Source organism: Neobacillus ginsengisoli (genome assembly GCF_030813055.1).
This window is the reverse complement of record NZ_JAUSTW010000007.1, coordinates 1-115,343: the sequence shown is the minus strand read 5'-3', so window position 1 is coordinate 115,343 and position 115,343 is coordinate 1. Positions and strand designations below refer to the sequence as shown.

109 protein-coding genes, 7 pseudogenes and 2 other annotated features (1 of these 118 running past the window's edge) are annotated in these 115,343 nt (G+C 37.8%); of the genes and pseudogenes, 74 read left to right on the top strand and 42 right to left on the bottom strand.

The window, feature by feature from the left end; all coding sequences use genetic code 11:
* Positions 1-22: the final stretch of a penicillin-binding transpeptidase domain-containing protein gene (locus J2S10_RS19895; protein ID WP_370876247.1), read on the top strand. The gene continues 1,964 nt to the left of window position 1, outside the view; only the last 22 of its 1,986 coding nucleotides appear in the window; the start codon falls outside the window, past its left edge; the stop codon is at positions 20-22.
* 260 nt (positions 23-282) lie between these two features.
* Here the strand turns inward: J2S10_RS19895 and J2S10_RS19890 are convergent, their stop codons facing one another.
* Together J2S10_RS19890 and J2S10_RS19885 are read right to left on the bottom strand one after the other, a co-directional pair.
* On the bottom strand, positions 283-777 hold the full coding sequence (locus tag J2S10_RS19890; RefSeq protein WP_307411304.1) for a DinB family protein: 495 nt from the start codon (positions 775-777) through the stop codon (positions 283-285).
* Between the two features lie 78 nt (positions 778-855).
* Positions 856-1,164: an MGMT family protein gene (locus tag J2S10_RS19885; protein ID WP_307411302.1), complete on the bottom strand. Its 309-nt coding sequence runs from the start codon at positions 1,162-1,164 to the stop codon at positions 856-858.
* 665 nt (positions 1,165-1,829) lie between these two features.
* Between J2S10_RS19885 and spoIIID the strand changes: the two genes are divergently transcribed.
* From spoIIID to J2S10_RS19860, 5 genes are all read left to right on the top strand, one after another.
* Entirely contained in the window at positions 1,830-2,102 is a 273-nt protein-coding gene (gene spoIIID, locus J2S10_RS19880) for a sporulation transcriptional regulator SpoIIID (RefSeq protein WP_026572748.1), read from the top strand.
* Positions 2,103-2,287: 185 nt separating this feature from the next.
* Positions 2,288-3,289, top strand: a complete 1,002-nt coding sequence (gene mreB, locus J2S10_RS19875; protein WP_307411296.1) for a rod shape-determining protein — start codon at positions 2,288-2,290, stop codon at positions 3,287-3,289.
* A 251-nt stretch (positions 3,290-3,540) separates the two neighbouring features.
* Positions 3,541-3,780 (top strand): DNA-directed RNA polymerase subunit beta, encoded by a 240-nt coding sequence (locus J2S10_RS19870; RefSeq protein WP_307411293.1) that lies wholly within the window; start codon positions 3,541-3,543, stop codon positions 3,778-3,780.
* A 90-nt stretch (positions 3,781-3,870) separates the two neighbouring features.
* Positions 3,871-4,311: a 3-hydroxyacyl-ACP dehydratase FabZ gene (gene fabZ, locus J2S10_RS19865; RefSeq protein WP_307411290.1), complete on the top strand. Its 441-nt coding sequence runs from the start codon at positions 3,871-3,873 to the stop codon at positions 4,309-4,311.
* Between the two features lie 683 nt (positions 4,312-4,994).
* Positions 4,995-5,762 carry a sulfite exporter TauE/SafE family protein gene (locus J2S10_RS19860; protein ID WP_307411288.1) on the top strand — a complete coding sequence of 256 codons (768 nt, stop codon included), beginning with the start codon at positions 4,995-4,997 and terminating at the stop codon, positions 5,760-5,762.
* A 188-nt stretch (positions 5,763-5,950) separates the two neighbouring features.
* Here the strand turns inward: J2S10_RS19860 and J2S10_RS19855 are convergent, their stop codons facing one another.
* Entirely contained in the window at positions 5,951-6,568 is a 618-nt protein-coding gene (locus J2S10_RS19855) for a hypothetical protein (RefSeq protein WP_307411283.1), read from the bottom strand.
* 120 nt (positions 6,569-6,688) lie between these two features.
* A complete protein-coding gene (locus tag J2S10_RS19850; RefSeq protein ID WP_307411852.1) occupies positions 6,689-7,444 on the bottom strand; it encodes a sulfotransferase domain-containing protein in 756 nt (251 codons plus the stop codon).
* A gap of 293 nt (positions 7,445-7,737) precedes the next feature.
* On the opposite strand from J2S10_RS19850, the gene J2S10_RS19845 reads away from it, so the two are divergent.
* The 5 genes from J2S10_RS19845 to J2S10_RS19825 all read left to right on the top strand — a co-directional run bounded on the left by J2S10_RS19845 (position 7,738) and on the right by J2S10_RS19825 (position 12,168).
* A complete protein-coding gene (locus tag J2S10_RS19845) occupies positions 7,738-8,505 on the top strand; it encodes a sulfotransferase family 2 domain-containing protein (protein ID WP_307411280.1) in 768 nt (255 codons plus the stop codon).
* 81 nt (positions 8,506-8,586) lie between these two features.
* Complete coding sequence (locus J2S10_RS19840) at positions 8,587-9,432, top strand: sulfotransferase domain-containing protein (protein WP_307411277.1); 846 nt, start codon at positions 8,587-8,589, stop codon at positions 9,430-9,432.
* A gap of 2 nt (positions 9,433-9,434) precedes the next feature.
* On the top strand, positions 9,435-10,277 hold the full coding sequence (locus J2S10_RS19835; RefSeq protein ID WP_307411274.1) for a glycosyltransferase family protein: 843 nt from the start codon (positions 9,435-9,437) through the stop codon (positions 10,275-10,277).
* A gap of 600 nt (positions 10,278-10,877) precedes the next feature.
* Positions 10,878-11,672, top strand: coding sequence for a PHP domain-containing protein (locus tag J2S10_RS19830; protein ID WP_307411271.1), 795 nt, complete (start codon positions 10,878-10,880; stop codon positions 11,670-11,672).
* A gap of 175 nt (positions 11,673-11,847) precedes the next feature.
* Positions 11,848-12,168 (top strand): Uma2 family endonuclease, encoded by a 321-nt coding sequence (locus J2S10_RS19825; RefSeq protein ID WP_307411268.1) that lies wholly within the window; start codon positions 11,848-11,850, stop codon positions 12,166-12,168.
* Between the two features lie 172 nt (positions 12,169-12,340).
* Here the strand turns inward: J2S10_RS19825 and J2S10_RS19820 are convergent, their stop codons facing one another.
* A complete protein-coding gene (locus tag J2S10_RS19820) occupies positions 12,341-12,988 on the bottom strand; it encodes a glycosyltransferase (RefSeq protein ID WP_307411264.1) in 648 nt (215 codons plus the stop codon).
* 435 nt (positions 12,989-13,423) lie between these two features.
* Here J2S10_RS19820 and J2S10_RS19815 point away from each other — a divergent pair, with 435 nt between their 5' ends.
* A complete protein-coding gene (locus J2S10_RS19815; RefSeq protein ID WP_307411261.1) occupies positions 13,424-14,719 on the top strand; it encodes a glycosyltransferase in 1,296 nt (431 codons plus the stop codon).
* A gap of 105 nt (positions 14,720-14,824) precedes the next feature.
* Here the strand turns inward: J2S10_RS19815 and J2S10_RS19810 are convergent, their stop codons facing one another.
* Positions 14,825-15,340, bottom strand: a complete 516-nt coding sequence (locus J2S10_RS19810) for a hypothetical protein (RefSeq protein WP_307411259.1) — start codon at positions 15,338-15,340, stop codon at positions 14,825-14,827.
* A gap of 416 nt (positions 15,341-15,756) precedes the next feature.
* Positions 15,757-15,861 (bottom strand): annotated as a pseudogene (locus J2S10_RS19805) (helix-turn-helix domain-containing protein); the annotation flags it as partial.
* Between the two features lies 1 nt (position 15,862).
* Here J2S10_RS19805 and J2S10_RS19800 point away from each other — a divergent pair.
* Positions 15,863-16,285 (top strand): annotated as a pseudogene (locus J2S10_RS19800) (IS3 family transposase); the annotation flags it as partial.
* Between the two features lie 102 nt (positions 16,286-16,387).
* On the opposite strand, the pseudogene J2S10_RS19795 reads toward J2S10_RS19800, so the two are convergent.
* The 3 genes and pseudogenes from J2S10_RS19795 to J2S10_RS19785 form a co-directional block, all read right to left on the bottom strand.
* Positions 16,388-16,507, bottom strand: a pseudogene (locus tag J2S10_RS19795) (GrpB family protein); the annotation flags it as partial.
* A 30-nt stretch (positions 16,508-16,537) separates the two neighbouring features.
* Complete coding sequence (locus tag J2S10_RS19790) at positions 16,538-17,134, bottom strand: serine/threonine protein kinase (RefSeq protein WP_307411258.1); 597 nt, start codon at positions 17,132-17,134, stop codon at positions 16,538-16,540.
* Positions 17,135-17,422: 288 nt separating this feature from the next.
* Positions 17,423-17,854, bottom strand: a complete 432-nt coding sequence (locus J2S10_RS19785) for a YwpF-like family protein (RefSeq protein ID WP_307411254.1) — start codon at positions 17,852-17,854, stop codon at positions 17,423-17,425.
* A gap of 301 nt (positions 17,855-18,155) precedes the next feature.
* Between J2S10_RS19785 and ssb the strand changes: the two genes are divergently transcribed.
* A complete protein-coding gene (gene ssb / locus J2S10_RS19780; protein WP_307411251.1) occupies positions 18,156-18,515 on the top strand; it encodes a single-stranded DNA-binding protein in 360 nt (119 codons plus the stop codon).
* Positions 18,505-18,705 (top strand): hypothetical protein, encoded by a 201-nt coding sequence (locus J2S10_RS19775; protein WP_307411248.1) that lies wholly within the window; start codon positions 18,505-18,507, stop codon positions 18,703-18,705. Before ssb ends, J2S10_RS19775 begins: the two co-directional genes overlap by 11 nt.
* A 252-nt stretch (positions 18,706-18,957) precedes the next feature.
* On the opposite strand, the gene J2S10_RS19770 is transcribed toward J2S10_RS19775, so the two are convergent.
* Positions 18,958-19,362, bottom strand: coding sequence for a helix-turn-helix domain-containing protein (locus J2S10_RS19770; RefSeq protein WP_307411848.1), 405 nt, complete (start codon positions 19,360-19,362; stop codon positions 18,958-18,960).
* A 247-nt stretch (positions 19,363-19,609) separates the two neighbouring features.
* On the opposite strand from J2S10_RS19770, the gene J2S10_RS19765 reads away from it, so the two are divergent.
* From J2S10_RS19765 to J2S10_RS19755, 3 genes are all read left to right on the top strand, one after another.
* Positions 19,610-20,026, top strand: coding sequence for a hypothetical protein (locus J2S10_RS19765; RefSeq protein ID WP_307411244.1), 417 nt, complete (start codon positions 19,610-19,612; stop codon positions 20,024-20,026).
* Positions 20,027-20,125: 99 nt separating this feature from the next.
* Entirely contained in the window at positions 20,126-20,488 is a 363-nt protein-coding gene (locus J2S10_RS19760) for a hypothetical protein (protein ID WP_307411241.1), read from the top strand.
* A 265-nt stretch (positions 20,489-20,753) separates the two neighbouring features.
* Positions 20,754-21,845 (top strand): 3D domain-containing protein, encoded by a 1,092-nt coding sequence (locus J2S10_RS19755; protein ID WP_307411235.1) that lies wholly within the window; start codon positions 20,754-20,756, stop codon positions 21,843-21,845.
* Between the two features lie 185 nt (positions 21,846-22,030).
* Here the strand turns inward: J2S10_RS19755 and J2S10_RS19750 are convergent, their stop codons facing one another.
* The 4 genes from J2S10_RS19750 to J2S10_RS19735 all read right to left on the bottom strand — a co-directional run bounded on the left by J2S10_RS19750 (position 22,031) and on the right by J2S10_RS19735 (position 28,973).
* Positions 22,031-25,057, bottom strand: a complete 3,027-nt coding sequence (locus J2S10_RS19750) for a DEAD/DEAH box helicase (protein ID WP_307411233.1) — start codon at positions 25,055-25,057, stop codon at positions 22,031-22,033.
* 301 nt (positions 25,058-25,358) lie between these two features.
* On the bottom strand, positions 25,359-26,996 hold the full coding sequence (locus J2S10_RS19745; RefSeq protein ID WP_307411230.1) for an SWIM zinc finger family protein: 1,638 nt from the start codon (positions 26,994-26,996) through the stop codon (positions 25,359-25,361).
* Positions 26,997-27,097: 101 nt separating this feature from the next.
* Positions 27,098-27,391: a hypothetical protein gene (locus J2S10_RS19740; protein ID WP_307411227.1), complete on the bottom strand. Its 294-nt coding sequence runs from the start codon at positions 27,389-27,391 to the stop codon at positions 27,098-27,100.
* 307 nt (positions 27,392-27,698) lie between these two features.
* Complete coding sequence (locus tag J2S10_RS19735; protein WP_307411225.1) at positions 27,699-28,973, bottom strand: C40 family peptidase; 1,275 nt, start codon at positions 28,971-28,973, stop codon at positions 27,699-27,701.
* A 285-nt stretch (positions 28,974-29,258) separates the two neighbouring features.
* On the opposite strand from J2S10_RS19735, the gene J2S10_RS19730 reads away from it, so the two are divergent.
* Positions 29,259-30,338 (top strand): pyruvate kinase, encoded by a 1,080-nt coding sequence (locus tag J2S10_RS19730; RefSeq protein WP_307411222.1) that lies wholly within the window; start codon positions 29,259-29,261, stop codon positions 30,336-30,338.
* Positions 30,339-30,364: 26 nt separating this feature from the next.
* Positions 30,365-30,532, top strand: a complete 168-nt coding sequence (locus J2S10_RS19725; protein ID WP_307411219.1) for a hypothetical protein — start codon at positions 30,365-30,367, stop codon at positions 30,530-30,532.
* A 187-nt stretch (positions 30,533-30,719) separates the two neighbouring features.
* Here J2S10_RS19725 and J2S10_RS19720 read toward each other — a convergent pair whose 3' ends face one another.
* Positions 30,720-31,145: an organic hydroperoxide resistance protein gene (locus tag J2S10_RS19720; protein ID WP_307411217.1), complete on the bottom strand. Its 426-nt coding sequence runs from the start codon at positions 31,143-31,145 to the stop codon at positions 30,720-30,722.
* Between the two features lie 167 nt (positions 31,146-31,312).
* Here J2S10_RS19720 and J2S10_RS19715 point away from each other — a divergent pair, with 167 nt between their 5' ends.
* Positions 31,313-31,759, top strand: a complete 447-nt coding sequence (locus J2S10_RS19715) for a MarR family winged helix-turn-helix transcriptional regulator (protein ID WP_307411214.1) — start codon at positions 31,313-31,315, stop codon at positions 31,757-31,759.
* A 61-nt stretch (positions 31,760-31,820) separates the two neighbouring features.
* Here the strand turns inward: J2S10_RS19715 and J2S10_RS19710 are convergent, their stop codons facing one another.
* Positions 31,821-32,369 (bottom strand): DUF3231 family protein, encoded by a 549-nt coding sequence (locus J2S10_RS19710; protein ID WP_307411211.1) that lies wholly within the window; start codon positions 32,367-32,369, stop codon positions 31,821-31,823.
* A gap of 107 nt (positions 32,370-32,476) precedes the next feature.
* Here J2S10_RS19710 and J2S10_RS19705 point away from each other — a divergent pair, with 107 nt between their 5' ends.
* The gene (locus J2S10_RS19705) at positions 32,477-32,692 is read left to right on the top strand and encodes a hypothetical protein (protein WP_307411209.1); all 216 of its coding nucleotides are present in this window, start codon (positions 32,477-32,479) and stop codon (positions 32,690-32,692) included.
* A gap of 600 nt (positions 32,693-33,292) precedes the next feature.
* Here J2S10_RS19705 and J2S10_RS19700 read toward each other — a convergent pair.
* The 3 genes from J2S10_RS19700 to J2S10_RS19690 all read right to left on the bottom strand — a co-directional run bounded on the left by J2S10_RS19700 (position 33,293) and on the right by J2S10_RS19690 (position 35,187).
* A complete protein-coding gene (locus J2S10_RS19700; RefSeq protein ID WP_307411204.1) occupies positions 33,293-33,490 on the bottom strand; it encodes an aspartyl-phosphate phosphatase Spo0E family protein in 198 nt (65 codons plus the stop codon).
* 369 nt (positions 33,491-33,859) lie between these two features.
* Positions 33,860-34,288 (bottom strand): cell wall hydrolase, encoded by a 429-nt coding sequence (locus J2S10_RS19695; protein ID WP_307411201.1) that lies wholly within the window; start codon positions 34,286-34,288, stop codon positions 33,860-33,862.
* Positions 34,289-34,416: 128 nt separating this feature from the next.
* The gene (locus J2S10_RS19690; RefSeq protein ID WP_307411199.1) at positions 34,417-35,187 is read right to left on the bottom strand and encodes an SDR family NAD(P)-dependent oxidoreductase; all 771 of its coding nucleotides are present in this window, start codon (positions 35,185-35,187) and stop codon (positions 34,417-34,419) included.
* Between the two features lie 125 nt (positions 35,188-35,312).
* Between J2S10_RS19690 and J2S10_RS19685 the strand changes: the two genes are divergently transcribed.
* The 3 genes from J2S10_RS19685 (at position 35,313) to J2S10_RS19675 (ending at position 38,465) form a co-directional block, all read left to right on the top strand.
* Positions 35,313-35,702, top strand: coding sequence for a MerR family transcriptional regulator (locus tag J2S10_RS19685; protein ID WP_307411197.1), 390 nt, complete (start codon positions 35,313-35,315; stop codon positions 35,700-35,702).
* A 77-nt stretch (positions 35,703-35,779) separates the two neighbouring features.
* Positions 35,780-36,010 (top strand) — a binding site (T-box leader).
* A gap of 46 nt (positions 36,011-36,056) precedes the next feature.
* Positions 36,057-36,288: a binding site (T-box leader), on the top strand.
* Between the two features lie 44 nt (positions 36,289-36,332).
* Positions 36,333-38,060 (top strand): aromatic amino acid hydroxylase, encoded by a 1,728-nt coding sequence (locus tag J2S10_RS19680; RefSeq protein WP_307411195.1) that lies wholly within the window; start codon positions 36,333-36,335, stop codon positions 38,058-38,060.
* Between the two features lie 153 nt (positions 38,061-38,213).
* Positions 38,214-38,465 carry a hypothetical protein gene (locus J2S10_RS19675; protein ID WP_307411192.1) on the top strand — a complete coding sequence of 84 codons (252 nt, stop codon included), beginning with the start codon at positions 38,214-38,216 and terminating at the stop codon, positions 38,463-38,465.
* A gap of 22 nt (positions 38,466-38,487) precedes the next feature.
* Here the strand turns inward: J2S10_RS19675 and J2S10_RS19670 are convergent, their stop codons facing one another.
* On the bottom strand, positions 38,488-39,492 hold the full coding sequence (locus tag J2S10_RS19670; protein ID WP_307411189.1) for an NADP-dependent oxidoreductase: 1,005 nt from the start codon (positions 39,490-39,492) through the stop codon (positions 38,488-38,490).
* 204 nt (positions 39,493-39,696) lie between these two features.
* On the opposite strand from J2S10_RS19670, the gene J2S10_RS19665 reads away from it, so the two are divergent.
* On the top strand, positions 39,697-40,239 hold the full coding sequence (locus J2S10_RS19665; RefSeq protein WP_307411186.1) for a flavodoxin family protein: 543 nt from the start codon (positions 39,697-39,699) through the stop codon (positions 40,237-40,239).
* Between the two features lie 227 nt (positions 40,240-40,466).
* Here the strand turns inward: J2S10_RS19665 and J2S10_RS19660 are convergent.
* Positions 40,467-40,625: pseudogene (locus tag J2S10_RS19660) on the bottom strand (IS5/IS1182 family transposase); the annotation flags it as partial.
* Positions 40,626-41,124: 499 nt separating this feature from the next.
* Here J2S10_RS19660 and J2S10_RS19655 point away from each other — a divergent pair.
* Positions 41,125-42,129, top strand: a complete 1,005-nt coding sequence (locus tag J2S10_RS19655; protein WP_307411182.1) for a DUF3231 family protein — start codon at positions 41,125-41,127, stop codon at positions 42,127-42,129.
* A 274-nt stretch (positions 42,130-42,403) separates the two neighbouring features.
* Here J2S10_RS19655 and J2S10_RS19650 read toward each other — a convergent pair whose 3' ends face one another.
* A complete protein-coding gene (locus J2S10_RS19650; RefSeq protein ID WP_307411178.1) occupies positions 42,404-43,372 on the bottom strand; it encodes an FTR1 family iron permease in 969 nt (322 codons plus the stop codon).
* A 580-nt stretch (positions 43,373-43,952) separates the two neighbouring features.
* Positions 43,953-44,573 (bottom strand): TetR/AcrR family transcriptional regulator, encoded by a 621-nt coding sequence (locus J2S10_RS19645; RefSeq protein ID WP_307411176.1) that lies wholly within the window; start codon positions 44,571-44,573, stop codon positions 43,953-43,955.
* A gap of 219 nt (positions 44,574-44,792) precedes the next feature.
* On the opposite strand from J2S10_RS19645, the gene J2S10_RS19640 reads away from it, so the two are divergent.
* Genes J2S10_RS19640 through J2S10_RS19630 form a run of 3 tightly spaced genes read left to right on the top strand, consistent with a single transcriptional unit; the run spans position 44,793 to position 47,689 of the window.
* Entirely contained in the window at positions 44,793-45,233 is a 441-nt protein-coding gene (locus J2S10_RS19640) for a MarR family winged helix-turn-helix transcriptional regulator (protein ID WP_307411173.1), read from the top strand.
* Between the two features lie 6 nt (positions 45,234-45,239).
* Entirely contained in the window at positions 45,240-45,893 is a 654-nt protein-coding gene (locus tag J2S10_RS19635; protein WP_307411170.1) for an HlyD family secretion protein, read from the top strand.
* A gap of 8 nt (positions 45,894-45,901) precedes the next feature.
* The gene (locus J2S10_RS19630; RefSeq protein ID WP_307411166.1) at positions 45,902-47,689 is read left to right on the top strand and encodes a DHA2 family efflux MFS transporter permease subunit; all 1,788 of its coding nucleotides are present in this window, start codon (positions 45,902-45,904) and stop codon (positions 47,687-47,689) included.
* A 1,120-nt stretch (positions 47,690-48,809) separates the two neighbouring features.
* On the opposite strand, the gene J2S10_RS19625 is transcribed toward J2S10_RS19630, so the two are convergent.
* Both J2S10_RS19625 and J2S10_RS19620 read right to left on the bottom strand, forming a co-directional pair.
* Positions 48,810-49,325, bottom strand: coding sequence for a DinB family protein (locus tag J2S10_RS19625; RefSeq protein ID WP_307411163.1), 516 nt, complete (start codon positions 49,323-49,325; stop codon positions 48,810-48,812).
* A 178-nt stretch (positions 49,326-49,503) separates the two neighbouring features.
* Complete coding sequence (locus tag J2S10_RS19620) at positions 49,504-51,132, bottom strand: S53 family peptidase (protein ID WP_307411160.1); 1,629 nt, start codon at positions 51,130-51,132, stop codon at positions 49,504-49,506.
* A 360-nt stretch (positions 51,133-51,492) separates the two neighbouring features.
* On the opposite strand from J2S10_RS19620, the gene J2S10_RS19615 reads away from it, so the two are divergent.
* A complete protein-coding gene (locus tag J2S10_RS19615; protein ID WP_307411157.1) occupies positions 51,493-52,869 on the top strand; it encodes a C40 family peptidase in 1,377 nt (458 codons plus the stop codon).
* Positions 52,870-53,114: 245 nt separating this feature from the next.
* Here J2S10_RS19615 and J2S10_RS19610 read toward each other — a convergent pair whose 3' ends face one another.
* Together J2S10_RS19610 and J2S10_RS19605 are read right to left on the bottom strand one after the other, a co-directional pair.
* The gene (locus tag J2S10_RS19610) at positions 53,115-53,288 is read right to left on the bottom strand and encodes a hypothetical protein (RefSeq protein WP_307411154.1); all 174 of its coding nucleotides are present in this window, start codon (positions 53,286-53,288) and stop codon (positions 53,115-53,117) included.
* Positions 53,289-54,224, bottom strand: a complete 936-nt coding sequence (locus J2S10_RS19605; RefSeq protein ID WP_307411151.1) for a helix-turn-helix transcriptional regulator — start codon at positions 54,222-54,224, stop codon at positions 53,289-53,291. It lies immediately after the preceding gene.
* A gap of 155 nt (positions 54,225-54,379) precedes the next feature.
* Between J2S10_RS19605 and modA the strand changes: the two genes are divergently transcribed.
* The 3 genes from modA to J2S10_RS19590 all read left to right on the top strand — a co-directional run bounded on the left by modA (position 54,380) and on the right by J2S10_RS19590 (position 56,858).
* Positions 54,380-55,183, top strand: coding sequence for a molybdate ABC transporter substrate-binding protein (gene modA / locus J2S10_RS19600; RefSeq protein ID WP_307411149.1), 804 nt, complete (start codon positions 54,380-54,382; stop codon positions 55,181-55,183).
* A 2-nt stretch (positions 55,184-55,185) separates the two neighbouring features.
* Positions 55,186-55,842 (top strand): molybdate ABC transporter permease subunit, encoded by a 657-nt coding sequence (modB, locus tag J2S10_RS19595; RefSeq protein ID WP_307411146.1) that lies wholly within the window; start codon positions 55,186-55,188, stop codon positions 55,840-55,842.
* A 224-nt stretch (positions 55,843-56,066) separates the two neighbouring features.
* On the top strand, positions 56,067-56,858 hold the full coding sequence (locus J2S10_RS19590; RefSeq protein ID WP_307411143.1) for a YwqG family protein: 792 nt from the start codon (positions 56,067-56,069) through the stop codon (positions 56,856-56,858).
* A 249-nt stretch (positions 56,859-57,107) separates the two neighbouring features.
* Here the strand turns inward: J2S10_RS19590 and J2S10_RS19585 are convergent, their stop codons facing one another.
* Entirely contained in the window at positions 57,108-57,464 is a 357-nt protein-coding gene (locus tag J2S10_RS19585) for a DUF805 domain-containing protein (RefSeq protein WP_307411141.1), read from the bottom strand.
* 222 nt (positions 57,465-57,686) lie between these two features.
* Positions 57,687-57,989 (bottom strand): CotD family spore coat protein, encoded by a 303-nt coding sequence (locus J2S10_RS19580; RefSeq protein WP_307411844.1) that lies wholly within the window; start codon positions 57,987-57,989, stop codon positions 57,687-57,689.
* Between J2S10_RS19580 and J2S10_RS19575 the strand changes: the two genes are divergently transcribed.
* Positions 57,908-58,138, top strand: a complete 231-nt coding sequence (locus J2S10_RS19575) for a hypothetical protein (RefSeq protein WP_307411881.1) — start codon at positions 57,908-57,910, stop codon at positions 58,136-58,138. The genes J2S10_RS19580 and J2S10_RS19575 overlap by 82 nt on opposite strands.
* Positions 58,139-58,474: 336 nt before the next feature.
* On the opposite strand, the gene J2S10_RS19570 is transcribed toward J2S10_RS19575, so the two are convergent.
* Together J2S10_RS19570 and J2S10_RS19565 are read right to left on the bottom strand one after the other, a co-directional pair.
* A complete protein-coding gene (locus J2S10_RS19570; protein ID WP_307411138.1) occupies positions 58,475-58,837 on the bottom strand; it encodes a DUF805 domain-containing protein in 363 nt (120 codons plus the stop codon).
* Between the two features lie 178 nt (positions 58,838-59,015).
* Entirely contained in the window at positions 59,016-60,050 is a 1,035-nt protein-coding gene (locus tag J2S10_RS19565) for a DUF3231 family protein (protein WP_307411135.1), read from the bottom strand.
* Between the two features lie 305 nt (positions 60,051-60,355).
* Between J2S10_RS19565 and J2S10_RS19560 the strand changes: the two genes are divergently transcribed.
* From J2S10_RS19560 to J2S10_RS19550, 3 genes are read left to right on the top strand one after another with little or no spacing between them, the layout of a single operon-like run.
* Positions 60,356-60,679, top strand: a complete 324-nt coding sequence (locus tag J2S10_RS19560) for a PadR family transcriptional regulator (protein WP_307411132.1) — start codon at positions 60,356-60,358, stop codon at positions 60,677-60,679.
* Positions 60,672-61,241 carry a DUF1700 domain-containing protein gene (locus tag J2S10_RS19555; protein WP_307411129.1) on the top strand — a complete coding sequence of 190 codons (570 nt, stop codon included), beginning with the start codon at positions 60,672-60,674 and terminating at the stop codon, positions 61,239-61,241. Before J2S10_RS19560 ends, J2S10_RS19555 begins: the two co-directional genes overlap by 8 nt.
* A 1-nt stretch (position 61,242) precedes the next feature.
* Entirely contained in the window at positions 61,243-62,076 is an 834-nt protein-coding gene (locus tag J2S10_RS19550; protein WP_307411127.1) for a DUF4097 family beta strand repeat-containing protein, read from the top strand.
* 593 nt (positions 62,077-62,669) lie between these two features.
* Here J2S10_RS19550 and J2S10_RS19545 read toward each other — a convergent pair.
* The 3 genes from J2S10_RS19545 to J2S10_RS19535 all read right to left on the bottom strand — a co-directional run bounded on the left by J2S10_RS19545 (position 62,670) and on the right by J2S10_RS19535 (position 69,337).
* On the bottom strand, positions 62,670-63,578 hold the full coding sequence (locus tag J2S10_RS19545) for a nuclease-related domain-containing protein (protein WP_307411123.1): 909 nt from the start codon (positions 63,576-63,578) through the stop codon (positions 62,670-62,672).
* 835 nt (positions 63,579-64,413) lie between these two features.
* Positions 64,414-68,082 carry an Ig-like domain-containing protein gene (locus J2S10_RS19540; RefSeq protein ID WP_307411121.1) on the bottom strand — a complete coding sequence of 1,223 codons (3,669 nt, stop codon included), beginning with the start codon at positions 68,080-68,082 and terminating at the stop codon, positions 64,414-64,416.
* Between the two features lie 451 nt (positions 68,083-68,533).
* On the bottom strand, positions 68,534-69,337 hold the full coding sequence (locus J2S10_RS19535; protein ID WP_307411118.1) for an SGNH/GDSL hydrolase family protein: 804 nt from the start codon (positions 69,335-69,337) through the stop codon (positions 68,534-68,536).
* A gap of 382 nt (positions 69,338-69,719) precedes the next feature.
* On the opposite strand from J2S10_RS19535, the gene J2S10_RS19530 reads away from it, so the two are divergent.
* On the top strand, positions 69,720-69,875 hold the full coding sequence (locus J2S10_RS19530; protein WP_307411115.1) for a hypothetical protein: 156 nt from the start codon (positions 69,720-69,722) through the stop codon (positions 69,873-69,875).
* A gap of 243 nt (positions 69,876-70,118) precedes the next feature.
* Here the strand turns inward: J2S10_RS19530 and J2S10_RS19525 are convergent, their stop codons facing one another.
* Positions 70,119-71,177, bottom strand: a complete 1,059-nt coding sequence (locus J2S10_RS19525) for a sensor histidine kinase (protein WP_307411113.1) — start codon at positions 71,175-71,177, stop codon at positions 70,119-70,121.
* A gap of 971 nt (positions 71,178-72,148) precedes the next feature.
* Between J2S10_RS19525 and J2S10_RS19520 the strand changes: the two genes are divergently transcribed.
* From J2S10_RS19520 to J2S10_RS19415, 22 genes are all read left to right on the top strand, one after another.
* Positions 72,149-72,610, top strand: a complete 462-nt coding sequence (locus J2S10_RS19520; RefSeq protein ID WP_307411109.1) for a replication protein — start codon at positions 72,149-72,151, stop codon at positions 72,608-72,610.
* Between the two features lie 723 nt (positions 72,611-73,333).
* Complete coding sequence (locus J2S10_RS19515; RefSeq protein WP_307411107.1) at positions 73,334-74,083, top strand: YveK family protein; 750 nt, start codon at positions 73,334-73,336, stop codon at positions 74,081-74,083.
* A 49-nt stretch (positions 74,084-74,132) separates the two neighbouring features.
* The gene (locus tag J2S10_RS19510; protein ID WP_307411841.1) at positions 74,133-74,777 is read left to right on the top strand and encodes a CpsD/CapB family tyrosine-protein kinase; all 645 of its coding nucleotides are present in this window, start codon (positions 74,133-74,135) and stop codon (positions 74,775-74,777) included.
* Between the two features lie 99 nt (positions 74,778-74,876).
* Positions 74,877-75,638 carry a tyrosine-protein phosphatase gene (locus J2S10_RS19505; RefSeq protein ID WP_307411104.1) on the top strand — a complete coding sequence of 254 codons (762 nt, stop codon included), beginning with the start codon at positions 74,877-74,879 and terminating at the stop codon, positions 75,636-75,638.
* Positions 75,639-75,978: 340 nt separating this feature from the next.
* A complete protein-coding gene (locus tag J2S10_RS19500; protein ID WP_307411101.1) occupies positions 75,979-77,802 on the top strand; it encodes a polysaccharide biosynthesis protein in 1,824 nt (607 codons plus the stop codon).
* Between the two features lie 76 nt (positions 77,803-77,878).
* Positions 77,879-78,760, top strand: a complete 882-nt coding sequence (galU, locus tag J2S10_RS19495; protein WP_307411100.1) for a UTP--glucose-1-phosphate uridylyltransferase GalU — start codon at positions 77,879-77,881, stop codon at positions 78,758-78,760.
* Positions 78,761-78,797: 37 nt separating this feature from the next.
* Positions 78,798-79,466, top strand: a complete 669-nt coding sequence (locus J2S10_RS19490; protein ID WP_307411097.1) for a sugar transferase — start codon at positions 78,798-78,800, stop codon at positions 79,464-79,466.
* Positions 79,467-80,420: a glycosyltransferase family 2 protein gene (locus J2S10_RS19485; protein ID WP_307411094.1), complete on the top strand. Its 954-nt coding sequence runs from the start codon at positions 79,467-79,469 to the stop codon at positions 80,418-80,420.
* Between the two features lie 59 nt (positions 80,421-80,479).
* Complete coding sequence (locus J2S10_RS19480; protein ID WP_307411090.1) at positions 80,480-81,376, top strand: LicD family protein; 897 nt, start codon at positions 80,480-80,482, stop codon at positions 81,374-81,376.
* Between the two features lie 18 nt (positions 81,377-81,394).
* Entirely contained in the window at positions 81,395-82,120 is a 726-nt protein-coding gene (locus tag J2S10_RS19475; protein WP_307411087.1) for an IspD/TarI family cytidylyltransferase, read from the top strand.
* 47 nt (positions 82,121-82,167) lie between these two features.
* The gene (locus tag J2S10_RS19470; RefSeq protein WP_307411085.1) at positions 82,168-83,283 is read left to right on the top strand and encodes an NAD-dependent epimerase/dehydratase family protein; all 1,116 of its coding nucleotides are present in this window, start codon (positions 82,168-82,170) and stop codon (positions 83,281-83,283) included.
* Positions 83,284-83,285: 2 nt separating this feature from the next.
* Entirely contained in the window at positions 83,286-83,789 is a 504-nt protein-coding gene (locus J2S10_RS19465; protein ID WP_307411082.1) for a serine acetyltransferase, read from the top strand.
* A gap of 35 nt (positions 83,790-83,824) precedes the next feature.
* Entirely contained in the window at positions 83,825-85,102 is a 1,278-nt protein-coding gene (locus tag J2S10_RS19460; RefSeq protein WP_307411079.1) for a glycosyltransferase family protein, read from the top strand.
* 2 nt (positions 85,103-85,104) lie between these two features.
* Complete coding sequence (locus J2S10_RS19455; protein ID WP_307411076.1) at positions 85,105-86,322, top strand: glycosyltransferase; 1,218 nt, start codon at positions 85,105-85,107, stop codon at positions 86,320-86,322.
* A 71-nt stretch (positions 86,323-86,393) separates the two neighbouring features.
* The gene (locus tag J2S10_RS19450; RefSeq protein ID WP_307411073.1) at positions 86,394-87,440 is read left to right on the top strand and encodes an EpsG family protein; all 1,047 of its coding nucleotides are present in this window, start codon (positions 86,394-86,396) and stop codon (positions 87,438-87,440) included.
* Between the two features lie 4 nt (positions 87,441-87,444).
* A complete protein-coding gene (locus J2S10_RS19445) occupies positions 87,445-88,593 on the top strand; it encodes a glycosyltransferase (RefSeq protein ID WP_307411070.1) in 1,149 nt (382 codons plus the stop codon).
* A gap of 1 nt (position 88,594) precedes the next feature.
* The gene (locus J2S10_RS19440) at positions 88,595-89,965 is read left to right on the top strand and encodes a lipopolysaccharide biosynthesis protein (protein ID WP_307411067.1); all 1,371 of its coding nucleotides are present in this window, start codon (positions 88,595-88,597) and stop codon (positions 89,963-89,965) included.
* A complete protein-coding gene (locus tag J2S10_RS19435; RefSeq protein WP_307411063.1) occupies positions 89,958-90,995 on the top strand; it encodes a polysaccharide biosynthesis protein in 1,038 nt (345 codons plus the stop codon). Before J2S10_RS19440 ends, J2S10_RS19435 begins: the two co-directional genes overlap by 8 nt.
* Before the next feature lie 16 nt (positions 90,996-91,011).
* On the top strand, positions 91,012-92,121 hold the full coding sequence (locus J2S10_RS19430; RefSeq protein WP_307411059.1) for a capsular polysaccharide biosynthesis protein CapF: 1,110 nt from the start codon (positions 91,012-91,014) through the stop codon (positions 92,119-92,121).
* A 5-nt stretch (positions 92,122-92,126) separates the two neighbouring features.
* Positions 92,127-93,254: a non-hydrolyzing UDP-N-acetylglucosamine 2-epimerase gene (gene wecB, locus J2S10_RS19425; protein ID WP_307411056.1), complete on the top strand. Its 1,128-nt coding sequence runs from the start codon at positions 92,127-92,129 to the stop codon at positions 93,252-93,254.
* Between the two features lie 812 nt (positions 93,255-94,066).
* Positions 94,067-95,065: an O-antigen ligase family protein gene (locus tag J2S10_RS19420; protein WP_307411052.1), complete on the top strand. Its 999-nt coding sequence runs from the start codon at positions 94,067-94,069 to the stop codon at positions 95,063-95,065.
* A gap of 169 nt (positions 95,066-95,234) precedes the next feature.
* The gene (locus J2S10_RS19415) at positions 95,235-96,194 is read left to right on the top strand and encodes an LCP family protein (protein WP_307411049.1); all 960 of its coding nucleotides are present in this window, start codon (positions 95,235-95,237) and stop codon (positions 96,192-96,194) included.
* Between the two features lie 213 nt (positions 96,195-96,407).
* On the opposite strand, the gene J2S10_RS27510 is transcribed toward J2S10_RS19415, so the two are convergent.
* Together J2S10_RS27510 and J2S10_RS19410 are read right to left on the bottom strand one after the other, a co-directional pair.
* Entirely contained in the window at positions 96,408-96,566 is a 159-nt protein-coding gene (locus J2S10_RS27510) for a hypothetical protein (RefSeq protein ID WP_370876253.1), read from the bottom strand.
* Complete coding sequence (locus tag J2S10_RS19410) at positions 96,563-97,228, bottom strand: IS3 family transposase (protein WP_307411047.1); 666 nt, start codon at positions 97,226-97,228, stop codon at positions 96,563-96,565. Before J2S10_RS19410 ends, J2S10_RS27510 begins: the two co-directional genes overlap by 4 nt.
* A gap of 792 nt (positions 97,229-98,020) precedes the next feature.
* On the opposite strand from J2S10_RS19410, the gene J2S10_RS19405 reads away from it, so the two are divergent.
* From J2S10_RS19405 to J2S10_RS19375, 6 genes and pseudogenes are all read left to right on the top strand, one after another.
* A complete protein-coding gene (locus J2S10_RS19405) occupies positions 98,021-98,440 on the top strand; it encodes a MaoC family dehydratase (protein WP_307411044.1) in 420 nt (139 codons plus the stop codon).
* 21 nt (positions 98,441-98,461) lie between these two features.
* Positions 98,462-99,760 (top strand): acetyl-CoA hydrolase/transferase family protein, encoded by a 1,299-nt coding sequence (locus J2S10_RS19400; RefSeq protein WP_307411041.1) that lies wholly within the window; start codon positions 98,462-98,464, stop codon positions 99,758-99,760.
* Between the two features lie 523 nt (positions 99,761-100,283).
* A complete protein-coding gene (locus J2S10_RS19395) occupies positions 100,284-101,480 on the top strand; it encodes a class I SAM-dependent rRNA methyltransferase (RefSeq protein WP_307411038.1) in 1,197 nt (398 codons plus the stop codon).
* Between the two features lie 554 nt (positions 101,481-102,034).
* Entirely contained in the window at positions 102,035-102,862 is an 828-nt protein-coding gene (locus J2S10_RS19390) for an AraC family transcriptional regulator (RefSeq protein ID WP_307411035.1), read from the top strand.
* Positions 102,862-103,283, top strand: a pseudogene (locus J2S10_RS19380) (DUF2000 domain-containing protein). The gene J2S10_RS19390 and the pseudogene J2S10_RS19380 overlap by 1 nt, the downstream one beginning before the upstream one ends.
* Positions 103,284-103,401: 118 nt before the next feature.
* On the top strand, positions 103,402-104,034 hold the full coding sequence (locus tag J2S10_RS19375; RefSeq protein WP_307411027.1) for a homoserine/threonine efflux transporter: 633 nt from the start codon (positions 103,402-103,404) through the stop codon (positions 104,032-104,034).
* Positions 104,035-104,569: 535 nt separating this feature from the next.
* Here the strand turns inward: J2S10_RS19375 and J2S10_RS19370 are convergent.
* Positions 104,570-105,448: a sigma-70 family RNA polymerase sigma factor gene (locus J2S10_RS19370; RefSeq protein WP_307411022.1), complete on the bottom strand. Its 879-nt coding sequence runs from the start codon at positions 105,446-105,448 to the stop codon at positions 104,570-104,572.
* Between the two features lie 246 nt (positions 105,449-105,694).
* On the opposite strand from J2S10_RS19370, the gene J2S10_RS19365 reads away from it, so the two are divergent.
* The 3 genes and pseudogenes from J2S10_RS19365 to J2S10_RS19355 all read left to right on the top strand — a co-directional run bounded on the left by J2S10_RS19365 (position 105,695) and on the right by J2S10_RS19355 (position 106,977).
* Positions 105,695-106,120 carry a VOC family protein gene (locus tag J2S10_RS19365; protein ID WP_307411019.1) on the top strand — a complete coding sequence of 142 codons (426 nt, stop codon included), beginning with the start codon at positions 105,695-105,697 and terminating at the stop codon, positions 106,118-106,120.
* 229 nt (positions 106,121-106,349) lie between these two features.
* Positions 106,350-106,539 (top strand): annotated as a pseudogene (locus tag J2S10_RS19360) (3-oxoacyl-[acyl-carrier-protein] synthase III C-terminal domain-containing protein); the annotation flags it as partial.
* Positions 106,540-106,767: 228 nt separating this feature from the next.
* Complete coding sequence (locus J2S10_RS19355; RefSeq protein ID WP_307411013.1) at positions 106,768-106,977, top strand: hypothetical protein; 210 nt, start codon at positions 106,768-106,770, stop codon at positions 106,975-106,977.
* Between the two features lie 1,250 nt (positions 106,978-108,227).
* Here the strand turns inward: J2S10_RS19355 and J2S10_RS19350 are convergent.
* Complete coding sequence (locus J2S10_RS19350; protein ID WP_307411010.1) at positions 108,228-108,524, bottom strand: hypothetical protein; 297 nt, start codon at positions 108,522-108,524, stop codon at positions 108,228-108,230.
* Between the two features lie 558 nt (positions 108,525-109,082).
* Here J2S10_RS19350 and J2S10_RS19345 point away from each other — a divergent pair.
* A complete protein-coding gene (locus J2S10_RS19345) occupies positions 109,083-110,507 on the top strand; it encodes a toxin Cry1Ac domain D-VI-related protein (protein WP_307411007.1) in 1,425 nt (474 codons plus the stop codon).
* Between the two features lie 685 nt (positions 110,508-111,192).
* Here J2S10_RS19345 and J2S10_RS19340 read toward each other — a convergent pair.
* A complete protein-coding gene (locus J2S10_RS19340) occupies positions 111,193-111,684 on the bottom strand; it encodes an RrF2 family transcriptional regulator (protein ID WP_168242251.1) in 492 nt (163 codons plus the stop codon).
* Positions 111,685-111,889: 205 nt separating this feature from the next.
* Here J2S10_RS19340 and J2S10_RS19335 point away from each other — a divergent pair.
* Positions 111,890-112,541, top strand: a pseudogene (locus J2S10_RS19335) (FMN-dependent NADH-azoreductase).
* Between the two features lie 29 nt (positions 112,542-112,570).
* Entirely contained in the window at positions 112,571-113,014 is a 444-nt protein-coding gene (locus J2S10_RS19330) for a carboxymuconolactone decarboxylase family protein (RefSeq protein ID WP_307411001.1), read from the top strand.
* Positions 113,015-113,691: 677 nt separating this feature from the next.
* On the opposite strand, the gene J2S10_RS19325 is transcribed toward J2S10_RS19330, so the two are convergent.
* Positions 113,692-114,174, bottom strand: a complete 483-nt coding sequence (locus J2S10_RS19325) for a CBO0543 family protein (RefSeq protein ID WP_307410999.1) — start codon at positions 114,172-114,174, stop codon at positions 113,692-113,694.
* Between the two features lie 368 nt (positions 114,175-114,542).
* On the opposite strand from J2S10_RS19325, the gene J2S10_RS19320 reads away from it, so the two are divergent.
* Positions 114,543-115,049: a DinB family protein gene (locus J2S10_RS19320; protein ID WP_307410996.1), complete on the top strand. Its 507-nt coding sequence runs from the start codon at positions 114,543-114,545 to the stop codon at positions 115,047-115,049.
* Positions 115,050-115,343 lie beyond the last annotated feature (294 nt).

Sequence of the window (115,343 nt, the reverse complement as noted above, 5' to 3'; positions counted from 1 at the left end):
TGTATTTGCACAGGTGAAATAGGGAAAAAACGCCTTGACGTGTCAAGGCTTTGGTGGGAGCGAAGCGGATTGGCACATAAGTTGGAGAAAGTGGCTCATAAAAAAAGAAAAGTGGCACATACCCCGCGAAAAGCGAGTGTCCGGAGCGGAAATCAACAGGCCAGTTAGCAGAGACAATAAATTAATAAAAAATCGGTAATTTAGATTCAAACAAAATAAAAAATTGCCGAGAAAAATATCCTTTCTCGACAATCTGAGGCATTGGAAATCCAATGCCTTTTTTTATACCGGAGCTTCCATTCCAAACGCTGCCCACTCTTCTTTGGCAGGGCCATAGACTCCGCTTACGGGGATTCCTGCCTGGCGCATTAAGATTGTCAGCTGTCCGCGATGGTGAACTTCATGTTTGAGGAAATTATACAAGAGCACATCGGTTTTCCAATTCATACCGAAAAAATTGACGGTTTCTTGCAAACTTTCATCCTTCAGCTGTGATTGCACAGCATCAAGCAAGGCTTGCGTTGTCCGTTTGTATCCTTCGGCAAGGGCAGCGGCTGTAGCCGGCGGTTCCTTTTCCGGTGGTAGATCAAACTTAACGCCGGCAGAAAAAAGCATTTCCGTGCTTCGGACAAAATGCCACGCTAACTGTCCGAGTGATCGAAAGCCGGGAGTAATCTCCTGCTTTAGAGAATCATCCGTAAGCGCATTCAACAATTTTTGGGTAACTTCCGATTCACCTTTGTAATCTTCAATAAATGTTTGAATGGATTGGTACATCATTTACCTCCAAGATAAAATTTTCATCGTATGTAGAATTCTACACCTAGGTAGAATAACCTTCTTTTGATTAAGATATTATTCCGGGTGCCACTGAAATTTCTCCAAATCAATCAACCCGCCCAGCCCAATCTCAACGCCCTCACTCTCCAGCGAAAACAATTGCTCCTGGTAGGATTCATCATCCTGAAGAGCAATCTGTCCCTTGGAATTAACCACACGGTGCCACGGGATGCGGTGCTTCCTGCTCATGGAGTGCAGGGCACGAACAACCTGCCTGGCCGCGCGCGGACTGCCAGCGAGCCGCGCAATCTGACCATAAGTCATCACCCGTCCCTCCGGTATATTTTTGATAATTTCAATCACTTTTTCGGTAAAAGGTTGCATAGGGTCGCTCCTTTCAAAAGCATCAAGGTAGAACAGCTTGAGTAATTCCTTTCAAAAGCATGGCTTACATGTAAAGATAGCGGTCGTTCCTTTCAAAAGACCGCACACATATAGAGACATAGCTGCATACTCTCAATTATATAATACTGTAAAAAAAGAAGTGCGAGGGACGATGAAATGGGGATTCGATTTATCGGGATTTTACATGCGGCGATCCTATTTCCTAAATAAAATTTCTCCAAAAAACCTAATAAGACGGGGTTTTTTGAAAAAAATCTTTCGACTTTTTTTATCGACAAATTTCTTGGGAAATATGGAGGTTTAGCAGGGATTTCCTGTATGTAGCTTGGAGGAACGGGGATGTCGAATGGAGGGGAATGGGATTTAATCTGTCCAATTTTCAATAAACTTCGGCCTTAGCCTTGTCCTTATTGCGTTTTTCTTGCATATTCCCGTATCCAAGCTAATAAAATGTTACAAACCTTTACAAAGAGAGTGTTTGAGGTGAGGAGTCGTTTGTAGATAGCGGGGGTTTTAGTCGGAGACATGATTATTCATCGTATATCGCATGGCGATATGTCACCATGTGATCAGCAGTATTTCGTCGAAGTGATAAGCGGGTCTCATTTCACACTACTCACATCCAAATTAGGGAGGGCGAGAGTGTGCACGATTACATCAAAGAGCGAACTATCAAGATTGGAAAGTATATCGTGGAGACGAGGAAAACGGTTCGCGTGATTGCGAAGGAGTTTGGCGTATCCAAAAGTACAGTCCATAAGGATTTGACAGAGAGACTTCCAGAAATTAATCCGGAGCTTGCAAACGAGGTAAAGGAAATATTAGATTATCATAAATCGATCCGTCATTTACGGGGTGGGGAAGCGACAAAAATGAAGTATCAGAAAGAAGAGAGAGAAGGAGAGGCTGTAAAATAAGCAGCCTTAGTGGAAGGGGTTATAATGATTTTTCTAGGGCATTCTCGTGTATTCCTCCTAATGTGACATTATTCTGCAAAAATTTACATCTTTTTTTAATAAAAGTATGGAAATTTTAATGAATATGATAAAATAAACTATTAGGAAAGTATGTGGATTCACTTTCAAGGAGGAAAGAAAAGAGAATGTTTGCTAGGGATATTGGGATTGATTTAGGTACGGCTAACGTGTTAATTCACGTCAAGGGCCGTGGAATCGTATTGAATGAGCCGTCCGTTGTGGCAATTGATAAAAATACAAACCGCGTTCTTGCTGTTGGTGAGGAAGCGCGACGCATGGTTGGACGTACACCCGGAAACATTGTCGCGATTCGCCCGCTAAAGGATGGCGTAATCGCTGACTTTGATGTGACAGAAGCAATGTTAAAACATTTTATTAATAAGTTGAACGTAAAGGGCTTTTTATCGAAGCCGCGCATTTTGATTTGCTGCCCGACGAATATTACCAGCGTTGAGCAAAAAGCGATCAAGGAAGCTGCCGAAAAGTCCGGCGGCAAAAAGATTTACCTCGAAGAAGAACCTAAGGTTGCGGCAATCGGCGCGGGAATGGATATTTTTCAACCGAGCGGCAACATGGTAGTGGACATCGGGGGGGGAACGACGGATGTTGCTGTTCTATCAATGGGCGATATCGTGACTTCTTCCTCCATCAAAATGGCCGGCGACAAGTTCGACATGGAAATACTCAACCACATTAAGCGCGAGTACAAACTGTTGATCGGTGAACGTACGGCTGAAAATATTAAAATCAACATCGGTACTGTGTTCCAGGGATCACGCTCGGAGGAAATGGAAATCCGCGGCCGTGACATGGTCAGCGGTTTACCGCGTACAATTACGGTTCATTCCGAAGAAATCGAACAAGCCTTACGCGAATCCGTTGCGGTTATCGTTCAGGCGGCAAAAAGCGTTCTCGAACGCACTCCGCCGGAATTGTCTGCCGACATCATCGACCGCGGTGTCATTTTAACAGGCGGCGGTGCCCTGCTGCACGGCATCGACATGCTGCTTGCGGATGAACTGAAGGTTCCCGTCCTCGTTGCGGAAAATCCAATGGACTGCGTGGCAATCGGAACAGGCATCATGCTTGATAACATCGATCGTTTACCGAAGAGAAAGCTGGGTTAATTTCCCGCTCATAAAAAGTCTAATGCCAAGCCTTGGTCATTGGGCTTTTTTATTTTGGTCGACTTTTTTCTCCAAGAAGTCTATTTTCAAATAATATTTTATAATAAAATAGATAGTGAAAGCGCGGCAATATTTTTTGGAAAAAATGAACCTTGTCGCTGAGCTGGACTTGTATAGCTAACCAAATAGAGTCAATTTTTTAAAATGGTTATACTAGACATAAACTTCAATTCGGTAAAAGGGGAATAAGAATGTCTGTCAATGATCCATCCAAGGAACAAGTGAAAACGGGAGAAGAATATAAGAAAGAGCGGCCCAGGGTTCGGCTGATTCCGATTTGGCTGCGGATTGTGATTTTGGTGGTGCTCATTTTTGGATGCGCACTGAGCGGCGCGGTGGTTGGTTATGGGATGCTTGGTAATGGAAGGGTTGCAGATGTTTTTAAGGCGTCAACCTGGACACATATCCGCGATTTGGTGAAAAAAGAATAAATTCGTCAGGAAGGGAAAATTCCCTTCCTTTTTGTCTATTATAAATAGTAGAATAGAAAATAATAGCTATTACTAGTAGGAGGTACTAAAATGCTCGATGTTACGCAAATTAAAGAAATTATTCCCCATCGTTATCCGTTTTTGTTGGTCGATCGGATTTTGGAGGTTGAGGAAGGGAAAAGTGCTGTCGGGATTAAGAATGTCTCGGCGAATGAGGAGTTTTTCAATGGTCATTTTCCTGATTATCCTGTCATGCCAGGTGTTTTGATTGTGGAGGCGCTGGCGCAGGTTGGGGCTGTCGCCATGTTGAAAAAAGAGGAAAATCGCGGCCGGTTAGCTTTTTTTGCGGGAATTGACGGCTGTCGTTTTAAGAGACAGGTAAAACCGGGTGACCAGCTGCGCCTCGAAGTTGAAATCGTGCGTTTGCGCGGTTCGATAGGCAAAGGTAAAGCCGTTGCCACTGTCGACGGAGAAATCGCTTGCGAGGCCGAGATTACCTTTGCGCTTGGAGATAAACTCCACCATCAGTAATAAAAGTATCCCCAAGGTTGAGGTAGTAAAGCTAATAATTCATAAATCAATATGAAAATCACCCAACCAATAAAGTAACGCAGTCTTTTTAACTTTGAAGCATTAAAAGGATAGCAGTTTAAAAAAATAACATTTACAGGTGGAACAAGTAATGTATATACCAAGACATTAGTCAGATCAATGCCTTTCCAAAAATACCAGTACCCACCTGTTTTTTCATCAACAAATACATCAAACAGTATTACCAAAATCATAGTAAATGTCCAAACTAATTAAGAGCCGATGGCTCTTTTTTAATCCAAAAGCATATCATTTGAAAAATGTAAGCGATTACAATTATTAAAAAAATATAATATAAAAAATGTGGTATCTTGAGTCACCCGTAAGCAATAGAAAATGCTTATTAGGTTGTGAAATTTGTCCAAGCATCTCGTAAATATGCGGCATATGATAACGTACACTTTTAAAACGAATTTTTTATGATATTCGAAAAATGAATCATTTATTTTCAAAATTTATTTTACCCGATTTTAAATGCCCAAGTTAAACGATAAAAGGCAGTTTTTTATTATTAAGGTAAAGGGGGAAAGATTGTTTTAAGTTCTATAACAATTAATGATGAAATAAATTTTCTGCCAAAAAAGTTTGTTTTAAAAGTGAATAGGTGCATGAGGTGTCCAAAATTGAATACGGAGTTGATTTTATTTGGCTTTTTAGTTGGAGGATTGGTCGGTTTCACGGGAGTAGGAGGAGCTTCACTACTTACTCCTATTCTTATCTTTATGGGATTCCATCCAACGATTGCGATAGGTACAGATTTTGCCTATAATGCTATTACAAAATTGTTTGGTGCTTTTCAACACATTAAGCAAAAGACAGTTAACTTTCAAATAATAAAATATTTAGCAATTGGCAGCATACCAGGTGGAGTCCTTGCAAATTACATCTTTTATTCCTTTCTATCGGACTATTACTCTGATAGAGTATTGATAATTTTTCTTAGTGTGGTTCTAATTGTTGTATCGGTAACTGCTTTAATTCATCTTGTAATGAATGGAAAAATCCAAAATCCTTGGAAAACAAAATCAATTGAAGAAAAAAAGTATATCACAATCATTGCCGGGTTGATTATGGGAGCTATTGTAGGAGTTACATCTGTAGGTGCGGGAAGCTTATTTTCTTTGTTTATTTTATATTTCTTCAATTTGAAAACCTCAGAGATTGTGGGAACTGATATTGTTCATGCTTTTTTTCTGGTTTTTGCAACAGGTCTTCTTATGGCGGGTTATGGTCATATAGATTATGTCTTAACAGGGAATTTATTAGCCGGGTCAATACCAGGAGCCATTATTGGAAGTAAACTTACGAAGAAAGTTCCTTCCCTGTTGGTTCGAATCTTAATGCTTATGATTATTTTATTTAGTGGAATAAAGCTAATAATAAATATTTAAGATAAGAAAAAAGTTGTGGCTGTTAATCTTTTATAAGAAGCAGCCGCAACTTTTTTAATTTCTTTTTACTTTTTACCTAAACTTCGTTTAAATTTTTCCATTTCCTTTAACGTTTTCGGATCCAAGGATCGACCTATCAGGTTAATATTAGCACAAGGGGAAGCCAGAACAAGTGGTCAGCTTCCCCTTCATTTTGGATTAGCAAAAACATGATAATCATATAAACCACAAAAATGTATTAATTCTGAAAAGAGTTCTTCACCACAATTTTCCTTTATAAATGAAAGGCTCAAATCAGGATGTTTTCTGGCGTTTATTTTTTTTTTAATTTTTTTTATTGGCAATAGGCCCTCTTTATTATCAAATCGCTTTAAAAAATGAAATAGTTTTTCTTCTGGATTTTTATCTATAAACAATTTTAAATGTGGTCTTTGCATTTCTATTAATTTATACCATTCAAGAACACTTTTAACGGCTTCTTCTACTTTGTTTAGACCTTCGAAGTTAACATACTTTTTACGGTAATTCATACTTTTCTTTGATGTATTTTCTGTGAAATACGTGCTAGTTATAATATCAACAGGATTTCTTATATTCATAATAATATATTCAAAAGTATAATCTTTTCTATTAAGGCCTAGGGAAGTAAAAACTTGATTATCCTCAACTGCAAACATCCAACTGGAAATACCATCATCCTTCATAGCTTCATGTCCTACCTGGTATCCAAAATCCCTTAATAATTTAGCAGAAAAGGTTGTACCACTTCTTGGATGTCCTAAAACTAAAAATTTTCTTTTCTCCATGGAGTTCAAACCTTTCTGATTTGTATTTTGATCAAAAAACTGGAATACTGCCAAGCGCTAAAAATAAATCCGCTTTACCATTTATCGTCTGTTGTCTCCAATGCTGTACCACACCAATTATTAATCCCAATCAAAATTAACCCCTAAATAGTCATACAATTTCTCATTATATGGTTTAAAATAATTAGCCAATCGCTCTTTCGTCCCTACTTCCATTTCAGGATAGGGCTGACTCGGTTCCTTTGTATACTCAAGGTTCCATTCTTGCACATTTAAAAACTGACAAACCTGATTGATTCCTGCAATGGGATCTCGAAAGTAATCTTCACTTTTTAAAATCAAAAACTGCTCCCTTGAGAACAAGTTCATCCATCTTTTTAGTTGCTCGTAATACTTTCCTCTTGCTAAATAGTTTCGATTAATATTTGAATCAAGTAGTCCATTTTCCTCTTTTTTAATTGCTTCTTCAAAGGAAAGGGATTCTAATCCTTTTCTCTTAAAATGATGATAATGAGAGTAAGCCCGATCAACAGGGTTCCTTAACAAGACAATTAGTTTTACCTGTGGCATGGCTTCAAATACTCTTTGAGGTACTTCAGGTATAAAAAGATATCTTGGTGATGCTTCACCTGTAATGAAAGGAGATTTATCTTTAAACTTTTTTTTGAATAACAAGGGGAATTGCTCCCTATACCAATCAACACCTTTGATAAACTCATCATCTTTATCAAAAAAATGCAGCTCTTTTCTTCGTGCACTTACAATCGATGAATGTTTTACCAGATTCTTATAAAGGGTGGTCGTTCCACATTTCATCGCTCCTATAATAAGGAAATCCGGCATCCTCTCATGAGAGGCTAAAGACTTTTTCATCATATTTTTCAATTAGTAAACCTCCTAACGAATTGTCCATTTTTTCGACAATAAGCAGCTTGTAAAGTCATATCGTTTAAATATAAATATTCATTGGAACTCTATCGGCTTGGACGAATGGTCATTTAAATCCAAAATTGGGAAATAAACCTTCAACAATTGTCCATTCATAATCGAATTGTTCAACATACACTAATTGAGAAAGACAATCTTTTTTTAGCCTTCCATTATTTAAATGGAAGCGAAAGGATTATCGAAAGATTCTGAAAAGAAAACAGTAAAAAGGAAGTGAAGAATTGGAACAACAACTTCGAAATAATACCAATGAATTAGTTATTTTCATGCATATTCCAAAAACTGGAGGAGGGACCTTAAACAGTATCCTGAAGAAACAATACCAGGAAATTGAAGTTATCAGAAGTGGGGGATTTTGGGGGGACAAGCAACCATGGAAAAATCAATTTTCAAAGAATAAGACCAAGATGCTCCAATGTATAAGAGGCCATTTCCCCTTTGGAATTCATGATCAATTTCCTAGAAAATCTACCTATTGCACCATGCTAAGAGATCCGGTGGAAAGGTTAATTTCATTGTATTATCACATCATGTCCAGTCCGGATAATCGAATGTATCCCAAGGCAAAAGGCCTAACCATGAAGCAGTTTATGGAATCGGAAGACTTTAAGATACAGACGGAAAATATGCAAACTCGGCAAGTTTCAGGAGGAATCTCCCCAAATTTAGATTTAGCCAAAGAAAACTTGCAAAATTATTTTTCAGTTGTTGGTATAACGGATATGTACAATGAATCTTTATTTTTTATGGGTCAGGAGTTAGGCTGGAGCAATTACAATATCAATTACAAAAAGAAACATGTAAACCCTAATCGATTAACAAGAGATCAGATTCCAATAGATGTGATTAATATGATAGAGAAAAAAAATGAATTGGATATTCAATTATACAATCTTTCTAAACAGAATTTAATCGAGAGAATTGATCAATTAGATCGTACAACGAAAGAAAAACTAAATAATTTCTCTCCATTTTCATCAAAGAAATAGGAAGGTATAAGCCTGTCAAAAAAGACGAAAAAGCTTATACTCTCCTCTTAAACAAAAAACTTGGATAGGAGCAATAGTTCGATGGAAAAAATCAAAAACGATGTAATCGTTACCGGAATCCCAAGAGGAGGTACTACATTAACAACAGCCTTATTCGATCATTTGGAAAATGCCATTTGTTTAAGTGAACCCCCCTGGCAATCAATATGGTTTAAAAATAAAAAAAATGCTCAAAAGGTAACTGAACTCATTGTCAATGACTATAAAAAAATCCGTAAAAATATTTTAGACCATATACCAGTAAAAGACTTCCGGAATAAAAATGGCAGCCCGATTACGAATTATTTTAATGAAGAAATAAATGAAGGTGCGCGGAAGAATGTGCGAAAGAAAGGGGAGTTTGTCTTTAAAGTAAAGGACGAAAACTTTTTGTTGGGCATGAAGCACAATGCACATTATACTAGTATTCTGCCACAACTCATTGAAACCGATGCATTTTCTATAATTGCTATTGTAAGACACCCCATTCCCACTATTTTGTCTTGGAAATCACTAAATATTCCTGTGAGTCAAGGAAGGCTGCCTTACGGAGAAACATTTTGGAAAGAGCTAAGGGATATCACATGCTCAAAAGATAAGTCCCTGCTTACGTTAGTAAAAATTTATGATTTATTTTGTCAGCGATATCTTACCTTAAACCATGACATTCATCTTCTGAAATATGAGGAAATCATTCGCAATCCGCTTCTGTTGGAAGAACTAACGGGTCGGACATATGAGAAAAAAATAGAATTAACTAATCAGAACCAGAATAAACTATATAACATTAGCTTGGCAGATGAAATAAAAGAACTAATCACGCTTCATGCTCCCCATGCACTAAAGCTATATTCTATGAACGATGAAGCTATATTGGGGGGAAAATAAAAATGGAATCAAATCCACTTAAGATCATCATTTCCTGCGTTGGTGAAAACACTGATAAATTTAATTTTCGAGTGTTGACCTTATTTAAAACCCTTCGAAAATTCGGGGGAAAGCTTGCGGAAGCTACAGCAATAGCGAATTTCGTCCGATCAGTTGATCCTGCTGTTGAAGCTGCGCTTAACGATATTGGAGTTAAAGTAAGGATCGTAGAACCTTTTATCGAGGACTATCCCTATGCAAACAAATTAAGGATGCTGGAAATGGATGAGGAATATGATGTTTTACTTGCACTTGATTGTGATTTGGTGATTGCTCGTGATTTTTCGGATGAAATCTCCAGTCAGTACATTCAAGCCTGTCCCCCATATACTGATCCTTTAACAATCGAGCAATGGGAGTCTTTATTTGCTGATTTTAATCTTATCCTTCCTGATGAAAGATATGAGCTTTTTGGATCTGATCGAAAAACCATCCCTTATTTTAATAGCGGGGTTGTATCCATTCCGAAAGCCTATAATGAACGCCTCCTTTCATCCTGGCAAAAGTATATTAAAAAGCTTTTAAATATGAAAAAAATGTCGAGAGTCAGAACATTTACGGACCAAATTGCCTTATCTTTAGCTTTGGCAGATGAGAAAATTCCTTTTAAGGCCTATTCTATCGAAATGAATTTTCCTATTCATAACAAGATTCATCCAAAATTCCTTCCAGAAAAAACCAACCCCTATATTATCCATTATCATAATCGGGTTTCAAAGAACTGGAATATCAAAAAAACAGGTTATAATAAAACGAATAAACATATTGGAAAAATTAATTCTTTTTTAAACCCAGAGCAGTCTTAGCTTTAAACATGAACACTTCATAACCAACCATAAAAAGAAAGGTCTCCCTTTTTTAATTTAGAGTAACAAATATGCTCTTCCGAAATCACTTATAGTACAGAAGAGATGAAGTTATGGCCAAGAGCCGTATATATCATAGGGCTCTTGGCTTTCCAATGTCATGTTTGTCTTATTAGACTAATTAATCTTTTTACCTACCTTATAACAATGACGAAGCGGTTGTATGCAAATGCAGAACAGCCTTTCTCAAGGAGTTTTTTAGTATACGGCAAATTGGCCCCACCTTCATAAAGACCGGGACTATTTGCCGCGTAGAAAAGGCCGTAGCTTAGTATACTCTTTTTTTCATTGTCTACTTGACAGGGTTATGTGCAGGTGACCCCTCTTTTTTTATACGGCTATTTTTCACCAACCTTTACAACAACATTAAATCCATGTCTAAAATTACATTTAACCCAATTTCATAGCAGGCCATACCGACTACGCATTCTACACCCCTAATCGTAAGTGTTTGATTAAGTGAGCCAATCTGGCAGTCAAGATGGTTTAAAAGGATGAAAAATGTGAATGATAGTTTTCTAGTGAAAGGAGAGAATATGATTGGAAATTAAAAAAATCCTTGAGAATGGTTGTTTTGATCTGCATTTGCATACAACCGCTTCAGATGGCAGTTTTTCTCCGAGTGAAGTTGTAAAAATGGCAGCGAAAAAAGGATTAGCTTCTATTGCCATAGCGGATCATGATACAACGGATGGAATTAAAGAGGCATTACAAACGGCAAAAACCTTGAATATAACAGTTATACCAGGTATCGAATTAAGCACTAAGTATAAAGGAAAAAACATTGATATTTTAGGATATCATATTCACGAATCAAAAGAGTTATTAGGTGTTTTACTGAAAATGAGGGAACATCGTTATAATCGTTCTCAATTGATTGTAAACAAGTTTTGCGAATTGGGGATAACGATCAATTTTGATGATGTTCTAAAATATAGTAAGGGAGACGTTATTGCCCGTCCTCATATAGCAAAAGCAGTCGTTGATAAAGGGTATGCAAAAAATATCCAGGAAGTATTTGATCTTTATTTAGGTGATGGAAAACCATGTGCAGTTGATAAGATGGTTCTCTCTCCAAGTGAAGGAATTAACTTAATTCATAATGCCGGGGGGACAGCGGTTTTGGCTCATCCTTTGCTTATTCAGGATGATACATTAGTTGAGGAGTTATTGCATCTCCCATTTGATGGAATCGAAGTTTGGCATCGTAAACATAACAGAGATGACATCATCCGATATAAAAAGCTGGCAGAAAAGTATAAAATCCTAATGACTGGCGGCTCCGACTTTCATAATGAAGATCATACTATTGGAGAATTTGGATACGAACTTTAAATACAAGTGACCCCGGTATTACTCCGGAGTCATTTGTTATGTTCATTTTTTTAAAACACTATAATTGTTCATTGCAATATGCTTCGCATACCCCGAAATTGTAGATTGATGAGACTTCGTTTTTTATAAGGAAAAGCTTGTTTATGTTATAATAGGGGAAAATGGGGTGATCTTTATGGGTATGCCAGAAAGTAAAAAATATACTTATGCAGATTACATCACTTGGGATGAAGCTGCTTTTAGTGAGGTTATTGAAGGAGAAATTATTAGTATGTCTCCATCCCCGACACCAAAACATCAGGACGTGGTAGATGAATTGACAGCAGAGTTTAAAATGTTCTTGCGTGGAAGAGAATGTATGGCATTTTCAGCTCCCATGGATGTTTGTTTATTTGCTAATAACGAAACGAAGAATGAAGACATTCAAGATTGGGTGCAGCCAGATTTGATAGTGGTATGTGACAAGAATATGATCGGAAAGACAAATTCCTATTGATAAGAAGTATGCCCCGAAATCCATTCTATTTTTATTATTAATTGATTCCAATTTCCAAAGACGAATTTTTTAATTTTTATTCAGAAATCAATACTCATACTAAAATCTCATTTTAGCCAATTCTAAAAACTTATTCTTTTCTACTAGGATTCGTTCAGTCTTGTAAAGAAATTTAATTTGGGCGGAACCAATTACCTACTGATGTATTTTTACCATGAATATGCCAAATGATATTACTTGAATTATCAACATTTTCGTCTTTAAATCCGTACTTGCTCCAAGCAGTCCTCCACAGCAAATCCTCGTAATTGTTATTATCTTTAATGTTAAGTAGCATTTGATATGCTTTATGATTAAATGCAAATGTCATAGGCATAAAAAATTTATTATTTGGAAAATGACCACCCAGACTTCTGTAATTACCTTTTGATAAATGATAATTATTTAGTTGATAACTAATTTTTGTGCTTAAAACATCACATTCGTTTGTCTCAAAATATTCGACTATTGTTTTCACATAATCTTTTTTATGAATTTCATCGTCATCTATTTTAATATATATATCATATGGTTCCGGACATTGTGATATTGTAGTCATTGCATTCGTATGGGTACTAGAATTTTTCTTGTACTGAATTTTAAATCGATCGTCAAGGATATCATCAAATAAGACTTCGTAATTTTCAACTTCAGATTCATTATCAAACATAATGCTGATTGAATGGGTAAAATTTGTATACGACTGGTTTTTCATATTGAGTATACATTGACGAAGCATGTATGGACGTTTATACGATGGTGTAAATAACAAAACCTTCATTTGTTACTCCCCCTTTAACATATCACTTTCTGCAGTTGAATGAAATTTAAACTTTATAAATGTAAATCTTTAAAGCTGTACCCAAAACTTCAAATCCTATATCTTTGCCAAAAGCTTTTGGGAATCTTTTTCGAAAGGCTTTTGTAAAGTATGAAACGGCAATAGGGTGCTTTTCTCCCTCTACATAAAAATTTGTATTTTCTATATTTAATGTATGTGGAGGTAAATTTATGGTTCTAGGTGAGTTCCTTCTTTTTTTAGTTTAGCAGGTAATTCATTAATACGTTTATAGGACATCTATTTCCGTTTTGCGCAATAAACCTAAAACATTTTCTGAAAACATCCTTTAAATACAGAATAAATTTCCAGGTTTCTTCATATGATAAGACGTTCATCTAACAAATTTATCTATATATTTAAGGGAGAGCTAATGAGATGAAAGTAGCACTTCTTACTATGTTTAATGGCTTAGATAGTTCATATTCCTTGGTAAATGTAGTAGCTGAACAAGTTCGAATGCTTCTTGATGCTAATATTGAAACTAGAATTTTGGTAAGTGACATATGCTCACTAAATAAACTTTATGGGATTTTCCTAGATAAACGAATTAAATGGGTGAAAGTATGTAATCATCTAGATGGAAAGCAAATGCATTGGAAAAACTACATTCAGTCAGATGGTGAGGTACATGATACCTTTTTTAAGGAAGTAGATGTGATTGTAGAGGACTTAGTAAAAAAGTTAGCAGATATTGATGTATGTTTTATGCATGATATTCATTACCAGGGTTGGCATTTACACCATAACATTGCAATCAGAAAAGTTCAGGAACAACTTCCCAACCTTAAATTTCTTGCATTTACCCACTCCGCACCAGCTAAACGTCCCGCAAACCCAAAATGGCCTTTCTCAGCTCGATTTGCACCTATGCCTAATACTTTGTATATTTATCCAACACAATCCGGAATTTCAGCCTTAGCAAAACAATACAATGTTCCGGAAGATCGATGTAAAGTAGTAAATAACAGTCTTGACTTACTAAGTTTTGTTACGGAGGAAGTGAATATATTATCAAAATATATTGATATGCTGACTCCGGATATTTTAGTTGTCTATCCCGGCCGTTTAACGAGGTCCAAGAAATTTGATAAAGTTGCTGCTCTTTGCGGAGCTATAAAAGTAAAAAGCAGCAAGTTAGTCAAAGTAATATTCTGTGATACTTTCCCAAAGTTAGATATTTCTCCGGAAGACTATAAGGACTTTGTTCGCTCAATTGGGGTAAAATTTGGTTTAGATAATGGAGATTTATTTTTCACTTCAGATATAAAAGAATTTTATAGAGGGGTCCCAAGAAAAAGTGTATTAGAACTTTTCACACTTTCAAACTTATTTATTTGTCCCTCTTATTCTGAGTCTTTTGGTTTAACAGTCCTGGAAGCAGCCAGTAAAGGGAATTTTCTTATTTTAAATGAACAGGTGCCAGCTTTAAAGGAACTCGGAAGTCATTTGGATGCTTACTTTATGAAATGGGATGCAAAGAATTTTGGATTTAATACTCGTGAGAATTATCGTCCTTCAGAAGAAGCTTATCTTTCTCACCATGCAAACAACATTGTCAAATTGATGGATAACAATCCAATTATTCACGGGAAAACAATCGCAAAACAACGGTATTCTCCAAGATGGATCTGGAAAAATCAGTTGGAACCGATTATAAAATCTTTATGTTAAATTGCGAAAGAGACTGAACTAAAATGTCGTTTTTTCGACCTTTAGATTAGTCTCTTTTCAAGCACTAATTGATTCAAAAGTGTTACTTTTATAAATTTATTTACCTTATTTTGGCGGTTTTTTTGGCTTTGGTGGTTTTGGGATCGGAACTTCAGTTGTAGTATCCGTCTCGGTTTTCGTTTCCGTTTCCGTTTCTGTTTCCGTCTCCGTCTCGGTTTCCGTTTCGGTCTTCGTTTCCGTCTCGGTTTCCGTTTCGGTCTCGGTCTTCGTTTCCGTCTCCGTTTCGGTCTCGGTTTCCGTCTCCGTTTCCGTTTCAGTCTTGGTCTCGGTTTCCGTCTCTGTCTCGGTTTCCGTCTCGGTCTCGGTTTCCGTCTCCGTTTCTGTCTCTGTCTCCGTTTCGGTCTCGGTCTCGGTTTCCGTCTCAGTCTCCGTCTCAGTCTCCGTCTCCGTCTCCGTCTCCGTTTCGGTTTCGGTTTCCGTCTCGGTTTCTGTCTCTGTCTCCGTTTCGGTCTCGGTCTCGGTTTCGGTCTCGGTCTCCGTTTCGTTTGGAAGCTTACTGCTTTGAGTTACCTTTTTGATACCTGAAATAGTTTCCCCTTCAGAAGGGTTATAAAAAGCCATATCTGTTATTCACCTCTTTGAAACCATTTTCAAGAATTCTTTATTGCTATATTTTATAGTTTATTTTTCAGCTTAGACTTAAACCATCCTTCTCTTTAATTTGAAAATAAACATATTAATATTGTATTTCTTATACGGTTTTAGGTTCATTAAATAAAAAATTTTACAGCCCATTTCAAAATGAGCATATTTGCCATATGTTGTACATGCTCCACGCCACCCCTGGAGGTTTCCCCCCATTTCCCATCGGGTCATTTGCACTCATTCCTTCGTCATACGTTTAGAAAAGCAGCAAAAGTTATAAATAATTCATTCGCTATTTGCAGCCTTCTTTAATCATTAGAAATGCCCTTTTAGGCCTAGTCACAGGGTTGCTGCTCTAGTCCGTCAGATAATTTACATAAAATGTGATTTTTCTAATTTGCTTTGTCTAAGTATCTATACAGAGGGGTTTTACTGATTCCTGTTGCTTCTGTAATTTGATTGATTGTATATTCTTTACTCTTATACATTTTAATCGCCACGGTGTTGGATTTATTTAATGGCGAAATCATTACGTATACAATTGGTTCAAGACCCACCTATTCACTTGTTTCAACGATGTTAGACCAAGCTTTTGAATGTTTAACAGAAGAGGATTCTCTCCTAATGCATTCTGATCAAGGCTGGCATTATCAAATGAAACAATACCGTCATGCCCTCAAGGAACGTGACATTACCCAAAGTATGTCCCGTAAAGGGAACTGTTACGATAACGCCGTTATTGAAAATTTCTTTGGCATTATGAAATCGGAATTTCTTTATCTAAAAGAATTTGAAAGTGTAAAACACTTTAAGCAAGAACTAGAAAAATATATAGAGTACTATAATCACAAACGAATCAAGGCAAAATTAAAAGGCATGAGCCCAGTACAATACCGAGCTCATGCCCAACAAGCTGCCTAAGAAATAATCTGTCTAACTTTACGGGGTCACTTCAAGGATATCGGCTTTTTTAGATTGAAATTTGCTTAGCGTACAAAATTTCCGAAATGTTGGCTGTACCCCTAGATGAATAAAATGTGTCTTCTCTTCGTAAGTTTTATCTGTGAACTTAGCGAATACGATTTCTCCAGGTCTTTCGACTCTCAACCGTAAAAATCCAACATTCTTTAATCCGTCATCAACCCGTGACGGTCTCTTAATTTATTTTCCAAATCACCGAATATTTTTGAAAATGGTAAACAAACCATCCATCCATTTCGAGAATTGATTAGGATCTAATTCCTTCACCTGATAAAGGAACTGGTCCAATAACTTTAACTTGGAGAGACCTTTAAATAAGTCAACAGGCACGGCTCGTTCTTTGTTGATTGAATGGACATGATCAATTAATTTAAGTTCGCCCTGATCTGTGAGAAGCAAGTGGCGCAAACTGCAATCGATTTTCTTAAACCCAATTCTCTCCATTTCTTGTAATACAAATAAAAGTTGCTTGGTAATGGACACGGGAAGGAAGTTAACGGTTCTAAGATAATTACCCAAAGGCGGACCTTTAATGTAATCCATCACAATGTAGTTTGCTCCCACTTCATGTATTTTAGGAACGATCTTAGATTCTTCTGCTGTTTTCAGTGCGTTGCTCTCAGCAATGCGATAGTTTTCTTGTGCATAAATTTTTACACATCGATCTTCGGAGAGCCTAAAGACAGCTCCCTGTGCACCTTGACCAATCAGATCGAACTGGGTAGGATTATTTATAACTAATTTCTTTGTTCCTTCTTTTTTTACAATAATCGATCGGAAATCTTCCATTTTAATATCACCCCTTTTTATCAATGTAGATTTTAAGTGATCATGAGGAACGGCATTCAACTCAGGAAAAGTAGAAAAGGGCACAATGATTAGTTCCTCCTTATGAATCATCACTAATAAACAAGGAAACCATTGCAACGATTATTGCAAAAGTTCGTTTTCATTTACGGAAAAGGCAGTTTCATTTGCGAATAACCGTTATTTAATGCAAATAGACACAATCTTTTAGAAATGAGCCTTACGAAAAAAGCCAAGAAAAATGACCAGGGTGAATTCCCTGGTCATTTATTACGAATTTTTGACTTTTAACTTTGGCTTGCTTTTTATTTTTTCCTTGAATTCGTCGAGAAGGGACTGGCCTTCAAGCCCCTTTTGCAGTAAATTTTCAAGCAGAAGCTCGGAATAGTCGCTCCGGTTCCGGCGCAAGTGGCCTTCGAGCAAAACGCTAATGTGTTCTTCAAATTTGTTCAACGAGCAAATTTTAGTTTGAAAATAAGCAGGGGCATTTTCTTTTTTTGTAATAACGGCCTCAACGATAATGTCGCGGTCCTGCTCGGAAATTTTTTTGAAATAATCATAGAGGGAAAGGTCTGTGTATGCCTCCAACAGCCAGGTGGAACGGTCGTCCTCTTTATTAAGAATCAATCCATCCTTCAATGGAACATCCACCACCGTCCCATCTTCCACCACTTCCAATGAGTACAACTTAAAGGTTTTCATCCGTGAGTACCTCCTGTAATGAATTACAATTTCCTCATCAGCATTTATTTACGTCCACTGAACAATAAATTCTTCTCCTAAATTATAACATACGCCAAAAGGAAGCAAATGTCGAAAAATATTTGTCAAAAGTTGCAAATTCGGTATATTGGTACAAAAAGGGTATCCAAAATGGTCGTTTCTACCTAGAGAAAAACTGTTTTTTAAACAAAAAAGAGTCCGAAAAAAGCTTTTTCTCCATTTTACACCAAGGTAGGACCGGAGATATGATAAAACCATCAAGAGGAGAGGAGATGTGTTAATGATCAATCAAGTCACACTTGTCGGGAGGTTGACGCGTGATCCGGATATTAAGAAGACGTCAGAAGGAACGGCGGTCGCGAATGTGACGCTTGCTGTGAACCGCCATTTTCGGAATCATAACGGTGAGATTGATACGGATTTTGTCCAATGCACCCTTTGGCGAAAAGCAGCTGAAAATACGGTTCAGTACTGCCGCAAGGGTTCGGTGGTAGGGATTACGGGGAGGCTGCAAACCCGTAATTACGATAACCAGGAAGGAAGAAGGATTTATGTCACGGAGGTGGTGGCTGAAACGGTCCGCTTCCTGAGCGGGAAACCGCACGACGAGCCAAAGGAGGAAACCACACTTGCATTCTAAGAATGACGCTGCCGAGCAACTACTTGAAAGTCTTATTAAAATGGTAGGCAAGGCCAATCAAAATATGGAGAGCCTGCAAATTCGAGTCAACCAGCTGGAATGGCTTATGAAGGTCGAGCTAAAGGAACGAGGCCCCACCACAATTTACTCCACACTTACACCATCGCCCGTCTCTTCCGAAACTCATTAAAGTTTGAAAAAATTTCCCCGAAACATGTTTCGCTTACTAAAGAAAATCAACCATCTCTCCGCAAAATGAACTCCACATTTCGTTTCCGGCAGTAAATAGGCCGGGAATTTTTTTTGCCCGGATGGAGGTAGCAGAGAGGTGATTCCTAAAAAGTAAAACAATCTTACACATTTATGAATAAATCATTGTCAGATGGGTATACTTAGAGAAAAACCCCCCTGTTTTTTTATAGAAGCCGCTGAACATTTGATTTCAGCGGCCTCTTTGTGTTTCCATTTTGTTTTTGTGCCGTTTATTTACCTTTATAGAGGCAGTGATTAAATCAATATAATAGGCTTTGCGATTGGGCTGCATTAAATGGAGTTCGAATAGGGCATTTTTTAAGTCGGGTTCTTGACGGAGCAGCTTGAGAATGATTTTCAATTCTTGATCTTCAAGGTCCTCTTTCAGAATGTAGCCGGTGTCCTCCGCTTTTGGAAGCAGGTGGTCCAATTCTTCTACCAAATATTCCTTCTCCACTTGATAGACTTCCGCGAATCGAATGACAGTCTGATAGGTAGGAATGCTTTTTCCCGTCTCATACCGACTAACAGTGGAACGGTCCATCTTCATCATATCGGCTAAGGTTTGTTGCGACTGTCGCGGCCGTCGCGCAATTTCTTTAATTTTTCCGGTAAAGACATCTTTTTCACCGCCGTAAAAACTATTGATGTTTTTAACTTAACGGGAAAAAGAACGGTAAAGTTTGAATGTGGTAATTATGCACAATAACCAATGTGGGAATATTGCACGCAAACCGTAAAACAAGCATTTGTAAAAAATGCAAATTGAAGGAAATTTTAAATTATCGTCGAATAATAATGAATGATGTAAGTAATTGTAATATTTGGAGGTATTTGATTGAATGAGAAATGATAAAGTCCTAAGAAATTCCTTAATTTTTATAGGTGAAATGTCGAATAAGAACGAAATGACGATTAAGAATAAACCCGGTTTTTACGATGCACTAGTACTATCAAAGCAGTCCGCCCATTCAACTAAGAGTCAATCCTATCAATCGATCCCCTGTGATAAACTAGAAAAAATTTCTATCCGCATCTTTTATAAAAATATCCAATTTACATACCGCAATCAGTCTTTGCAACTAATTGACGATGATGAAAAGCTAACCGAGGAAGAGGTAATCAATGTTTTTAATAACTTTGCAGTAAAGGAAGGCGACAAAATCACCTATCTGGTTCATTATCCCAGCGATAAAATCCGGTCAAGAAAAAAGAAGAAAGCGCGGATTTTGGCGGAGGAAAAGAAATTAAATAGGTAATGAATATTAGAAGAATTGGGTATCTAAGTATTCGCTCGCTTTTTTAGTTTTAATCAAGTAAGTGTTATAATAAAAAAAATTTAATGGGGGAGTCGGAAGATGAATGAAGATTTAAGGGAAACATTGCGCTCCGTCATCAAAGAAGAACTGAAAGATATCCGAACGGAGCTACATGGAGTCAATGCAAGAATGGTCAGGTTAGAGGAAAAACAAGATAAACAATTTAACAAGATTGAACGTGAACTGATAGGACACAATGAGTGGTTTGACACGATTGACCTTAAATTGGAAAAACATGATGAACGCTTTGACAAACTGGGACTCGGACAGGAAAAAATTCTGTCAGAGTTAAGAAGCAGCAATAAACACCTCGAGGAAACCGTAAAACAACACAATTTCATTATTGATTTACTACAAAAAGAGGTAAAGCCCGATTACGATATAAGATATAAAAAAGAATAATCAATAACTACGGAAAGACCGCCTCTGAAAAATTGGCGGTCTTTTAATGCTCTTAGACAGAATAAGAAGAAAAAACATAAAAAAATAAAGTAACTCTGGAAAATGTACACTACACAAGGACAAAAATGCGGTTTTGTCCACGAACGGTGTCAGGCACCATATGTTGTTTTTCTCCCTTATATGACAAAATGAGATACATTTTTAATCCTTTTGTAACATTACTGGCACATACTTCTGGTATAACAAGTGTAAAGGGGGAAAGTGTATGCAAGGAATTAAGCGCATGATTCTCGTAATTTCTACATTGATTTTGTGTGTTTCGGGTACAGTGGTGACACATGCACAAACAAACTCGGATGCATTAAAAAATGTCCAGCAGGAGCTTGATCAGAAGGCACAAGAAAAGCAGTCTGTTAATAAAGAGATAGATAATATTCAACAAGAAATGCAATCTATAAATACATATATTGCATCAAATACCACAGCAATGGCTGAAACTCAAAAGAAAATTTTAGCAACCAATCAACTCATTGAAGAGAAAAAAGAAGAAATTGTCACGCTTGAGGATAAAATTTCGGCCCGAAAAGATGTTATGAAAAATAGACTTGTAGCTCTTCAGCATGATGATAATCTCAGTTTAGTGATTAAAGTTTTCTTAGAAGCGAAAAATCTTGATGATTTTATTCAACGTGCAAGTGCAGTAACGGCCCTTTTTAGTGCGGATAAAGAAATTTTAGGGGCACAGCAGGAAGACCTTAGTAAAATTGAACAAGATAAAAAAGAGATTGATAGACAGCAGCAAAGTTTACAAGACGATCAAAATGCTCTTGCTAAACAGCAGACTGAGCTCAATCAAAATTTACAAAAGCGACAACAAGCCTTAACCGCAATGCAAGAAAAGTTCGCTCAAATTAACCAACAAATGGCGCTTGCCGAACAGGAGAAGGCGGGTATTGTAGCACAAATCCAAGCAGCACAAGAAAAGATTCGCCAAGAACAAGAGGCGTCCAAAGCACAGGCAGCCCAAGCAGCAGCAGGGAATCAACAAAGCACATCACCAAGTGCAGGAAAAGGCGAAGAAATGTATGTAACGGCGACTTCATACAGTCCGGAAAGCTCTGGAGATATAACTACATTAGGCTATAATATTAAACAAAATCCAAATATGAAATTGATCGCCGTTGACCCATCTGTAATTCCATTAGGAAAAAAAGTGTGGGTAGAAGGGTATGGCGTGGCTGTTGCAGGTGATACCGGCGGTGCGATTAAGGGCCATATTATTGACGTATTAATGCCCACTTCGGCACAGTCGCTTGCATGGGGAAGAAAGACAGTGAAAATTGTCATTTTAGACTAATGTTTGATGGCAATGAAAAAGGGTACCTAGCTAAAGTAAAAAGAGATCTAACATGAATAAGATGTTAGATCTCTTTTTTTGTACGTTTTTAAAGTCTCTCCTTTTGGGATGGACAAAATAACTGGAGTGTCCACGAACGGTGCCTGTCACCGTCCATGGGCACCAAAAATGGCACCACCCCATTTCTACCCCAAATACACCAAGTCCTTCAATTCATCGGTTGAGAGTTCGGTGATCCAGTTTTCGCTTTGGATGATTTGGTCGTTTAGGAATTGTTTCTTTTCGAGCATGGCGTCGATTTTTTCTTCCAATGTGCCGGTGCAAATGAGCTTGTGCACATGGACGAAGCGGGATTGGCCTATGCGGTAAGCACGGTCGGTGGCCTGATTCTCGACGGCGGGATTCCACCAACGATCATAGTGGATGACGTGATTTGCAGCCGTCAGATTCAACCCGGTTCCGCCCGCTTTCAGAGACAGCAGAAACACGGGAAACTCCTGATTCTGGAACCGCTCAATCATATCATCACGCTGCGTCTTCGGCACACTTCCGTTCAAAAACGGAACCTCAATACCAAACTTCTTCTTCAAGGAGCTTCTGATCATTTCACCCATTTCGATATATTGGGTGAAAATCAGGCAGCTTTCACCTTGCTCCAAAACAGCATCGATCAGTTCTACCAGCTTCTCCATCTTATTAGAGCGCTCGAGGAGCTGGCGCGTAGCCGACTTTTCCTTTAAATAAAGGGCCGGGTGGTTGCACAGCTGTTTTAAGCGGCTCAGCATTTGCAATATTAATCCCTTGCGCTCAAACCCTGACAGCTTTTCAATCTCTGCAAATGTATCGTGAATAAGTTGCTCATACAACGAAGCCTGTTCCGCTGTAAGCGGGCAGTACTCTTTTTGCTCCTGTTTATCAGGGAGATTGAGAGCGACCTCTTCATCCTTTTTCGTCCGCCGCAATAAAAACGGTCGAATCAACGCCTGCAGCTCCGTTACTTTTTCCTTTTTCTCATCTTTTTCTATCGGAATCACGAACCTCTTCTGAAATTGACCCAGGCTTCCGAGATAGCCGTGATTGGTAAAATCAAAAATTGACCACAGCTCAGACAAACGGTTTTCCATCGGCGTACCCGTCAAAGCGATGTGGTGACGGCCTCTCAGCCTGCGAACGGCCTTTGATTGCTTTGTCTGGGCATTCTTAATGTTTTGCGCCTCATCGATGGAAATCGAGCTCCAAATCAACGACTCAAATTCCTCCGAATCTAAATGGCTCAAACCATAAGAGGTTAGGACGACATCGCAAGCCTTTACTTTTTCTCTAAACGATTCTTCCTTCAGGCGATTTGACCCGTAGTGCAAATACACGTTCATATCAGGCGCAAATCGCTCCAGCTCCTTTTGCCAGTTTCCGAGCACGGAGGTAGGGCAAATAATCAACGCCGCACTCACCGGGACCTTGGCCGGAGCATCTGCCTGATCTTTCTTACGGCGGGTTTTAGCGGTGTCAGGCACCAACTCATTGGCAGGTACATCCCCTGCCTCTTCTTTTACCATCAATAAATAAGAAATCAACTGCACGGTTTTTCCGAGGCCCATATCATCAGCGAGACAGGCCCCAAACCCGTATTGCCGTAAAAACCAGAGCCAGCTCATACCGAGCTGCTGGTAGGGGCGGAGCTCACCGTTCAGCCCCGCAGGTACCGGCTGCGGCGGGATTTCGTGCACTTCGGACAGCTGCTTAATCATTTGCTTCCATTGACGATTTAATTCAATTTGAATCTTCGCAAACGCTTTTGGATTGTCGAGTTCATCCTCGGAGGCGGTCGACTCAACGAGCTCCTGCTCAAGCAGATCTCGGACATGTAAGCCTTCTTTTTCGGCTCGTTTCATTAAATCCTGAATCTGCCGGATAAACTGCGGGTCGAGCTTGACCCAGCGGCCGCGGATGTAGACGAGCCGCCTTTTTTCCTCAACCAGCTTCCCAAATTCATCCTCGGACAGATCAACGCCGTTCATTGAAAACCGCCAATTAAAATCGAGCATCGCTTGGAGACCGACAAACGAAGGCCGGTGGCTCCCTGTTCCTTTGAGTGATGCTTTCACCTTTAGGTTGGCATTTTTCATCGCCTGCCACCAGGAAGGGAGGAGGATCTCGACATCCAACGCTACGAGCGTCTCACTGGCCTCGGTCAAAAACATCCACGCTTCTTCCTCGGAGAGGCGGGATTTCAAGCGTGGAGGGACCATGGCGATTGCGGCATCAGCCATGCCATCAGATAGAGCCGCACCGTCAAACCCATTGGTTAGGGCCGCATCACCAGATCCACTCGCGATATCCTCGCTCAGCCAAGGAATCAACCGCACCCAGCGACTCTGCTCCCGGTCGACCCGCTCCAAAAAGGTACGCCATTTTGCCGGGACGGTTGAATCGATTCCGTAAACCTCATCAATATTTTTTTTACCGCGTAAAAATACTTCAAGGCTCCAGTCACCTTCGCCATCTGCCGGCTCATCCAGACGCAGTCCAACCGTAAACGGCGTATCGCTTTCCTTGATCCCGACCCACTCGAGCCAGCTGTCTTCGTCAAAATAGCGGGCAAGCTCTCCGCCGGAAATATTGTTCTTTTTCAACAAATCAAGCTTTGGTCCGAACAGCTCTTTCATCGCCGAATTCCGGGTTAGATAGGCATCGAGCGCGCTATTGTATAAGTCGGCGATGAATATCTTTACGGTACTGGTACCGGTAGCAGGCTTATCATCAGGCCGGACCCCATCTCCAACCTCCTGCTCCCAAAAAGAAGGGTCGAACTCATCCTTAACCCGTTCAGGAAGCTGCCAGCGGAAGTCGCCGTGTTCCCACACTGAAAAGTCGGGGAGCCAGTCTTTTTCCAGAATCCCCTCATAAAGGGCATGCGCGGCGGCAAGACAAATCTCAGATTCCTCGCTCCAGTCCCAATCGATGAACCGATTGAACGATTCCTTGGCAAAAAGCGTGACCAGTTGCCAGCCGCTAAGGGCCACGCCCTCAATCCCGTTGGCAGTCTCATTCTCCAAGAGTGTTCCAAAGAAGCTTTCCTCATGACGGCTAAAAACGAGATTTTTCCACACCGATGGATCCATCATGTGACCGCGCTCATCCTCAGCCGCCAGAAGATACTGCCCTTCATCTAATTTGATTGTCCGCAATTTTACAAACCTTGTTTTAAGCATCGATCAATATGCTCCTTTTGCATTCATCGTACCAAGGGCTGAGGCTCCGTGCCTGCTACTTTAATTAAAAAATACCGGTCAGCCAGCCTTCAAATTTTAAATATAGTCTCTAAATGTTTTGTTAGAATTCTAAATTATGTCTAAAAGTACAAAAGCGTCAAAAAAGTACAAAACTTGTAAACCATAAATGGACTATGGAAAACTCATTCGAAAATGTGGACCAGAACCCACACTGTCCACTCGGGGCGGACAAAATAGGGGTGATGTCCACGAACGGTGACAGGCACCATCGATGGCACCATCAATGAGCGCCATCGAGGGCACCCTCAATCAACTTACTCCGCTTGCACTCCTCGTGAAACGCCCGCAGCCGTTTGGTTTTATCGAGAAGGGTAGTAAAAAAGTAGTCCCAGTCGTCCGGGCGTTTCATTTTCTTATATAATGTCCGCAGCTTCTTGAGGTGACGGACCGCGAGCTTATAGCTTTGACGGTTTTTTTGCTCGATTTCACGCTGAGCCAGCTGGTGGAGCATGCCGAGCAGCACCTCCGGCTTTTCCTTTTCGATCATTTTCACGCGCTCCTTCGGCAGGTCATAGTAATTTAACCCCACATATGCCTGGAGCTCGCTCCAGCGGTCGAACTGACCGCGCTCGAACAACAAATATTCGTAATCGGCGAAACTGTAAGGAAGCGTCTGCACCAACGCGCGCTCGAACAGGTCCATGCGTCCATTCTCTGCACAATAGGGCGCAATCGCCTTCAAGGCCGTCTTCGTAAAACTGGAACACGGATGATAACCGCCCAATTCCTCCAAATACCCTTTTATTTTTTGTAAAAATAAATCAATCAACGGCGCGACACGTTTCCACGCTTTCTGATGTGACAAAAAGTCAATCCAATGGATCAAATAGGGCGTGATCACATCATCCTCAATACGTCCGACCAATTTCAAAGCCGGCTCATCGTCACCAAGTAATATATTCAAATGAATTTCTGCAATCAAGAGCGGCAGCGGGTTCTCCCAGTCATGCAGTTCCTTCAAACGCTCATTGATTTTCCTGATTTCTTCCTCGCGCCAAGGTTTCTTTTTAAAAAGATGTGTCCACAGCAGGCGGTAGAGGTAAACCCGTTCAAGCTCCAACCCCTTCACCGCCGTCAGCAGCTCGAACGCATCGTCCTTTAAATTCAAGATAAACTCATCAAAATCGAACGGCAGCGATTGAATGCCGATTTTCTGCACAAGATCCTCGGCATCATCCATCATATTATGGAACAAATGGAGGTAGGCGCGCCGCACCATGTCCTCGGTGTGCCCCGATTGCTCACTGAGCACGGCCAATTTTTTAAAAGAAATAACAATACCGACCATCTCATACAGCAGGCGCCATTCCTGCTCCACCGGCGCACTTGCGTGAATCCGCCGCTCGTAAATTTGAAACAGCTCCGTGATGATAAACGGGCTCGTGTACTTTTTCGTAGCAAGCAGCGTATCAAAACTGACCTCAAACGAATGAACCCAGCGGCTGTACTCGGGCTTCAGCACACCGTTCGCCTTGATCAAATCCTTCGCCGTCTGCATGCCCCAGCTCGTGAACGCCTTCTTCTCCTTCATCGGCTCGCGCCACTCCTCCACCCATTCGGCAACACTGCCGATTTTTGCATAAGCGGTAAAAAACACAGCCATTTGGTGGCGGCACAAGCCCTCATTCGGGCAGGAGCATTCGCTCATCGACAAAAACGTGAGGTCAAGCCGAACCTTGACGGGCGTCACATCCTGCACAGTCGCCGTCACCGAATCCTCCCCAATCGAAATAGGACCGACCATCCCTTGCCGGTACAGCATCAAACCCTTTTGAACGAGCCTTGCATCCTCGGCGTCATGCGGATGCAGCAGCTCCCGAACTTCGCCGGAGAGACTTTTCAATTCTATCGACTCCAAAGCCGCACCCCCCTTTTCTAAAAAAATCCGAAAAAACCATATTCCTTTATTATACCCAAAAATTCGCAGATAGAGGAGTGGAAGGTTAAGAAAGAAGGAAGTTATATGATGGGAATGATGATAATGCCGTTCAGAGAACTGATATTTTTTGAGGACCGGCGTGCCTTTCCTTTTTTTATGGAAATCTCAAGTTTTTGGCATTTATTTTGTTTGGAACATCGGACGAAATTGGCACGTATTTTCATTCGTGGGAATATCCCCATCAGTTTATCTACTTCACGGCAAGATTTACTGCCGTCGATTTCGGAACGGTTCCCTGCATGGCCGCGCTCCTGTACCAATTCTGCAGAAAATGGAAATCTATAAAATGCTTCATTGGAATTACTTCTATTCATTTATCGTCACATTTCTCATCAGCCTTCTTTTGAAAGCAATGGTTGACTTTATCGTAAAAAAACAACCGCGATACGCATGAAAAAAACGGCCCCGTAGCACATCACGGGGCCGAACGCTTTTAATGGCAACCTCTAGGAAAATGAACCTTGTTTGCGACTCCAAAAGAGTGCTAGCTTTCGGAATTCGTATCAAATCACGAGATTATTTGGTATGAAATCTATACCACCATTACACGATCTACTTGCCAAACTGGCTCGACCCGCCTCCCACACCAAAAAACCAGCCTCCGCGGCCGGCTTATGTATGTTAATAGAATCTCTTAAATCCATCTAAATGTTGAGTATAATAGGCACTGCTTAAATTAGAGATCTTTACTCCATACTTTTCATCGGCGTGGATGAATTGGTTGTCGCCAATGTAGATGCCGACGTGAGTGATCCCTGATTTATATGTATTTTCAAAGAATACGAGGTCGCCCGGTTTAGGTGTCGTGACATAGTAGGAGCGGCTGTAGTAGCCGGCTGCTGAATAGCGGCCGATCGACAAGCCTGCTTTATTTGCCACAATATAAATAAGTCCGCTGCAATCAACTCCGGATAAAGAACTGCCGCCCCATACGTAAGGAATTCCGATCAAGCTTTTTGCGATCGTGACGAATTGTGATTCGTCAAAAGATGGCTTAGGAGTCGTATCGACTTGGCCTGTTACCTTCAATTGCTGCCCAACAAAAATCAAAGTTGATGTAAGGTTGTTGAGTGACATCAACTGCTGGACAGTCATATTGTTTTGACCGGCGATTTTTCCAAGCGTATCGCCGCCCTTAACAGTATAATTACTCGCCGTCGTAGTCGGAGTAGGTGCTGTTACCACAGGACTTGGTTTTGGAACCGTCGTAGTCGGAGTAGGCGCTGTTACCACAGGACTTGGTTTTGGAACTGTCGGAGTAGGCGTCGGTGTTTGGCCCATTGGCGTTGACGTGCCGGGAATTTTCAGCTTTTGTCCGACATAAATCATATCCGATTTGAGATTGTTGAGCGATTTTAATTGCGGAACGGTCAAACTATATTTCACAGCAATTTTGCTAAGGCAATCACCGCCCTGCACGGTATAATCCGACTGCGTCAAAGGTGCGGAAGCTGCAGGTTTTGTAACAGGTGCGGTTGCGGCCGGCTTTGTTGTTACTACATTTTGAACTGTTTGTCCTGAAACCTTCAAGGCTTGTCCGGCATAAATAATTGTGTTATCAAGATTGTTCCACAGCTTTAGTTCGCCGACTGAGACATTAAAGCGGTTGGCAATTTTAATCAGGGCGTCACCCTTAACAACGATGTAGATGGTCTGCGGTGCCGTAGACGTTGTTTTCGCCGGTGCGGAAACCTGAATCGTCTGACTCACATATAGAAAATCAGAGGTTAGGCCGTTTAACGTTTTTAAATCGCCGACACTTGTATGATATTTCGAGGCAATTTTCGATAAGGAATCACCTTTTTGAACTTGATAGCTATCGGCAAAGGCAGTTCCGGCATAAACCGTCGAAAAGAGAGCTGCTGTCGATAAAACACGGACAATGGTTTTTTTCATCTAGTATATCACCTCTATTATTCTCATTTTCTATTATTTTACCATGAATTACCTCTATTTCGTATATAAATATGAAAATACTGTCAGTTTAGGTATATTGTAGGGGCGTTTTGCGGAATGAAACGGTAATTGGGCGGGAAAACGTCGGATTCCGCGGAATAACGCTGAAGTTCGCGGAATCCCTTTAAAAATTCAAAAAACTTTTCCTGATATTTTTAAATGTTCATTTGGAATTAGTAGGATAAATTGGGCACAATAATTCAGATTATAAATTGAGGTGATACGATGTCGATTGACCGCGTTTGTACAATTGGCCCCGCCAGTAGTGATAAAAATGTTCTCACTGAGTTGATGAATCATGGAATGACGATTGCCCGATTGAATTTTTCCCATGGGACTCACGAAAGCCACGGCAACGTGATTCGATTAATCAAAACGCTGAGTGAGGAGCGGGGACAGCAAATAAAAATAGTAGGCGACCTTCAAGGGCCGAAAATACGGCTCGGCAAAGTGGAAGGTGATAAAGTCGCGTTAAAAACAGGGCAGACTTTTACCCTTCTCATCGATGAAGTAAGAGGGAACGAGAATCAGGTAAGTGTTGATTACGAAGGGATCGTTAAAGATGTGAAGCCGGACGATCGAATATTGCTGAATGATGGTGCGGTGGAATTGGTTGTTACCGAAGTAGATGAAACGAAAGTGGTCACCACAGTCAAAGCAGCCGGTGAAATCTCATCCCATAAAGGCGTAAATCTCCCCGGTGTAGTAACGGGCTTACCGGCCATTACGGAAAAAGATAAACAGGATATTCAATTCCTTATACAAGAAGAAATTGATTTCATCGCTTGCTCCTTTGTCCGCAGGGCAGCACATATCAAGGAAGTGCGCAATTTTATGAACCGTCCGGAAGGACATGCGTCAAAGCTGGTCGCAAAAATTGAAACCATTGAGGCAATTCAAAATTTCCAAGAAATTTGCCGCGAGACGGATGCTGTAATGATTGCCAGGGGTGACCTCGGTGTCGAGCTGCCGTATCATTGGATTCCACTGTTGCAAAAAGCGATGATTTCCGAATGTAACAGGACGCGTACCTATGTGATTACCGCTACGCAAATGCTGCAATCAATGGTGGAAAACCCGTTACCGACAAGGGCGGAGGTCACCGATGTCTTCCAGGCCGTAATCGACGGGACGAACGCTGTCATGCTGTCGGCGGAAAGCGCTGCGGGGCACTACCCTGTACAGAGTATTGAAACATTGAAGCTTGTGTCCCAATTTGCGGAAACTGTTCGGAAAGAAGCTCCTTTCGATTTTGCCGACATGCTGAAATTGCTGAATCAAACGGAAAAATCGCAGTGTAAGTAGATAGTCAAAAATGGGAGCAAACCTTCGTGCGTCACGGGGGACATGTCACCTACTGCGGAACAACCAATACAGGGGCCGTAAATGCCGACTCCTGGTCCCACACATCGAATATGGAATCGTTCGCAGTCCCGTTAACGATCCACCAGGTGGCTGCACTCGTACTGAATAAGCAAATAAAATACATTGCATTATAATCCTAAAAATATAATATGGCTTCATCACCAAAAACCGCCAGAAGAAAAGGGACACTGTCCTTGAAGCGAGCTTTGAAGGACAAAAGCTGCTGGGAGAGCAGGGAAACTGTCCTTCAAAAAAGCTCAAAACTACCCAAGTGAAACAGGGAAACTGTTTAACTTGGGCTATACCCGCTTCTCCCGTTTTTTATGAGAAAAGAGTGGTGTTTAATTCCACATCAATATTCCCGTTAGTTGCTTTAGAATAAGGACAAACACCATGTGCTTTTTCAACTAATTCCTCAGCTTCCTCCAAAGAAATCCCTTTTACAGCGACATTTAAAACGACGCCAAGCTTAAATCCGCCATCCAGGTCCTTGCCAATCGATACTTCCGCAGTAACTTTTGATTCAATCCGTTTTCTTGATTGTCTCGCGACTAAATTCAAAGCACTATCGAAGCAAGCGGCGTAGCCGGCTGCAAATAGCTGTTCCGGATTTGTTGCATAGTCTTTACCTGGGCCGCCGAGCGACTTAGGCATAGAAAGTGCTAAATCCAGCGTACCGTCACTTGTTGTTACTTTCCCCAATCTACCGCCCTCTGCAGTTGCGATTGCTGTGTACAATGATTCCATATTCAATCTCTCCCTTTTGATTTTATAAAATTAAATTGTGTACAATCAAATAGTAAGCTTGTTATTGAAAAAAGTCAACAATTAAATTGCGCACAACTAAATTGTGTTTTAAAAGGTTGATTTGTGTACTATAATGATGAATATGAATAGAGAAAGAGGAATCATGGATGAATTCGAAAAATTTAAAGCTCGAGAATCAAATCTGTTTTAAGATTTATTCAGTGGAGCGGGAAATTACAAAATTATATCGGACTTTACTTGAGGAGCTGGATGTCACGTATCCTCAATATCTGGTTTTGTTAGTATTATGGGAAAAAAATTCGGTAACTGTAAAAGAGTTAGGCCGGAAATTGTTTTTAGACTCGGGCACGTTAACTCCGATGCTGAAACGAATGGAGGGGAATCAGCTGATCAAGCGCCGCCGGTCGGCAGAGGATGAGCGGAGTGTGATCATTTCACTGACAACAAAGGGCGAAGAACTAAGGGACAAGGCAGAATGCATTCCCGCCAGGTTAGTAGAAAACCTATCGATGGACATGGGTGAATTAAAAAATTTAGAACAAACATTGGCAGCCATTTTGCATCGTATTCAAACGATTAATAGTCAAAGTTAGAATAGGGCTGCTAACGCCAATTTGAGGCATAAAGGGTGATCGAAAAAGTGGAGCACCAAGTTTAATTTCTCGGTGCCCCCTGAGGATAGTAATAAGGTGGTACTTTAATCCATCCCCGTTTACGCATCGCTGTTTTTAGCTCCATCCCAAAAACCATCTTCTCAGCATGAAATCTGGCCCACATGAGACCGATATCACTGCGAATGGATTCAGCTAAATTCGATGAAGCCATAACGATATTAGAAGCGATCTTAATCGAAATATAGTTCGCTATTTCATCATCTGTTACTTTTACACCTAAAGGAACATCATTGGGATCGGATTTCGGTTTGGACTGAGCTACCCGTGATAAAGGGATTCCTTCCTCAATCATGAATTTTTCCAGCGTCTTTTTTTGATGCTGCGCTAAGTTCAGTGATCTTTTTAATAATTTTATTAATTCGTCATCGGTTGTTGTGTTTAAAGATGCTTCCAGGGCGGGGATTTCCTCTGATATGGCAGTGTAATAAAGCCAGCAACCCATAGCTTCCCCAATATGCGGACGAGGCTTTGGCTCCGTATCAATAGTAGTTTTTATATAATCGATAACTGCTTCAAAAACATTAGGCATCACGGATCACCCTTTATTCTTTATTTTAGTATAGCTTTAGCGTTTCCCTTTTTAAGGGAATTAATCAAATGGACATTGGTCAATGGACGTAAAGGGAGTCTATCCGAGTGAAGGCAGTGTATTTGCAAGTAGGGGGTGACTATCCGCCAGTAAAAGCCGATCATCCGCCAGTAAAGGACGGCTATCCGCCAGAAAAAGCTGGCTATCCGCCAGTAAATGAGGCCATCGCCAGTAAAGGACGGCTAAGCGCCAGTAAATGCCTGCTATTCGCCAGTAAAGAGAGCGTATCCGCCAGTAAATGCCGGCCATCCGCCAGTAAATGAGGCCATCGCCAGTAAAGGACGGCTAAGCGCCAGTAAATGCCTGCTATTCGCCAGTAAAGAGAGCGTATCCGCCAGTAAAAGCCGGCTATCCGCCAGTAAATGAGGCCATCGCCAGTAAAGGACGGCTAAGCGCCAGTAAATGCCTGCTATTCGCCAGTAAAGAGAGCGTATCCGCCAGTAAATGCCAGCCATCCGCCAGTAAATGAGGCCATCGCCAGTAAAGGAAGGCTATCCGCTAGTAAAAGCCTGCTATTCGCCAGTAAAGAGAGCGTATCCGCCAGTAAAAGGAACGTATCCGCAATTATGAGGAGAGATCCGCTACTACAACTACAGATGTCCAAATTAAAAACAGCCGGCCGGAGATGTCCCGCCGGCCGTAAAAAGCTGTTATTGTGCTGCTTTTTTCTCAACAAAATTTTTAAAATGTTCGCCGAGCAGCTTTTTCCAGCCGTTTCGATGATTTTCTTCCCACTGTGGCTCCAACAGGCCGACAACCTGATGGGATAGTTTCAATACGGTGGCTGAACCTTTTCCTCTAATTTGAACGAAAAGCTACTGTCAAAAAAAATAACCCCTTGGTCCAAGGGGCTTAATTTATTTTTACGATGCATGGGTTAGCATCTTTCTAGGTTTTTTCGAAAAATGTTTCATATGCAAGTTTATTAGCTTGTCCAACTCTTGGCTGTATAGTAGTGTCTGATAGCTGTCCATTCCTGTAATAGCTGCAACCTTCACCATTTTCTTTTTCAGGCGATTAATACGCTTTAATAGTAATGATTCTAGCAATTGCATGTTCATGATAGATTCATTCTCCTAAATAAATTTTCGGTTTTCATATCCATAGTTGATATTATAAGAAGATATTTCGGATTGCGATACGGTTTCGACAAAGGTTCTAAAAAAAAGACAAAAATCATTGATTTTCCCCGAAGAATAAGCGTTTTTTGGGTTCTAACAATCGTCTGAATGTACTAGGAAAATAAACTTTATGGGAGTTTTGTCCATGTATGATCTTTCGTACAAAAATCGGTTAGCTGAATGTTATGGTTAAGTAATCTGCTTAAAAAAGCAAAAAAGGTCAAGCCTGTTGACTTGACCTCTTAATCGTAGCACAAGGTATCTTATTCGGAATGGAATGGCGGATGAAAAGCATAATAGGTTTAAAATTTAATAAGTGTTATAAACGTTTTCGCAGGTTTCTCCAGTGGGTTGGTAAAAACAATGGTTTTTGTACTTTCCAACAAATGGCTGATTATACCAGGTTTGCGGACAATCTCCGGGCGGCTTAAAATACCATAAACTAAATTTAGCAGGCCAGAATCTTTCCCCATCAACACTTCGACGAGCTAAACGTTTTTCTTGTTCCCTCGCTCTTTGATAAAAATAACCATGCTGGACAGCTTCGAAAGCATGAGGTTGATAAATCATTTGCGGGATGGTTCGAATTCCGATAAAGTCACTGCAATTTGCTCTTATTCGGTTAATCCCAACATTTCCAATATCCAGCATACCCTGTTCTCCTTCACCTTCACCCTCGGCCCTAAGCAATCTTGCTAAGAGATCAATATCTGAACTTCTAGCCTTTACAACCGCCATCTACTTTTCCCCCTTTTATCCATACTTAATAATATTCAACTTAGGACGGAAGATACCGATTGTTAAGGTTAGGACTTTATCTTCAGATTAGAGGAGTATGGAATTTTATATAAAAGCAAAGACTCCAATCAAGAATCCGAACGGGTTGTTCTTACTGCAAAATTAAATTTCGGGTCGCTAAGTTCAAACTCATACGTATATCCATCAACAATTCCTACTACCTTTTCACTATCATAAAGCTCGAGCATAAAGTCTGCCATTTGTTTTGAGGTATGATACTTGGGAACCATACCTTCATATTGAAATTCGTCTACATCAAAAGAACGTTTTGCAAATTCCGTTTCAGTCGCAGCAGGGGCCAAAACTTTTGCTTGCATTTTTGCCCCTTGAGCCTTCAGTTCATGTGCAAGTCCTTCTGTAAAGGCACTCACATAAAATTTAGTTGCACAGTAGGTAATAGCATTTGCGACAATCGTATATCCTCCGCCTGAAGATACATTGATCAGCTGTGTACCCTCAACATTTGAATAATCCCGAACGAAAAGAGAGGTCAAAATTGTTAATGCTTCAATATTTAAATGCAACATTTCCTCTATCTTGTTTAAGTTTTGATCAGCAATGGAAGCAAAGTTACCAAACCCTGCATTGTTAATCCACGTTTCAAGTTGGAAATCCCGAAGACTTTCGTAAAGTTTATAAGCATTTTCAGTAACGGATAAATCAGTTGTTCGAATGACAACATCTAAGTCTTGGTTCATACGGGCGATTTCTGATTTTAATTCTTCCAGCTTCTCGTTTCTGCGAGCGACGATGATTAAGTTTTTTCCACGGGACGCAAAAGCCAGTGCCGTTTCATAGCCAATACCTGAACTTGCTCCCGTAATAACAGTGTATTTCATGTGAATTCCTCCTAAATGAATTTTGACAGTTATAATATGAACTACAATGTAGATTATATTAGTTAGAGTTTACTCTAAGTCAAATGGTAAAAAATCCTGATTAAGACGAACAGTTGGAGGCTTTTATGTACGCTATTAGCGAGGTAGCTAAATTATTGGGGGTAAGCACCCATACATTACGTTATTATGAAAAGGAGAAAATCATTATCCCGGATCGGAATGCAACTGGAGAAAGATTATATACCGACGCGCATCTAGCGTGGCTTCGTTTTGCCATGAAATTAAAACAAACCCAAATGCCATTAGCCCAAATAAGGGAATATGCTCAATTATATAGTAAAGGTGAATATACAACAAAAGCACGCTTAAAACTTCTAGAAGATCATAGAAAATCCATTCAAAATCAAATAAAAAACTTGGTAGAAACAGAGAAAATGCTTGAAGACAAAATTGCTGCATACAAAGAATTCATTCGAAATTTAAATCCTAGCAGCAATGACCAGATGAATGGTTAGTATATCAATATAATAAAAATCCTTGACAACTTAACTGCTAGCGCTTTATAATTCCACTATTAATAAAATTGTTATACTGTAAAGCGTTGAAGGGAATACAGTAGTGCTTAGAATTTGTCTCTAGAGAGCTGATGGCCGGTGTAAATCAGTACAAATGTAAGCATGAATTACACTCCCGGAGTTTCTTTTTCGTAGTAAAGACATCCGTCTTTATGAAGGGAAGGACGGCTGCATAGCCGTTATCGGAATGAAGTGGTGAGCGTATGCTCGCAACTAGGGTGGTACCGCGAAGTCAATTCGTCCCTACTGGTTTTTCCAGTAGGGACTTTTTATTTGGTTAAAAAATTTAATAGAATACAAGCGTAGAAGGGAATACAGTAGTGCTTAACAATTTGTCTTTAGAGAGCTGATGGCCGGTGCAAATCAGTACAAATGTAAGCATGAATTACACTCCCGGAGTTTCTTTTTCGTAGTAAAGACATGCGTCTTTATGAAGGGAAAGACGGCTGCATAGCCGTTATCGGAATGAAGTGGTGAGCGTATGCTCGCAACTAGGGTGGTACCGCGAAGTCAATTCGTCCCTACTGGTTTTTCCAGTAGGGATTTTTATTTGAAAGGATGAGATCTACTATGAATCAATTAGTAAAACAAATTCCCGCCCACTTGAGACAATTTGTCTCAGAGCAGCACTACGAAACGTACACACCAATCGATCATGCGGTTTGGCGCTATGTGATGAGACAAAATCATCATGCCTTAAAGGATACGGCCCATCCGGCATATGTCGAAGGCCTCCTGGCATCAGGGATTGACACGGAGGCCATTCCCAATGTAGCAGACATGAATGAGCGTCTTGCAAAAATTGGCTGGGGCGCTGCAATTGTCGATGGCTTAATCCCCGGTGTTGCCTTTTTTGATTTTCAAGCACATGGCATTTTGCCAATTGCCGTCGATATTCGAAAAGTAGAAAACATCGAATATACACCGGCACCGGATATTATCCACGAAGCCGCCGGACATGCGCCAATTATATTTGATGCTAAATATGCTTCCTACGTAAAACAATTTGGAGAAATTGGGGCAAAGGCATTTGCGACAAAAGCAGAACATGAAGTTTTTGAGGCGGTAAGACAGCTTACGATTGTAATGGAAGACCGCCATTCGACCCCTGAACAGATTGAAGAAGCAAAACAATGCTTAAGCGAAAAGCAAAAAGCGGTAACGGGTAAGTCGGAAGCGGAAGAAATCTCACGGATTTTCTGGTGGACAGTGGAGTACGGATTAATCGGGACACTGGAAAACCCGCAAATTTACGGTGCCGGGCTCTTATCCTCGGTAGGAGAAAGCAAGCATTGTTTGTCCGAAAACGTAGCAAAACTTCCTTTTTCTGTAGAGTCCTGCATTCAGACAAGCTACGATGTAACGACGATGCAGCCGCAATTATTTGTTTGCGAAAGCTTTGATCAATTGATCGAGGCAATCGAAAAATTTGCCAATACAATGGCCTTTCGAAAAGGCGGTACGGAGAGTTTGGAAAAGGCGCTTCAATCAGGCAGTACGTCGACAATTGTCCTGAACTCCGGATTACAAATGACAGGAACGCTCGAAAAAATTGTTAAAGATTCACACGGAGATGCCATTTACGTGAAAACAACCGGACCAACAGCGTTAGCGATTGATGATAAGGAACTTCCAGGCCATTCGAAAGCGATTCATCGTGATGGGTTCGGCACTCCGATTGGTTTATTGGAAGGGGACATTGCTCTTGAAGAATGTACCGAGGAACAGCTGTTGACTTTAGGAATTGAAAAAGGCCGTAAAGCGACATTAACGTTTAAAAGCGGCATTCAAGTAACGGGTGTTGTCTCTGCGATGATCCGAAATGCAAACAAACTAACGCTTATTTCCTTCGAAAGCTGCAATGTCACATTAGGAGATCACGTGTTATTCGAGGAACAATGGGGAACGTTTGATATGGCAGTAGGCTCAAGCGTAACCTCTGCATTTCCGGGCGCTGCAGATGCAGAATCATTCTTCGGTATAGTAGAAATGCCTAAAAAGGGTCCAACAGAACCAAGATCGGTAACAGAACTGGAAAATATGTACCAAACCATCAGAGAGCTTCGTGAAAAAGAAACATGGGATGAAAATAGTATCGCTGTTGTTCAAGCAGTTCTTCAAGGTCTGAGAAGCGACTATCCAAAAGAATGGCTGCTCCGTTTGGAAATTTTGGAATTGTTCTGTATGCACAATGTAAAAATGATTGAAAAAGAACAGGTGCAACAAGAATTGGTCCGGCTCAGCGAAACAAAAGAACTGCAGCGTCTTGTTGAAAATGGCTTAGCGTTACTGCAGTAACAAATTCTTCGCTTAGTTCAGCTATACGGCTTACTTTCGCTTTCTCATCTATGGAGAGAGTTCAGCTAAAAGGTGAACATAAAAACATTCAAATTATTGATAATAAATAATTAACATAAAACACACTCTAAAAAATAGAAAGGAGTGTGTTTTATGTTAGAACGGAGAATATTGAAACGACTATGGTTAATAGGATTAGCACTTTTACCAACTTTATTTAAAAAGCCAATTAAAGATAGGTGGATTGTTTTTTTACTAAATGGCTCTTTAAATCAGTACTTGGATGATTACTTAGTATCAACCAATCGTATTAAATACCCAATTAGATTAAAAAACGTACCTTTTCTTACAAAAGGAAGTGTTTTATATGACAGTTTACTATGCCCACTAGTAACAACCTGGTAACTCCAGAACGGACTTCCAAAACCTATTCAATCTCCGCAACTTTCACAAGCGCTTTCCCAAGATTCGCCCCTTTAAAGAGATCCAAGAAAGCATCAATCGTATGATCAAAGCCCTCCGTAATCGTTTCCTCATACTTCAGCTTGCCTTCCTTCAGCCATCCAGCCAGCTCTCTGGCCCCTTCACCGAAGCGGGACCCATAGTTTCCGACAGTAAACCCTTGCATCAATGAACTGGTCTTAATCAAATACGATTGAACGCGCGGCCCTACATCACCTTCCGCGTTATTATAGCCTGAAATCGCTCCGCACACCGGGATACGCGCAAAATTGTTCAACAAAGGGAAGACGGCGTCGCCAATTTTACCTCCGACATTCTCAAAATAGACGTCAATTCCATTCGGGCATGCCTCCCGTAAGGCGGTCGCAACATCCTCTGTATTGTAGTTAATGGCGGCATCAAAGCCTAATTCATCGACAAGGAATTTGACCTTCTCGTCCGAACCGGCAATCCCCACAACCCGGGCACCCTTAATCTTTGCAATTTGACCGACAGTGGAACCGACTGCTCCTGCAGCCCCCGATACGACAACGGTTTCACCCTCTTTTGGTTTGCCGATATCCAATAAGCCGAAATAGGCCGTTAAACCGGTCATGCCTAACACACTTAAATACGCAGATGCAGGCGCCAGATGCTGATCGACCTTCCGGACCGAGCTGTCCTTCACAACGGAATATTCCTGCCATCCCAGTGATCCGAGAACAACATCCCCTTTAGCAAAACGCTCTGACCGGGATTCGACAACCTGTCCAATCACACCGCTTGAAATCACTTCATTCAACCCAAAAGGCGGAATATACGATTTCCCTTCATTCATCCGCCCGCGTAAATACGGATCAACGGAAATATACACGGTCCGTACAAGAATCTCACCGGCTGACGGCTCGCCGATCGGCCCCTCCACAAGTTCAAAATCCTCATAAGTCGGCGTTCCCTTTGGCCTCTTGATCAGTTTAATTTGTCTTTGCATTACAAATCCCCCTTTCAATTTATGTACACCTATAATGTACCGTAAAAAAATGGAATTTAGAATTAATTAAACCGAATTTTTATGATCGCCAAAGTTCCAAAGCAAAACCTGCTCACCCCAAATTAATCATCTTAATTGATTTTTAATCCATAATAAGATATAAGTAGGCAGCAACCATTAGGAACAAGGAAAGGGGAAATAAAGTTGACAATAGCTATTATATATGGGGGAACCCGTCAAAATGGTAATACAGAAACACTGACAGAACATGCTGTTCAAGGAATCGTTGCAGAAAAAATATACTTAAGGGATCATACTATCCAACCGATTGTAGATATGCGTCATTCAGAAGATGGCTTCCAAGACAGAAATGATGATTATAACTCCCTCATCGATCGTATTTTGCCGCATGACATTCTAATCTTCGCTACGCCAATATATTGGTATAGCATGTCAGGAACAATGAAAAACGTTATTGATCGCTGGTCCCAGACATTAAGAGACCCTAAATATCCTGATTTTAAAAATAAAATGGCCTCAAAGAAAGCATTTGTGATTGCCGTTGGAGGAGACAACCCAACCATTAAAGGACTGCCAATGATTCAGCAGTTTCAACATATCTTTGATTTTATGGGAATTGAGTTTGGCGGATATATTCTTGGAAAAGGAAATAAACCTGAGGACGTCCTTCAAGACAAGGAAGCACTTTTCGCAGCTTCCCAACTCAATTTACAATTAAAGGGCTAACTGAAGAAAATGAAATATAGGACTGAGTGCAGTCCTTAGATTGTCGAGAAAGGGTATTTTTCTCGGCAATTTTTTATTTTGTCAGAATCATACCAAATTTATTGATTGTCCCTGCAAATGGGCCTGTTGATTTCCGCTCCGGGTGCCTGCGGGGTCTCCAGTGACCTCTCTATCCCGCAGGAGTCGAGTGCCCTCCGCTCCAATCAACAGGGATAGTAATGGGCAGTGCGTTCATTATCATCACTGTAATAAGGACGGACCTTTTTAAGAAGAAACGAAAAATCAATATATTTATCAATCAAACGAAGAAGATGGTCATCAGGTACCAATTCATCAATAGATACAAATTCATATTCACTTTGGCTAGACTCTTTTGGCTTAAACATAGATTTCACCACTTATTTTTATTATTTATTAGTTGAGTTGAAGGTCTTTATTGATAACACTCTGTTGATTGGCGCGGAAGGCACGAAGACTCCTGCGGGAGTACGGGGCAGGGAAGACCCCGCAGGAGCGAAGCGACGAGGAGGCTCCCCGGCACGCCCGCGGAAAGCGAAGTGCCTGGAGCGCCAATCAACAGACCTGTTGAAAAGCCTATATATCAATAATATTATAACAAATTAACGCGGTAAATTATTGAAGTAAATGAATAAAATAAGAGGCTGCCGAGGGTTTTTCGACAATCTGAGGACTGAGTGCAGTCCTATTTTTTTCTCTATGGGATTGCACCACGTTCAATAAGTATGGTTCTGAATAAACCTGTTAATTAGATTAACAATAACCTTAGTGTTATCATCCAACCTGTTTATCAACTAAATGTTAAAGTCCAATAAATAAATTCATATCTCTTGCTGAATTAGTAAATAATAGCCAAGAGGTGATCATATGGATAAAGATAAAATAAAACTAACATCTTCCGAAATAGGAACACTTTGGGCAGAGTATATAAACGGAACAATGACAGATGTCGTAAATAGATATATGTTCTCCATCATTGAAGATGAATCAATAAAAAAAATATTTGACGATGCGATCAAAACGTTTGAAAAACAAAAAAATCAAATCATAACTTTTATGGAGAATGAGGGATTTCCAGTTCCAATTGGATTTACTGAATCAGACTTAAATAAAGGTGCAGAGAGATTATTCACGGACATTTTTTGTCTTAATTATTTACATATTATGACTTTACATGGTTTGTTAGGGCACATCACTGCATTAGGTGTTTCTGTTAGAAAAGACTTAAGGGATTTTTACGATTCCTGTGATAATGACGCAAAAAGGATGTATCACCAAACCATAGAGTTATTGCTAGAGAAAGGTAATTTTCAAAGAGATCCTTTATTTTATCCAGCCAAGAATCCTGAGTTCATTTCTAGCCAAGATTTCACGGATGGATTTTTCGGAAAAGAGAGACGTTTAACTGCAACAGAAATCATCAGTATTTCATTCAACCTTAAAAAGAGTATTATGGCTAAAACTCTTTCTATCGCATTCAGTCAAGTCGCTCAATCAAAAGAGGTACGAAAGTTTTTAACTGATTCTGAGAAAACGTCTGACGACCATATCAAAGACTTTGCCAAAATCATGCAAGCGGACAATTTACCCGTTCCGAAATCTTGGGAAACAGAAGTGACAATTTCAACGGATGCTCCTTTTTCCGATAAGTTAATGTTGTATCATATTGGTTTCATGTTCCAAGCTGCCCAAAACTATCATGGGGCAGGACTAGCATCAGCCATGAGAACAGACCTTGTAGCGACTTATGAAGGGATTATTTTAAAAAATCTACTGGTTACAAAAAAATGGTTTAATATTATGGTACAAAATAAATGGTTAGAACAACCACCACTTGCTCCTAACAGAGAAGAAATTGCAAAAGAAAAATAATATAATGTCCTTCCACATGGGGAGGACATTTTTATTTATAAGAAAAATTCTTATTGCTGACCTGCATCGTTGGTACAATAAAAAAGGGCCGCAGCCGCAACCGCAACCGCAACCCTATCCTCAACTCGTTGAACTAGGAAATTTCATTCAAGCATTCTAACTTTCTCCATTGGCGTAACATTACGATACTACCTGCCAGCCCCCAAAGTGCGGGTGCCTGGCTTTTTAACAGTAGATAATGAACAGTATTGAGTGATTATCCTAGGGCCCGATATTAAGCAGTTGTAATGATTTTTTGTTTTATGGCTTTTCGCTTCGTAAGATAACGAGCCGCAAAATAAGAACCCAATACATAGATCACAGCAAGAGCTTGAAGGGACAATGTTTCTACGGTAGGGAAGAGACAGAACCAAACCCCGGCCCATTCAGGGATCGGTATATCAAGTGTAGTGGTGCCAATCCAACCGGCTAGCTGCATCTCTTGTACAGTTTCTCCCACCATGACAGCGAGAACTACTACTAATAAGCCCCCGGTAAATACCAGCATTTTTTTATGTGGAAGGCGGCGTTGTGCTAAAAAGGTAAGAACGCCTACGATCATCGTTAACGCCAACCCGATCAATGCCCCTTGTAAAATGACCTCAGATCCAACCTTTAACCGTAAATTTTGAAGGAAAAGAACCACTTCAAAACCTTCCCGATAAATCGAGGTAAGACCTAATAAAAACAGCGACCAAAATGTTGTTGTCTGTGCACTTTCATCGTTGTTGGAGGTTATTTGCTGTTTCTTTCGATTATGCAGATTGATCCAACCCGTCCAATAAATCTTATGGAAAAACCAATTCATAATCACTAATAACACGACCACAGCTAGGATTCCCGTGAAAGCTTGGATGTTTAGCTCTGATGTATTGACGGAAGAAATAATCGCCACCACAATAAACCACGTTGCAATCGTAGCTAAAAAGGATACTCCGGCTCCGATTGAGATGGGCTTCCATAACGTGTCTTGTTTTTTACGAACCAAACCCGAAATGATCGCAGAAAGAACTAAAATTGCCTCTAGGCCTTCCCTGAAAATGAGTATCGCCGTGTTGATGATGGCCGCCCCCGGCGTAATGTTTTTTGCAGTCGGATCAGGATTCCCTTGAAAATGGACACCCTGCCAAATGATAACACCAATCACCACCAACAAGGAAACGGTGATAAGCAAGGTCTTTAAATTCACTATTTTTCGTAGCATTCCAATCTACTCCTTACTATGTATTTGATAATGATAATCTTTCTCAATTGATATAAGTTAAATTTTAAATCTATATCCTAAGAGTGTCAAGATATTTTACTAAACTACTATTATTTCACGGAGAGATCGTAATTGATAAATAGGTGTTGCAATATCAAGGTATGAAATACGTGTGTTTTTAGGTGCAAAAAAAATCAAGCAATAAATGGTATAATAGATTTTTATAAAGGCAGAGGAGGAATTTATATGAATCTACTTGAAACCATCCTTATTTCAGTGATTGGAATTATAGCAGCGATTGGAATTAGAGTAAATTTGGAATAAACAGCAAAAGACCGCAGAATTGCGGTCTTTTGAATGGAGAGTCAAAGTACATTTTTGTATACCAATCCTGATGTCAAACTAAGTGTCATTTTGGCTTTGAATTTGAGGAAAGCACCTCAAAACAGAACCCTTTAATTATTTAATAGGGCTTTTTTTTTATTACATAATTTAGCATTTACCCCTTGTTGCTGAAGTTTTTTTACTAACAGTTCAATTGTTGTTAAAGGGGGATTGATACTTTCAAATTTCTCCAGCGTTATTCAGCCCCCTTATAAAAGCCTTTTTTAAGTAAATCAATCTCCAAAGTAAAGGTTTTCATCGCATCATCAATAGATAATTCCTTCGCGAAAGCATGAACAAGATTTTGAAACGTCACTGCATTCATAATTTTAATGACATGGTATAGTTCTTCTTCATTCGTTATGTTTAATGTTTGAGTATTTAGTAGACCAATTATCTCAAAAAATCTACTTTTAAATCTTTTCTCAATCATATTCTGAGTAAATGCTCTTTCTATTTTATAATTCATATTTAAAAAAGTATTTTTTAAATAGTGGCGATTTTCCGGTTCTTCAACGTTTTTTAGAATCGATTGAAACCATTCCCTATAGGAATCAAATAAATCCTCATTGTTCTTTTTAATGATCGAAATAAACCTTTCATGGTTGCGTTTGGAATATTCATCTAATAAAAAAAAGTAAACATCTTCCTTATCATCAAAATATTGATAAAAACTTCCCCTTGGTATTCCGGCATCCTTGATAATATTTGAAATCGATGCCTCATATAAAGGAACTCTTGAAAATTCTTTTTTAGCCGCATGAATGAACAATTCTTGTTTATCTTTAGATAAATTTAAAAAGGTTTGTTTAGGCATTAGCTTCACTCCCAGGTAAACAAGTGACAAATTGTCATAATTAATCCTAAAGTAATGATAAATGCCACATTGGTAGATGTCAATCAACGCATGACAACGTGTCACTTTTTTGTTGACATCCTAAAATTCACTGTTTATAATTCATTACTGTAAAGATTTATTTCGTATACGAAATGTTTGGATAGGAAAAATCGCAAAACAAAAGAAAGGAGGACGGTGGTGAACGTACTGAATAATGAGATCTTTAAATCCTGTTTGGAGATCAATAAAGCCATCAAACGACTTGTTAAAATCGATGCGGATAGATTAGGGATCACGGTTGTACAATTACATGCATTATACAAACTTAGCACCAATCCAAATAGTAGCTTAGGTGAGCTCGCTGATAAATTAAGACTGACGAACAGTACCGTTAGCGGTGTTATAGAACGCTTAGTCCATAATGGATTAGTCGAAAGGGTTGTTCTTCCCGAAAATAGAAGGACTGTTTCTATTCATTTAACAGAAAAAGGAAAACAGAAATTAGATCAGTTTTTTTCATCCGATTCCATTTTAATTATAAGACTGAATGAAGTCCTTGAATTACCGGAGGAGGAGATATCAAACCTACTGCGTCTGCAAAAGTTTGTTTTAACAACGTTATCATTAGAGGAGGAATAAGGTTAAATGAGCACGAGGCGTTTACTTTTATTAAATATTATTATTTTACTAGTTTTAGTCGGTGGAGGTTTTGGAGGTTATGCCTATTATAATCGAACGGTAAACTACTTAACGACCGATAATGCACAAATTGCCGGACAACAAGTAACCATAGCTGCTCCTGCAAACGGAAAATTGATAGATTGGAAAGCCGACGTTGGGTCCAACTTTTCGAAAGATTCTACAGTTGGTAGCATTTCAACAACAGACTCAAAGGGAGCACCTGTAAGTATTAACGTAACTCTTCCAACAGATGGAACAATTGTCCAAAATAATGCAGTCCCGGATTCATTTGTTGCTGCAGGAACCCCTCTTGCGCAAGAGTACGATCTAACCAAATTATGGGTAACAGCAAATATCGATGAAACGAAAATTGACGAGATTGCTACAGGACAGGATGTCGATATCTATGTTGATGCTTTCCCAAATAGCACATTAAAAGGAAAAGTACAACAAATCGGATTGGCAACATCCGGAACATTTTCCCTATTACCAAGCACAAATACAACAGGTAACTATACAAAAGTTACGCAAGTCGTTCCTATAAAAGTATCCATCGAGGACAATAAAGGTGTAGCAATAGTTCCAGGTATGAACGTAACCGTGCGAATTCATAAGTAGGTGATGAGATGTCAATATATATCACGGGTTATGTTATTTTATGTGTTTTGCTGTTGCTTTTCATAAATTTTAGGATGACGAAACAAAAAAAACCGAACATGATGGTTGCTCAACCCGATATTAAGGATGAAGAGCCAAAGCAAAGGATTACTCTAACCGAAATGAAGGTTCAGGAGAATATTCCGCAAGAGTTATCGAGTCAAATGGAAGAAATGCTTGAAGATTCAGCTATTGCTGAATATGTCGAAGCGGATGTTCAGCCGAAGGAAAAAATGAACCGTGCTGAAAAAGATTCAGGAACAGGGAAAGTACTTGTGGCTTTAATGCTTGGTGCGTTTGTTGCCATTCTTAATCAAACCTTACTGAATGTAGCCATTCCGCATATTATGAATGATTTAGGTGTTTCTGCGAATACCGTTCAATGGCTCTCAACAGGTTATATGTTAGTAAACGGGATCGCGATCCCGATTACTGCCTTTCTTATTGAAAAGTTTGGAACAAGGAAGCTTTTTATTGCTGCCATTTTTCTCTTCACCTTAGGATCGTTAGTTTGTTCATTTTCAGTAAGCTTTAGTATGCTGATGGTCGGAAGGGTCATCCAAGCTAGCGGTGCCGGTATTATTATGCCCCTTTTAATGACTGTTTTTTTCGCGATGTTCCCTCCCGAAAAGCGTGGAAAGGCAATGGGGATCATGGGAATTGTCATGATATTTGCTCCCGCAATCGGTCCAACCTTATCCGGTTGGCTCATTGGACATTATTCATGGCGATTATTGTTTGACATTGTCATTCCAATCGGAGTGCTCGATTTAATTCTTAGCTTCTTGTGGATGAAAGACGTAACCAAAGTAACGAATCCTAAATTTGATTTCCCTGGATTTTTATTTTCCACAGTAGGTTTCGGATTCTTGTTATATGGTTTTAGTGAAGCAGGAACGACCGGCTGGACCAGTCTAACCGTTGTCGCTTCCTTAACGATAGGAATTATTTCGCTAATCGCCTTTGTCTGGCGTGAACTAACTACCGACAAGCCGATGCTTGATTTACGGGTCTTTAAATATGATATTTTCTCGTTAACCACCATTATTAGTATGATTGTGAACATGGCTATGTTTGGTGCAATGATCCTGCTTCCGATCTATTTGCAAAATATCCGTGGCTATACCGCATTACAATCAGGATTATTGATGCTTCCCGGTGCCATCGTGATGGGGATTATGTCACCAATTTCAGGAGCTCTTTTTGATAAAATCGGTGCAAGATGGCTGGCGGTAATCGGCTTAACGATTACGGTTATTACAACATGGCAATTTTCCAGTCTAAGTATGACTACAAGCTATAGCCATATCCTTCTTCTATATGTCATGCGGATGTTTGGTATGTCATTCATCATGATGACTGTAATGACGGAAGGTCTTAACCAGTTACCCCGTCATCTAGGTGCCCATGGTACTGCGGCATCCAATACAGCAAGGCAGGTTGCCGGTAGTATTGGGACGGCGTTCCTTGTTACCGTTATGACAACAAGACAAGGGGTCCATGTAGGGGAATATGGGAGTCTCATCACAGGCTCCAATCCTTTTATAGCTAGTAGTTTTACACAGATTGGTCAAGGTTTGGGGGCTGTAACCCACCTACCGGCTGCAGGAAGGCAGCTTGCAACCTATTTGATTTACGGTCAAACGATGAAACAAGCCACAATCGCTGGAATTAATGATGCCTTTATCGTTGCAACCGGAATCGCATTTGTGGCTTTGATTCTAGCATTCTTTATTAAACGGGCGCGGGTACAGTAAATTTTAGGGGGAGGCTAACTCAAACCGGTTCCGGTCACGTAGTCCCTTGCTCCGGTTAAAGGGTTTATTTCAAAGGTGCAAACCTTAAAATTGAATGAAGAAACACACGACATTTCACATAGGAAGTTGTGTGTTTTTTTGTTGTTATAGCAAGGTTTCTATACACTTTTACGAACTTTTCACATTTGAAATCAGAGTGTAATTCTAAAGGATAATTATTGGACAGTATGGGAATTTATTTTGATTTATGGTGTGAATTCTACCTAGTATTTAAAATTTTTGCAGATATTTGCATAGCGAATGCGAAGTTTATTCGGACAAGACAGGCTTAATCGGACAGGACAAACAGGAAATTACCGATGATAGTCCGAAGGCGAGGCTTATTCGGACAGGATAAGCTGGAAATTGTCTGTGATAGTCCGAAGGCGAGGCTTATTCGGACAGGACAAGCTGGAAATTGTCTGTGATAGTCCGAAGGCGAGGTTTATTTCGGACAGGACAAACAGGAAATTACCAATGATAGTCCGAATACGAGGATTATTCGGACAGAACAAACAGGAAATTACCAATGATAGTCCGGATGCGAGGCTTAATCGGACAGGACAAGCTGGAAATTGCCTGTGATAGTCCGAATGTGAGGCTTATTCGGACAGGACAAACAGGAAATTACCGATGATAGTCCGAAGGCGAGGCTTATTCGGACAGGATAAGCTGGAAATTGTCTGTGATAGTCCGAAGGCGAGGCTTATTCGGACAGGATAAGCTGGAAATTGTCTGTGATAGTCCGAATACGAGGCTTATTCGGACAGGACAAACAGGAAATTGCCTATGATAGTCCGAATACGAGGCTTATTCGGACAGGACAAACAGGAAATTACCAATGATAGTCCAAATGCGAAGCTTATTCGGACAGGACAAACAGGAAATTACCAATGATAGTCCGAATGCGAGGCTTATTCGGACAGGACAAGCTGGAAATGGCCTATGATAGTCCGAATGCGAGGCTTAATCGGACAGGACAAGCAGGAAATTACCAATGATAGTCCGAATACGAGACTTATTCGGACAGGACAAAAGCTTCCGGTCACGTAGACTCTTGCTACGTGACCATTTTTCCTTTTTAATCCTTTAAAGTTGCAAGCATCTGGAAAATCTGTCCCCTATGATGTGATTCGTGTTCAATGAGATGGTAGATCACCCACTCAGGAGTTACATCGTGGACTTTAAGAATCCTTGGTTTACGCCAGTCCTCTAAGTCCATAGAACGAAAATGGGAAATTAATTCATCACGTACAGATTTTAGACGATGTAAATGTTCACCTAAGTCTTGTCCCTCAATATGGGTCAACGTGTTATCATTATTACGGTCTTCTTGAGGAAATAAAGAACGGATCTTAGGGTTCCATACACCGCCAAGTACATCTTCATAGAACCAGTCCGCCTCAATCAAAGAGATGTGATATAACAATGATCCGATTGAATGTCCTCCAGCAGGTTTTGTATCAAGAGCGATCTGACTTATACCTGATATTCTTTCTAAAATAGTACGGCGAACGTCTTCTAAACACCACATCCACCGTCCAATCTCCGGCTCAAAACCCGGTAAGGGTACTACCAATAACTTTTTCCTCTTCATCGTTTTTCTCCTCTCTTTTATACCTATATTCTCTATGAAAGTGATCGTTCCTTCATAACTTCCTGAGAAGTTGATCCATTTTTTCTAACTAAATAAAAGGACGTTGGTGTGTTGCATACCAACGTCCTTTTTAAAAGTATTTTTATATGATAGTTTCTATCCGCCGATTGAAAAATCTTTAAGACGTAGACAACAAACTATGAAGGGCTGTTACTAAATTTATTCCGTTGGGACTTCCTAGACCGGTACAGGGATCCCAACCGGGACGAGCTTCGTAGGCCCCCTGTACACTACCCGAGTCATTGTTACCAACTTTAATATCATGAAGGGCACCGCTACGGGTAGATAAATGATAAAGCGTTGGAGTAATAAATCCTATCGAATGACCCAGCTGCTGATTAATCAAAGCAATCAATCCCGCCCAAAGAGGGGCTACCGCACTGGTCCCGCCAATAACAGTGTGCTGTCCGTCAACTAAAACCTGGTAACCGGTAGCAGGGTCGGCGTCTCCCGCAACATCGGGAATACCGCGCCCTATTCGACCTCCCGGATTCGCGGAAGGGGGTACGTTGGCAGCTGTTTGCCAAGCCGGCAAATCAAACACATCACTGATTCCGCCCCCTGTACTGCTGTCCGGCCCCTCATTCCATACCGCTTCTCTAATAATCCTACGGCCCGACCCTTCAAGTCGTGTGCCGCCGCACGCAAGAGCATAAGGACTTGAAGACGGGAAATCAACATGCACGAGACCATCGTTCACGCCATCAGCCGAGCCGCGATCTCCTGCTGCAGAGCAAATGGTTACACCAACAGCTGCTGCATCCTGAAAAGCCCGATCCATCGCTATCATTGCCTGAGTTGTCCATTGATTCTCCGGGGCACCCCAACTAATGGAAAGGACAGAAGGTTTGTTTTGCGTGTCGTGGATAGCGGTCGTAATCGCGTTAAGGAAACCTGCATCTGTATTAGGGGCAAAATAGACAGCGATTTTAACCCCAGGGGCAACAGCTCCGGCTACTTCAATGTCTAATACCACTTCACCATCGGCTCCGCCCGGGTCTCCTGTCGGTTGATTTGTTGCCCCGTTAATGGAAACGTCTGTAATCATTGTTTGTGGAACGCCAAGAGAGGAAAAGTAATTTTGCAGTTCAGCAGGATCATAGCCGCCGCCTAATTCAATAATACCGATACATTGCTCACTGCAATTTACATTTTGTGGAAAATTATAGAGACTTGCTATCTGAGGAGGTGTATAGGACTTTCTTGCTGTGGCAGTTCGCAATGGCTCTACATTTTCTTCAAAAATTTGAAAATGGGGCCGAAGCTGCGGACGGTTATCAAGACCCAGTACCCCATCAACAATATCAACAAGTTCCTGAGGGATCGTAACATGTCCGGTCCGTCCCCGGTAAATAAAGTCCGGATGCTCGTACATAGCAAGTTCAACTCCAAAGGCTTTACTAAAAGCGGCTGCAGATCCTGTAAGCATTATGGTTCCTGCGGCTGCGTTCACTTCCTTAACGGAAAGGCGATGGGATTGGGCGAATTCCTCCACTTTTTTTATGTCTTCATGGTTCGCACCATGAGCCGCAACAAACTCTTCACGGCTAAGGTGCCGGCTTGAAGTGAAGGGGATAGTGCCCGTTTTTTCCAGGAAACCGTCAACTGAGGGACGACGTACAAGTACGGTTACGGACATCTCTTCTTCGGGATGGACCGGACCTGATTTTCGGGAATGGGGTACCAAACTTCGCTCACTTCCAGGTATCTGTACATAGCGGGATTGTTCCTGATTATCCTTGTTCATTTTTCATCCTCCTTATCATGACTTCAAGATTAATTATAAGCTTTTTAAATTTCAGAAAACAGGAACAAAAGTTCTATTTTTGGAATTACAGACTCAAAAACTATGTAAAAAAATATTGTCAATTATTAAAAAATGATTACAAATATGTTACAGGAAACTGCTAAATAAACCGGAAAATGGTCCTCAAACACCTAATATAATAACATTCCGTATACTTTCTAGCGTTTGTTACATTAAGCGCTTACACTACCATCTAGGGAACAAACCGGGAAGAAACCTACTATATTACCATTTCCGGTAGAAGTTTTTCATGTTAAATTTCATTATTGTATGTTAATGAAATATAAGGAAGTGCGACAATTGAAAAAAAATCTAGTAACTGCAGCTGCAACTGCAGGGCTTATACTTACTGCTTTTGGAGCCACTGCAAGTGCACAAGAACCTACATATACGGTACGTCCGGGCGACAGTCTTTGGAAAATCTCCAACTTAAACAATGTTTCTATTAATCTCTTAAAATCTTGGAACCATCTTTCCAGTGATAAAATCTATGTAAATCAAAAGCTATCACTTACCTACACGGTAAAATCAGGTGATAGTCTTTGGACGATTGCAAGAACTTACGGTATGACAGTAAGTGAACTTAAAAGTCTGAATGGATTAACATCAGATTTAATTCATATCAATCAGCAATTGAAAATAGCAGAATCGAATTCAAGTACCCCTGCAAAGACGACGTATGTTGTCCGAAGCGGAGATTCCCTTTCTGTGATCGGGGCACGATTTAATCTATCAGTTCCACAGCTTAAAGAAATGAACAATTTATCAACTGACACAATTAAAATAGGACAAACTCTAAATGTAAGAAGTGCCCAATCAAATACAGCCACTACGAAGGTGTCTGCCGCTTCCACACAAACGGCCAAACAAACGATAGCGAGGTCCTATTCAAAAGCTGTCGAAAAACAAGTGGTGAAACCTGCTCCAACGGATGTCCAAAAAGCAGCAGTGACTCCTGATACAACAGCTGCCCAAAAACCAGTGGCTTCGATCCATTCAGTAGCTACTCAAAAACCAGTGGCACCGACCCATTCAGTAGCTATCCAAAAACCTGTAGCGCCAACCGATACAACAGCTGCTCAAAAAGCAGTGGCTTCGACCCATTCAGTAGCTACTCAAAAACCAGTGGCACCGACCCAATCAGTAGCTACTCAAAAACCAGTGGCGCCGACCCAATCAGTAGCTACTCAAAAACCAGTGGCACCGACCCAATCAATAGCTACTCAAAAACCAGTGGCACCGACCCAATCAGTAGCTACTCAAAAACCAGTGGCACCGACCCATTCAACAGCAACTGAAAAACCGGCGGTGACTTCCGCTTCAAAAGTACAGGCAGTGATTGAAGAGGCAAAGAAATACATGGGTGCACCATATAGCTGGGGAGGGAATACTCCGGCAGGATTTGATTGCAGTGGTTTTACAAAATATGTATTTAATAAAGTCGGAGTTTCATTATCGCGAACAACTGCTTCACAATGGGATGCAGCAACACCGGTAAATACACCAAGTATAGGTGATCTTGTCTTTTTTCAAACGTACAAACTAGGACCATCACATGTTGGAATCTACTTAGGAAACAACAAGTTTATTAGTGCTGCCTCATCAGGTGTAACCATCTCTGATATGACATCGACATATTGGAAAACCAGATACCTAGGTGCTAGATCTGCATTTTAATAGAGGTGCAAACAATAAAATATCAAGGCTCTTTTCTTAAGGATTGTGGCTTTGATAGAAAACTGCTAGCAGCAAATGAAAGAGGCTTTTTCGCCAGTAAAGGCAGGATATACGTCAATTATCCATCCTCTCGGCCTAAAAATAATTTAGTTTTGTAAAAACAACAATGTTTACGAAAACAGACAATAACAAAGCGATGCACACGTCAATTCACAAGTGATTTCGTGTGCATTTTTATTATAATATCAAGGTATTTTTATTTTATTTTCACACAGTGGTTTCAAGGACAACCCCCCGCCCAGGAAACCAGCAAACTGTCCTTCAAACAGTAATTCAAGGACATCTCTCAGTAATACTGCAAAAGAAATGTCTTTAATAATGGCTCTTACCGACAAAACAGTTTTCAGCCAGACTTCCATTTAAAACGTCTCATACAAAACCGTTCCTGTTTGCGAAAGATCATAATCGCCAAGCGAGTTGATCTCTGACTGAAACAGAGTAGAAGTTAAAATCTCCTTTAGCAACCGTATGGTTTGTTCAGTTTCAGGGGTTTTTAAAATCACCAGGTCATAACGTTCAGTAATTAATGGCACAAAATCGATGCCAACAATTTTAGCTGCCTTTTCAATTCCCACTCCCACATCAGCAATCCCGGTAGAAACGGCCGAAGCCACACTTAAATGACTCGTCTCTTCATGCTCATACCCCTTAATGCTCTTCGGGGCAATTTGCTCAATTCGTAACTGTTCATCGAGAAGGATTCTTGCGCCCGATCCCTTCTCGCGATTGACAATGGTTAGGTGTTCCTGCTTTAAATCCGTCCAAGCGGTGAGGCCAAGGGGATTCCCCTTTTGCACATAAAAGCCGGCTTTCCGAGAAATAAGATTGATTAAAATATAGGGATAGCCGACCAAAATCTTTTTAATATAAGGAAGATTATATTCACCGGTATCGCCATCGAACATATGCACACTGACAATGTCACATTCCCCATTGTACATAGAGATAAGGCTGTTTAAACTTCCGGTATAGGATCGTAATGTTTTAAAAGCTGAATATTTCTCGATGTGTTTCCCTAGAATATCTAAGACCATATCTTGTCCACTAATAACAAGGTTGGAAGAATCCTTTATTTCCATCTTTTGAGGATGAACAGCAGGGGCTGGAGAAGGAATCGTCTGCTTCGTCTTATGCTGGCTAATATAATTTTCCAAGTCTTTAGCATCCATCCTCATTTGTCTGCCAACACGGAATACAGGAAATTCGCCTTTTTTAATGAGGTCATAAATGGTTAATTTGGATACCTTTAAAAGCTGTGACACTTCTTCGATTGTATAGGAAAGCTCCTTCGACATGTGCATCCCTCCTACTTGTATTTTATCTCATTGTCTTTTAAAAAGTATATTCATAATAAAAAAGCACCAAATGTGATTTTTTTTACACCATTGTTAATTATAATTAGTTATAATCAAATATAATTAGTTATAACGAAACGGAAGGAAGAGGCACGATGAAAAAACAATATCAGTTATTTTCTTTACTCATGCTGTTAATGCTCGTAATATCAGGGTGTTCAACAGCTGACCAAAGTAAAAAGTCAGCAGGGCAAACGAAGGAAAAGAATGTAGCATTAACAGTTTCAGCAGCTGCAAGTTTACAGAACGCCCTAACTGACATAAAAGCAGCCTATGAAAAGGCTCATCCGAATGTGACCATAACCTATAACTTTGGCGCTTCAGGGGCACTGCAACAACAAATTTCCCAAGGCGCACCCGTGGATCTCTTTTTCTCAGCTGCAGAAGACAAATTTAATCAATTAGTCCAAAAAGGAACCATTGAAAAACAAAAAGATGCCGATCTTCTTGGAAATGACCTTGTACTTGTAGTGCCAAAGGATAACACGAAGGGCATCAAGGACTTCACGGATTTGACGAAAGCGGCAAAAATTTCACTTGGAACACCCGAGTCTGTACCGGCAGGGCAGTATGGGAAAGAAACATTAAGTAACTTAAATATCTGGAATGCCGTTCAAGGGAAAGTGGTATATGCCAAGGATGTACGCCAGGTTCTTACATATGTTGAAACGGGAAATGTGGACGCTGGAATTGTGTATAAGACGGACGCATTGATTTCACCGAAAGTAACAATTATCGCAACCGCTAAGGACAGTACACACAAGCCAATTATTTATCCGGTAGGAGTCATTAAAGACAGTGCACATGTAAAGGACGCAAAACAGTTCTATGATTATCTTCATAATGCAAAATCTGTGAGAACGTTCGAAAAATACGGATTTAAAGGGCTAAATGAATAAACATGACAACAGACTTTTGGACACCCGTAAGACTGTCGATAGAGATCGCATCAGTCTCCGGGGTAATCGTCTTAGTTTTAGGGCTATGGTCGGGGAAGATCATGGCCCATGCAAAATTTAAAGCGAAAGTGATCATCGAAACGCTTTTCTTGATGCCATTAGTCCTACCGCCAACCGTTGTCGGTTTTTTGTTAATCATCTTTTTTGGAAAACAAAGTATCCTTGGGCAAACGATCGAATGGCTCTTTAAACAGCCTGTGATGTTTACCTGGTGGGCAGCTGTCATTGCCGCTTCCGTCGTGGCATTCCCGCTTATGTACCAATCCTCTAAAACCGGATTCGAAGCGGTTGAAAAAGAGATTGAGGATGCAGCACGGGTGGATGGGGCCAATGAATGGAAACTATTTATGTTCGTATCCATCCCGCTTGCACGTAACTCCATCATAACAGGTGGAATATTAAGTTTTGCACGAGCGTTAGGTGAGTTTGGCGCCACACTCATGTTCGCGGGGAACATCCCCGGGAAAACCCAAACCATCCCCACCGCTATCTATCTCGCCATTGACGCAGGGAATATGCAACTGGCTTGGTTATGGGTAATCAGTATGGTAGCTATTTCATTCCTTCTGTTAGTCTGCACGCAATTAACAAAATCTTAATTTTTTTAAAAAAGGAACATGGTTTAGGCGTCGAGATCCATTCGGCTGCCTTTTTTTGTCCTGTCATCGTACGCTGAATTCCAAAAGTCAGCGACATTTTTGCGCTACATCGCTCACAGAATAGAAAGGTATTTTCATAAATTTACCGAATAGAATCAATATGAATTTTTTAGGGAGGAGGGTGTAGGGAAAGTTACGCTAAAAAATTGGGGGGATGGAACATCATGCAACAAATTGACCAATTACTTCGCGAACATGAGCTATATCATAAAAAATCAGCGATTATTTCCTCTTTGAAAAACTCTATTAGGATGGTAAAGGTAGGAGTGGATGAAAAGGCTATTCCGATTGGTTCTTCAAAATTAGGCGGTCTGCCGGATATGCCTGATGAAATGGAATTTCCTCGATACGAAAAAGGCTATCTATGGTTTATCGGACAAGTTAACCTGAAAGAAGCAAAACCATATGATAAAGACAATCTGCTTCCTGATAGTGGTATTTTGTATCTATTTTACGATGCCTTTGAGCAACCTTGGGGCATCGAAGAGGATGAAGGATGTTTTAAAGTGCTATATTTCGATGGAGATATGACTGAATTGAAAAGAAGAGAATATCCTGAGGAAAGTAAAGACGATTATCCGTTAAATGCATACAAGGTGCTTTTCCACAACATGTATACGATTTCCGAACACCCTGAAAATCTGATATTTGAAAATGAAGAGGAAGAGGAGAATTTTTGGAATTTCCGGCAAGCGTTAATTCAGCCGGAAGATGAAGAAGGTAATATTTTGCCGGCTCACTATATGCTAGGAGAACCATTTAATGTCCAAAACGATGTGTTTGAAGAGCTATATGACAATGAAAAAGAAGCAGTGTTATTGTTCCAAATAGACTCTGACGAAGAAGATTTGGGAGTAATGTGGGGAGATGTCGGGTTGCTTTATTTTTGTATAAAAAAAGAAGAATTAATGAGAAAACAATTTGACAACGTAACCTTTACCTTACAATGTTTTTAAACAATTTTCTAATAAAGACGAAAAGAGCATCGGCATCGATGCTCTTTTTTGGTAATTTACTGCTTTTAAGTGTCAAACCCATCAAGAGAACTAGTTAATCGTATATACCTGTCATAAAAAATTGTTAAAGCCTGCCTTTACTGGAGGATATGCCTTTTTTATTTGCGAACCCGCCGCTTTCATTTGCGAAAAGGTTAAGAAAAGAGCTAATTAAACTGATCTTTTCTGAACAATTGCTTCTGATTAGCTCTACGATTGGAACTCACTTTTCGGATTCGGCCCATATTGATTATCATCCGGTTGGCTGTCTTGGCACATAAATACAATTAGAATAATGGCACCAACTATGGGAATTAGGCCAATTAACAGCCACCATCCACTTTTTCCGGTGTCGTGTAGTCTGCGGAATGATACAGCTAAGTGAGGTAACAGAACGGCTAAAGAATAAAGAGATGATAATAATGGCGAAATATGTGCGATTTTATCCAATATTTCAAATATGATGGAAATAATAGCGTTGAAAAGAAAAAACATCCAGTACTCCTGACGCCTTGCTCTGCCTTCAAACCCTACGTAATTCTTTACCACACCCAAATACCAATGCATTTTGGAACCTCCCTTATTTAAATGCTAATAATAAGGTATGTTCCATTAACATATTTTAGTAGTCCATCTGATTAATAAGTTATTTATATAAAATTTTGAGGTAGAAAATTATCAACATTCTTTAAAGGAACGATGTTGAGATTCTTTCGGCGGTCTGCTCCCAATCCGTTCTGGCCTTTAATGCCAACAAAAAAACCCCCCTAAATGGAGGGTAAAAAGAAACTAGTATCCAAATGGTCCAGACGGACAACAAGGATTATGTGGAACACCGCACATCGTATGTGTTTCACAGCATTCATTTACACATGATTCTGTGTGTGGGAAATAGTGTTGATGATTAACCATAAGCTTGTTGACTGTAGTAGTGTGGGAAGGATGTAGATGTGTTACTACTTTATTAAATAAATTTGTTTTTACATATTGTTGTCCCGGTGAAACTAGTGGTGGATCATATTGAGCCGGGAACACCTGAGGCGGACAGTATTGTGGTGGACATGGCTGTGGTGGGCAGTATTGGCCTGGCATTATATTTGATGGATAACCACCAAATCCAATATTTCTTTTCATCGTTAAATGACCTCCATGTGAATTTGTCTTGGTACATTACTAGTCTATGTAATTTTTGTTTATGCGGACTAGTTTGGATACCTATTTTTACAATGGGAATGAATTAGAAATGATACACACTCCGAAGATAATGTGAAATAAATGGGGTGCTTTTGATTATATGAAAGAATCGATTTATTCTGCTTTAACATTCTATAAATTGGCATCGGGGTTTTATTGTACAACAAGTAGTGTCCACGGTGGAAAACGCTACCCATTTTGGTGTCAAATATGACTAAGAACGTTAAAAAACCTTGATATAATAAGAAAATGACGTATGCCAATTCATACGTCATTTCTTGTGGGATTTATTCAAAAAGCACCTCAAAACGGAACCCTTTAACCGCATGTCCGCTGCCATTTAATCAAAAAAATCTTTGAATATCGATTCTGAAAGTTCCTGATTAGCTCAATGATTTGAACTCATTTTTAGGATTTGGTCCATATTGGTTATCATTCGGTTGGCTATCCTGGCACATGAATACAATTAGAATAATAGCGCCAACTAGGGGAATAAGGCCAATCAAAAGCCACCAGCCACTTTTCCCGGTATCGTGCAGTCGACGGATTGAAACAGCTAAATAAGGTAACAGAACGGCCAAAGAATAGAGCGTTGATAATAATGGAGATACATGGAGGACTCGATCTAATATTGAAAGTACGATAGAAACGATCGAATTGAAAAGAAAGAACATCCAGTATTCCTTACGCCTAGCTCTACCTTGAAAACCTACATAATTTTTTAACACATCCAAATACCATTGCATTTAAAAAAACCCCCATATTTATATTTATTTATCTATAATTACATATTTTAGTATATCATTTGGTTATAGTGTTGTTTATAAAAATTTTGTCAGTAATTCCGATATCCAATTGCATAGAAAAAAGCTTGAGGATGGTTTACTCTCAAGCTTACAATTTATTGTAGAACGGGCAGCTGAACTATTTTGAAGCCAATCTATCTCGATCAACCGCTAGTGGAGGCTGTTCCATCCATCCGTTATTAATCATAATTTTTGCTCCATCTTCGACAAATAAAGAAATATTCATTAATGCCCTCGTGTACATGAACCCTAAATCATGTCTTCCATTTACTGCCATTGAGTTTCCAAATGCTCTTATCTTCATAGAAAACATATCGACCTTATGAAATAACATTAATTTATCGGAAAAGGGAGAAATGGTTGATGTTGTGACTAAATGGTCAAGGAATGGCGGTGAAGGTAAATTTGCATTATGTAGTTTATACATATATTGCTCAACTGCTCTATGGGTCATGTCTTTACCTCTCATAAACAATTCTCGCACTTTTTCCATTCTAGCTACTTGACTAAAACCTAAAATTAAAGCTTTACTTGTTACGTTATTTTCAATATTATCGTAAAGATGTGTTACTTCTAATCCGTGCAAGGTTCGTACGTGCCCAAGAAATCCATTTAGAAAATCTTCCTTTACAAATTTTACTTTTTCCGGAATCGGAATGTAAGGCGGTTTAATGATAAATCCTTTATTCATTAATACTTCCTTGATTTGTTCCGTCAAAACAATTGTAGAATTCATACAATGAATAAAAAAATTTCTTACATCCTCTCGATACACTAAAGGAATTGCTATATTATAAATGCTGAGTCCGGCCTTAGCTGCATATTTTAAATAATGAACATAAAACTCATCTTCAAATAACCTCGGAGCACCAAGATTTACATCATTTTCTGTAAAACCAACAGGTATCGGAAAGCTTTCCTTTTCAAATATCCCCTCAATGGTATTCATAAAATCATGAACTAAGCTTAACGCATTTTCTAATAATTTTTTAATATCCTCATCCTCAACGTGTTGCAGAAAGTAAATTAAGATTTGTTTTGACATACTGTTGCCCATAAAGGTCGCCCAAAGTTTCCCCATTTCTGCGGCTGTTAGTTTTTCAGTAGGATTCATTTTTTTCGAACCTATTTTAATTGGTTTGATTGTATCCAAAGCAAAATCTCCTCAAACTGTTTTTGCTTAATTTTTCCTCTCGCTAAAATATTATTCGATGAAAAATCCAAAACTTATTCAGGTGTTGTTTTTCTGTAACCCGTTTTGTGACTTCAAGGCAGTTTATAATATTTCTCCACGCTGTATATTCAAAGTCTCTGCAAAAGAAGTTTCACTAAATATAATTCAGTACCTTGCATTAATTAATAGCTGATGGTATATTATTCCTATAATGGAAAAACAACCATAAACCACTACTATACATTACACAATAGCAAACATTACTTTATAGGTAGGTGAGTCATTTGAATGTTCAATTTAAGAAGGGTGCACTGGAATTATGTGTATTGGTGTACACGTTGAAAAAGGACCGCTATGGGTATGAGCTGGTTCACAGCATCTCGGATAAAATCCAAATTGCGGAAGGAACGGTCTATCCTTTATTACGACGGTTAACCAATGAGGGCTATTTCGCTACATACCTATCGGAATCCAATGAAGGCCCGCCGCGAAAATACTATCACCTGACGAAAGCGGGACGGGAATATCTTGAACAACTGGTGCAGGAATGGCAGCAATTTTCAAAAAGTGTCAATGAGATTATTGAGGAGGGGATGAAGTATGACTAAACAGCAATTTTTAGACGAACTAAACCGTCTGTTGGCACCGTTGCCTGATGCCGAACGGGAGGATATTTTAAGTGATTACGAGTCACATATCGATTCGGCGGTCGAAAATGGCAAAACGGAGGAAGAGGCGGTTGCGGATCTGGGCTCACCGCGAACTATCGCCCATGAATTAGGGGCATTTCAACCGATTGAAAAGACGACTTTTTCCGACTGGATTTCACAAAAGGAAAACGACAAACGGAATGTCGGTCCGAACATTTTTGCGTTTATAGGAATGCTGCTCTTTAATCTCATTTTCATCATCGGACCCGTTGTCGGAATCGCCGGTACGTTTGTCGGGCTTTATGCGGCGGCCATCGGTTGTCTTATTACTCCGCTGGGTTTCATCTTGAATTTGTTTACGCACGATACACCGATTCTCCTAATGTTTTTCTTCGTCCTCGCCGCTTTTTCATTTGGGTATCTGCTGTTATTGTTGACGCATTTTTTGGCAAAGGGCTATATCCGTTTACTCCATTGGTATTGGAAGCTCAATGTGAAAATCGTGAGAGGGGGTTATTAAGATGAAGAAACTATCAATCGTAGCTGCTCTATTTGGATTGGTGATTGGGGTTATCGGCGTTTTCTATTACGGGTTTGCCCATCCTGCGTCGTCGGTCACGGTAAATGAAACGAAAACGATTCAAGTGAAGGATATCAACAAAATCAACTTAGAATCCCGTTCATCCAGTGTCCATTTTTATCCTTCAGCATCCGACGTTTTGACCGTTCACCTCCACGGCAAAACATCCCGAAAGGATCTCGTGTTCTCCGTAAGCAAGAGCGGTGATACGGCGCTGATTGATATCGGGCCGAAAAATGATCACGTCTTTCATCTTTCGCTTTTTGAGTTCATGAACAACAACCTCCAGGCGGATGTGGAAGTACCGCAAAAAATGTACAGTGAACTCACGGGCCACTCGCAAGCAGGCAGTATCGATATCCGGCAACTTTCAGCCGGCCGAATGGATTTGGATTCCTCCGCAGGGAGTATCAAAGGGGAGGACTTAAAAGGCGATGTAACCGCCCATTCTTCAGCGGGAAGCATAAAGCTAACTAACATCGAGGGGAAAATGGATTTATCCAGCAGCGCCGGTTCGGTTGATGTGGAAGTAAAAGCGATTACCCAAGACATCACCGCCCACAGCAGCGCCGGTTCCGTCCGAATTGTGACAGGAAAGCAGCCTGAGTCCCTGCAACTGAACCTCCAGACATCTGCAGGCAGTGTGAATGTCAATCTGGCCAACGTTTCGTACAGCACAAAGGAACATGACCGCGTCCTAGGCTCCATCGGTTCAGGTGGTCCGAAGCTGCAACTGGAATCCAGCGCGGGATCGGTGTCGATCAATAAAAAATAGTCGTTTTTTATAAAAGGAACCTAGTTTAGGCTGTCGAGATTCATTCGGCAGCCTGTTTGTGTTTTGTACTCTTACATGCAAGTCTCATTCGGACAGAACAATGCGTAAAAAGAGTGAGCCTGTCTGAATCCAGGTCTCATTCGGACAAGAGAAGGAGAAAAAAGCTATAGCCTGTCTGAATCCAGGTCTCATTCGGACAAGAGAAGGAGAAAAAAGCTAGAGCCTGTCTGAATCCAGGTCTCATTCGGACAGGAGAAGGAGAAAAAAGCTAGAGCCAGTCTGAATTCATGTCTCATTCGGACAAGGGAGGAGAAAAAAGCTTGATCCTGTCTGAATGCAAGCCTCATTCGGACAGGACAAGGCAAAAAAAGAGTGAACCTGTCTGAATGCAGGTCTTATTAGGACAGGGGAAGGAGAAAAAAGCTTGATCCTGTCTGAATGCAAGCCTCATTTGGACAAGACAAGGCAAAAAAAGAGTGAACCTGTCTGAATGCAGGTCTTATTCGGACAGGGGAAGGAGAAAAAAGCAAGAGCCTGTCCGAAAGCATCAGGCTAAGAGATGCTCACAAAAACTTTTAAGCCAAAAAAGATTATTATTTATAATAAGTATCGCGTGTATTTCCAAATGCGGTATAGTTCTTCTTTAAAACCCTGCAAAATGTCCTTTTACTTAAATCCACCTTGCACCACTCATAGATGCTTTGGGTAGTAATCTTTCGATCTGGAAATAACAGCTTAAATTCCTCCACATTCCGCAAAATTACTAGTTCGATCTTTTCATGTCCTCCACACTTTCCGCATACAAAAACATTATTTTTTATAGAAACCAGAAAGGACTTACAGGTTTTACAATAAATTCCCTTTTGCAGCTGGTCATAATTATATTTAGGCAATACCGTAAATGGATTTTTGGTTTGATGTAATGAAATTAATTTTTGCGCTAGTTTCTTGTGCCCATCATTCAACTTAGACGGAGTTTTATTTAAATCTTTCAAAAAACGATTTACCTGGTTTGGTAAAATAATGGGTTGGTCCATTGGGGCTTGATATAAGGTGAATGCAGGGTTGATAAAGATAACGGAGGCTTCAACAAGGTAATTTTGCTTGAGGTTTTGGAGCAGTTGGCGGAATAGAGTCCCACTCCTTTTTAACTGGCCTACAGGATTCTTATATTCGCGACCGGTTGTCACGGCATAAAGTTTGTCCGATTCTAAGTAACAATCACCTTGAAAATTTTTAATATCCAAAAGGTGAATAACTCCTAGTGAAATAATCAAAGTATCAATTTGAAAATAAGAGTTGTTTACTTCAAGCAGCAAGTCATTTATGATATACCTTTCTTCTTGAAGACTTTCAGCCAGCAGGTCAAATTTTACCTCTCCTTCATAGCCTTTTTCAAGGTTTAAATAGTGAAACTTTTCCTTTTCAGTTAACTCCATTCGTGTGTTTAAATAGCGCATAGCCATTAATTCATCCGATTCAGATCGACCTCTAAGTAACATAAGCCACTTCCTTTCTTAATCTTAAGCTCATTTTATAAAAAATTATCAAGATTCCATTCTAGGGATATGAATATTCTGTGAACATTTTAACAAGCCTTTGATATAGTTCAACATTCTTAGTAGTAGGATAATTATTATTAAGCAGGCCTTATTAACCGCAGATATAATTGGTGCGGTGAACCATATTATAAGTAAGCACATAGTGAAGGACGTTTTTCTCGTGTACGCGAAGGGATTTGTCTTTCAAAGCACACACCTTTATTTGCCGCTTTATCAGTCATCATTGCAGCAGTAAAATTCAAGTTTTTGTCGAGGTTTTATTTGACATGTTTTTTACAGGTTAGCCTGCAAGATTCCTTTTATATTGGGTAAATTGCACAGATCTAATCAAACGTTTGATTAAAAGGGAAATGGGTCTAATTAGGTAGAGAAATGTCGCTTTTGCTGAAAGTAGATACTAAATTTGATATTCTATTAAAAAATGAAACACTAATTGACATTCTTTTTACTATTTTTAGACGGAAAACCTTTTAAAATAGAGGCCTCGCGGGATATTTAATCACGTTTGGCTAAAAAGGATTTTAATCAGATTTTGTCAAGAAAAGTGTGGAAAGCGGTTATTTAATCCGCGAATTCTCAGCGTCTATCGGCGAATTTCAATGTTTATCAGCGAATTCAAGTCATTTATTTGTGAATTTAGTTGTTTTATCAGCGAATCAAAAAAAGCATCAATCTTTTCGAAAGGATCCTTTAATTCTTTCTACTGAATATTAATCGACCCTTACAATCCCTCATAAAAAACTCCCTTCGCACAATAGAGCAAAGGGAGTTTCCTTTATTTTAAAATACCATTCTTATCAAACGTGTAATATTTACCTGCAATCTTCACACGCCCGGTTTGCATCGCACCGCCGCTATTGAAGTAATACCAGTGAGTACCACTCTTCATCCAGCCGGAAACCATGGCCCCGCTGGTAGTAAAGAAGTACCAGGTAGCTCCGCTCTTCATCCAGCCGGTGACCATAGCGCCGCCACTATTGAAGAAATACCAAGTGGTACCGACTTTTTGCCAACCAGTCACCATCGAACCATTGCTGTTGAGGAAATACCAGGTCTTGCTGCTTTTCACCCAACCGGTTTGCCTTGCTCCCGTGTTATCGGAGAAATACCAGGTCGAACCTACTTTGTACCAGCCGGTTTTCTTCGCAAACGTAGTCGGATCATAGTAATACCATTTTCCGTTCTCATTCACCCAGCCTGAAAGCTTAGCTTTATCCACGCTAATAATGGCAGCCTCACTTACATTTCCGGCAGGATCGGTAACAGTGACAGTTAACTGTACCGCCGCTTTTTGAACAGGGATGGTAACTTTGTACGTACCGTCAGCTCCAACCGTCGCACTGCCAATGACAGAACCATTTGCTTTTACGTCCACTTTAGCACCCGATTCAGCTTGGCCTGTTACCGTTGTATCGTGATCTGTCACAGCATTCACGACAGGTTTACCGGGCGGGGTGCCATCTTTCACCGTGACAGTCGTACCTTCACTAACATTTCCAGCTTTATCCTTTGCGGTGAAAATTAATACAGTCTCCGCTTTTTGTAACGGGATTGTCAACGCAAATTTCCCATCTGCTCCAGCCGCACCTGAGCCAATAATAGAGCCATTTGCTTTTACTTCAACAGTAGCATCCGCCTCAGCTTGTCCGGTGATGGAAGAATCCTTATCCGTCACGACATTGACGATAGGTTTTTCAGGAGCGGTAGCGTCTTTCACCGTAACCGTGTTCGCTTCACTAATATTTCCGGCTTTGTCAGCTGCAGTAATCCTTAATTCTGTCCCTGCCTGTTGAACAGGAATCGTCACTGCAAAGTTACCGTCAGCACCGGCAACACCCGTACCAATAACAGAGCCTTTTGATGAAACTTCGACCGTTGAACTGATTTCAGCTTGACCGGAAATGGAAGAATCCTTATCCGTCACTTCATTTACAAAAGGCTTATCAGGAGCAGTCGCATCTTTAACCACAACGGTGCTAGCTTCACTAACATTACCCGCTTTGTCAGTAGCAGTAACCTTTAACGCAGCCCCTGCTTTTTGCAGAGGAATCGCGACTGTAAACGTACTGTCCGTTCCATCCGTCCCGGTTCCGATCACCGTTCCATCTGCCGCCTTAACCTGAACCGATGCCCCGGACTCTGCCTGACCCGAGAGAATAGTATCCTTATCAGTTACATCGTTTACCACCGGTTTATCAGGTGCCGTAATATCCTTAACAATCATTTCCTTAGACGTAACAAGTTCATTTTCTGTATTACTAACCTCAAATTTCAATGAATCATTTTCTTTAAGGTTAGTAACTGGAATGTTAAAATGACCATTTTCGTCTGTTGTTCCGTTACCGATATTCCGATCATTTTCAAAAATCCTCACAGACATATTCGGCTGTGTTTTACCTGAAATTGATGTGGAATCTTTTGTAAAATCATCAATGTAAATTTCTGAAACTGTATAAGTATAATAATGAGTAAATCCGTATAAATCGGTTACTTTCACTTGTAAAGAATTACTAGTGCCAACGTTAAAACCAGTCACCCTAAAAGTCCCGTTGCTCTTTAGTGGGACACTCTGACCATTGAGTTCTATACTAACAAACGGAAGCGTTGCCCCGCTTAAATTCACCTTGCCTTCTTTGCTAACAAGCGGTGTATCATAGAGTTTAAAAGGAACGTCGGATAAAATACGGTTAGTAGCTATTAAACTGGAAATAGAGTTAGAACCGGATATGACTGCTTGGCCATTTCCAGGCGTATAGTAACCAAAGTAGACACTATTTGAAATAAGGCTCCCGCTTAAACGGAATCCTCCATAACTTCTAAAACCGCCAAGTACATAAACATTCCCGTTGATTGTCACATTATTGCTGACTGTTAAAATCGCACCAGGAGCAATGTAGACATCTGAATTAATTGTCCGATTGGACCATGATTCGCTAGAAGTAACGATATAATTGTCTAAAGGGTCGATTGATTTAATAACACTAAAATCACCAACACTTAAATCAGTATCAATCGCTTTAACAAAGGATGAATTTCCATTCGTATCGTTAACTTCGACTGAGTCGACTTTCCAGCTGCCAACTTCGGTGTTTTTCTCAATAGGAAGCTTCCCAACAAATTTAGAACCATTATATATAAGTGGAACGGCAATTTTTACCTTGCTGACCGGTGATAGGTAATAAATCGTAGCACTTTGTAAATTCGTATCATCAGTAGCATCTACTGTAAAATTAACCTGATCTCCCGACTCTACCACTTTTTTATCGATTGATAGTTTAGTGAAAGAAGGAGGATTACTCTCTGTGAAAACCGAAAATTGACCGGAAGCCAATTGATTCAGTGAATCGCTATAATCTGCAACAGTGGTATTATTACTGGATGTATCATCAATGGAAACAAAATACACCTTGTAATCGCCTGCTTCAAAAGTAGATGGAATCGAAATTATACCTTCGTAAGAATTTGTTTGAGCATTAAAGTTCATAGGAACATAGAAACTCTTCTTCGTTATCGGAGACTTGTAAAAGACCCTAACGATTTGGATTCCCACATCGTCAGTGGCCTTAACACTAACCTTAACAGTATCACCAGTAGTGGCATTAGTTTTATCGACACTTATGTTTTGGAATACAGGTTTTGTAACGTCCGCTCCACTGGTACCACTCACGGTGAACTGACCGGAAGCCAATTGATTCAAGGAATCGCTGTAATCAGCAACAGTGGTATTATTACCAGACGTATCATCAATGGAAACAAAATACACCTTGTAATCGCCTGTTTCAAAATTGGATGGGATCGATAGGATACCTTCGTAAGAATTTGTTTGAGCATTAAAGTTCATAGGAACATAGAAACTCTTCTTCGTTATCGGAGACTTGTAAAAAACCCTAACGATTTGGATTCCCACATCGTCAGTGGCCTTAACACTAACCTTAACAGTATCACCAGTAGTGGCAATAGTTTTATCGACACTTATGTTTTGGAATACAGGTTTTGTAACGTCCGCTCCACTGGTACCACTCACGGTGAACTGACCGGAAGCCAATTGATTCAAAGAATCGCTGTAATCAGCAACAGTGGTATTATTACCAGACGTATCATCAATGGAAACAAAATACACCTTGTAATCGCCTGCTTCAAAATTGGATGGGATCGATAGGATACCTTCGTAAGAATTTGTTTGAGCATTAAAGTTCATAGGAACATAGAAACTCTTCTTGGTTATCGGGCTCTTGTAAAAAACCCTAACGATTTGGATTCCCACATCGTCAGTCGCATGAACACTTATTTTGACGGAATCTCCTACAGTATCTTGAGTTTTATCCACACTGATACTTTCAAATACCGGTTTTGTCACATCAGCGGCAGCAAATGTTTTGCTAAGCGGAACAGTGCTAATGATTAAAAGCAATGCTGTTAATAATGAAACAACCTTTTTCAACATTCTCCCTCTTTCCCCTTCATCTAGATAACTAGTAAAATAAAAACATAATATACTAATTTTACCACAAATATAATGAAGTGATATAAATTACCTATTGAAATTTTCCTATAATACCTCAAATCTCGACACAGTATATCCATTGGAAGAAGAAAATAATAGTAATTCATAGATAGTGAAGAAGGCCTAAGAAAAGGGGTTAATAGAGAATGAAATCACTGCTAACAAAATAATGGATGAATGAAAAGCATATATGAAACATAGGAGGGCTAATTATTTATATATATTTTATTTATTGAAATGAATATAGTTTAGGCTGTCGAGAAGGATTCGGCGGCCTTTTGAGCTGCCCTCACACTTCAAAGCATATCTTATCGGGAGAACCCAATATCCCTCTGGATAAAAAATTACAATTTATGCATATAAAAATAAGCAAACTCTTTTGAGAGTCCGCTTATTCGCTAATCAAGTATTTAACTAAGTAGTCACTCCACACCTGGTTCCCTTTTTCGCTAGGAGCACTTTGGTCAGGAAGTAGATAGTCCTTAAATTTTTCGGAATTGGTATCAGGCCATGCTGACCAATGATCCAGATAAGCAATATGATTGTTCGCAGCATATTTTTTAAGCTCAGCTACCTGCAGCGGATAAAATTTCGCTTTATATAAAGGAAAGGATGGCTGAAGGATAAAAGAGGTTTCAGGTTTTTTCGCTTTAATAGCTTCCATCATTTTCGAAACATCTTTTAATGAATCATCAATTTTAACTTTTCCGTTATTCACTAAGATAAAGGGCTCCAATACAATTAGATCGGCATCTTCAGCAGCTACTTCCTCTTGTTTATTGCTTGTAACAAATTGGGAAGAAGTGGAGTCATAGATTTTGAGCACAACTTGGATTGTATTCTTCCCGAATGCTGCAATAAGCTTTTCTTTCACGTTCTGATATGTACCGGCTGTTTCTGAGCCAATTGCTGGTGAGCCAACAAATAGAATTTTATAGGACTTTTTCACTTTAAGAGCTTGTTGGAATTGCTCTACTGCCTTAGGTGGCCAATTTTTTGTTAAAGTGATCAGTTTGGTAGCATTCATTTCATTATCGGTATTCTTCTCGGTTTCAGTAGTAGGATTGACTAGGGTAGTAGATGGAACGCTTGTATTTTTTGCCGAAGCAGCAATTTTCTTGTTCCAATTGGAATGACCTAGAAAAAGGACAATAATGCAGATGATTCCTAATAAAATAGTAAAAAAATTCCTCATGTTCAACCCCCATAATGTTATGCTCTCTCATTATAACAAAAACTTTTGAAAGTTTATTCCAATTTTGATATTTTTCTACAAAAATTTACAAACTGGGTATTTTTTCTTTTAAATTAGTCCCAACATGCTTAAGGTTATTCTTTTATGGATTCAGGTAGTTCTATTGTTGCATGATTCCTTGACTTATCTCTCTTTGGTGATCGAATGAGGAAATTTGATCGATACAAAAATTCGACCTAGCATTCTACAATATATATGTGTATAAGTCATTGTTCAACAAAATTCCCTAAAATCACCTAAATTGTAATTGATAAAAATTTACAAATAAGTTATTTTCTATTAATCTTGTTAATAGAGTCAAGAATAAGGAGGCTTGTTGAAGATGGAAGGAGAGGAAAAGAAGAATAACTCGAATAAAGGCGATTTCTCAGAGATTATAAAAAAGGCCTATGAAAAGGGCTTAAAAGAGAATGAAATCACTGTTGATAAGTTAATTAAGGAATTGAAAGCTGATTTGAAACATATGATAATTAGCTAATTAAATATATATATTTAATGGAACATAGTTTAGGCTGTCGGGAATAATTCGGCAGCCTTTTTGCAACGCGTTCTATTTCATTGGCTTAAAGATCACTCATTCTCAAGAGAGTACAGACGTGAAGGAAACAAACTTGTACTAGCCTAAGAAATGGCAGTCACCTTGGTTATTCGCGAACAGGAACATTTGATTCTTCTAATTGCAAGATAAATAATGAAAATGACTTAAGATTTTTTTCTTAAGTCATTTTTTGCCTTTTATTTTGTTAGGTAAAGTAACGACAAATGTAGTTACATTATTTTCACTGGTAACATGAGTCCGACCCTTGTGCAATTCCACAAATCTCTTGACAACAGCTAACCCCAATCCAGTGCCAACATAATCTTTTTGTACAGCCTTTGCTCGATAAGAATGTTCAAAGATCTTATCAATTTCATCCTCCGGTATTTCCACGCCCCTATTTCTTACCGTAATTTGAATAGTTGTTTCGTCTGCAGTCAATTTCGTATAAATATGTTTTGGTTCAAACGAATACTTCACAGCATTCTCTATAAGAGAGTCCACTATTTCAAGGATATGATCATACGGAATAAATGTGGTGATTCCCTCTTGTATGTTCTGCTCAAAGATAACATTTTCGTTATCCGCCCGTTTTCTATCCATGTAATCAATCATATTACGTGACAAATCATAATGCTCCGCATCTTCTGTTGGTATTTCTTCTAATCTTGACAATGAAATAATCTTATTTGTCATAGAAGCGATGCGCTCAACTTCCTTTTCCATAATGTCGAGCCGCTCTTGTACTTTTTTTTCATTTTTAAATCCGAACATGCGGAAATAATCAATGGATTGCCGTATAGACGTTAACGGTGTCCGTATTTGATGCGTAATTTCACGAGCGCTTTGCTGTTGAGATAATACCGCTTGTTCAGAACGCTCTAATATTACATTCACTTCATCTGCTAAAAGATTTAAATAAGGATTCCTATTTGGAATATAAGGAATTCTTTCATTAAAATTATTTTTGTTTACATGTACTAACCTTTTTAATGCAGTATTTAATGGTACATATATATCTCTCATAGCATAAAACGCCGTCAAAAAGGAAGATATATAAATCATTAAAAGTGCAGAGCCTGTTGTATATACAATTGTTTTTAAACCCAGTAAAAATGCATATTCAATATTGGTATACGTATGAATTTCTCCACGAAATTCAGGATAATCCAAGGGCTTCCATATATGCATGAGATAAAGGTTGTTTTCGTTTACAAGTTCAACCTCTTTTCCTTCAAACATGTTATGACTTATTAGAAACATATAGGTGATTTTAGTGAGTACGTGAAAGAATAGATAGGGTGAGTTGCTGTAAGATCCGCAGTAGAGATTGTTGTTTCACTTCCGTGATAATGAAGTTTGTCTTTATTGGTATATTTTGAAATCATTTGTGTGTCACGAAGAACAAGTTAAACCCAATTCATGCATCGCTCTGATGAGTTAAGTAAAGATATTTATTTATCTCCTGAATTAAAAAAAGATATAGGACCGCTTGGATTGCATTCATGAAGATACTATACAGGAGGTTGAAACAAGTAGTGAATTACCTTCTATATTAAAACCAGAAGAAACAGGTTTTCCTTTTTAATCTGTTGGTGGCGGTTGGCGCCGCCTCCCTTTTTGAGTGCTATATATAACAAATAACCCTAAATTTAATGTTAGTGTAGTAGGTCTGGGGTGACAATGAGTGCTCGCAACTCAGTCATTACTAAAAATCCGCAGCGGTACATAACGGGGGGGCAGCTTGTTCGATGGTCATGGGGTGAACAAGCAAAATAGGCTGGATTGGGAAACCTACTCATACATATTGTGGTGACGGAAGATAGACGCAGGTGACTCCCATCAATGAGAGTAGAAGGTGCGCAAGCTGAAGGTTTACAACTTCGTGCAAGGGTGAAAGGCCCCTGCCCACATTTATTTGCATAATGTTAGTTATGTATCATATGTTTCACTAAATGTAAAAAATTTCTTAAGAGCATTGATTATGCATTTTTAACGTGGTATGATTCTTTAGTCTGATATAGCAATGCAAAATTAATAAAACTATTATTTATTACTGATTCTAGATCGCAGGAACTTTTTTTCTTAAATTTAAAGCATGCAGGAATCGATGTAAAACCGATGCTGGAGAAAATAAAAGAGTTAGGGATCTAATTTTTTTACCCAAAGTTACCATTTTGGGAACTTCTAAAATTAGTCAAAGGGGTATTACTATGACTTGGGCAAGACGAACATTCAATGCTTACAAAAAAGTTGTCGCTAAGCGTTACAAAAATCGGAATGAAGACATAGTGGTTCAAGGGTTGATTATTCGTGGTGAATCTTTAAAAAGAGATTTCACAAAACGTCAATTAAAGTTACTCCTTCTAATTAATATGCTTAGCCATGTATTCGGGAAAGAGTCTGCAGTGATACCGCAACTTTCCGATTTTCAAATATCTGGTGTCAGCAAAACCAAGGTGAAAGAGGAATTAGAAAAGCTCGTTACTATGAATGTCATTGAAATTAATGATACTCGATACAGCATCAAAGACCCTGCTGAATGGGATGTTCCTTATCACAAGAGTTATTACGATCTAAGAGCACGAGAGGTATTTATGCTGAATCTTTTAGATACAGGTGTAAGTCTTGAAGAGATTAAACGAGAAATTGCATCAATGGAAGAAAAAAACTAATTTTTTTTGCTCGAAGTTACCATTTTGGGAACTCATGATTTTTGTTTCCTAAAAGAACCTAAATGAATTGGTGATACATCAATTTCTTAGGGATTTAGGTTCTTTTAGAAAGTGAAAAACTTCAAAAAAAAACAAGACCTATAAGCTAAGTCTCATTTTTATGAAAGAACCTAAAGAAATGGCGGCAACCATTTCACTTAGGGTTTAGGTTTCTTTTATTCGCAAGGTTTTATTGTGTTGGCATAATTCTTACAATCCTGTCAGTAAACATTCACCAAATAGTAAGTGGTGACTCTCCAATTATCATGGTTTAATAAGTTGTGTTGCAACAATAACAACTAATAAAAGGGTATCTGCAAAATAAATGGGCCTTTTTACTCTCTGGTAAAACATTTCACAATATCCAATATCGTATATATTAGGATTAATAACAATCTAAGTTGGACCGGAAATTTAGGCCAGTTATTTTGTGTGAATTTACAACTGAAATAGAAAGCACTGGTTGGTAATTATTTTGAAAATTGTCATTAAGCAGAAATTCTTTAATAAATTAAAACGGTAAAACGTAAAAAATTCCATCTAAAAATTTCTCTTCAAATTTCTTACAAAAAAGTGTTTAATAGATTAGGTGAGATTAATTTACAAAATCAAACAAAAAGCGCTACAGATTATGATATAATTCACTTTGTTTTTATTTCTATTTACAAAATTCGGGAGGGCCTCATGGAAGAAACAATCAGTTTACAAGAGTTACTGCAAACAATGCGGAAACGAATAAGTTTAATTTTAAGTATCACTTTCATTGCAGTATTAATGAGTGGCGTAGTTAGCTATTTTTTCTTAACTCCAGTTTATCAAGCATCGACACAACTACTCGTAAATCAATCCAAAAAAGATCAGACTGCGGTTAATTACAATGATGTACAGACAAACCTCCAATTAATTAATACATACAATGTCATTATAAAAAGTCCGGCTATTCTTGAGTTGGTTATCAAAGACTTAAATTTGAATATGACAGCTGCACAGCTTACTCAAAAAATTACTGTACAGAATGAAAAGGATTCCCAAGTAGTGAATTTATCAGTCCAAGATACAAGTGCGGCTAAAGCAGCGAAAATTGCCAATGAAACAGCAAACGTTTTTAAAGATCAAATTGCGAAAATTATGAGTGTCGATAATGTTAGTATACTTGCAAAAGCTGATGTTACTGAAAATCCTAAACCAATCAAGCCGAGACCATTATTAAATGTAGCAATTGCTTTAGTAGTTGGTTTAATGGCTGGAGTAGGGTTAGCATTTTTACTAGAATACTTTGATACTACTGTTAAAAACGAACAGGAAATTGAAAAACTACTTGGCTTACCGGTGCTCGGCGTTATCGCTAAGATGGATGAATCACAACTAAAACAAAGCAAGGGAAAACATGCAGAACGAAATGTAAGGGTAAGAGGTGAGTCAATTGGTTCTTAAAAAGAATAACAAGAAAAGTAAAGTTTCTAATAGAAGAACTCTTATTACGATGTTGGATTCTAAATCCCCGATATCAGAACAATACCGAACCATTCGAACCAATATTCAATTTTCAACTGTTGATCATGATATAAAGTCATTAATGGTAACATCTGCAGGCCCAGGAGAAGGGAAATCAACAACAGTTGCTAATTTGGCTGTTGCTTTTGCACAACAAGGAAAAAAAGTATTACTCGTTGATGCGGATTTGAGAAAACCGACTGTCCACTATACATTTAATCAAACCAACACATTTGGTTTGACAAGTGTTTTAACAAAACAATTAACACTAGAAAAGGCCATTTCAGAGACGGATGAAAAGAATTTATTTATCTTACCGAGTGGTCCAATTCCTCCAAATCCAGCTGAGCTCATGGGTTCAAAATCGATGGATTTATTCTTCGAAAACGCAAAAGAATTTTTCGATATGATTCTATTTGATACTCCGCCAATATTAGTGGTTACCGATGGACAGGTCTTAGCCAATAAATGTGATGGGACTATCCTAGTCGTTTCTAGTGAAACAACTGAGAAAGAGCAAATGGTTAAAGCAAAAGAACATCTCGACTCAGCGCAAGGTAAATTACTGGGTGTTGTCTTAAATAATAAAAAAATACAAAACACAGATTATTATTATTATTACGGTGCAAAATAACAGAATTCGACAAATTACACCCTTTTACACATCTATTAAAAGTGATAGACTAATAAGGGTTTGTTGAAATGACAATTTTTAGGGGAGGGAGTGGGGCGAATGGTTGATATCCATTGTCATATATTGCCGGGAATTGACGACGGAGCAAAGAATGTCGATGACAGCATCAACATGGCAAAACAAGCAGAAAAAGAAGGAATCCACACGATCATTGCCACTCCTCATTTCAATAGTCAATATGATAATCGTAGACTATTAATTCTAGATAAGGTTGAAGAGTTAAATCGGGTTTTGCAAAAAGAAAAAATCAACGTAAAAATTCTTGCAGGACAAGAACCAAGAATTTACGGTGAAATAATTGAAGACTTCGAAGCGAATCAAATTCAAACATTAAATGATAGTCAGTATTTATTTATTGAATTTCCATCAAGCAATGTTCCAAGGTATACAGACAAACTTCTTTATGATATTCAAGTAAAGGGACTTACACCGATTATTGTTCACCCAGAGAGAAATGCTGAACTGATGGAGAGACCTGAAACTTTGTATCGTTTTGTTGAAAAGGGTGCTCTTACACAAGTAACAGCGTCAAGCCTTTGTGGGTATTTTGGAAAAAAAATAAAAAACTTCTCTATACAATTAGTGGAAGCAAATCTAACACACTTTATTGCTTCGGATGCTCATAATGTCAGCAGTCGCTCCTTTAAAATGGAGGAGGCCTTCGATTTGATTGATACTAAGTTTGGAAATGATCAGGTCTATTTATTTAAGGAAAATGCCGAACTTTTAATTGAGGGGCAAAATGTAATAAGGGAAATACCAGAGCAAATTAAAAAGAAACGATTCTTTAAAATCTTCTAACCTAGTAAACTGATAGGTTTTAAAGGAATTCAAATAAAAATCTATTTTCAGGTGATAAATACCTGATCGGCGAGGCTTCCCTGTCCGTTATCCATGGGGGCACTCGATCATACTGTGGGAGGGAAGATATTTCTTCTCATCCTTAGACGCATGTCGTCAAAAGCATGATGTGAGGCAGGGTTAGATGCCCGATTACTACTAAAATTAATAAATATCTAATGAAAGAACAAGTGTCATGACACGTGAGTTTCCATTAGGTATTTATTTTTTTTGCCCAGATGCTTTAGTGAATGAATGTGTTTTGAAAAACAAAATAGAGAGAAAAAGGGGGAATGATGAAATGGCGTACAAAACACGGTTGGTTATATTAGCTCTTTTAGACTCCATATTGGTCTTATTGTCTTATTACCTTAGTTATAATCCATTACATCCTTTGGTAAAAATACCAACTGATCAATTTTTGATCATAAGTGTCCTTACAATAGTTGTTAGCCATCATATTTTTGCAAGCTATTATCATCTTTATAACAAAGCATGGGAATATGCAAGTATTGGAGAGTTAATTGCCATTGTGAAAGCAGTTACCCTATCCGTACTTACCACTACGATTGTTCAATACATAATTCATGTAGAGGTTTATTTGAGAATTGTAATCACTACTTGGATGCTTTATATATTAACGGTTGGCGGATCGAGATTTATTTGGAGAATGATTAGGGATACCTATATTAAGAAGGAAACATCGAAAAAGCGAACACTCATTATAGGAGCGGGATCTGCAGGGTTAATGGTTGCCCGACAATTATTGAAAAATGTGGATGCGGAGTTAAAACCGGTCGCTTTTATCGATGATGACCCCAAAAAATACAAGCTGCAATATTTAGATATTCCGATGTTTGGGAATACAAATCAAATTCAAGATGCGGTTTCGAGTCTAAAGATAGAGAATATCGTCATCGCGATCCCTTCGCTCAAGCGAGCTGAACTGAACCGTATTTTTGATGAATGCGCAAAAACAAAGGTGAAAACGCAAATCATCCCGATGTTAGAGGATTTAATGACGGGTAAGGTTTCAGTCAATCAATTCCGTGAGGTTGAGGTTGAGGATCTACTTGGAAGAGAACCGGTAGAGTTAAATATTGAAAGCATATCAGAATATGTAACTGGAAAAACAGTTTTAGTTACGGGTGCAGGCGGTTCGATTGGTTCTGAAATATGCAGGCAAATATGTAAGTTTAATCCCAGCAAAATTGTCTTAGTTGGACATGGTGAAAACAGTATTTATCAAATTGATATGGAGCTTCGTAACAAGTATCAAAAAATGATTGAGATTGTTCCTGTTATTGGTGATATTCAAGATCGAACGAGAATGTTTGAAGTGATGGAATATCATAGGCCTTTTGTTGTATATCATGCGGCGGCACATAAACATGTTCCGTTGATGGAATATAATCCGAGAGAAGCAGTTAAAAACAATATTTTTGGTACGAAAAATATTGCGGAAGCAGCTGACACCTACGGCGTTAGTACTTTTGTGATGATATCTTCGGATAAAGCGGTGAATCCTCCTAATGTAATGGGTGCAACAAAGCGGTTTGCCGAAATGATTATTCAGAGCCTAGCTCAAAATAGTAACACAAAATTTGTAGCCGTTCGGTTTGGAAACGTACTTGGAAGCCGCGGAAGTGTTATTCCGCTATTTAAAAAACAAATACAGGCTGGCGGGCCAGTAACGGTTACACATCCTGATATGACACGTTATTTTATGACCATACCAGAGGCATCCAGACTAGTTATCCAATCGGGTGCATTAGCACGTGGCGGAGAGATTTTTGTATTGGATATGGGTGAGCCAGTGAAAATTGTTGATTTAGCTAAAAATTTAATTAAACTGTCAGGCTACACAATAGAAGAAATCGGTATTCACTTTGCTGGAATTCGTCCAGGTGAGAAGATGTATGAAGAGCTTCTTAACGAGAATGAGATACATCCTGAAAGTATTTTTCCGAAAATTCATATTGGTAAAGCAAATTTAATCAACTCTGAAGTATTAAGTTATTTAACAAATCAACTTTTAAACATGCCTGAAGAGGAAATGCATGACACATTAATAGAAGTTGCTAACAATAAATTTGATACTTCTTCAATGTTTGTCACTAATTAAGTTTATTGTGCTTATAAATAATGTTCGATAAATAATAATCAAATTTTGGCTGTTAAAAAACTAAGGTGGATTAAAAATGAAAAAAGTACGGAAAGCGATTATTCCTGCTGCAGGACTTGGAACTAGATTCCTTCCTGCAACAAAAGCAATGCCTAAAGAGATGTTGCCAATTGTTGATAAACCTACAATACAATATATAGTTGAAGAAGCTATAGCTTCTGGAATTGAAGATATCATTATTGTAACTGGGAAAGGTAAGCGTGCAATTGAAGATCATTTCGATTTTGCTCCGGAACTTGAGCAGAATCTAATTGAAAAAGGGAAGTTAGATTTGTTGGATAAAGTTCAATACTCTACCAACCTCGCAGATATTCATTATATTCGTCAAAAGGAACCAAAAGGGTTAGGACATGCAGTTTGGTGTGCCCGGAATTTTATTGGGGATGAGCCATTTGCTGTACTCCTAGGTGATGACATAGTCCAAAGTGAAACACCATGTCTTAGACAACTTATTAATATCTATAAAGAAACTCTTTCTTCTGTTATTGGAGTTCAAACGGTTCCAAATGAAGAGACACATCGTTATGGCATTATTGATCCAGCATCACAGGATGGTCGACGGTATCAGGTGCAAAATTTGGTTGAAAAGCCTTTGCAAGGATGTGCTCCATCAAATCTTGCAATAATGGGCAGATATATATTAACGCCAGAAATATTTATGTTTTTAGAGCAGCAAGAAACTGGTGCTGGTGGAGAGATTCAATTGACGGATGCGATTCAGAAGTTGAATCAAATTCAAAGAGTGTTTGCTTATGATTTTGAAGGTAAGAGGTATGATGTCGGTGAAAAGGTTGGGTTTGTGAAGACTACTATTGAGTTTGCGTTACAAGAACCATCATTAAGGGAAGATCTTCTTCATTATATGAAAGAAATAATAGACGCTCGAAAGGTCAAATAACAAATTCAGCTTTTTATTAACTGAGGTGGAAATAAAAGTGATTTATAAAACATATGTAAAAAAAATGATAGACTTTATCCTTTCGATAGTAGGATTAATAGTACTCTCACCTGTCTTCCTATTATTAATAATATGCATCAAGATTGATTCAAAAGGTCCTATACTATTTAAACAACGCCGTATAGGTAAAGATAAATCAGAATTTTATATTCTTAAATTTAGAACAATGAAAATTGATACACCCAAAGATACACCTACCCACCTTTTGAAAAATCCCGAAAACTATATTACCAGAGTGGGAAAGTTTATGCGAAAAACTAGCTTGGATGAACTTCCCCAAATATTAAACATCATTAAAGGTGAAATGAGTATTATTGGTCCAAGGCCTGCGCTTTGGAATCAGTATGATTTAATAGCTGAAAGAGATAAGTATTGTGCAAATAATATTTATCCAGGACTTACTGGCTGGGCACAGATTAATGGCAGAGATGAGTTACCTATTGAGGTGAAGGCGAATCTGGATGGGGAGTACGTTGAAAAAATGAGTTTTGGATTGGATATTAAATGTTTTTTGAGAACGATAATTAGTGTACTTAAGAAAGATGGCGTTGTTGAGGGTGGTACAGGAGCATTCAAATCTCAAGTGGTCGCTACAACGGAAGAGTCATTTTCAACCGAGTCAAAAAATAGGGGGATTATAGGATAAATGGCAATGATGAATGTTAGCTTAAAAAGCCCTAAAGATTTAGATGGTGGTAATACAGTGGGTGCATTACCACTAGTTAGTGTAGTAGTTGCAACCTACCAAAGGGATTCTGCTTTGGAAAAAGCTCTTCTTTCACTCATGAGACAAACATATGAACCCATCGAGATTGTTGTGATTGATGATAATGCAGAAATGAAATGGAATCAAAAGGTTGATGATATTATTTGCAATATTAATAAAAAATTCCACCGACAAATTGTTTATATCAAAAACGAAGTTAATAAGGGTTCTGCGGAAACAAGAAATATTGGTATTAAAACAGCTTCAGGAAAATATATTACTTTTCTTGATGATGATGATATATATCTAGCTAATAAAATAGAAGAACAAATTATTCCTATGATTAAATCAAATTCTGACTATTCAATAACAGATTTGAAGTTATACAACGAGGCTGGAAAGTTAATAGATACTCGCCGTAGAGAATATGTAAGGAGTACTGAAAAAGAAGATTTAATTCGTTATCATATCATGTACCACATTACGGGTACTGATACGATGATGTTTAAGAAAAGCTATCTAATAAAAATAGGTGGTTTTCCTAAAATTGACATTGGAGACGAATTTTATTTAATGGAACGCGCAATCATGGCTGGTGGCAAGTTCTTATATTTAAACCATTGTAATGTGAAGGCGTATGTTCATTCAACTACAGATGGTTTATCAAGCGGCGACACTAAGATAAGTGGTGAGAATCAACTGTATCAGTATAAGAAGACTTTTTTTGATAGATTAACGAAAGCAGACATTCGATATATAAAAGCAAGGCATTATGCAGTTCTAGCATTTGCGGAGTTAAGAAGAAAGAAAAAGACAAGATTCGTTAAATACAGTTTGTTCGCATTTTTATCTGGACCTGTCAGTTGTGCAAAGGTAGTAAAAAATATGAGATAATTTTCCGTAAATGGGATATTTAATAGGTGATAATACTTTTAATTACAGAAAGGAATAAAATGAAAAGTAATAATGATAACATGCGAGATATTGCACGTATGACGAACATTTTATATGAATTAAGTGAAGAAGAAAGGCAACAATTAAAACAAGTATTGTTGGAAATATATCAAGATATTCTTGATTTCTGTAACAAGGAAAAACTGTGTGTCATGTTGGGTGGTGGAAGTGCTTTAGGTGCAGTTCGACATGGAGGATTTATTCCTTGGGATGATGACCTGGATTTAATGATGCCCCGTAAAGATTATGATTACTTTTTTAAAGAGTTCCCAAAGAATTATGGAGATAAATATACCTTATATGTTCCGCAAAAGGGGCATAAAATGAGTAATTTGTTTGGAAAAGTCATTAAAAAAAATACGGAATTAGTTGAGTTGCAGAAAATCACAAGTGATTTTGATAAAGGAATTTATATTGATATTTTCCCTATTGAATACGCTCCAAATAACAGTATAGCGCAAAAAGTTAAAGGAACTTTATCAATAATATTTGGTCTAGCTGCAGTATCAATATTTGGATATCAATTTAGAAATTCTTTGACAGATGAATATATGAAAAAAAATAACCGCGCTTATTTTATTCATAAGGTACGGTTATTTCTTGGAATGTTGTTTTCCTTTAGGTCCTATGAATATTGGTATATAAAATTTGATAAATTTGTAAGAACAAAAAGGACAACAAATTATATAACTGTTCCGACTGGTAGGAAGCGTTATCTGGGAGAGTTATACAAAAAAGAGGTATTTTTTCCAGTTGAACCTGTTGAGTTTGAAGGTAAAGAAGCCTATATTCCAGGAGATTATAATAAATATCTTATTGGCCTTTATGGCGACTATATGAAAATTCCACCTGTTGAAAAGAGGGAAAGACACTATTTTATTAGCTTTAAAATATAGTGGAAAGAGGATAATAAAATGAATACAGCACTTATATTTGCCGGTGGAGCCGGTACAAGAATGAATAGTAAAACAAAACCTAAGCAATTCTTAGAGCTGAATGGTAAAGCCATTATTATTCATACTCTAGAGTATTTTGAAAGACATGATGAAATAGATAATATTATTGTTGTATGTATTGAAGGCTGGATTGACTACCTGAAGGAATTAATCAGAAGAGACTTTATTACTAAAGTAAAATGGATCGTTCCCGGTGGAGCAACAGGACAAGAATCAATTTATAACGGATTAAAGACAATTTTTGCTGATTGTGATACCCCTGAAGACTCTATTGTCCTAATTCATGATGGTGTACGTCCTTTAATTAATGAACGGCTCATTTCTGATAATATAGCCAGTGTTAAGAAATACGGATCTGCTATAACGGTCGTCCCACAAACTGAGACAGTTGTTTCTGTAAATGAAGAAGATAATATTACTAGTATTGGTGAAAGGATTATTTCCAGAATAGCTCGTGCGCCACAAAGCTTTTATTTGGAAGATATCATGCAGGTTCATAATCGAGCAATAAAGGATAATAAATTAAATATGATTGATTCATCCTCATTGATGATGCAATATGGTCATACGCTTCATGCAGTGGAAGGACCTATAGAAAATATTAAAATCACCACACCTTCTGATTTCTACATTTTCAGAGCAATATTTGAAGCTAGAGAAAACTTACAGATTTTAGGTATCTAAGTATATATAAGTGCGTAAATAAGGCCTATGGACAGAGGAGGAGAACAATGGAGTATATTGAATGTCCGAATGATGGTGTTCTACAAGAAGATTTAAATTATATAGCAAACAGCAATATTCCATTAGAACAGTTAAAGGATCGTACTATTTTAGTCACTGGAGCAACTGGACTGATTGGTTCGCAGATTATTAAAGCTTTATTATGCTGTAATAGATTGAAGAAGACTAATATTAAAATCATTGCTCTCGCAAGAAGTAAAAAAAAAGTTCAGGAAATGTTTGGTGGCTTACTAAATAAAGAAAAGCTTACCTTTTATTTTGCGGATATAGTTGAGCCAATTACCAATGATTCTCCTATTATCAATGAATCAATTGACTACATTATTCACGGTGCTAGTATTACGAATTCAAAGTTTTTCATAGAACATCCAGTAGAGACAATCAATATTTCGTTAAAGGGTACAGCAAACATACTTGAACTCGCCAAAGATAAAAAAGTAAAAAGTATGGTTTACCTTTCTTCTATGGAAGCCTTTGGCGTGACTGATTCAAATTTGGAATATGTAAAAGAAGAAGATTTGGGGTATATTGACATCTTAAATGTTAGAAGCTGCTACTCAGAAGGAAAGAGAATGTCAGAATGTTTATGTGCATCTTACGCAAGCGAGTATGATGTTCCGGTTAAAATTGCAAGATTGGCTCAAACATTTGGTGCAGGTATCTCTTATACAGAAGACAGAGTTTTTGCTCAGTTTGCCAAGAGTGTGATAAATAAAACTGACATTGTTTTGCATACAGAAGGAAAATCATTTGGTAATTACTGTTATACACGGGATACGGTAATTGCGTTATTAATTTTATTAGTTAAGGGAAATCAGGGTGAGGCATACACGGTTTCTAACGAAGAATCTAATACTACAATCCGGAATATGGCACAAATGGTAGCAGAAGAAATTGCAGATGGGAAGATTAAAGTTGTCTTTGATATTCCAAAAGAAAAGAAAACCTTAGGATATGCACCTGATGTAAAGATGCATCTTAGTTCAATGAAAATGCAAGCACTAGGTTGGAAGCCAGAGATTGGGCTTAAAGAGGCATACTTTAGAATGATTAGAAGTATGGAGAATACAAAATTAGAATTAACAAATGAGGACAAGAATTAGAAATGAATTTCAGAAAAATATTACAGAATTATACTCGCTGCTATAACCACAAAAAATATTGGAAAAGGAGATTCGCGATATATAATCCCAATATTTCGAGGATAAAGAAAGCTTTTTACCTTTACTACATTAAAAGAACCGAAGGTAAGCAAGGAGCCTATCTTGGTACAAAAACAGAAAATGGGAAATGTAATTTTAAAGATTCGCCAATCCTGCCTCATGGATTAATTGGCATCGTAATTTCTGCACAATCTATTATCGGATCTAATTGCCAAATAGGACATCAAGTAACTATAGGCAGGAGTAAAGGACAATCCCCTACAATCGGAGACAATTGTTTTATTGGACCTGGTGCAAAAATATTTGGAGGTGTTCATATTGGGAACAATGTAAGAATTGGTGCAAATTGCATTGTGTGTACTGATATTCCTGATAATGCAACAGTAGTGTTGGACAAGCCGAGAATTATAATAAAAGAAGAAAACTATAAATATAGCATATTGTAAGAAGTAGAAATTAATTTTGGCAGGGGTAGATGGATTTGAGAGTTTTAGTTATAAGCCATAATGCATTTAATATATACAATAATATGGGGAAAACACTTGCTACTTTGTTTAAAGAGTATGATAAAAAGGATGTTATCCAATTATGCTTTCATTCTACAGAGCCAAATATTAAAATATGCGAGTCAACATATCAAATTACGGATATGGATATTCTTAAATCATTATTTACTTTACAAAGTCATGGAAGAACAATCGGTTTTGATGATATAAAGAATGGCCAGAGTATAATACAAACAAGTGGATTAAATCAGATTGGAAAAAATAAAACTGCCGGTAAACTTTTTCTAAGAGATTTGATGTGGAAATTTGGGAATTGGAAATCAAAAGAATTAATCAATTGGTTAAATAATTATAAGCCAGATGTTATATTTCTTGCTGCGGGGTATTCAATGTTCTCTAGCAACATTGCAATGTTTATTTCTATCAAATATAACATTCCTTTAGTTACTTATTTTTGCGATGACTATTATGATTTTTCGTATAGCTCATATATATGGTCTATGACTTCAAAGGTAAGATTGAAGTTATTTAGAAATAATATCAAAAAACTGGTTGGTCAATCACAAGAATTGGTTTTTATTAGCCAATCTATGATGGAAAAATATAAGAATTTATTCGGTAAATCAGGCCAAGTTATCTTGACGCCATATGGGATGTATCAATCAGAGGTTAAGAAATCAAAGAAGCCTTTTACCATGTCATTTGTCGGAAATATATCTGGGAATCGGTGGAAAACACTATATAAGATAGGTAAAGAGTTGGAGAAAATTAACTCGGATGGTTTAAGGATAGTTTTGAATATTTACTCGATTACTAGTGATCAGGAGATAATTTCTAAATTATCTATAGGTAATTCTTTAATCTTTAAAGGTGCAGCTGATGCTGAAATGGTTAAAAAAATATATCATGAAACAGATATTTTGTTGCATGTAGAATCATTTGCACAAGAGGATGTAAGCCGGGTAAGGTATTCGATATCTACCAAAATAGCAGATTGCCTTGCAAGTAATAGAGCATTTCTTGCTGTTGGACCATCAGGCATTGCCTCTATCGATTATTTAAAAGAAAATAATGCGGCGTATATTATTGAGGATGAAAATATGATTGAGAATAAACTAATTGAATACTTTATTGAAAATGACATAGATGATCAAATAATAATAAATGCAAAGAATCTTGCGAAAAAAAATCATGATATTATAGTAAATTCAAATAAACTAAAAAATATATTTAGAAATCTAGTCAAGGAATAAATATGAAAATATTACAAATAAATGTTGTTTATAAAAAAGGTAGCACTGGGAAAATTGTGTACGATATTCATAATGTTCTTAAGGATAAGGGGATTGAGTCGATTGTTTGTTATGGTCGAGGGCAAAAACCTAATGGGCCTGATGAATATAAAACATCAAGCGAGTTACTGGCAAAATTAAATAACATTAAATCTCGTATTACTGGACTTGAATTTAACGGTTCCTTCTTTGCTACTATTAAACTTATCCGTATTCTAAAAAAAGAAAAGCCTGATATTATCCACCTTCACTGTATTAATGGCTTTTTTGTTAATATATATTGGTTAATCGCCTATTTAAAGAAAAGTGGTATAAAGACAATTCTGACAATGCACGCAGAGTTTATGTATACTGGTGGCTGCGGGCATGCGTTTGAATGCGAAAAGTGGAAAACTGGTTGTGGTAATTGTCCACAATTCAAAGAGATGCCTTCTTATTTGTTCGATAGGACAAACAGGGCGTGGAGAAAGATGAAATTAGCGTTTGATGGCTTTAATGAAAATCTCATAGTAACCTCAGTTTCACCTTGGTTAGAAGAAAGAGCCAGACAGTCAGTCATTTTAGGAAATAAAAAACATTGTACTATACTTAATGGCATTGATACGGTTAATGTATTTCATCCATGCGATTTTAGTAATATTAAGAGAGATTTAAAACTGACAGATGAAAAAATAATATGCCATATAACGGCTAATTTTTCTAATGAAATTAAAGGTGGCAAATATATTAGAGAACTTTCAGAAAGATTAAAGGATAAAAATATAAAAATTATTGTTGTTGGTAATACAGATAAGAATCTTAAATTACCCGATAATATAATTGATGTTGGTAGAATAAATGACCAAAATGAATTAGCGGCATATTACTCAATGGCAGATTTGACTGTAATTACGAGTAAACGTGAAACCTTTTCGATGGTATGCGCGGAGTCGCTATCCTGTGGAACTCCAGTTGTAGGATTTAAGGCAGGGGCACCGGAACAGATTTCATTACGAGAATATAGTGAGTTTGTAGAATATGGGGATTTAGATGCTTTAGAGAGAACAGTACATGAATGGATAGAACTTAAATCTACAGTAGTCAATGTGATTGTCGAGAAAGCGCAAGGCTACTATTCGAAAGAAAAGATGTGCGAGAGCTATTTAACGCTATATAAGGAGTTAGTGAATAAGAGTGAATAATAACAAATAGTCTAACTATATTAGAGCCTTTTTTATTTAGTAAGGCGCTTATTGAAAGAAAGGAAAGCATAATGACGGTTTTTTATTGCCTTATCTTATGGGTTGGAATAGTATCTCTGTTATCAATAGATATTAAGAATAAACAATTGCGAAATAAAATTGTAATTGTTTTAGGCTGTGTTGGAATTTTTTTAATTCAGGCCTTGAGAGCTGAAACTATTGGTAATGATTTAATTTCATATCTACCAGGATATCATATGGTAGACAGTATTAATATTTTTAAGGGAGAACGCTTATTTAATTTTGAACCAGGATATATCTTCTACTCTCAAATTTTTTCTAAATTAAATTTCTCCGATCAAGGGTATCTAGCAGTTGTTGCACTAACTATTATTGCACCTATTGCATTTACCTGGTTAAAAAATTCCAAAATGCCTGGACTAAGTGTTTTTATTTATATCACTTTAGGATTTTTTACATTTAGTTTTTCGGGATTACGGCAGTCAATTGCCATGGCAATTGTATTTTTTAGCTTTAAATATATACAGGAAAAAAGTTTAATAAAATTTATATTATGTGTTGCCTTGGCTATGTCTTTTCACACCACAGCTATTATTTTTATATTTGCATACCCGTTATCTTATTTAAGATTAAAATCTACTCATTTCTTTTTTATTATTCCGTCGTTAATCCTTATATTTATTTTAAAAACAAAAATATTTTTATTAATCTATCGTTTATATAAGGGTGCTGCAGGGGAAGTAGAGTCTACGAATGCTTATACAATGCTTTTTGTTATGATTTTCGTATTAATACTTGCGTATATTTTTGGAAGTAAAGATAAGGAAGATATAAGATTTAATATTTATAAAAACTATATGCTTGTTGCAATACTAATTCAAATATTTGCAAGTCAGTCAAGTGTAGTAATGAGAGCAGGTTATTATTACTATTTATTTATAACTTTGCTACTCCCAGAAGTAGTAAAGAATCAACGGGATGCAAAAATTAGAATATTAGTAGTTGGTGTACTTATTTTTGCATTGTTATATTTCTTTCAAAAAACTACGGGTAACGGATATTTGAATGTTAGTCCATTCAAATTTTATTGGGAGTGAAATTATGACAAAAGGTAATATAAAATATATTGGTTTTTACGACTCATACACCTATGCTGAAGAGAACCGCAATTCATTTTTAGCTGCTACCAACAAAATGGACTATATTTGTCAGGCAATAGTAGCATCAGGGAATAAAGTTGAAATTATATCTCCATCTTGGACAGCAAACAATAAAGGTTATTATCATAAAAGAACTAGTACTATAGGAGAGGGTGTCACACTTACTTGTGGACCTACGTTTGGGGCATATAGACCATTATTTAGGTATTTACGAATATTATGGTCATGGATTTGGTTATTTGGATATTTGGTTAAAAATACAAATTCAGAAGAAACAATAATCGCATATCATTCAATGATGATTATAAATCCAATAATGCTAGCAAAAAAAATAAAAAAGTTCAAACTTATATTAGAGGTAGAAGAAATATATCAAGATGTAAAAAAATATTCCCAACTAATGCAGAGTAATGAATATAGATTTTTTAAATCTGCGGATAAATTTATATTCCCAACAGAATTATTAATTGAAAAAATTAACAAAAATAATAAACCCTACAATATAATTTATGGTACTTACAAAGTCGAGCAAGATAGAAAGTCCAAGTTTAATGATGGAAAAGTTCATTGTGTTTATGCCGGAACATTTGATCCGATAAAAGGTGGTAGTACTATTGCTGCTACCGTTGCTCCTTACCTCCCTGAAAATTACCATATACACATTATTGGCTTCGGAAGTGAAGAGGAGACAAGATCCATACAACAATTAATTTCAGAGATTGCAAAAACGTCAGTTTGTACTATTACCTATGATGGACTACTTAAAGATGAAGAATATACAAGATTCTTGCAGAGCTGTGATATTGGTTTAAGCACTCAAATTCCAGGTGGTAGTTACAATAATACATCTTTTCCATCAAAAATATTGTCTTATATGGCTAACGGGTTACGCGTAGTTTCTGTACGAATAAAAGCGATTGAGATGTCAGTCATTGGAGACGCAGTATATTATTATAAAGAGCAAACTCCCGAAGCGATAGCAGAAGCCATTATGTCAATTGATATAAATGAACCTTATGATAGCAAACAATTAATAAAAAAACTTGATGAGAAATTTGTGCATACTATAAAAGAATTGTTGGAGAATTAACATGGATAATCTTTTAAGGATAAAACAAATAATAAGTAATGAAAATAATAGAACGATACTAAATAATACCTTAGGAGCTTTTGTAGTTAAAGGCGGAGCATTAATTATATCATTATTTACTATGCCTGCGTATATAAGGTATTTTGATAACCAACAAATACTAGGTTTGTGGTTTACCATTTTATCAGTTTTAATTTGGGTACTTACATTTGATTTGGGAATTGGAAATGGACTAAGAAATCACTTAGTACAAGCATTAGTAAATAAAGATGACTTACTAGCAAAAAAGTATATATCTTCCGCTTATATTGTTATAGGAATATTGGTATTATTAGTATCGTTTTTATCAATAGTAATATTTAGATTTTTAAATTGGAATGCAGTATTTAACATACCTACTAATATTGTTTCTAAGGAAACACTAAACATTACTGTATGTATAGTTTTTGGTGGCATAATGCTCCAATTTTTATTTAAGCTAATAACGTCTATACTATATGCAATGCAAAAATCTGCTCTTATTAACTTATTAAGCTTATTTAATAGTATTTTTATCTTAGCATATGTTTCATTAGCAAGGTCTTCAGATATATCAACTAATTTAATTTTATTGGCAATTGTAAATGTTTTAGCGGTAAATATACCATTATTATTAACTACTGTAATAGTTTTTTCTACAAAATTAAAAGACTGTAGGCCAAACATAAATTATTTTGGGAAAAAATATGCAAGAGAAGTAATGAAGTTGGGTGTTACTTTCTTTTGGGTTCAAATCATGTATATGATTATAACAACAACAAATGAGTTTTTAATTACATGGCTAACAGGAACTAAAATGGTCGTGGAATATCAAATCTATAATAAACTATTTACCTTGATAGGTACTATTTTCACTTTGGCATTAACTCCTATTTGGTCAGCTGTTACAAAGGCTCTTTCTGAAAAAAATTATGCTTGGATTAAGAAACTTTATAGAACGCTAAATTTAATGTCCCTATTAGCTGTTATATGTGAATTTGGTATGATACCATTTTTGCAATTTGTCATTAATTTATGGCTTAGAGACAGTACAATACAGGTGAATTATTTATATGCTACAGTCTTTGCTTTATCTGGCAGTATTTTTATTTGGAATGGAGTATTATCTAGTATTGCTAATGGAGTTGGGGAATTAAAAACACAAAGTATTTTTTTTACTATAGGAGCTATTATTAAAATACCTATTGCATGGGCTCTTGTTATGGCTTTTGGTTCATGGATAGGTGTAGTAACAGCCAATATTATTGCTATGAGCTTGTATTGTATTATACAGCCAATATGGTTAAAAAAATTTTTAGTTAAAGTTGAATTAGGAGATGAGAATTATGTTTAAAAATAAAACCTTATTAATAACTGGTGGAACGGGTTCTTTCGGTAATGCTGTGATGGAAAGATTCCTGGATACTGATATAAAAGAAATTCGTATCTTCTCTCGCGATGAAAAAAAGCAAGATGATATGAGAAAACAGTATAATAATGGCAAATTAAAGTTTTATATTGGGGATGTAAGAGATCTAGCGAGTGTTAAAAATGCTATGTTTGGTGTAGACTATATTTTCCATGCAGCAGCATTAAAACAAGTCCCATCTTGCGAGTTTTTTCCACTTGAAGCTGTTAAAACAAATGTAATGGGTACAGATAATGTACTAACAGCTGCAATTGAGTATGGAGTAAAAAAGGTAATCTGTCTATCAACCGATAAAGCTGCATACCCAATTAATGCGATGGGCATTTCAAAAGCAATGATGGAAAAAGTATTTGTTGCTAAATCAAAAACTGTTGACCCAGATAGGACACTTATCTGTGGAACTAGATATGGTAATGTTATGGCCTCACGTGGTTCAGTGATTCCATTATTTATTGAACAAATTAAAAGTGGAAAGCCTTTAACTGTAACAGATCCTAATATGACAAGGTTTCTTATGAGTTTAGAAGACGCTGTTGAGTTAGTCGTATTTGCTTTCCAAAATGCAGTGGCAGGGGATATTATGGTACAAAAGTCTCCAGCTAGTACAATTGGTGATCTTGCTAAAGCTATAAAAGAATTGTTCAATGCTGATAATGAAATCAAAGTAATAGGAACTCGTCATGGAGAAAAGCGATATGAAACACTTCTTACAAAAGAGGAATATGTAGTAGCTGAGGATTTAGGTGGTTTCTTTAGAGTTCCTGCTGACCAAAGAGATCTTAACTATGATAAGTATTTCGCTGAGGGAGATCAAAAGCTAACTACCATAGCAGAATATAATTCAGATAATACACAAATTCTAAGTATTAAACAAATTAAAGAATTATTACTTGAGTTAGATTATGTGCAAAACGAGCTAAAGGAATGGAATAAACAGATTCATGTAATGAGCTAAAAGGTGGAATGAATTGATGAATATTCTTGTTACTGGAGCAAAAGGCTTTGTAGGAAAAAACCTTATCGCAGAGCTTAGAAATAAGGGGTATAATGATATATTTGAATTTTCTAGAGAAAGTGACCCTTCATTACTTGAAAAGTATACAAAAGATTGTGACTTTGTATTTCATTTGGCAGGAGTAAACAGGCCTAAAGATGTGAACGAATTTATGGAGGGTAATTTTGGTTTAACTTCTCAATTACTAGAACTTTTAAAGAAGCATGGCAATAAGGCCCCTGTGCTTATTACTTCCTCTATTCAAGCAGATAAAGATAATCCTTATGGGAGAAGTAAAAAAGCAGGGGAAGACTTATTATTAAATTATTATAAAGAAACCGATGTAAAAGTTTACATTTATAGATTGCCAAACTTATTTGGAAAATGGAGCAGACCTAATTACAACACTGTAGTGGCTACTTATTGCCATAATATAGCTAGAGACATGGATATTCAGATAAACAATCCTGATGCTGAACTAACTCTTTGTTATATAGATGATGTTTTAGAAGAATTTTTAAGAGCTTTAGAGGGACATCCAACTATTCAAGATGATTATTGTGTTGTACCTACAACTCATAAAATTAAACTTGGTGACTTAGCAAATGTAATAAAAAGCTTTAAAGATAGTAGGGGGAATTTAAGTATTCCTAATATGAAAGATGCTTTAACAAAGAAGCTTTATAGCACTTATTTAAGTTTTTTACCAGAAAATAAGTTTTCATATGATCTGAAAATGAATTGTGATCACAGAGGATCTTTTACAGAATTTATTAGAACATTAGATAGAGGACAAGTCTCTATCAATGTATCCAAACCAGGGATTACAAAAGGTAATCATTGGCATCATACGAAGAATGAAAAGTTCTTAGTAGTAAGTGGAGAAGGATTAATTCGATTTAGAAAGATAGATTCAGAAGAAATCATTGAATATAGAGTAAATGGAGATAGGTTACAAGTAGTGGATATTCCTACTGGATATACTCACTCCATAGTCAATATAGGAGAGAAGGATCTAGTTACAGTAATGTGGGTAAATGAGTGCTTTGATCCTGGAAAGCCTGATACGTATTATTTGGAGGTGTAGGACTGATGAAAAAACTTAAAGTAATGACAGTGGTAGGCACAAGACCAGAAATTATAAGGTTATCTGCTGTTATTAATAAATTAGATCAGTCAGAAGCAATAGAGCATATTTTAGTGCATACTGGTCAAAATTATGACTATGAATTAAATGAAGTGTTCTTCAATGACTTTAATCTAAAAAAACCAGATTATTTCCTAAATGCTGCTGTTGGAACAGCAGTCGAAACTATTGGAAATATACTTATTAAAATTGACCCAATTATGGAAGAAGTAAAGCCGGATGCATTTTTAGTCCTAGGTGATACTAATAGCTGTTTGTGTGCACTGGTGGCTAAAAAAAGACATATTCCTATATTTCATATGGAAGCAGGAAATAGATGTTTTGACCAAAGGGTACCGGAAGAGACTAATAGGAAAATAGTTGATCACATATCAGATATTAACTTAACCTACAGTGATATAGCTAGAGAATATTTACTTAGAGAAGGTCTCTCTGCGGATAGAATAATTAAAACCGGTAGTCCTATGTTCGAAGTAATTAATTCTAAAATTGAAGAAATCGATAGGTCTGATGTATTAAATAGATTAAATTTATCTGAAGGCAATTACTTTGTTGTTTCTGCTCATCGAGAAGAAAATATTAATTCGGATGTTAACTTTTTAAATTTAGTAGAAAGTTTAAATGCTATTGCTGAAAAATATAAAGTTCCTGTAATAGTAAGTACTCATCCTAGGACTAGAAAAATGATTAATGAAAAGGGTGTAGTCTTTAATTCAAATGTTTCTTTAATGAAACCACTTGGATTTAATGATTATGTAAAATTGCAAGTTAAAGCAAAAGCAGTCCTAAGTGATAGTGGGACAATCAGTGAAGAATCATCCATTCTTGGATTTAGAGCACTTAATATTAGACAAGCCCATGAAAGACCGGAGGCAATGGAAGAAGCATCAGTAATGATGGTAGGCTTAGAAAAAGAAAGAATATTACAAGGGCTAGAGGTATTAGAGATACAAGAGATTGATACGTTAAGAAAGATATCAGATTACAGTATGCCAAATGTATCGGATAAGGTGCTTAGAATAATATTATCTTATACGGATTATGTAAATAGAACTGTTTGGGGAAGGAATTAGTTTTTTGGTTTAGATGAATTTTTAAAGTATCTATACATTGTAAGCTCTAAAGTAGACATATGAGGGACCCTTGGATTAAAAAGCCTAGGGTCCTATCTATTTTTGACTCATCATCACATTTTGTGATTTGGGCAAAAAATTAAGAACACTCTCGAATTCTTGGTAATAATTTGAATCGGACTGAGGTATTAATCAATCAAACATTTAATTAAAAAAGGGAAACGCAGCAAGGGTTGTAACTTTAACTACCATTGCGAAGTACTAAAATGATTTATGTCAGAGAGTTAAGAATGCTGGTATAAATTTTTACTCTTTGGTCTGAAAAATTGAATTTGGCAAGCAAAAAATGCACTAAACCTCAAACAAGATGTACCACTTGCCAACATTAATTAGTTTTGGTTTTCAGACTCTTTATAGAGATAGCTTTCACTGTTAAAGCATTTTCGTCCCATTATATACTTGGAAAAACAATAAGATTAGATTGCTTGAGGAGATTTATGATTAATTGGATAGAAAAGACGAATATTTTCATATTGTATACTTTTTTTTATTTATATATCATTCTCATTTATCCATGGGGAGATAATTATTACTATGCGAATGGAAAAGCCTTTTATTTTTTGGGGAGCATTTTTCTGTTAGGCCTTTTAGCCCTTTTGAGAGGGATGATATGGGGGAAAAGGTCATGTTGGAAATTAACCCCTTCGGAAATCCTCATGATTGTATTTTTATTCTTGATAGGTTGTTCCACACTTCACTCCTTGAAGATTTCTCTGGTGGGGAATGGGACAGAGCACCAAGGAATACTAAGTATGCTGTCTTATTTCATATTGTTTAGTTTGGCCACTCGCTTAGGCTCGAGACATCTGGAAAAGCTCTGTCATGTTATTATTATTAGTTCACTAGTTGCTTCTGTATATAGCATTCTACAGTTTTATCATCTAGCCTTTTTGCCACAGGATGCTGCCCTTAAGTTTGGTAGAAGGAGTTTTTCCTTTTTTGATAACCCGGATTATTTTGGTTCTTATCTAACCTTGGTCATTCCGTTAACCCTCACTGCTTTCCTTTTGTTACATGAGGTTAAGAGAAGTGTCCTTTATTTTATCATTCTTTGTACACAGTTTATTGCACTCCTCGAATCAGAAACAAGGAGCGCTTGGTTAGGTTTAGCTATTGGTTTTTTAATGATTGTAATGTGGGTTGTTTGGAAGGGGAAGAAGCAATTAAAAAAGATGGCCTTGATGATTGTTGCGTTCTGTCTAATCTTTACACTCTCTAATTTGATTTCCCACCAAACTAATGTTTCTCGTGCTGTTAGCATTACGAATGACGTTCAGAAGATCATCAAGAATGAAGATGCTGGCTCTGCAGGCGCCTCGCGTTGGTATATTTGGCAGGTCTCTCTGCCGCTTATTGAAAATCATTTTTGGTTCGGAACAGGTCCAAATACATTTGAACAAGTTTTTCATCCGAAAGATTCTAGCCAAGCGAAAAAGTATCTAGGCGATGGGAAAATTTACGATGAAAACAATGACTATATGCAAATTGCCCTTACTATGGGAGTGCCGGCATTACTAGTCTACTTGCTTTTTCTATCTATCATTGTTTTCAGTGGGTTTAGACGAGCGGCGCTAGAATTGGATGCCCACCAGCAACTGTTTTCCTATGGTCTACTTGCAGCAATCTTTGGATATTTGGTTCAGGCATTCTTTAATATTAGTGTAATATCCGTTGCTCCTTATTTTTGGCTTCTTTTAGGATTTGTGGTGAACAAGAATAGGGGAAGGACTTCAGAGTCTGATAAAGTTTAGATTCCGGTAGTCAGTGTATTTAATAAAACTTTGATTAAAACTACAAGTCTACAAACGAACCATTCCCTATCAAAATGGATTTATCTTCAACTATGTTTATATGCAAATGGTAGTAAACTATTTTATATTATGAAGCTAGTTAAATTCAGTAGAAATGAGCGGAGGAATTATGAAAAAGATTGGTAAATGGAAAGTTATTGGTTACACCCTTTTAGGAATGATCATTGTTACAGTAGCAGTCCTTGGATTTGAATACAACCAGCTTCAGCCACAGAATCATTTTAAAACCATTCCTGTTGTTTCTACGGGGAAAACAGTGACTCCAGGAAAGCCACAACAGCAAAGCAATGCGAGTGCTCCTGGATTTAACATTTTAATAATGGGATCAGATGCAAGACCAGGTGAGACGATTGGGCATTCCGATACCATGATGCTGGTGCATGTTGATTTGGGGGAAAAACAAATCAACGCGGTAAGCATTCCGCGTGATACTCGTGTTCATTTAGATGGTTATGGCTATACAAAACTAACGAGTGTCCAGTATATCTTGCAGGCTAACAAAGGCCCTAAGCAAGGGATAGAAGCGGCAGTACAAGCGATTAGTGAATTAACGGGAGTGCCGATTAATTATTATGTAGAAACCAATTTTGAGGGCCTTCAATCAATGGTAGATGCTATGGGCGGCATCCAAATAAATGTACCAACGGATGAAAAAATAAACAATCAGGTAATCAATGCCGGTACTCATTTCTTTGACGGTCAAATGGTGTTAGCTCTTGCCCGCGAGCGTCATTCCGTTGCAAATGGGGATTATGGACGGCAACAGCTTCAATTGGAGACTTTAAAAGGGATTGCCAAAGAAGCTTTAAGTCCAGGTAACATTCCAAAACTGCCTTCACTTGTTAATTCCGTATCAAAATATATGATTGGTACCAATATGTCCACGTCGGATATGGTGAGTCTAGGCCTTGCAGTGAAAGATATTGATCCTAACAAACAACTACATTACGAACAACTCCAAGGGGTTGGAGAAAGCATGTACGATGATATTCTAAAAGCAAAGAACGATGAGATCGTGATTGACCCACAACAAATGAAAAGTATCATAGCCAAATATTTTCAGAGTTAAGAGGCTTTACAACTAGTTCCATTTCTATAACAAAGACGTAAAACATAGAATTTCTTCATGTCTATGTTTTACGTCTTTTTTGATTTCTTTGATAATTTTTCGGAATTAACAATAGAGAATCTTCAACTGTGAAAAACGGTGTTAGAATCCCCAATAATAATTTCTGTGCCTGTGGTCAAGCCCCCGATAAATAGACACTTATAAAATACGACATTAAGCTATTTTTTGGTAATTTAAATAGTAATCTTTAGGAGAGACGAATCCAAGTTTATGTTGGGTTCGTTTCTCGTTGTAATATCGAAAAAAGCTTTTTAAGTCTTTCTGAAAAGAATGAAGATTTACTTCATAGAAACAAGGAAATTCTGTTTTCAGTTGAGAAAAAAACTCTCAATAACAGCGTTATCCCAACAGTTTGCTTTACGAGACATGCTAGGAGTGAACTTTAACTTTTTAGCCAGTTTAATATGCTTGAAAGAGCGGTAAACGCTACCCTGATCACTATGGATCAGAACGCCCTCTAATGACTTTAACTTTCTTCTTTTTTGAGCAGCTTCAATAGTAGCTTTAATAAGCTCCTGATTTGGACTGGAGCTAACTTGTAAGGCCAGCAATTCTCGGTTAAATAAATCCATTAATGCTGAAATATAATACTTCTTGCCCTCCACCAAAACTTCAGTTATATCTGTCACCCATTTATGATTTGGATGAGCAGCTTGGAAGTCTCTATTTAGGAGGTTTTCATAGTTATAACCAGCAGCCTTCCCCTTGGATTCTTTGGTAGTCTTTGGACGTCGTACGGTTGCTTTGATGTTTGCTTCTCTCATGATGCGAGCTACTTTTTTATGGTTAACAAGTGTTCCTTTGGAAGATATATATTTTGCAAGTCGTTTAGCACCATAGGTTCCTTTGTGAAGAGAAAAAGCCTTTTTTATCTTGGTTAGTAACTTACGGTCTTTAGTAAATACTTGTGGTTTTGGTCTTTTTAGATATGCATAATAACCACTATTTGAGACTCCTTGATGGAAGTAGTACAAAAAAGTAATAACCATATCGTGAGGCGATATGCTTCGACAAGTTTCTTTCTTCTTTTATGAGTGAAACCCTTATGTGTAGAGGGTTGGTGCCAAACTTAATTAAACGTTTGATTAATAAGGATTTTTGTCAAAAAGTCATATAGATTGTAAAAACGTAAATTTTTTGTTTGTTTTGGTAGATTAGCAGAGGACTAGCACGAGGAATTCGACAAAATATTTTCTCGGAAATAAGCAATAGTTCGCTTTTCAAAAGCGCTTGCGTTTGATTTAATCAATCGTTTGATTAACATCGAATCGGGTCGAAAAATGCAAGAGGATTAGTGTTCCGGAAAGCACAAACCTTTCTTTGAAATGCCCAAGTAATGAGCTTCCCCAATGTAAAAAGAAATGAATTGCTCCGTAAAACGAGAGGGATCAAAAGACTGCCGCAGCTCCGACCGCAAGAATATTAGGCGTTTCACGAACATTATCTCTAAAGCTTGAAATAAAGACTAGAATAGACAACCTGCTTTTAAGGTTGTCTTTTTGTTTACTACTTTTTTGGAATAAGTTTATCCATTCAGCAATAAAAATTCACAATTTTTACACAGATATTAACCACTATTAGGTGTATATTGAAAGTGAATATGGGATTAATTGGAGGATGATGAATTAAATGTTTCCTGTATGTTCGAGAATTGTGGTTCCTTATGATAATTCTGAATTAAGCAAAAAAGCGTTGGAAACAGCTATGATGCTGGCTATAGTATTTTAGCTGATTATCATTAATAACGAACGGAAAGGAGTACAAAAATGCAAAAAGAGTTGGCATATGAGGATATTCAAATAGGAGATAGTGCTGTTTTTTCCAAAACCATTTCTGAATTTGATATTTATCAATTTGCAGGGCTTACAGGTGATTTTAACCCCATGCACATAGATGAGGAGTTTGCTAAAAAAACTTTTTTTAAGGAAAGAATTGCTCATGGCCTTTTAACTGGGAGTTTTATTTCCACTGTTCTTGGAATGAAGCTTCCTGGACCAAACTCGATCTATCTGTCTCAAAACTTTACATTTACAGCTCCTGTAAAAATGGGTGATACCATTAAAGCAATCGTAGAAGTAGTGGAAAAACGGGATGACAAGAAATTAATTAAATTAAAAACACAGATATGGAATCAGCGCGAGGAAATGGTTGTAGATGGTGAAGCACTGGTAATGAAGAAATATTAAGAAGACAGAAAGGGGTTTGGGATGGAGAATTCATTTAAACAATGGTTGAAGATAAAAAAGAAAGATCCAAAAGATGTGTTATCTTTCATCCGGGATGGAGATGATCTCATTCTTCCTATTGCTAATGGAGAACCGAAAGTATTATTGGATATAATAGAGGAACATGCTGTTCACTTTCAAAATGTTAGAATCCATCAAATGCATGCATTAAAGGAACGCTCGTATATCCATGGAAGAATGAAACCATCTCTGTCCTATGTTGCTTATTTTTTGAGCGAAGCTTCACGAAAGGCTTTTTTACAGGGACAGTGTGAGCTTGTTCCAAATCACTTTCATGAAGTTCCACGTCTATTGCGTGAATCGACGAAGACTTCTCTGGTTTTATCCTGTGCATCTCTGATGGATGAACATGGGTTCTTCTCCTTAGGTACCCAAGCAGATTATGTCGCTTCTTTTATAGGGAAAGTTCCTTTTTTCTTAGAAGTTAATCAACAAATGCCGCGAACTTTTGGAGCCAATCAGATCCATATTAGTCAAATAGAAGGGTATATTCCTGTTGATTATCCTTTACATGAATTTTCTCCGCCTTTTATTACGGAAATAGATCAACGCATAGCATCTTTTATTACGGAGCAAATCGCGGATGGATCTACAATTCAATCCGGCATTGGAGCAATTCCAAATGCAGTCATAAGTTTGTTAAATAACCATAAAAACCTCGGGATACACACAGAATTATTGTCTGACGGAGTGGTTAACTTAGTAGAAGCGGGAATTGTAAATGGAATCGAGAAAAAAACATATCCTGGAAAAATAGTCGCAACTTTTGCATTAGGAACTAAAAAGTTATATGAGTTTATTCACGAAAATACTGGTGTTGAATTTCTTCCTGTTGAAGTGGTTAATGATCCACGGGAAATAGCAAAAGAGGACAAAATGATTTCCATCAATGCAACAACAGAGGTCGATTTCTTTGGCCAATGTGCGTCGGAAACAATTGGTGGTAAATATTATAGTTCAAGTGGGGGACAAGTGGATTTTGCTCTAGGAGCTCGTCTTGCTAAAAAGGGAAAAGGTTTTATTTGCTTGCATTCAACGACAAAAGACGGTTCTATCTCAAGAATTCACCCTTGTCTCACTCCTGGATCAGTAGTTACGACTTCCAAAAATGATGTCGATCGGATCGTAACTGAATATGGTGTTGCCGAGTTACGAGGAAAAAGTATTTCACAACGATCAAAGGAATTAATCAATATTGCTCATCCAAAGTTTCGTGAGGAATTGACATATGAAGCGAAAAGGCTGGGATTTATTATTTAAATAATTGGTATTTTGATTTTCACTGTTTTTTGGTTAGGACTAATAGTATATTGCCCAATGTTAATATGTTTATAAAAGGGGAAAGATAGATGGATTGCCCTTAATTGTCATCGCCAAATAGTAAGTTGCTTTAAGAAGGCTACCTGTATGATTTTTGCAAGGCTATAAAATATTTAGTGGTTTATTCAATTAAAGGGCGCGATTATTGAGCAAGAAGTAAAAGGGCGATACATATTATACCTGACTAATATGTATCACCCTTTATTTTTTATAACTTTCTAAGATTTAGGTCTTGATAATTTCAAAAAGTTTGATCAAAAGTCCTGAATTGATATGTAGGATTTTTTCTTGTTCAGCAATCGGGCCAGATTGTGGAAGAAGGGATTGTAATTATATGCTATATTTATTGAACAGTTTAATATTAAACATGGTGAACCGGACCATAAGCAAATGCAAAAATTCAGATCTCCACTCCACCTTTTTTATTAAAAGGCGATAAAATAATTTTTGATAGGATGACAAGATGAAAAAAGAAGTCATTTTTAAGGTAAAGGGCAAGTTTGTAAATAAATATAAAAGCGGTTATCCGCTCATATCAAAGGAAGCCATACTTAACTTGAACGAAGCTGTCGAAGAAGGAACCATAATCCGGCTCGTTGATGAAAAGAATAAATTCATAGCAAAAGGCTATTTTGGCAAACAAAATAAAGGTTATGGATGGGTTCTTAGCAGAAGCGAGAATGAACAGATCGACCAAAGGTTTTTTCTGAACAAAATGAGGGATGCAATCAAGTATAGAGAGCCATTTTATAATAGCACAGATACTAATGCCTTCAGAATAGTGAATGGCGAAGGCGATGGTTTGGGCGGATTGACCATTGAATATTTTGATGGCTACTATTTAATCAACTGGTACAGCAAAGGAATTTACCACTTTCGGGATTATATAATAAATGCGCTAAAAGAATTGACTAAGTTTAAAGCCATTTATCATAAGAAAAGATTTGATGTCAGCGGAAAATATATTGAAGATGATGATTTTGTAACGGGAGAAAGAGGAACATTCCCGATTATCGTGAAAGAAAATGGAGTAGACTTTGCTGTTTACTTAAATGAAAGTGCGATGGTTGGTGTATTTTTAGATCAAAGAGATGTAAGAAGAAAAATTCGGGATGCTTATGCGGACGGAAAGAATGTACTGAATACCTTTTCCTATACAGGAGCTTTTTCAGTGTTTGCTGCCTTAGGAGGCGCAATTAAAACGACAAGTGTGGATGTAGCAAATAGAAGCTTAAGCAAGACCATTGAGCAGTTTCGTTTGAACGGGCTAGATATTGAATCACAGGATATCATTGTTGAAGATGTATTCAATTACTTTAAATATGCGGTAAAAAAACAGCTAAGGTTTGATATGGTCATACTCGATCCCCCAAGCTTCGCAAGGTCAAAAAAGATGGTATTTAGCGGGGAAAAGGACTACAAAAATCTTTTAAAGGAAGCCATTGCTATTACAAAAGATCAGGGGATCATTGTAGCGTCCGCTAATTCAAGCTCTTTTAATATGAATAAATTTAAAAGTTTTATTGATCAGGCATTTAAAGAAACAAACAGAACATATCAACTAGTTGATGAATTCTCCCTTCCAAAAGACTTTAAATCAATAAAAGAATTCTCAGAAGGTAACTATCTTAAGGTAGTGTTTATAAAGAATTTACCATAAGAAAAAGGCAAATGAAATCAATCCAGCAAAGCATAGGAATTGCTTAACATACGCCATTCCTTCCGTTACGATGAACCGTATTATTCATTATCTTAACCTGGAATTTTTTGAAATTAAGTAAATGTGAAGGCTATTTGATATCAAAGATTATATATTCGTTCTTCCACAATCGGGCGCTTTTATTTAATAAAGTAAATCCTCTATTATTTAACTGAAGTATATTTGGTTTATAAAAGAAAAAAGGAAAACACATATTATTTATGTGTGTTTTCCTTTTTTTTAAGGATTTTTTTAATTCAGGTCTGATAACAGTTACAATAAAGTTGTTTAATTTTATTTTATCGACAGCAGCCTTCAGGATGCTATTTATTCTTCAGAAAGATAAGTTTCTATAAATTTGAATCATCATATTCAATACTGATGTTTATTAACAAAAGTGACTTTTATATTTTTGGGATAACTGAATTACTGTCTCAAGAGCAATATCATACAATAAAAGTTTTATAGTAAATGATATTTTTAGAATTGTCATTACAGTATAGGGGGATAGCTGTATGTTAAATGAAATCCGAACAGTTTATCTTGATTCTGATTTAAACATCGAAGCCTATCGATTTAAGGGAATCATGCAAAAGTTTCCTGCTCACTTTCATGAATATTATGTGATCGGCTTTATTGAAGAAGGGCAGCGTTATTTGGTTTGCAAAGGTGAAGAATACATTATTAATCCAGGAGATTTATTATTGTTCAACCCTTATGATACTCACAGTTGCGAGCAGATAGACGGCAAAACGCTGGATTATCGCTGCATCAATGTGAAACCAGAAGTCATGAAAAAGGCAGTGTTAGAAATTAATGGTAATGAAAACCTTCCATGCTTCAAACAAAGCGTTTTATATCATAGCGAGATTGTATCCAATTTAAGAGAGCTACATTTAAAAATTTCGCAGGGTGAGAGTGAGTTTAAGAAGGAGGAGTTATTTTTATACTTATTGGAAGAGCTCATTCAGACGCATTCTGACCTTACAATCCTTTCACCAGCTTCTGAAACCTCTCAAGAAATCAAAACAGTGTGTAACTATTTGGAGGAAAATTATACAAAAACGATTACGCTTAATGATTTAAGTAACTTAACGGGATGGAGCAAGTATCACTTACTAAGATCCTTCACAAAACAAAAGGGAATCTCTCCTTACAGCTACCTGGAAACGATTCGAGTAAATCATGCAAAAAAGCTTTTGGAACAAGGTGTAAAGCCCATCGAAGTGACTTTTTTAACAGGATTTAGTGATCAAAGTCACTTGACTAAATTCTTTAAAAGACTGGTTGGGTTAACACCAAAACAATATATGAGAATTTTTGAAAGTGAAGGAGAAACATAATGAGTAATCTTGAAACAAAATGCGTGCTTGTCATTGATGAGAATTTACCTTTAGGCTTGATTGCCAACACAGCAGCAATCCTGGGTGTAACACTTGGAAGTATGCTCCCGAGATGGTAGGCAACAGTGTAGCAGAGCGTTCAGGTATCGAACATTTGGGAATTGTGAAAACACCGGTTCCAATCTTAAAAGGGAGTATTGACCTTCTCCACGAACTAAGAGATAAGACCTTGACAGAACCGTTTGCGGATCTGCTTGTCGTAGATTTTTCAGATACTGCGCAAAGCTGTAAAACGTACGAAGAGTACACAGCGAAACTGCAGAAAATATCCAAATCCGGCTATCATTACTTTGGACTGGGAATCTATGGAGAAAAGAAAAAAGTAAACCGTTTAACGGGAGGTTTTTCTCTGCTAAGGTAGACAGGGTCCAGATTATAGTTTAACCAGCTAGTTTTCGCGTTTTTGCATAAGAACGGATATTACAACTTATAACTTGGTAGCCGATTTGAACAATGGATAAAAAACGAGGAGGAATAAGATGGATAACTTGCTTGCATATATCTTAATGGCCCTTATGATGTCTATGTTGCCCGGTACAGATACGGTACTTATTATGAAAAATACGCTTAACCATGGAGCAAAAGCCGGACGCTATACGATACTCGGGATGGCGACAGGTCTTACTTTCTGGACTGTTATTGCCGTTCTCGGTTTGTCAGTTGTCATTGCCCAGTCAGTATTTCTTTTCAATGCGATCAAGTATATGGGAGCTGCATACTTGTTTTATTTAGGTGTAAGGGCATTTTTTACTAAAAATACACTTTCATTAGAAGCTGTTCAAGCTGAACGTCAGCGTTCAATTGACAAGTCATCGCGCCATCATTATAAAGAATCCTATTTACAAGGGGCAATCAGTAATATTCTTAACCCTAAGACTGTTTTGGTCTACATAACTTTTATGCCTCAATTCATTGATCTAAATGGAAACACAAATCAACAACTGATTGGATTAGGATTGATCCTTACTATAATAGCAGTGGGATGGTTTTTGATCTTGGTTTATTTTTTAGATCATATGAAAAAGTGGTTGAAAAAACCTAAATTTCAAAAAGTATTTCAAAAATCTACTGGAGTAATGTTAATAGGGTTTGGAGTAAAAACTGTCATTTAAATTCCTTTAATGTTAATAGATTGGATTTAGCGTTTTCAACCCAAGATAGTACAGGATTGAAAAGAGATGGCTACATTATTTATTGATATCTGGGTTGGTTTGACTTTACCCATAAGTTTATCAGTTGTTTTTTGGGTACTTGAACCAATTGTTATAAAAGACATTACGGGAGTAAGTATGAATATTCATCACTCTAATAGTTGGTCTTTGGGATAACGTATATTGGAATTAAAATATTTAAAAAAAACTGCAACCGTTTTTGAAAAAAAGACACTTCCCTTAACTCAACTATAAAGCTAATATAAGTTACTCCATTAAAGGGCGCAATTCCAGAATAAGAATTGCGCTCTTTCTTTTATGTTAAGGTACATTTAATGGAATAATAACTCTTTATAATGGAATTAGATATTCATGTTAAAGTTATAAAAAAGATTGTAAAGAATTGTACAGGCAGATTTGTTCAGTGAGTATCCAGAAGTGATTGGTTATTCAGCTGACCAGAAAGGGTTCAAAAAGCGTTTTTCTGTGCTTTTTATCAATCGTTCAAAAATGCTAAGTCAAGTTGGCGAATGCGTACCTGATTGGCAATCATGTCGATCTCGGAGATCTTGCCATCCACAACCGTGAGTTCGAGTACGAAGAGCGGTCGACCGAGAGGAGCCACGACGACTCCCACAGAGCCGTTCACGAGCACCGGCCGCGCGCCTTGGGCGCGACCGGCGAATTGCTTGGCCACGGCTTGCGAACCGTGAACAACCGGCGAGTTGGAAACCGGCGCAAATGCAGTGTCGTTTCGGAGTACGACATTCGGGTCTAATACAGCGAGAAGTTTCTCAAAGTCTCCGTTGCGCGATGCAGCAAGGAAAGCATCGACAAGCTCCCGCTTTCGCTTGAGCTCAGCTGAATCCGAAATCGTCTTGGCCCCCTGAACCCGGCGACGCGCGCGGCTCGCAAGCTGTCTTGCTGCGGCCTCGTTACGCCCTACGATTGAAGCAATTTCCGAAAAAGGCAAGGCGAAAATATCGTGTAGCACGAACGCAATGCGTTCTGCGGGATTCAAATTTCCGAGGACCACAAGCATCGCAAGACCGACAGAGTCAGCCAGTAGCGCTTCGTACTCGGGGTCGCTCCCGTCCTCACGGATAGTAACCGGCTCAGGCACGCTCACAATTGCAATTTCTTCACGCCGGGATTTTCGAGATCGCAGCATATCCAGACACACCCTCGAGACGATTGTCGTCAACCATCCTCCCATATTCTCGACTCCGCTAGTATCAGAGCGGCTAAGACGTATCCATGACTCCTGTACAGCGTCATTCGCTTCGCTCAGAGATCCAAGCATCCGGTAAGCCACCGCTTGCAGGTGGTTCCGATGCGCCTCGAATTGTTCCACAAGCCAATTGTGATCGTTCATACGTCACATTCCTTCCGCAGTTTCCTTTTTATTTATATGTCGAATGAAACTTAGCTGATGTGACAAAGATGTATGAAACTGCAGTTGTTTTCTTACGTTTTCCATTTTTGAAAAAATTTTATAAAGATCGGTCACGTTTCTCCCCTGACCTCCGACATAGTTTATGACAAGGGAAACCGGCCAATACGAAAGAATTTCTACGGAGTTTCCCGGCAAAAAACATTTAAACACAAGGAGATGTTTGTTGTGAGTACAAGTTTGATCCCTTTTCTTGAAATGAACGGCAGCGCGAATGAGGCTATCGATTTTTACGTGAAAGCGCTAGATGCCAAGGTTGTCTATACGCTGCGCTTCGGTGATTTGCCTGGTAATCAGGAATATCCGATGGTCCCTGAAAAGAAAGATCTGGTGTCCTACGCCATCTTGAAAATCGGTGAATCGGAGCTTCAGCTCTCCGACAATGTTACCGGCAACAGCTACCAGAAGGGAACGCAAGTGACCATCGTTATTCAAACGAATGACAAAGACAAAGCTACCCAATATTTTGAAGCATTGAAGCAGGGCGGTCAAGTAAACGAACCGCTGCAGGCAAGCTTCTTCAGCCCCGCTTACGGTAATGTTACGGATAAATTCGGTGTCACGTTCCGGATTCTGACAAAAGGACGCCAATAATCCATCACAGCAAGTTTAACTAGTAGGTAACCTGGCAGCTCTGTTCGCATCGTCTGCAGAAGACTGACCAGTGGGCGTAAAGGAGTTCAACATTCCGCTAACGGATAATGATAGCTGAATATAAAGACCAAAAAAGTCGGTAATCCTTAGCGCAGGAAAACCGACTTTTCTTTTGGTAAAAACAGTCTTAGCGTGGGTTTTACATTATTTGGTTGGCGGTACCCCAAAATATAGTTTAGTAGAGTATGGAAAATACATCTTCAGCAACAATACCATTGTCATTAGACAAAGGGGTAAGTGAAAAGAAACTCCGTAATGGAGATAAGGTTTTATTATATGGATTCGGTGGCGGATTAGCACACGCAGGATTACTTATCAAATGGACACTTAAATGTTTTCCTTTTGGTACTTTTCTTTAATAAGATTGGATTAATAATCTTCCACAAACGGGCGCATTACTGGAATAACGGTAATGCCTTTTTCTTATTCAAGTAAAGTGGCAGTTTAATAAGATACCTTCCATCTGTTTAATTGAGTGCCAGCTCGTGTTATAATGAATAACTTAGGATAATTACTACTTTTACTTATAATTGAACGGATGCCAAGAAAAGCCTCCGCATAACGATAAAATATGGAGATGTAAGAGAATGAATAAACGATGGACGATTGGTAAAATTAAAGAATTTGTTGAGAACAATTCGGAAAGTAAGTTGCTAACGACGGAATATCACGGTTTTTCTCAAAAGTTACTATTTAAATGTGCATGTGGTAGCACCTTTGAAAAAACATTAACGAAATTTAAAAATAATAACCAACGTAAATGTGACGTGTGCCAACCGCCAAAAGCGACACGATAACGTATAGCGAATAAACGAAGTGCCGATTTCTATTAAAGGGAAGTTGGCACTATTTTTATTTTATAGGGGGAATAAAAGTGGATTTCACTAAAGGGGAGATTTAGTCGAATATTCCTTCTTAAAACTAACGAAGCAGGTGTGCGGCCGAGCCTAGGTCGTATCATATAACGTGTGGGATTCCCGTCGAGTAAGAACTAGCCATTCGCTCGTAGCGAGTCTTGGAGGGCTAAAGGTAACTTTAGTCTTTAAGCGTAGACAGTTAGGTGGAGCAGCCGTCAAGGCTGAGAATCTTATGGAGTGAAAGTCTCCTGTCATCAATTGACCGATTCGGATGACTAGCATATCCAATGCGTAGGGAGGTAACAAACTACGTTCTGCTTGGAAGTAAAAGTCACGGCGGCCTATTCTACACAGAGAGAATAAGGTCGGAACAGTCTGTGTGGCGAGCAAACACAGAGGCCAGAAGGATTTAACGAATACTGCAATCCCGAAATCTACGCCCCTCAAAGAAACTGTTCGAGGGATGTTTTGCTTAGCGTCGACCTTTGTCTAACGGGGGAAGACCGATGTCTTACAGGAAGAAACGGTCAAAAGCACTGTAGGAGCAGCCGGGATACGGGTTCTGGCATCTGTGGAAAGATTTTCAGAGATAACGACGGGAAGGTCCTACTTCAAATTTGGGAAGGTACTAACTAATGAAGACCTACCATATATGAGGCTGATAGAAAATGGTAGGATGATTTAGGACTGGCGCATGAGGTCGTAGTAGCGATGAGGGAAGGGTAATGCCTTCTTAAGTGTAAGGAAATTGTACTTCCATCAAGGTAACGCCTGTGATGGAGCGAAGGACCTCTGGGCACTTGGACAGTCAGAACTTCAAAGACACTGAGCTTTGTTTACTTGTTCATAGACTAGCATACAAGTAAACCAATAGTTGATGGGTGAATATGTGTACCAACATTTAATCCTGCGGTTATTTGGGAAGGCGAGTATGTGATGAAGTCCAAGGTCAGAACCGGACTCGGGAAATCCGACCGTCCGGGATCGTAGGGGGGCTATAGGAAACGTGATTCAATCGAATGCGCGCGCCTAAAAGGCAGGGTACTTGGAAAAGTGAATACCCACATTAATGTCGAATTTGACCCAATTGTGAATGCTTTGTTTTTTCTGAGTATGAAAATAACAAATGATTTAGCAGGTTCCATCTAGTTGTATAAAAGTTTTGGCCTTGGAGAACAAAAAAAGAAGATTTATAGCTTCCAAGGAGGAACGTTAATCTCTTTTTTTTGCTTCTCATAATTTTGCATTCTAGAATATGAGTTAGCTAATTTAGACACTATGAATCCTTGTGGACTCGAGGTTTTTTCAAGACCTTTTAATTCTTGAATTCTAATTTGTGCAAACATTTTTGCTACCTGAGCTAAATTTTCAATAGTATCCATTAATTCGGGGTTATCATTGTAATTACATTTAGCTATGGAGTTAATATAATCAAGCTTATTCTCAATTAATTTAAGTATTTCGATATCAAACTTATCATTTTGCATTAGTTTTCACTCCCCATTAATAATGCGTATGGAATAATGGATAATAAAGAACGTAAAAATAAAAAAACTTATTCTAATGGTGAACAGTACGAACAAAATGTGTATTAAAAGAGGAGTACTTGTGTAAGAGGAATTTCTACGAAAGCTCATTTTTTATGGGAAAGTAAGATTGTGAAAAAATATACTTAAAGTAACGGGTGCGTTAGTTTAACAAGGATTAGATTAAAGACTGCCGCACAAATTAGATATCTCTAAAATATTGATTTAGGAGTATGCCGGTAATGATTGTAAAACAATATGATAACTTTGAAGAATTCTTTAGTAGTTTATTTACGAATTTTTAAAGTGGAGAATAATGAAGTCGTTTACGCCTTGGGGGAAAAACGGTATGAGAAAAAGATTGATACTATTCTTGTTGAAGCCAAACAGCGAAATGGATATTAGGTTTAAAGGTTATTTTTATGAACATGACTGTCTCTTGGATATGTTATTCTTTATGAGTGTGTGAACAATAGAGAGGAAAATAGACACAAGAAACTTTTCGAGAGGAAGAATGGTATGTTAAAGAAAACTTCAACAGGAATAATAACAGGAGTGATTGTGTTAGTCGGTTGTTTCGGAGGGTATAAAGTTTATGCCAACAATATTGAGCAAAAACATTATCAAGAAGCACTGACTGCCATTAACCGCCTATTTGATGATAAAGGTCATAAAATACTTGCTGACCATGTAAATACATCTTTACTGAACACTGACGAAAAGAAAATCGATATATTAAAAGATAAAAATAATAAAATTAAATTAAATAGAGAATTAAATAAAGCTAGATTACTTTTAGATAATGAAGTAACAGCAAAGAAGAAGGTTAATGACTTATTTAAGGATGGGGTCCTTGTTGATCAAGTAACAGGTCAGCAAATTGACATAGCTCAAAAGTTGGTTTCCGCCTTAACTGACCATAAATTACAAGTCAATTTGCAAAGTAAACTAGATACTGCAAAATTACAATTAACTTCTCAATCAAATGCAGAAAAAGCTGTCTTAGCATTATTTGCAGATGTGAAACATGCAGCCTTAGCAGATAAGGTAAATAGAAGTTCCTATAATCATGCAAAACAATTGTTAGATGGAGTTCAAAATCAAACAAAGAAAAAAGAGTTAAGTGGCCTTTTAGCAAGTGCTGATTCTTTGTTAACTAAAGCTGAAAAAGACCAAGCTAAAGCAAGTGAAGTCGCGATTGCAACAAGCAATAGTAACGGTAGCAGCAAAACAGGTGGTACAACTAACTCATCAAGCAGTAGTAACGATAGCAACAAAACAGGTAGCACAACTAATTTTGGAGGAAGTAGTAACAGTAGCATTTCTTCAGTTAATTCAAATCAAGCTGCACAAACTGGATTCGCCGGAATTGTTGCTAAATCCAAAACAGCCCAGAAAACCGACCAAATTGTTACAGTTGTTGCGAGCGGTACATATGCAAATGTTACTTTGTGGGAAAAAACAAATAATCAGTGGGGAGCAGTTTTTTCGACTGGTGGAAATGTAGGAGCACAAGGAGTTGGACATGCCTCTGAAGGCTCAAATCATACTCCAAGAGGTTCGTATACATTAGGCTTTTCATTCGGACAATCCAATCCAGGAACAAAATTGCCATTCCGACAGATTACTCCAAATAGTTACTGGATCAGTGATGTTAATAGCAATTTATATAACACATGGCAGGAAGGAAACTATGCAGGTAATGGAAATGAGCATTTAGCTGATTATGAAAATTTACAATATTATTATGCGATTGTCATTAATTACAATACTAGTCGTGTGAAAGGTGTCGGTTCAGGATTTTTCTTACATGTTAGTAATGGACTCCCTACAGCTGGATGCGTAGCTGTTCCAAAAAGTTATATGGAACAATTTATGAAACGAATTCATTCAGGTGCGTATATCATTAATGTAACGAGTGAAGGTGAGGTTGCGAACTATTAAAATTTTATAAAGCAGACTACTTTGTAAAATTAAAGACAAGTGAGGGTACATGGTTTTTAAACCAATCTTATTCATCATCAAGCACTGATTAGTACGTTGTAAATAAATCAAGTCAAACAACTCAGGTGTGACCAGCTAAAACAGACAGTTCAATATTTACAGACAACTAAGTGTGTCCTAAAAGGAAGCTTTAAAATTTATAAAGTGGCACCAGTTGGCGGAATAGCCGAAATAAAAGAACTATTTTTATATAAAAAATGGTATGAAATAAATAATAAACACTTAGTTAATCTTGGAAATGTAAATAGTGTAGAAATTTCAGAATAAGTATTGCAGTCCTTCGTTTGAGGGGCTGTTTTTTGTTGTATAAAAATGTTAACTGTTTTACACATTAGCCAAAAAAATGATTTGGTGTTCGTTTTATTAAATTTCAGGCAGGTTAACAGTTATAAACGATTGTCTGTTTATAATTAGCTACCAATTAACGTGTCAATTGATCTGTCAATTTAAACTGACATTTTGACTCTTAAATTATAAAGGTAAGATAAGCTTATTTAACTAACGGTCAGGTTAGTTGAAGATTTGTTGTTGTGATTGATAGAAAATTGAACAATGAGTTTTCCTTGAACTAAAGCAAAAAACCTCTCTAAATTCCTGAAGTTTAGGAATTTCACGAGAGGTTTTTTTATATGTTGCTTTTCGAAAAATACTTCCGTGTATCTTTACGTATTTGTTTGGGTAAGACGCGATCAAGCTCTTCATTTAACCATGACAGTGTTTTACTACGCAAGTAATCACGCATTTTTTCTTCCGCAGAGAGCATAACTAAATTGATGGTGCAAGAGGAGGGAGCAGAGCAGCAGTTTTCTCTATATAAATATCCATTGTCTTTAATATTTTTACATTGAAAAATAGGCTTTGGACCTTCAACTGCTTCAATTACATCCCAAAAGGAAATATCTTCTGGGGACTTAGATAACCTATATCCTCCCTTTACACCAGGTACAGAACTTACAATGCCAGCCTTAGATAATTTACCAAAAACTTTTGAAAGAAATGTCTCAGAAAGTCCTTGGAATTCTGCCAAATCCTTTATCCCAACACTTTCATTGGAAGGAACATCGATTAAATAAACCAGACAATGTAAAGCATATTCAACTCCGACACTATACTGCATATAAATTCACCTTCTTTTGATTTTAAGGGTTATCAAATTGTATCTTAGGAATATTTAGAGTGTTAGTCAAATAAAAGAAATCTCTTTTGGGTAAATCATATTCATTTGACAAAAATAGTTATAGCATATATTATAGACAGTGTTAATCGACGATTAACTCAGTCTTTAATTGGAGGCTAAAATTCATCTTATGGGGGAAATAAAAATGAACAAAACACTTATTATTAACGCACATCCAAAATAGATGATACTTCTTCAGTGGGCTTGCAGGTTTTTAACCACTTTTTGAAAGCTTATAAAGGATTAATTCATGATAGCGAAGTAATTGAATAGATTAACTTGTACGGTGAAGTAGTGCCTCTGATAGATAAACGGTTTTAAGTGCATGGAAAAAACAACGAAAAGAACAGGAGCTAACCAGCCAAGAACAAAAAGTAACGGAGCGTATGTCCGAGATCTTACAACAATTTAAAAGTGCAAATACGTATGTCATCGTTTTACCTTTGCATAATTTTAATATTCCATCAAAGTTAAAAGATTATATGGATAATATCATGATCGCACGTGAAACGTTTAAATATACTGAAAATGGATCAGTGGGTCTACTTAAAGACGGACGAAGATTGCTTGTTATCCAAGCAAGTGGAGGAATCTATACAAATAATGATTGGTATACAGAAGTTGAATACTCTCACAAATACCTGAAATCAATGTTTAATTTCCTTGGGATTGAAGATTATCAAATCATTCGTGCACAAGGAACTAATTTATTAGAGCCAAATGAAGTATTACAAAAAGCATATAAAGAAGCTGAAGAAGCTGCTTTAAGATTAGCACCTAAATTAATACTGTCTTAAAGGAAAAGAAATACAAGGAGGTAATTAAATTGGAACAACGAGTTGATTATTACAATGTAGCACCAGAAGCGCTTAAAATAATGATGGAAATGGAGAAGTATACGAAAACAACAAGTATAGACCGTAAACTTCGTGAACTTATAAAAATTCGGGCTTCTCAAATCAATGGTTGTGCATATTGTATTAACATGCATACTGCTGATGCTAGAAAAATGGGAGAAACGGAACAACGTTTATATTGTATTAGTGCTTGGAGAGAGAGCACATTTTACACAGATGCGGAAAAAATAGCTCTTGAGTTTACAGAATACGTAACTTTAATCCCGACAAAACGCGTGCCAGATGAGCTTTATCAACGAGTACGTGAACATTTTGACGAGAGACAATATGTTGACCTTGTATTGATAATTAATCAAATCAACAGTTGGAATAGAATTTCTATTGCAATGGGGAATACAGCAACTGAAAAATAATTACTCTCAGCGAACATCTAATAGTGTTGTCGCAGATTGTAGAAAAAAAGCATCCAAATGAACCAGTTTGGATGCTTTTCCGTATTATGCTTATATTGAGCATAAAATTACCTTTTGCTTATGAAAGATTGTGAAAGATATCACTTAAACTCCCATGAAAATAAAAACTGAAAAAGGGCATGAAAAAACAGACCCAGAAAAACCAGTTTTTAAAAAAAGGCTGAGCCTCTTGAATGATTAAATATGAGTGTGGTTGGTAAATCGAATAGTAATACCTTTCTACTTAAAATAAAATAAGGAAAAGCTGGCGCAACAACCAGAAAAAGGATTAATCTCCCATGAGTGCTACCCCTAAAGGGCGCGACAGTCGGTGGTACACCGTGGTCGTTGGAGTCAGACTAACGGATGGGCTCAAAGGCACCATAGTTCAAAGACCTTCTTCGCCAGCATTAAAACAGTATAGACTGCCATATCAATTTTCATTCTCTGTGGTGAAGCGCCGATTCTTGCGCTTCATGGATGGCTAACGGGTGCATTTGTTCAAGATCAAGATTGCTGCGGCGGTCTTTTTTCTTGTTGTGCTAACGTGGTAGATTAGTTCAACAAGACTAATGTCGTTTTTGACTCTTATCGTGTATTTAAATTAATACAAAAAGAGGCAGTCTACCTGCCCCTTTTTATTCATGAAATTTAGTTTTAAAAAACCAGTTGTGAAAAGCTTGTGTTAAGTAATCTGTTATCCAAATTGTTATAAAGCTCCAATACCAAGTCCATTTTTTATATTTAATTAATTTTGTATATTTCACTGCAATAATTTCAAAGATTATTATTACTGAAGTACTAATAAAGTAATGTAGGGTTTTTAAAAGGTTAGATTTATTTTTTGGGTAGAACAAACTAAATAAAGCACACAGTCCAGGATATATAAAGTATTCGAATGAAAAATTGGATTTATTTGCCTTTTTGAAAAATGAGCGATATGGATAGGAAATTAAGTTTTTTTGTACCACTAGTAATCCAAAAATCCATGTTAGTGCTTGTTTAAATAAAAATACAACTATTAATTCACGAATTTTATTTTTTGGTGTCAATTTTATTAATAATAGTAACACAATTATCCAGGATGAAATTTCGATCGTTTTCTCTGCTTTGTATTTCATTAATTATCCTCCTTTATTAAATAGTCTTTACTTCTTGAATTGATTAATGCAATTCTAGTTTGAGGATAAAATTATAATTCGACCAACGCACGAATAACACAAAGTGTATTTATTCACAATACAATACGATGATTTTAAGCAATAAAAGTCTGTTGCTTATTTAAGTAACTGGGGCTTTCGTTGAACAATCGGGTTGCTGCGGCAGCCCCTTTTTCTTATTCTAACGGGTTGCGTTAGTTGAACAGCGGGGTTGCTGATGCAGCCCTTTTTCTTATTCCACTAACGTGGCAGGTTAGTACAATAATCATTTAGAAATGATATAATAAAAGGAATATTCAGTCATTTGATGTTTACGAGGTGAGATAGTTATGGAAAAAACAGAATATGAATGGGTAAAACAAACAAGACAGATTTTATTAGACCAGTGTAAAGAGTTAAGTGAAAATGAATTTACAAAGGAGTTAGGTTTTGGTTTTCAAAGTATAAGAGATTCTTTAGTCCATATGGCAGGTTGTTATCACGCTTGGTTAGGTTCTTTTGTGCTATCAGAAACTACTTCACCGCTCTTAACAAAAGAAGCTATAAGTGTTATGAAGATTGAGGATATTCGAATTTATTTCCAGCAAGCAGATGAATATGTAGAAGCTGTATTTAATACATTTAACGGTAAATTTGACGAACCGATTGAAAAAGAACTTTCTTGGAAAGCTGGTAATGGGGGTGTAAGAAAAACTCCTCACCAATTACTAATTCATTCTATTACGCACGAATATCATCATAAAGGGCAAATTGTAGCAATGCTTCGTCTACTCGGTTACATACCTAAAAATACAGACATACTGGGGCTACCCGAGAGGGAGTTCGTTAAACAATAAAAAAACAGATTTGAATAAAGATAGCCTAAAAAATGTTTTTTAGGCTTTTTCAAGCAAGTTTGTGAATAAATACACTTACACTAAACCAGCTAATAGTTTGTCAATATTTTTCAATAAAAAATTAAATTTCTCATGCTATACTAAAAATGTGCACGCCGAATAACCTTCCTAAATTCTACTTTTGGAAGGTTTTGTATTTTTTAGTTTTATTTATTATTTAAGCTATATCTTGGAAAGTTGAGTTGCTTTTTAACATTGCATAGATCCATTGTAAAAGCTTATTTGCACAGGCTA

Bases quoted from the DNA above. Each gene is read 5' to 3' on its own strand.
- J2S10_RS19350 (WP_307411010.1), bottom strand. From the start codon at position 108,524: ATGCAAAATGATAAGTTTGATATCGAAATACTTAAATTAATTGAGAAT.
- J2S10_RS19850 (WP_307411852.1), bottom strand. From the start codon at position 7,444: ATGATGAAAAAGTCTTTAGCCTCTCATGAGAGGATGCCGGATTTCCTT.
- J2S10_RS19815 (WP_307411261.1), top strand. From the start codon at position 13,424: ATGAAAGTAGCACTTCTTACTATGTTTAATGGCTTAGATAGTTCATAT.
- J2S10_RS19475 (WP_307411087.1), top strand. From the start codon at position 81,395: ATGAATACAGCACTTATATTTGCCGGTGGAGCCGGTACAAGAATGAAT.
- J2S10_RS19505 (WP_307411104.1), top strand. From the start codon at position 74,877: ATGGTTGATATCCATTGTCATATATTGCCGGGAATTGACGACGGAGCA.
- wecB (WP_307411056.1), top strand. From the start codon at position 92,127: ATGAAAAAACTTAAAGTAATGACAGTGGTAGGCACAAGACCAGAAATT.
- J2S10_RS19340 (WP_168242251.1), bottom strand. From the start codon at position 111,684: ATGCAGTATAGTGTCGGAGTTGAATATGCTTTACATTGTCTGGTTTAT.
- J2S10_RS19750 (WP_307411233.1), bottom strand. From the start codon at position 25,057: ATGCTTAAAACAAGGTTTGTAAAATTGCGGACAATCAAATTAGATGAA.
- J2S10_RS19785 (WP_307411254.1), bottom strand. From the start codon at position 17,854: ATGAAAACCTTTAAGTTGTACTCATTGGAAGTGGTGGAAGATGGGACG.
- J2S10_RS19740 (WP_307411227.1), bottom strand. From the start codon at position 27,391: ATGAATAGAAGTAATTCCAATGAAGCATTTTATAGATTTCCATTTTCT.
- J2S10_RS19540 (WP_307411121.1), bottom strand. From the start codon at position 68,082: ATGTTGAAAAAGGTTGTTTCATTATTAACAGCATTGCTTTTAATCATT.
- J2S10_RS19545 (WP_307411123.1), bottom strand. From the start codon at position 63,578: ATGTTACTTAGAGGTCGATCTGAATCGGATGAATTAATGGCTATGCGC.
- J2S10_RS19430 (WP_307411059.1), top strand. From the start codon at position 91,012: ATGAATATTCTTGTTACTGGAGCAAAAGGCTTTGTAGGAAAAAACCTT.
- J2S10_RS19635 (WP_307411170.1), top strand. From the start codon at position 45,240: ATGAGCACGAGGCGTTTACTTTTATTAAATATTATTATTTTACTAGTT.
- J2S10_RS19700 (WP_307411204.1), bottom strand. From the start codon at position 33,490: ATGAACATGCAATTGCTAGAATCATTACTATTAAAGCGTATTAATCGC.
- J2S10_RS19685 (WP_307411197.1), top strand. From the start codon at position 35,313: ATGTACGCTATTAGCGAGGTAGCTAAATTATTGGGGGTAAGCACCCAT.
- J2S10_RS19585 (WP_307411141.1), bottom strand. From the start codon at position 57,464: ATGCATTGGTATTTGGGTGTGGTAAAGAATTACGTAGGGTTTGAAGGC.
- J2S10_RS19480 (WP_307411090.1), top strand. From the start codon at position 80,480: ATGAAAAGTAATAATGATAACATGCGAGATATTGCACGTATGACGAAC.
- mreB (WP_307411296.1), top strand. From the start codon at position 2,288: ATGTTTGCTAGGGATATTGGGATTGATTTAGGTACGGCTAACGTGTTA.
- J2S10_RS19345 (WP_307411007.1), top strand. From the start codon at position 109,083: ATGTTAAAGAAAACTTCAACAGGAATAATAACAGGAGTGATTGTGTTA.
- J2S10_RS19375 (WP_307411027.1), top strand. From the start codon at position 103,402: ATGGATAACTTGCTTGCATATATCTTAATGGCCCTTATGATGTCTATG.
- J2S10_RS19535 (WP_307411118.1), bottom strand. From the start codon at position 69,337: ATGAGGAATTTTTTTACTATTTTATTAGGAATCATCTGCATTATTGTC.
- J2S10_RS19355 (WP_307411013.1), top strand. From the start codon at position 106,768: ATGAATAAACGATGGACGATTGGTAAAATTAAAGAATTTGTTGAGAAC.
- J2S10_RS19320 (WP_307410996.1), top strand. From the start codon at position 114,543: ATGGAAAAAACAGAATATGAATGGGTAAAACAAACAAGACAGATTTTA.
- J2S10_RS19525 (WP_307411113.1), bottom strand. From the start codon at position 71,177: ATGTTTGAAGGAAAAGAGGTTGAACTTGTAAACGAAAACAACCTTTAT.
- J2S10_RS19720 (WP_307411217.1), bottom strand. From the start codon at position 31,145: ATGGAATCATTGTACACAGCAATCGCAACTGCAGAGGGCGGTAGATTG.
- J2S10_RS19835 (WP_307411274.1), top strand. From the start codon at position 9,435: ATGGAATCAAATCCACTTAAGATCATCATTTCCTGCGTTGGTGAAAAC.
- J2S10_RS19550 (WP_307411127.1), top strand. From the start codon at position 61,243: ATGAAGAAACTATCAATCGTAGCTGCTCTATTTGGATTGGTGATTGGG.
- J2S10_RS19470 (WP_307411085.1), top strand. From the start codon at position 82,168: ATGGAGTATATTGAATGTCCGAATGATGGTGTTCTACAAGAAGATTTA.
- J2S10_RS19710 (WP_307411211.1), bottom strand. From the start codon at position 32,369: ATGCCTAATGTTTTTGAAGCAGTTATCGATTATATAAAAACTACTATT.
- J2S10_RS19655 (WP_307411182.1), top strand. From the start codon at position 41,125: ATGGATAAAGATAAAATAAAACTAACATCTTCCGAAATAGGAACACTT.
- J2S10_RS19605 (WP_307411151.1), bottom strand. From the start codon at position 54,224: ATGTCGAAGGAGCTTTCCTATACAATCGAAGAAGTGTCACAGCTTTTA.
- J2S10_RS19370 (WP_307411022.1), bottom strand. From the start codon at position 105,448: ATGAACGATCACAATTGGCTTGTGGAACAATTCGAGGCGCATCGGAAC.
- J2S10_RS19465 (WP_307411082.1), top strand. From the start codon at position 83,286: ATGAATTTCAGAAAAATATTACAGAATTATACTCGCTGCTATAACCAC.
- J2S10_RS19420 (WP_307411052.1), top strand. From the start codon at position 94,067: ATGCTGTCTTATTTCATATTGTTTAGTTTGGCCACTCGCTTAGGCTCG.
- J2S10_RS19690 (WP_307411199.1), bottom strand. From the start codon at position 35,187: ATGAAATACACTGTTATTACGGGAGCAAGTTCAGGTATTGGCTATGAA.
- J2S10_RS19755 (WP_307411235.1), top strand. From the start codon at position 20,754: ATGCAAGGAATTAAGCGCATGATTCTCGTAATTTCTACATTGATTTTG.
- J2S10_RS19810 (WP_307411259.1), bottom strand. From the start codon at position 15,340: ATGGCTTTTTATAACCCTTCTGAAGGGGAAACTATTTCAGGTATCAAA.
- ssb (WP_307411251.1), top strand. From the start codon at position 18,156: ATGATCAATCAAGTCACACTTGTCGGGAGGTTGACGCGTGATCCGGAT.
- J2S10_RS19670 (WP_307411189.1), bottom strand. From the start codon at position 39,492: ATGCAAAGACAAATTAAACTGATCAAGAGGCCAAAGGGAACGCCGACT.
- galU (WP_307411100.1), top strand. From the start codon at position 77,879: ATGAAAAAAGTACGGAAAGCGATTATTCCTGCTGCAGGACTTGGAACT.
- J2S10_RS19590 (WP_307411143.1), top strand. From the start codon at position 56,067: ATGCAACAAATTGACCAATTACTTCGCGAACATGAGCTATATCATAAA.
- J2S10_RS19695 (WP_307411201.1), bottom strand. From the start codon at position 34,288: ATGGCGGTTGTAAAGGCTAGAAGTTCAGATATTGATCTCTTAGCAAGA.
- J2S10_RS19730 (WP_307411222.1), top strand. From the start codon at position 29,259: ATGTCGATTGACCGCGTTTGTACAATTGGCCCCGCCAGTAGTGATAAA.
- J2S10_RS19790 (WP_307411258.1), bottom strand. From the start codon at position 17,134: ATGGAAGATTTCCGATCGATTATTGTAAAAAAAGAAGGAACAAAGAAA.
- J2S10_RS19840 (WP_307411277.1), top strand. From the start codon at position 8,587: ATGGAAAAAATCAAAAACGATGTAATCGTTACCGGAATCCCAAGAGGA.
- J2S10_RS19760 (WP_307411241.1), top strand. From the start codon at position 20,126: ATGAATGAAGATTTAAGGGAAACATTGCGCTCCGTCATCAAAGAAGAA.
- J2S10_RS19675 (WP_307411192.1), top strand. From the start codon at position 38,214: ATGTTAGAACGGAGAATATTGAAACGACTATGGTTAATAGGATTAGCA.
- J2S10_RS19445 (WP_307411070.1), top strand. From the start codon at position 87,445: ATGACAAAAGGTAATATAAAATATATTGGTTTTTACGACTCATACACC.
- J2S10_RS19855 (WP_307411283.1), bottom strand. From the start codon at position 6,568: ATGGAGAAAAGAAAATTTTTAGTTTTAGGACATCCAAGAAGTGGTACA.
- J2S10_RS19325 (WP_307410999.1), bottom strand. From the start codon at position 114,174: ATGAAATACAAAGCAGAGAAAACGATCGAAATTTCATCCTGGATAATT.
- J2S10_RS19405 (WP_307411044.1), top strand. From the start codon at position 98,021: ATGCAAAAAGAGTTGGCATATGAGGATATTCAAATAGGAGATAGTGCT.
- J2S10_RS19415 (WP_307411049.1), top strand. From the start codon at position 95,235: ATGAAAAAGATTGGTAAATGGAAAGTTATTGGTTACACCCTTTTAGGA.
- J2S10_RS19500 (WP_307411101.1), top strand. From the start codon at position 75,979: ATGGCGTACAAAACACGGTTGGTTATATTAGCTCTTTTAGACTCCATA.
- modA (WP_307411149.1), top strand. From the start codon at position 54,380: ATGAAAAAACAATATCAGTTATTTTCTTTACTCATGCTGTTAATGCTC.
- J2S10_RS19885 (WP_307411302.1), bottom strand. From the start codon at position 1,164: ATGCAACCTTTTACCGAAAAAGTGATTGAAATTATCAAAAATATACCG.
- J2S10_RS19510 (WP_307411841.1), top strand. From the start codon at position 74,133: ATGTTGGATTCTAAATCCCCGATATCAGAACAATACCGAACCATTCGA.
- J2S10_RS19400 (WP_307411041.1), top strand. From the start codon at position 98,462: ATGGAGAATTCATTTAAACAATGGTTGAAGATAAAAAAGAAAGATCCA.
- J2S10_RS19625 (WP_307411163.1), bottom strand. From the start codon at position 49,325: ATGAAGAGGAAAAAGTTATTGGTAGTACCCTTACCGGGTTTTGAGCCG.
- J2S10_RS19680 (WP_307411195.1), top strand. From the start codon at position 36,333: ATGAATCAATTAGTAAAACAAATTCCCGCCCACTTGAGACAATTTGTC.
- J2S10_RS19645 (WP_307411176.1), bottom strand. From the start codon at position 44,573: ATGCCTAAACAAACCTTTTTAAATTTATCTAAAGATAAACAAGAATTG.
- J2S10_RS19435 (WP_307411063.1), top strand. From the start codon at position 89,958: ATGTTTAAAAATAAAACCTTATTAATAACTGGTGGAACGGGTTCTTTC.
- J2S10_RS19715 (WP_307411214.1), top strand. From the start codon at position 31,313: ATGAATTCGAAAAATTTAAAGCTCGAGAATCAAATCTGTTTTAAGATT.
- J2S10_RS19395 (WP_307411038.1), top strand. From the start codon at position 100,284: ATGAAAAAAGAAGTCATTTTTAAGGTAAAGGGCAAGTTTGTAAATAAA.
- J2S10_RS19825 (WP_307411268.1), top strand. From the start codon at position 11,848: ATGGGTATGCCAGAAAGTAAAAAATATACTTATGCAGATTACATCACT.
- J2S10_RS19485 (WP_307411094.1), top strand. From the start codon at position 79,467: ATGGCAATGATGAATGTTAGCTTAAAAAGCCCTAAAGATTTAGATGGT.
- J2S10_RS19650 (WP_307411178.1), bottom strand. From the start codon at position 43,372: ATGCTACGAAAAATAGTGAATTTAAAGACCTTGCTTATCACCGTTTCC.
- J2S10_RS19870 (WP_307411293.1), top strand. From the start codon at position 3,541: ATGTCTGTCAATGATCCATCCAAGGAACAAGTGAAAACGGGAGAAGAA.
- J2S10_RS19610 (WP_307411154.1), bottom strand. From the start codon at position 53,288: ATGGAAGTCTGGCTGAAAACTGTTTTGTCGGTAAGAGCCATTATTAAA.
- J2S10_RS19455 (WP_307411076.1), top strand. From the start codon at position 85,105: ATGAAAATATTACAAATAAATGTTGTTTATAAAAAAGGTAGCACTGGG.
- modB (WP_307411146.1), top strand. From the start codon at position 55,186: ATGACAACAGACTTTTGGACACCCGTAAGACTGTCGATAGAGATCGCA.
- J2S10_RS19580 (WP_307411844.1), bottom strand. From the start codon at position 57,989: ATGCCAGGCCAATACTGCCCACCACAGCCATGTCCACCACAATACTGT.
- J2S10_RS19765 (WP_307411244.1), top strand. From the start codon at position 19,610: ATGAGAAATGATAAAGTCCTAAGAAATTCCTTAATTTTTATAGGTGAA.
- J2S10_RS19630 (WP_307411166.1), top strand. From the start codon at position 45,902: ATGTCAATATATATCACGGGTTATGTTATTTTATGTGTTTTGCTGTTG.
- J2S10_RS19520 (WP_307411109.1), top strand. From the start codon at position 72,149: ATGACTTGGGCAAGACGAACATTCAATGCTTACAAAAAAGTTGTCGCT.
- fabZ (WP_307411290.1), top strand. From the start codon at position 3,871: ATGCTCGATGTTACGCAAATTAAAGAAATTATTCCCCATCGTTATCCG.
- J2S10_RS19530 (WP_307411115.1), top strand. From the start codon at position 69,720: ATGGAAGGAGAGGAAAAGAAGAATAACTCGAATAAAGGCGATTTCTCA.
- J2S10_RS19555 (WP_307411129.1), top strand. From the start codon at position 60,672: ATGACTAAACAGCAATTTTTAGACGAACTAAACCGTCTGTTGGCACCG.
- J2S10_RS19735 (WP_307411225.1), bottom strand. From the start codon at position 28,973: ATGAAAAAAACCATTGTCCGTGTTTTATCGACAGCAGCTCTCTTTTCG.
- J2S10_RS19390 (WP_307411035.1), top strand. From the start codon at position 102,035: ATGTTAAATGAAATCCGAACAGTTTATCTTGATTCTGATTTAAACATC.
- J2S10_RS19820 (WP_307411264.1), bottom strand. From the start codon at position 12,988: ATGAAGGTTTTGTTATTTACACCATCGTATAAACGTCCATACATGCTT.
- J2S10_RS19450 (WP_307411073.1), top strand. From the start codon at position 86,394: ATGACGGTTTTTTATTGCCTTATCTTATGGGTTGGAATAGTATCTCTG.
- J2S10_RS19515 (WP_307411107.1), top strand. From the start codon at position 73,334: ATGGAAGAAACAATCAGTTTACAAGAGTTACTGCAAACAATGCGGAAA.
- J2S10_RS19890 (WP_307411304.1), bottom strand. From the start codon at position 777: ATGTACCAATCCATTCAAACATTTATTGAAGATTACAAAGGTGAATCG.
- J2S10_RS19440 (WP_307411067.1), top strand. From the start codon at position 88,595: ATGGATAATCTTTTAAGGATAAAACAAATAATAAGTAATGAAAATAAT.
- J2S10_RS19620 (WP_307411160.1), bottom strand. From the start codon at position 51,132: ATGAACAAGGATAATCAGGAACAATCCCGCTATGTACAGATACCTGGA.
- J2S10_RS19570 (WP_307411138.1), bottom strand. From the start codon at position 58,837: ATGCAATGGTATTTGGATGTGTTAAAAAATTATGTAGGTTTTCAAGGT.